The sequence below is a fragment of the Microbacterium arabinogalactanolyticum genome (assembly GCF_030268005.1).
In the GTDB taxonomy this organism is placed as follows: Bacteria; Actinomycetota; Actinomycetes; order Actinomycetales; family Microbacteriaceae; genus Microbacterium; species Microbacterium arabinogalactanolyticum.
Genome location: NZ_BRZC01000004.1, coordinates 1002885 through 1117597 on the forward strand (window position 1 = coordinate 1002885; position 114713 = coordinate 1117597).

The 114713-nt window shown below is 70.1% G+C and carries 101 protein-coding genes; 34 read left to right on the forward strand and 67 right to left on the reverse strand.

The genetic code is table 11. From position 1 onward, the window contains the following. Positions 1–224 precede the first annotated feature (224 nt). The 4 genes from MIAR_RS09260 to MIAR_RS09275 are packed head-to-tail and all read left to right on the forward strand — an operon-like array spanning position 225 to position 4996. On the forward strand, positions 225–1367 hold the full coding sequence (locus MIAR_RS09260; RefSeq protein WP_285634529.1) for a M20 family metallopeptidase: 1143 nt from the start codon (positions 225–227) through the stop codon (positions 1365–1367). Then, complete coding sequence (locus MIAR_RS09265) at positions 1364–2227, forward strand: GNAT family N-acetyltransferase (protein WP_285634532.1); 864 nt, start codon at positions 1364–1366, stop codon at positions 2225–2227. Before MIAR_RS09260 ends, MIAR_RS09265 begins: the two co-directional genes overlap by 4 nt. Next, positions 2224–3330 (forward strand): o-succinylbenzoate synthase, encoded by a 1107-nt coding sequence (gene menC / locus MIAR_RS09270; protein ID WP_285634535.1) that lies wholly within the window; start codon positions 2224–2226, stop codon positions 3328–3330. Before MIAR_RS09265 ends, menC begins: the two co-directional genes overlap by 4 nt. A 43-nt stretch (positions 3331–3373) precedes the next feature. Then, complete coding sequence (locus MIAR_RS09275) at positions 3374–4996, forward strand: PucR family transcriptional regulator (RefSeq protein ID WP_285634538.1); 1623 nt, start codon at positions 3374–3376, stop codon at positions 4994–4996. Here the strand turns inward: MIAR_RS09275 and MIAR_RS09280 are convergent. From MIAR_RS09280 to ocd, 12 genes are all read right to left on the reverse strand, one after another. Continuing rightward, positions 4980–7058 (reverse strand): prolyl oligopeptidase family serine peptidase, encoded by a 2079-nt coding sequence (locus MIAR_RS09280; protein ID WP_285634542.1) that lies wholly within the window; start codon positions 7056–7058, stop codon positions 4980–4982. The genes MIAR_RS09275 and MIAR_RS09280 overlap by 17 nt on opposite strands. Then, positions 7055–8263: an erythromycin esterase family protein gene (locus tag MIAR_RS09285; protein WP_285634546.1), complete on the reverse strand. Its 1209-nt coding sequence runs from the start codon at positions 8261–8263 to the stop codon at positions 7055–7057. The genes MIAR_RS09280 and MIAR_RS09285 overlap by 4 nt, the downstream gene beginning before the upstream one ends. A gap of 10 nt (positions 8264–8273) precedes the next feature. Beyond that, positions 8274–10130: an ABC transporter substrate-binding protein gene (locus tag MIAR_RS09290; protein WP_285634549.1), complete on the reverse strand. Its 1857-nt coding sequence runs from the start codon at positions 10128–10130 to the stop codon at positions 8274–8276. A gap of 184 nt (positions 10131–10314) precedes the next feature. After that, positions 10315–11214, reverse strand: coding sequence for an ABC transporter permease (locus MIAR_RS09295; RefSeq protein ID WP_285634552.1), 900 nt, complete (start codon positions 11212–11214; stop codon positions 10315–10317). Further along, positions 11211–12158: an ABC transporter permease gene (locus MIAR_RS09300; protein ID WP_285634555.1), complete on the reverse strand. Its 948-nt coding sequence runs from the start codon at positions 12156–12158 to the stop codon at positions 11211–11213. Before MIAR_RS09300 ends, MIAR_RS09295 begins: the two co-directional genes overlap by 4 nt. Then, positions 12158–14212 carry a dipeptide ABC transporter ATP-binding protein gene (locus tag MIAR_RS09305; protein WP_285634558.1) on the reverse strand — a complete coding sequence of 685 codons (2055 nt, stop codon included), beginning with the start codon at positions 14210–14212 and terminating at the stop codon, positions 12158–12160. The genes MIAR_RS09300 and MIAR_RS09305 overlap by 1 nt, the downstream gene beginning before the upstream one ends. 140 nt (positions 14213–14352) lie before the next feature. Further along, entirely contained in the window at positions 14353–15393 is a 1041-nt protein-coding gene (locus MIAR_RS09310; RefSeq protein WP_285634560.1) for a dipeptidase, read from the reverse strand. Next, positions 15390–16769, reverse strand: a complete 1380-nt coding sequence (locus MIAR_RS09315; protein WP_285634563.1) for a serine hydrolase domain-containing protein — start codon at positions 16767–16769, stop codon at positions 15390–15392. Before MIAR_RS09315 ends, MIAR_RS09310 begins: the two co-directional genes overlap by 4 nt. A gap of 102 nt (positions 16770–16871) precedes the next feature. Continuing rightward, entirely contained in the window at positions 16872–17372 is a 501-nt protein-coding gene (locus tag MIAR_RS09320) for a methylated-DNA--[protein]-cysteine S-methyltransferase (RefSeq protein WP_285634566.1), read from the reverse strand. Continuing rightward, complete coding sequence (locus MIAR_RS09325) at positions 17369–18931, reverse strand: Ada metal-binding domain-containing protein (RefSeq protein ID WP_285634570.1); 1563 nt, start codon at positions 18929–18931, stop codon at positions 17369–17371. The genes MIAR_RS09320 and MIAR_RS09325 overlap by 4 nt, the downstream gene beginning before the upstream one ends. Positions 18932–19005: 74 nt before the next feature. Further along, positions 19006–19923 carry a citrulline utilization hydrolase CtlX gene (ctlX, locus tag MIAR_RS09330; RefSeq protein ID WP_285634572.1) on the reverse strand — a complete coding sequence of 306 codons (918 nt, stop codon included), beginning with the start codon at positions 19921–19923 and terminating at the stop codon, positions 19006–19008. Next, on the reverse strand, positions 19920–20957 hold the full coding sequence (ocd, locus tag MIAR_RS09335) for an ornithine cyclodeaminase (protein WP_285634575.1): 1038 nt from the start codon (positions 20955–20957) through the stop codon (positions 19920–19922). Before ocd ends, ctlX begins: the two co-directional genes overlap by 4 nt. 123 nt (positions 20958–21080) lie before the next feature. Between ocd and MIAR_RS09340 the strand changes: the two genes are divergently transcribed. Next, the gene (locus MIAR_RS09340) at positions 21081–21512 is read left to right on the forward strand and encodes an Lrp/AsnC family transcriptional regulator (protein WP_285634578.1); all 432 of its coding nucleotides are present in this window, start codon (positions 21081–21083) and stop codon (positions 21510–21512) included. A 120-nt stretch (positions 21513–21632) separates the two neighbouring features. On the opposite strand, the gene purH is transcribed toward MIAR_RS09340, so the two are convergent. From purH to MIAR_RS09355, 3 genes are read right to left on the reverse strand one after another with little or no spacing between them, the layout of a single operon-like run. Further along, on the reverse strand, positions 21633–23240 hold the full coding sequence (purH, locus tag MIAR_RS09345) for a bifunctional phosphoribosylaminoimidazolecarboxamide formyltransferase/IMP cyclohydrolase (protein WP_285634581.1): 1608 nt from the start codon (positions 23238–23240) through the stop codon (positions 21633–21635). Positions 23241–23277: 37 nt separating this feature from the next. Continuing rightward, positions 23278–23853, reverse strand: a complete 576-nt coding sequence (gene purN, locus MIAR_RS09350) for a phosphoribosylglycinamide formyltransferase (RefSeq protein WP_285634584.1) — start codon at positions 23851–23853, stop codon at positions 23278–23280. 4 nt (positions 23854–23857) lie between these two features. Further along, positions 23858–25138, reverse strand: coding sequence for a cell division protein PerM (locus MIAR_RS09355; protein WP_285634587.1), 1281 nt, complete (start codon positions 25136–25138; stop codon positions 23858–23860). A 90-nt stretch (positions 25139–25228) separates the two neighbouring features. Between MIAR_RS09355 and MIAR_RS09360 the strand changes: the two genes are divergently transcribed. Continuing rightward, positions 25229–26674, forward strand: a complete 1446-nt coding sequence (locus MIAR_RS09360; RefSeq protein WP_285634590.1) for an NCS2 family permease — start codon at positions 25229–25231, stop codon at positions 26672–26674. A 75-nt stretch (positions 26675–26749) separates the two neighbouring features. Here MIAR_RS09360 and MIAR_RS09365 read toward each other — a convergent pair whose 3' ends face one another. Continuing rightward, positions 26750–27151, reverse strand: coding sequence for a VOC family protein (locus tag MIAR_RS09365; RefSeq protein ID WP_285634593.1), 402 nt, complete (start codon positions 27149–27151; stop codon positions 26750–26752). A 76-nt stretch (positions 27152–27227) separates the two neighbouring features. Between MIAR_RS09365 and MIAR_RS09370 the strand changes: the two genes are divergently transcribed. Then, entirely contained in the window at positions 27228–27800 is a 573-nt protein-coding gene (locus tag MIAR_RS09370) for a TetR/AcrR family transcriptional regulator (protein WP_285634596.1), read from the forward strand. A gap of 130 nt (positions 27801–27930) precedes the next feature. On the opposite strand, the gene MIAR_RS09375 is transcribed toward MIAR_RS09370, so the two are convergent. From MIAR_RS09375 to sucC, 4 genes are all read right to left on the reverse strand, one after another. Next, entirely contained in the window at positions 27931–28509 is a 579-nt protein-coding gene (locus MIAR_RS09375; RefSeq protein ID WP_285634599.1) for a class I SAM-dependent methyltransferase, read from the reverse strand. A gap of 125 nt (positions 28510–28634) precedes the next feature. Then, a complete protein-coding gene (locus MIAR_RS09380; protein ID WP_285634601.1) occupies positions 28635–29390 on the reverse strand; it encodes an MBL fold metallo-hydrolase in 756 nt (251 codons plus the stop codon). A 138-nt stretch (positions 29391–29528) separates the two neighbouring features. Beyond that, positions 29529–30431, reverse strand: a complete 903-nt coding sequence (gene sucD / locus MIAR_RS09385; RefSeq protein WP_285634604.1) for a succinate--CoA ligase subunit alpha — start codon at positions 30429–30431, stop codon at positions 29529–29531. A gap of 21 nt (positions 30432–30452) precedes the next feature. Continuing rightward, complete coding sequence (sucC, locus tag MIAR_RS09390) at positions 30453–31619, reverse strand: ADP-forming succinate--CoA ligase subunit beta (RefSeq protein ID WP_285634607.1); 1167 nt, start codon at positions 31617–31619, stop codon at positions 30453–30455. 130 nt (positions 31620–31749) lie between these two features. Between sucC and MIAR_RS09395 the strand changes: the two genes are divergently transcribed. After that, a complete protein-coding gene (locus MIAR_RS09395) occupies positions 31750–32409 on the forward strand; it encodes a TetR/AcrR family transcriptional regulator (RefSeq protein WP_285634610.1) in 660 nt (219 codons plus the stop codon). Between the two features lie 33 nt (positions 32410–32442). Here the strand turns inward: MIAR_RS09395 and MIAR_RS09400 are convergent, their stop codons facing one another. After that, a complete protein-coding gene (locus tag MIAR_RS09400; RefSeq protein ID WP_285634613.1) occupies positions 32443–32949 on the reverse strand; it encodes a hypothetical protein in 507 nt (168 codons plus the stop codon). A 97-nt stretch (positions 32950–33046) separates the two neighbouring features. Here MIAR_RS09400 and MIAR_RS09405 point away from each other — a divergent pair, with 97 nt between their 5' ends. Further along, positions 33047–34081: an ATP-dependent DNA ligase gene (locus MIAR_RS09405; protein ID WP_285634615.1), complete on the forward strand. Its 1035-nt coding sequence runs from the start codon at positions 33047–33049 to the stop codon at positions 34079–34081. Positions 34082–34084: 3 nt separating this feature from the next. Here MIAR_RS09405 and MIAR_RS09410 read toward each other — a convergent pair whose 3' ends face one another. The 3 genes from MIAR_RS09410 to MIAR_RS09420 all read right to left on the reverse strand — a co-directional run bounded on the left by MIAR_RS09410 (position 34085) and on the right by MIAR_RS09420 (position 38913). Next, positions 34085–35173, reverse strand: coding sequence for a DNA polymerase domain-containing protein (locus MIAR_RS09410; RefSeq protein ID WP_285634621.1), 1089 nt, complete (start codon positions 35171–35173; stop codon positions 34085–34087). A gap of 43 nt (positions 35174–35216) precedes the next feature. Beyond that, positions 35217–36353, reverse strand: coding sequence for an SseB family protein (locus MIAR_RS09415; RefSeq protein WP_285634624.1), 1137 nt, complete (start codon positions 36351–36353; stop codon positions 35217–35219). A 91-nt stretch (positions 36354–36444) separates the two neighbouring features. Further along, on the reverse strand, positions 36445–38913 hold the full coding sequence (locus MIAR_RS09420) for an ATP-dependent helicase (protein WP_285634627.1): 2469 nt from the start codon (positions 38911–38913) through the stop codon (positions 36445–36447). Positions 38914–38978: 65 nt separating this feature from the next. Here MIAR_RS09420 and MIAR_RS09425 point away from each other — a divergent pair, with 65 nt between their 5' ends. Further along, positions 38979–39353, forward strand: coding sequence for a YccF domain-containing protein (locus tag MIAR_RS09425; RefSeq protein WP_285634629.1), 375 nt, complete (start codon positions 38979–38981; stop codon positions 39351–39353). 4 nt (positions 39354–39357) lie between these two features. Here MIAR_RS09425 and MIAR_RS09430 read toward each other — a convergent pair whose 3' ends face one another. After that, entirely contained in the window at positions 39358–40335 is a 978-nt protein-coding gene (locus MIAR_RS09430; protein ID WP_285634632.1) for a glycerophosphodiester phosphodiesterase family protein, read from the reverse strand. Between the two features lie 91 nt (positions 40336–40426). On the opposite strand from MIAR_RS09430, the gene MIAR_RS09435 reads away from it, so the two are divergent. Together MIAR_RS09435 and MIAR_RS09440 are read left to right on the forward strand one after the other, a co-directional pair. Further along, positions 40427–41365: a Bax inhibitor-1/YccA family protein gene (locus MIAR_RS09435; RefSeq protein WP_285634635.1), complete on the forward strand. Its 939-nt coding sequence runs from the start codon at positions 40427–40429 to the stop codon at positions 41363–41365. Positions 41366–41542: 177 nt separating this feature from the next. Next, positions 41543–41815, forward strand: a complete 273-nt coding sequence (locus MIAR_RS09440; protein ID WP_285634638.1) for a GlsB/YeaQ/YmgE family stress response membrane protein — start codon at positions 41543–41545, stop codon at positions 41813–41815. A gap of 76 nt (positions 41816–41891) precedes the next feature. On the opposite strand, the gene MIAR_RS09445 is transcribed toward MIAR_RS09440, so the two are convergent. Continuing rightward, a complete protein-coding gene (locus MIAR_RS09445) occupies positions 41892–43163 on the reverse strand; it encodes an RNA polymerase sigma factor (protein WP_285634641.1) in 1272 nt (423 codons plus the stop codon). 1 nt (position 43164) lies between these two features. Next, entirely contained in the window at positions 43165–43587 is a 423-nt protein-coding gene (locus MIAR_RS09450) for a YciI family protein (RefSeq protein WP_285634644.1), read from the reverse strand. A gap of 185 nt (positions 43588–43772) precedes the next feature. Here MIAR_RS09450 and MIAR_RS09455 point away from each other — a divergent pair, with 185 nt between their 5' ends. Further along, positions 43773–45740 (forward strand): TPM domain-containing protein, encoded by a 1968-nt coding sequence (locus MIAR_RS09455; RefSeq protein ID WP_285634646.1) that lies wholly within the window; start codon positions 43773–43775, stop codon positions 45738–45740. A gap of 325 nt (positions 45741–46065) precedes the next feature. Continuing rightward, on the forward strand, positions 46066–46731 hold the full coding sequence (locus MIAR_RS09460) for a DNA alkylation repair protein (protein ID WP_285634649.1): 666 nt from the start codon (positions 46066–46068) through the stop codon (positions 46729–46731). 108 nt (positions 46732–46839) lie between these two features. On the opposite strand, the gene MIAR_RS09465 is transcribed toward MIAR_RS09460, so the two are convergent. The 7 genes from MIAR_RS09465 to MIAR_RS09495 form a co-directional block, all read right to left on the reverse strand. Next, positions 46840–48294, reverse strand: a complete 1455-nt coding sequence (locus tag MIAR_RS09465) for a glycosyltransferase (protein ID WP_285634652.1) — start codon at positions 48292–48294, stop codon at positions 46840–46842. 5 nt (positions 48295–48299) lie between these two features. Then, complete coding sequence (guaA, locus tag MIAR_RS09470; RefSeq protein WP_285634655.1) at positions 48300–49886, reverse strand: glutamine-hydrolyzing GMP synthase; 1587 nt, start codon at positions 49884–49886, stop codon at positions 48300–48302. Continuing rightward, entirely contained in the window at positions 49883–50395 is a 513-nt protein-coding gene (locus MIAR_RS09475) for a DUF3817 domain-containing protein (RefSeq protein WP_285634658.1), read from the reverse strand. The genes guaA and MIAR_RS09475 overlap by 4 nt, the downstream gene beginning before the upstream one ends. Positions 50396–50536: 141 nt before the next feature. Beyond that, a complete protein-coding gene (locus tag MIAR_RS09480) occupies positions 50537–55114 on the reverse strand; it encodes an ExeM/NucH family extracellular endonuclease (protein WP_285634661.1) in 4578 nt (1525 codons plus the stop codon). Between the two features lie 280 nt (positions 55115–55394). Then, positions 55395–56237 carry an SURF1 family protein gene (locus MIAR_RS09485; RefSeq protein ID WP_285634664.1) on the reverse strand — a complete coding sequence of 281 codons (843 nt, stop codon included), beginning with the start codon at positions 56235–56237 and terminating at the stop codon, positions 55395–55397. Continuing rightward, positions 56234–57352 (reverse strand): GuaB3 family IMP dehydrogenase-related protein, encoded by a 1119-nt coding sequence (locus MIAR_RS09490; protein ID WP_285635734.1) that lies wholly within the window; start codon positions 57350–57352, stop codon positions 56234–56236. The genes MIAR_RS09485 and MIAR_RS09490 overlap by 4 nt, the downstream gene beginning before the upstream one ends. A gap of 37 nt (positions 57353–57389) precedes the next feature. Next, positions 57390–59078: an ABC-F family ATP-binding cassette domain-containing protein gene (locus MIAR_RS09495; protein WP_285634667.1), complete on the reverse strand. Its 1689-nt coding sequence runs from the start codon at positions 59076–59078 to the stop codon at positions 57390–57392. Positions 59079–59361: 283 nt separating this feature from the next. Between MIAR_RS09495 and MIAR_RS09500 the strand changes: the two genes are divergently transcribed. After that, entirely contained in the window at positions 59362–60207 is an 846-nt protein-coding gene (locus MIAR_RS09500; protein WP_285634670.1) for a type IV toxin-antitoxin system AbiEi family antitoxin domain-containing protein, read from the forward strand. A 109-nt stretch (positions 60208–60316) separates the two neighbouring features. Here the strand turns inward: MIAR_RS09500 and MIAR_RS09505 are convergent, their stop codons facing one another. The 5 genes from MIAR_RS09505 to guaB form a co-directional block, all read right to left on the reverse strand. After that, positions 60317–61777 (reverse strand): pyridoxal phosphate-dependent decarboxylase family protein, encoded by a 1461-nt coding sequence (locus tag MIAR_RS09505; RefSeq protein WP_285634673.1) that lies wholly within the window; start codon positions 61775–61777, stop codon positions 60317–60319. Next, the gene (locus MIAR_RS09510; protein WP_285634676.1) at positions 61774–63150 is read right to left on the reverse strand and encodes an MFS transporter; all 1377 of its coding nucleotides are present in this window, start codon (positions 63148–63150) and stop codon (positions 61774–61776) included. Before MIAR_RS09510 ends, MIAR_RS09505 begins: the two co-directional genes overlap by 4 nt. A gap of 110 nt (positions 63151–63260) precedes the next feature. Next, positions 63261–63812 (reverse strand): OsmC family protein, encoded by a 552-nt coding sequence (locus tag MIAR_RS09515; protein WP_285634679.1) that lies wholly within the window; start codon positions 63810–63812, stop codon positions 63261–63263. A gap of 80 nt (positions 63813–63892) precedes the next feature. After that, the gene (locus tag MIAR_RS09520) at positions 63893–64168 is read right to left on the reverse strand and encodes a DUF2277 domain-containing protein (protein ID WP_285634682.1); all 276 of its coding nucleotides are present in this window, start codon (positions 64166–64168) and stop codon (positions 63893–63895) included. 96 nt (positions 64169–64264) lie between these two features. Next, on the reverse strand, positions 64265–65770 hold the full coding sequence (gene guaB, locus MIAR_RS09525; RefSeq protein ID WP_285634685.1) for an IMP dehydrogenase: 1506 nt from the start codon (positions 65768–65770) through the stop codon (positions 64265–64267). A 283-nt stretch (positions 65771–66053) separates the two neighbouring features. Here guaB and MIAR_RS09530 point away from each other — a divergent pair, with 283 nt between their 5' ends. The 4 genes from MIAR_RS09530 to MIAR_RS09545 are packed head-to-tail and all read left to right on the forward strand — an operon-like array spanning position 66054 to position 70106. Continuing rightward, a complete protein-coding gene (locus MIAR_RS09530; RefSeq protein WP_285634688.1) occupies positions 66054–67403 on the forward strand; it encodes a branched-chain amino acid ABC transporter permease in 1350 nt (449 codons plus the stop codon). Positions 67404–67406: 3 nt separating this feature from the next. Beyond that, positions 67407–68384, forward strand: coding sequence for a branched-chain amino acid ABC transporter permease (locus tag MIAR_RS09535; protein WP_285634690.1), 978 nt, complete (start codon positions 67407–67409; stop codon positions 68382–68384). A gap of 22 nt (positions 68385–68406) precedes the next feature. Continuing rightward, entirely contained in the window at positions 68407–69375 is a 969-nt protein-coding gene (locus MIAR_RS09540) for an ABC transporter ATP-binding protein (RefSeq protein WP_285635737.1), read from the forward strand. Further along, positions 69372–70106, forward strand: coding sequence for an ABC transporter ATP-binding protein (locus MIAR_RS09545; protein WP_285634693.1), 735 nt, complete (start codon positions 69372–69374; stop codon positions 70104–70106). Before MIAR_RS09540 ends, MIAR_RS09545 begins: the two co-directional genes overlap by 4 nt. Before the next feature lie 155 nt (positions 70107–70261). On the opposite strand, the gene MIAR_RS09550 is transcribed toward MIAR_RS09545, so the two are convergent. The 3 genes from MIAR_RS09550 to groES form a co-directional block, all read right to left on the reverse strand. After that, the gene (locus MIAR_RS09550) at positions 70262–71518 is read right to left on the reverse strand and encodes an ABC transporter substrate-binding protein (protein ID WP_285634696.1); all 1257 of its coding nucleotides are present in this window, start codon (positions 71516–71518) and stop codon (positions 70262–70264) included. Between the two features lie 120 nt (positions 71519–71638). After that, positions 71639–72553 carry an EamA family transporter RarD gene (gene rarD / locus MIAR_RS09555; RefSeq protein WP_285634699.1) on the reverse strand — a complete coding sequence of 305 codons (915 nt, stop codon included), beginning with the start codon at positions 72551–72553 and terminating at the stop codon, positions 71639–71641. Positions 72554–72651: 98 nt separating this feature from the next. Next, positions 72652–72948 carry a co-chaperone GroES gene (gene groES, locus MIAR_RS09560; protein ID WP_099196502.1) on the reverse strand — a complete coding sequence of 99 codons (297 nt, stop codon included), beginning with the start codon at positions 72946–72948 and terminating at the stop codon, positions 72652–72654. 148 nt (positions 72949–73096) lie between these two features. Between groES and MIAR_RS09565 the strand changes: the two genes are divergently transcribed. Beyond that, positions 73097–74362: a class I SAM-dependent methyltransferase gene (locus MIAR_RS09565; protein WP_285634711.1), complete on the forward strand. Its 1266-nt coding sequence runs from the start codon at positions 73097–73099 to the stop codon at positions 74360–74362. Here MIAR_RS09565 and MIAR_RS09570 read toward each other — a convergent pair whose 3' ends face one another. Genes MIAR_RS09570 through tsaB form a run of 6 tightly spaced genes read right to left on the reverse strand, consistent with a single transcriptional unit; the run spans position 74363 to position 79152 of the window. Continuing rightward, entirely contained in the window at positions 74363–75514 is a 1152-nt protein-coding gene (locus MIAR_RS09570) for a hypothetical protein (RefSeq protein ID WP_285634714.1), read from the reverse strand. Beyond that, a complete protein-coding gene (locus MIAR_RS09575) occupies positions 75511–76560 on the reverse strand; it encodes a hypothetical protein (protein ID WP_285634717.1) in 1050 nt (349 codons plus the stop codon). The genes MIAR_RS09570 and MIAR_RS09575 overlap by 4 nt, the downstream gene beginning before the upstream one ends. 15 nt (positions 76561–76575) lie before the next feature. After that, positions 76576–77022, reverse strand: coding sequence for a hypothetical protein (locus MIAR_RS09580; RefSeq protein WP_285634720.1), 447 nt, complete (start codon positions 77020–77022; stop codon positions 76576–76578). After that, entirely contained in the window at positions 77019–78083 is a 1065-nt protein-coding gene (gene tsaD / locus MIAR_RS09585; RefSeq protein ID WP_285634723.1) for a tRNA (adenosine(37)-N6)-threonylcarbamoyltransferase complex transferase subunit TsaD, read from the reverse strand. The genes MIAR_RS09580 and tsaD overlap by 4 nt, the downstream gene beginning before the upstream one ends. Further along, complete coding sequence (gene rimI / locus MIAR_RS09590) at positions 78080–78568, reverse strand: ribosomal protein S18-alanine N-acetyltransferase (protein WP_285634725.1); 489 nt, start codon at positions 78566–78568, stop codon at positions 78080–78082. The genes tsaD and rimI overlap by 4 nt, the downstream gene beginning before the upstream one ends. Further along, entirely contained in the window at positions 78565–79152 is a 588-nt protein-coding gene (gene tsaB / locus MIAR_RS09595; RefSeq protein WP_285634728.1) for a tRNA (adenosine(37)-N6)-threonylcarbamoyltransferase complex dimerization subunit type 1 TsaB, read from the reverse strand. The genes rimI and tsaB overlap by 4 nt, the downstream gene beginning before the upstream one ends. A gap of 67 nt (positions 79153–79219) precedes the next feature. Here tsaB and MIAR_RS09600 point away from each other — a divergent pair, with 67 nt between their 5' ends. Further along, positions 79220–80089 (forward strand): tetratricopeptide repeat protein, encoded by an 870-nt coding sequence (locus MIAR_RS09600; RefSeq protein WP_285634730.1) that lies wholly within the window; start codon positions 79220–79222, stop codon positions 80087–80089. Positions 80090–80106: 17 nt separating this feature from the next. Here MIAR_RS09600 and tsaE read toward each other — a convergent pair whose 3' ends face one another. From tsaE to coaA, 5 genes are all read right to left on the reverse strand, one after another. After that, positions 80107–80589 carry a tRNA (adenosine(37)-N6)-threonylcarbamoyltransferase complex ATPase subunit type 1 TsaE gene (gene tsaE, locus MIAR_RS09605; protein ID WP_285634733.1) on the reverse strand — a complete coding sequence of 161 codons (483 nt, stop codon included), beginning with the start codon at positions 80587–80589 and terminating at the stop codon, positions 80107–80109. Continuing rightward, a complete protein-coding gene (gene alr, locus MIAR_RS09610; RefSeq protein WP_285634736.1) occupies positions 80586–81692 on the reverse strand; it encodes an alanine racemase in 1107 nt (368 codons plus the stop codon). Before alr ends, tsaE begins: the two co-directional genes overlap by 4 nt. Then, the gene (locus MIAR_RS09615) at positions 81689–82051 is read right to left on the reverse strand and encodes a holo-ACP synthase (RefSeq protein ID WP_285634739.1); all 363 of its coding nucleotides are present in this window, start codon (positions 82049–82051) and stop codon (positions 81689–81691) included. Before MIAR_RS09615 ends, alr begins: the two co-directional genes overlap by 4 nt. A gap of 174 nt (positions 82052–82225) precedes the next feature. Continuing rightward, the gene (gene glmS, locus MIAR_RS09620) at positions 82226–84076 is read right to left on the reverse strand and encodes a glutamine--fructose-6-phosphate transaminase (isomerizing) (protein WP_285634741.1); all 1851 of its coding nucleotides are present in this window, start codon (positions 84074–84076) and stop codon (positions 82226–82228) included. 58 nt (positions 84077–84134) lie between these two features. Next, entirely contained in the window at positions 84135–85076 is a 942-nt protein-coding gene (coaA, locus tag MIAR_RS09625) for a type I pantothenate kinase (protein WP_285634743.1), read from the reverse strand. Positions 85077–85165: 89 nt separating this feature from the next. Between coaA and MIAR_RS09630 the strand changes: the two genes are divergently transcribed. Next, entirely contained in the window at positions 85166–86116 is a 951-nt protein-coding gene (locus tag MIAR_RS09630) for a Ppx/GppA phosphatase family protein (protein ID WP_285634745.1), read from the forward strand. Positions 86117–86361: 245 nt separating this feature from the next. Next, on the forward strand, positions 86362–87015 hold the full coding sequence (locus MIAR_RS09635) for an arsenate reductase/protein-tyrosine-phosphatase family protein (RefSeq protein WP_285634748.1): 654 nt from the start codon (positions 86362–86364) through the stop codon (positions 87013–87015). A gap of 13 nt (positions 87016–87028) precedes the next feature. Here the strand turns inward: MIAR_RS09635 and MIAR_RS09640 are convergent, their stop codons facing one another. Beyond that, a complete protein-coding gene (locus tag MIAR_RS09640) occupies positions 87029–87928 on the reverse strand; it encodes a nucleotidyltransferase family protein (RefSeq protein WP_285634751.1) in 900 nt (299 codons plus the stop codon). Between the two features lie 53 nt (positions 87929–87981). Then, positions 87982–88269 carry a PqqD family protein gene (locus tag MIAR_RS09645; protein ID WP_285634754.1) on the reverse strand — a complete coding sequence of 96 codons (288 nt, stop codon included), beginning with the start codon at positions 88267–88269 and terminating at the stop codon, positions 87982–87984. Positions 88270–88343: 74 nt separating this feature from the next. Between MIAR_RS09645 and MIAR_RS09650 the strand changes: the two genes are divergently transcribed. Continuing rightward, positions 88344–89216 (forward strand): helix-turn-helix domain-containing protein, encoded by an 873-nt coding sequence (locus tag MIAR_RS09650; protein WP_285634757.1) that lies wholly within the window; start codon positions 88344–88346, stop codon positions 89214–89216. Positions 89217–89270: 54 nt separating this feature from the next. On the opposite strand, the gene MIAR_RS09655 is transcribed toward MIAR_RS09650, so the two are convergent. The 4 genes from MIAR_RS09655 to MIAR_RS09670 form a co-directional block, all read right to left on the reverse strand. Further along, complete coding sequence (locus MIAR_RS09655) at positions 89271–90317, reverse strand: ATP-binding protein (protein WP_285634760.1); 1047 nt, start codon at positions 90315–90317, stop codon at positions 89271–89273. Further along, complete coding sequence (locus MIAR_RS09660; protein WP_285634763.1) at positions 90314–91834, reverse strand: tyrosine-protein kinase domain-containing protein; 1521 nt, start codon at positions 91832–91834, stop codon at positions 90314–90316. The genes MIAR_RS09655 and MIAR_RS09660 overlap by 4 nt, the downstream gene beginning before the upstream one ends. A gap of 190 nt (positions 91835–92024) precedes the next feature. Then, on the reverse strand, positions 92025–92663 hold the full coding sequence (locus MIAR_RS09665) for a hypothetical protein (protein ID WP_285634768.1): 639 nt from the start codon (positions 92661–92663) through the stop codon (positions 92025–92027). A gap of 156 nt (positions 92664–92819) precedes the next feature. Then, on the reverse strand, positions 92820–93695 hold the full coding sequence (locus MIAR_RS09670) for an AraC family transcriptional regulator (RefSeq protein ID WP_285634771.1): 876 nt from the start codon (positions 93693–93695) through the stop codon (positions 92820–92822). Between the two features lie 171 nt (positions 93696–93866). Here MIAR_RS09670 and lepB point away from each other — a divergent pair, with 171 nt between their 5' ends. Then, entirely contained in the window at positions 93867–94583 is a 717-nt protein-coding gene (lepB, locus tag MIAR_RS09675) for a signal peptidase I (RefSeq protein WP_285634774.1), read from the forward strand. 176 nt (positions 94584–94759) lie between these two features. Beyond that, positions 94760–96274 carry a sugar transferase gene (locus tag MIAR_RS09680; protein ID WP_285634777.1) on the forward strand — a complete coding sequence of 505 codons (1515 nt, stop codon included), beginning with the start codon at positions 94760–94762 and terminating at the stop codon, positions 96272–96274. 27 nt (positions 96275–96301) lie between these two features. Here the strand turns inward: MIAR_RS09680 and MIAR_RS09685 are convergent, their stop codons facing one another. Genes MIAR_RS09685 through MIAR_RS09700 form a run of 4 tightly spaced genes read right to left on the reverse strand, consistent with a single transcriptional unit; the run spans position 96302 to position 99566 of the window. Beyond that, positions 96302–97285 (reverse strand): MauE/DoxX family redox-associated membrane protein, encoded by a 984-nt coding sequence (locus MIAR_RS09685; RefSeq protein WP_285634780.1) that lies wholly within the window; start codon positions 97283–97285, stop codon positions 96302–96304. Continuing rightward, complete coding sequence (locus tag MIAR_RS09690) at positions 97282–97485, reverse strand: hypothetical protein (protein WP_285634784.1); 204 nt, start codon at positions 97483–97485, stop codon at positions 97282–97284. The genes MIAR_RS09685 and MIAR_RS09690 overlap by 4 nt, the downstream gene beginning before the upstream one ends. A gap of 8 nt (positions 97486–97493) precedes the next feature. Next, the gene (locus tag MIAR_RS09695; RefSeq protein WP_285634787.1) at positions 97494–98375 is read right to left on the reverse strand and encodes a nucleotidyltransferase family protein; all 882 of its coding nucleotides are present in this window, start codon (positions 98373–98375) and stop codon (positions 97494–97496) included. Between the two features lie 9 nt (positions 98376–98384). Further along, positions 98385–99566: a glycosyltransferase gene (locus MIAR_RS09700; protein WP_285634790.1), complete on the reverse strand. Its 1182-nt coding sequence runs from the start codon at positions 99564–99566 to the stop codon at positions 98385–98387. A 123-nt stretch (positions 99567–99689) separates the two neighbouring features. On the opposite strand from MIAR_RS09700, the gene MIAR_RS09705 reads away from it, so the two are divergent. The 4 genes from MIAR_RS09705 to MIAR_RS09720 are packed head-to-tail and all read left to right on the forward strand — an operon-like array spanning position 99690 to position 104921. Further along, entirely contained in the window at positions 99690–101669 is a 1980-nt protein-coding gene (locus MIAR_RS09705) for a glycosyltransferase (protein WP_285634793.1), read from the forward strand. Then, on the forward strand, positions 101669–102793 hold the full coding sequence (locus tag MIAR_RS09710) for a glycosyltransferase (RefSeq protein WP_285634796.1): 1125 nt from the start codon (positions 101669–101671) through the stop codon (positions 102791–102793). Before MIAR_RS09705 ends, MIAR_RS09710 begins: the two co-directional genes overlap by 1 nt. Next, positions 102790–103827, forward strand: coding sequence for a glycosyltransferase family 4 protein (locus MIAR_RS09715; RefSeq protein WP_285634797.1), 1038 nt, complete (start codon positions 102790–102792; stop codon positions 103825–103827). The genes MIAR_RS09710 and MIAR_RS09715 overlap by 4 nt, the downstream gene beginning before the upstream one ends. Then, positions 103824–104921 (forward strand): glycosyltransferase, encoded by a 1098-nt coding sequence (locus tag MIAR_RS09720; protein WP_285634800.1) that lies wholly within the window; start codon positions 103824–103826, stop codon positions 104919–104921. Before MIAR_RS09715 ends, MIAR_RS09720 begins: the two co-directional genes overlap by 4 nt. 124 nt (positions 104922–105045) lie before the next feature. Here the strand turns inward: MIAR_RS09720 and MIAR_RS09725 are convergent, their stop codons facing one another. After that, on the reverse strand, positions 105046–105561 hold the full coding sequence (locus MIAR_RS09725) for a hypothetical protein (protein WP_285634803.1): 516 nt from the start codon (positions 105559–105561) through the stop codon (positions 105046–105048). A gap of 218 nt (positions 105562–105779) precedes the next feature. Between MIAR_RS09725 and MIAR_RS09730 the strand changes: the two genes are divergently transcribed. The 3 genes from MIAR_RS09730 to MIAR_RS09740 are packed head-to-tail and all read left to right on the forward strand — an operon-like array spanning position 105780 to position 109629. Then, the gene (locus tag MIAR_RS09730; RefSeq protein WP_285634806.1) at positions 105780–107579 is read left to right on the forward strand and encodes an ABC transporter ATP-binding protein; all 1800 of its coding nucleotides are present in this window, start codon (positions 105780–105782) and stop codon (positions 107577–107579) included. Positions 107580–107611: 32 nt separating this feature from the next. After that, positions 107612–108571 (forward strand): glycosyltransferase family 2 protein, encoded by a 960-nt coding sequence (locus MIAR_RS09735; protein WP_285634809.1) that lies wholly within the window; start codon positions 107612–107614, stop codon positions 108569–108571. Beyond that, positions 108568–109629 carry a glycosyltransferase family 4 protein gene (locus tag MIAR_RS09740; RefSeq protein WP_285634812.1) on the forward strand — a complete coding sequence of 354 codons (1062 nt, stop codon included), beginning with the start codon at positions 108568–108570 and terminating at the stop codon, positions 109627–109629. The genes MIAR_RS09735 and MIAR_RS09740 overlap by 4 nt, the downstream gene beginning before the upstream one ends. A gap of 21 nt (positions 109630–109650) precedes the next feature. On the opposite strand, the gene MIAR_RS09745 is transcribed toward MIAR_RS09740, so the two are convergent. Genes MIAR_RS09745 through MIAR_RS09755 form a run of 3 tightly spaced genes read right to left on the reverse strand, consistent with a single transcriptional unit; the run spans position 109651 to position 113774 of the window. Next, positions 109651–110787, reverse strand: a complete 1137-nt coding sequence (locus MIAR_RS09745) for a glycosyltransferase family 4 protein (protein ID WP_285634815.1) — start codon at positions 110785–110787, stop codon at positions 109651–109653. Further along, positions 110777–112345, reverse strand: coding sequence for a tyrosine-protein kinase domain-containing protein (locus tag MIAR_RS09750; RefSeq protein ID WP_285634818.1), 1569 nt, complete (start codon positions 112343–112345; stop codon positions 110777–110779). Before MIAR_RS09750 ends, MIAR_RS09745 begins: the two co-directional genes overlap by 11 nt. A gap of 25 nt (positions 112346–112370) precedes the next feature. Further along, on the reverse strand, positions 112371–113774 hold the full coding sequence (locus MIAR_RS09755) for an O-antigen ligase family protein (RefSeq protein WP_285634821.1): 1404 nt from the start codon (positions 113772–113774) through the stop codon (positions 112371–112373). Between the two features lie 249 nt (positions 113775–114023). Here MIAR_RS09755 and MIAR_RS09760 point away from each other — a divergent pair, with 249 nt between their 5' ends. Next, positions 114024–114659: a hypothetical protein gene (locus MIAR_RS09760; protein ID WP_285634823.1), complete on the forward strand. Its 636-nt coding sequence runs from the start codon at positions 114024–114026 to the stop codon at positions 114657–114659. Positions 114660–114713 lie beyond the last annotated feature (54 nt).

Sequence of the window (114713 nt, forward strand, 5' to 3'; positions counted from 1 at the left end):
CTTCGTCGAACCGATCGGCGCGACAGCCTTCGAGCCTATGCCTGTGTCCCTCCTGAAGGCAAGAGGAAATCCCTTTCCGATGCTGCGGATGCTCCCGCCGCGGCCCGCTCATCGAGCCCGACCAAAGCAGGCGCCGGCATTCGGTCATTCCGACAGACGGCACGGGGCGGCCGGACCGCAGGATGGACTCCCGGGACCGCACCGGCGACAGCGAAGGAGCATCGATGCAGGAGAACGCCGACGATCTGATCGCGGACATCCAGCGCCTGGTGAGCTGCGAGTCGCCCTCGCACGACCTCGAGGCGGTCGGACGCAGCGCGGACGCCGTCGCGGAGCTCGGCATCCGGCTGCTGGGCGCGGCGCCCGAGCGCGTGGTGATCGACGGCTGCACCCACCTGCGGTGGCGGTTCGGGACTGCGGCGCGAGTGCTGGTGCTCGGGCATCACGACACGGTGTGGCCGCTGGGATCGCTCCAGGCGCACCCGGCAGAAGTCGTCGACGGCAGGCTGCGCGGGCCGGGGTCGTTCGACATGAAGGCAGGGCTCGTCATGGCCCTGCACGCGGTCGCCGCACTGCCCGATCGCGACGGCGTGACCGTGCTGGTGACCGGCGACGAGGAGCCCGGATCGCCCACCTCGCGAACGCTGATCGAGCAGGAGGCCCGTGGCTGCGAGGCAGCGCTGATCCTCGAGGCCGCGGGCACCGGCGGCGCACTGAAGATCGCACGCAAAGGCGTCTCCCGGTACGAGGTGCACGTTCACGGGCGAGCGGCGCACGCCGGTCTGGAGCCGGAGAACGGCGTCAACGCCACCATCGAGCTCTCCCACCAGGTGCAGGCCGTGGCTGCGCTGTCCGATCCCGTGCGGGGCACCACGGTGACGCCGACAACGGCGAACGGCGGGACCACGTCGAACACGGTTCCCGCCCGGGCCTCGTTCAGCGTCGACGTCCGCGCCGCCTCGGTCGCCGAGCAGCACCGCACGCACGACGCCATCACCGCGCTGCGCCCCCGCCTCGCGGGGGCGTCGGTGCGCGTCGAGGGCGGCATCAACCGGCCGCCTCTCGAGCCCGAAGCATCCGCCGCACTGTTCGCTCGTGCCGCGCGGATCGCCGCGCGCATCGGGCTCCCGCCCTTGCAGGCGGTGTCGGTCGGCGGGGCATCCGACGGCAACTTCACTGCCGGCGTCGGCACACCGACGCTCGACGGCCTCGGCGCCGTCGGCGGCGGCGCGCACGCCGAGGACGAGCACGTGCTGGTGGCTGAGCTCCCCGGTCGCACGCGACTGCTGACCGAGCTCATCGCCGACCTGCTCGCCTCCCCCGAGGCCGCCTCCGCACAGGCCCGGACCGCGCCGGAGCGGGTGTGAGCACCGCGCCGGATGCCGTCGCGGCCGCGCGGGCGGATGCCGCCGCCGCGGCCGCCTCGACGGGGATGCGGATCGAGCTGATCGACCGCATCGACGATCACGCGCGCATCCGCGCCCTGATCGAAGAGGTCTGGAGCACCGGCGCCACCAACCCTCCGGTCACCGCCGACATGCTCGCAGCGATGCGCACGGCGGGCGGCTACGTCGCCGGCGCCTTCGATGCGCAGGGACTCGCCGCCGCCTGCCTGGGCTTCTTCGCTCCTCCCGGCGAGCGCCGACTGCACAGTCACATCGCCGGGGCTCTCCCCCGCACCCGCGGTACGGGCATCGGGTTCGCCCTGAAACTGCACCAGCGCGCCTGGGCGCTGGAGCACGGCGCCGAGATTATCACCTGGACCTTCGACCCGCTGATCCGCCGCAATGCGCACTTCAACCTCGGCAAGCTCGGCGCCGCCGTCGGCGAGTACCTCCCCGACCTGTACGGCTCGATGGACGATGCCATCAACAGGGACGACATCACCGACCGCCTGATGGCCCGATGGCGGCTGCTGAGCCCCGGAGCGCGCGAGGCGTCCGCGGGCCGCCCGCGCACCTGCACCGTCTCAGCCGTGCCGGATGCCGCGATCGCGCTCCGCGCCGACGCCGAGGGCCGGCCGGTGCTCGGGAATGCGGACGCCGCCACGGTGCTCGTCGCCGTCCCGGCCGACATCGAGGCGATGCGCGCAGAGGATCCCGCCCGATCCGCGGCCTGGCGCCTCGCGATCAGGAGGACGCTGGGCGCGCTCCTGGCCGATGGCGCGGTGGTGCGCGGATTCGACCGCGCGGGCTGGTACATCATCGACAGAACGGAGACGCCATGAGACTCAGAGGCGTGGAGATCCTGCACATCGCGATGCCGCTCGTGGGCGCGTTCCGCACCTCCTTCGGCACCGAGGCGGTGCGCGAGACGCTGCTGCTGCGGGCGGTGACGGATGAGGCGGAGGGCTGGGGCGAGTGCGGTGCGAGCGAGGCGCCGCTGTACTCGGGCGAGTACACGCTGGGGGCCGCCGATGTGCTGCGCCGGCACCTCATCCCCGCACTGTCCGGACTGCCGGATCTGGACGGGCACAGGGTGGCACCCGCGCTGTCGCGATTCAAGGAGAACCGCCTGGCCAAGGCGGCGCTGGAGACGGCGATCCTCGACGCAGACCTGCGCGGGCGCGGGGAATCCCTCTCCCACGCGCTCGGTGCGGTGCGCACGAGCGTGCCCAGCGGCGTCTCCGTCGGGATCGCCGACTCCATCCCCGAGCTGCTCGACACCGTCGAGGGGTACCTCGACGACGGATACCTGCGCATCAAGCTGAAGATCGAGCCGGGCTGGGACCTGGAGCCGGTCCGCGCGGTACGGGAGCGCTTCGGCGACATCATGCTGCAGGTGGACGCGAACGCCGCCTACGAGCGGGCCGACATCGACCATCTGCTCGCCCTCGACGCGTTCGCACTCTCCCTCGTGGAGCAGCCGCTGCCCATGGACGACCTGCTCGGCCACGCGGCCCTCGCGCGGCGCCTGGCGACCCCCATCTGCCTGGACGAGTCGATCCTGTCCGCCCGCGCAGCCGCGACCGCCATCGAGCTCGGCGCGTGCCGGATCGTGAACATCAAGGCCGGGCGCGTGGGCGGCTACCTGGAGTCCCGGCGCATCCACGACGTCTGCGCCGCTCACGGCGTGCCCGTCTGGTGCGGTGGGATGCTGGAGACCGGGATCGGCCGGGCCGCCAACGTGGCACTCGCCGCGCTGCCGGGGTTCACGCTGCCTGGCGACACCTCGGCATCCGAGCGGTACTTCGACGAGGACCTCACCGAGCCGTTCCGCCTCGTGGACGGCCATCTCGAGGTGCCGACGGGTCCTGGCATCGGGGTCGCGCCCGATCCGGACAGGCTCGCGCGGTACACGGTCGCCCGCGAATGGGTGCCGGTGTCATGAGCACGACCGACCCTGTCACGGCCCCGATGCTAGCCTCGCAGACGTGCGCCCCGCGATGAACCACCGGCCCCAGGCGAGCCTGGTGCACGTCATGGAGGAGCTGGGCGGAACGCTTCTGGACGTGGTCGCCGGCGAGGTGTCGGCCGACCGCTTCATCGAGGCGGTCGCCATCCACGATCCGCGTGACGAGCCCGAGGCTCCGCGCAACGCGATCGTGCTCGGGGTCGGCCTGGAGAACAGCGCCGAGGTGCTGCAGGTGATCACGCGCCTGGGCCTGAGCGGCGCCGCGGGCCTGGTGGTGCGTGCACCGTTCGCGGCCGACGACGACCTGGTGGCCGCGGCGCGGCAGACCGGGGTGGTCCTGTTCACGCTGTCCCGCGGCACCACCTGGGCGCACCTGGCCGGCCTGTTCCGGGCGCTGATGACCCCCGGTGGCCCGGACGACGCACGACCGGTCACCTTCGGCGGCATCCTCGCCGGTGACCTGTTCGCGATGGCCAACGCCATCGCGGCGCTGCTCGAGGCGCCGGTGACGATCGAGGACCGCAACGCGCAGCTGCTGGCCTTCTCGCACGCGCCGGAGAGCAGCGCTCCGACCGCCGCACGCGGACGGCAGCTCCCGCAGCACTACACCCGCCTGCTCGAGGAGGCCGGTGTCCTGCAGGAGATCACCCGCAGCGACTCCCCCGTCGTCGTGCCGCCGCTGGACGATCCGGACAGCAGCCGGACGGTCATGGCCGTGCGCGCCGGTGACGAGATGCTCGGCACCATCTGGGTGGCCTCGTCCACGCCGCTCAGCGAGGAGGGCATGCGGGCTCTCCGCGATTCGGCGCGCCTCGTCGCGATGCACCTCGTGTGGCAGCGCACCGACGCGGATGCCGAGCGGCGCCTGCGCGCGGACCAGCTGCGCAGCGTGCTCGACGGCGGCCCCGGCGCCGCGGAGGCGGCTCACCGGCTGGGCCTGCGCGAGGAACCGGCCGTGGTGCTGGCGCTGTCGCTGCACGCCCCCGCGACGGACCAGCTGCCGCACGCCGCGCTCGCAGCGGAGCGCAAGCGCATCGCGGACGCCTTCTCGGTGCACCTGCTGTTCGCGCAGCCGCGATCCATCGTGGGGCTGATCGGCGATGTCGCCTACGGTGTGCTCCCGGTGGTCGCGACGACGCCGGATGCCGAGGAGAGCGCGGTGCGTCTGGCGAACGAGTTCCTCACCCGGGTGCGCTCCTCGCAGCGGCTGTTCATCACGATCGGCGGCGTGGTGCAGGAGATCTCGCAGCTCCCCCGATCGCGCTCCAGCGCCGACCGCGCGATGCGCGTGCTGCGCGCCGACGTCGTGGGCACCCAGGTCGCCCGCCTGGAGGATGTGCACGCCGAGTCGCTGCTGCTCGAGCTCACCGGCGCGGCGCGCGACGTCCCCTCCGGTCCGCTGGCGCGCCTGATGGCCTACGACGAGACGCATCAGGCCAGCCTGGTGGACACCCTCCGCGCCTGGCTGGATGCGATGGGCGACGTGACCGCCGCATCGGCGGCGATGTTCGTGCACCAGAACACGTTCCGCTACCGGCTGCGTCGCGTCGCCGAGGTGGGCAGACTCGACCTCGACGACCCGAGCGCACGGTTCGCCGTGCAGCTGCAGCTGCGCCTGATCGACATCAGACGGGACCGCTGAGTCCCAGCGCTCCCATCAGGACGGCGAGCCATTCGGCGTCCTGCGCCTGCAGCACGGCCGCGCTGGTGCCGGCGCCGTGCCCGGCGTTCTCGAACACGTGCAGCAGGATCGGCTGCTCGCCGCGCTGGGCGGCCTGCATCCGTGCGACGAACTTGCGCGCCTGCGCCGGAGGGCAGCGCGGGTCGGTGTCGCCCGCCTGCACGTAGACCGTCGGGAACGCGGCGGGCGCGACCAGTTCGTAGGGCGAGGAGCGACGCAGGCGCTCGACATCGGCGGGGTCGCCCGGGTCGCCCCACGCCTTGCGGATCACGAACTCGAGGTAGGGGATGCGGATGCCGCCGATGAGGTCGAGCAGAGGGGCGCGCGGCAGGACGGCGCACCAGAGCTGCGGATGCTCGGTGACGGCGACACCGCACATGAGCCCGCCGTCGGAGCCGCCGGTGAGCGCCAGCATCCGCGGCTCGCTGGTGCCCTGCGCGATCAGGTCCTGCGCGACCGCGAGCAGGTCCGCATCGCGCACACGACGGTTCTCCCGGTCCGCCGCGCGGAACCAATCGCGCCCGAATTCACCGCCGCCGCGCAGATAGGCCTGAACGACTGTGCCGCCGGCCGTGACGAAGGCGGCCAGGTCGGGCTGGTATCCGGGGAGGGTCGGGATGCCCGCCGCGCCGTACGCCGAGATCAGTGCGGGGGCCGGTCCGGCAGGCAGGCCATCGGGCCGCACCACGTGGTACGGCACGGCGGTGCCGTCGGCCGAGGTCGCCGAGCGGTACTCGACCGATGCCGCCACCCGCACCGCCGGCGCGATCAGCTCGTCGACGCGGTCGTCACCGGGCCGATGCCGGTGCACGCTCCACGAGGTGGTCAGCGTCGAGAACGCGAAGAGGAACTCGCCGCTGCCGTCGTCGGGGTCCAAGCCGGTCAGGGGGAAGAAGGATGCGCCCAGCGCACCGTCGGCCGGCAGCGGCACCTCACCGGCATCCGCGCACCGAACCTCGGCACCGCGGTCACGCGGGTCGCCGTCGGCGCCTGCGACGGACAGCACCCGGATCCGCGCCGCGGTCTCCGCGAAGCCGCTGAGATACAGATGCCCGCCGACCGGAGTGAGCGAGCGGAGCACCGTCTCGCTCTCCGGCACCAGGACGCGCCAGGTGGAGGTGTCCTCGGGATGCGGCTCGTCGAGGTCGATCGCGACGACCCTCCCCCGCGGCGAGCCGTGGTCGGTCACCGCGACATACGCATCGCCGACGATGTGTCCGGCGATCGTGTCGGCGCAGTCGTGGATGAAGCGCCGCCACGGGGCCCGCGAGGCGAGGTCGCGGACAGCGACCGGTATCGGCGTGCCGACCCGGTGGCTGGCGACCGCCCATCGTCCGTCGCGGGAGAACTGGATGCGGGTGTACTCCCGGGACCCCGCCGGTACGGGGATGTCCTCGACAGCGGAGGGCCCGTGGTCCCCCAGCATCCGCCGGTACACGACCTGACGGAAGTCCGCGGCCGAACCGGCGAGGGCGAGGAAGAAGAACCCCGCGCCGTCGGGCAGCCAGGAGACGCCGCCGCCCCAGGCGCTGTGCAGGATCTCGGCGGGTGCGTCGTCACGGATCCGGCCGGTGTCGACGTCGACGAGGCGGATGCTGTTGTGCTCGCTGCCGTCGGTGCAGACCCCGAGCGCCAGCACCCGTCCGTCCGGAGAGGGTGCCAACCAGGAGAGCACGGCCGACCGACCGGGTTCGTCGAACGTCGAGAGGGCGACGAGCTCCCGGCCCGCGCCGTAGGGCTCGGAGGCGACCAGGACGGAATCCCCCTCCATGCGGAACCAGCGACCTCCGCCATGTCGCGGGAGGTCGGGTCTGGCACCGCGCTCATGCTCGACGATCAGTGCGCGTGCGGCATCCGTCTTCCCGGCGGCCCCGATGACGTCGGCCGCGAGCTCGGCCTGCGCCCGCTGCCAGGCGCGCACCTCCTCGGTCTCGCCCTCCAGCCAGCGGTACGGGTCGGGTATCGGGATGCCCGCGACGCGCTCCACGACGTCGTCGACGCGGGCGGGCGGGTACGCGATCATCGGCCCGCCTGCGCATTCGGCGCGTCGAACTCGGCCCTCAGCCGCTCGAACGCCCCCGGAGCGGCGCGCACGCGGGTGAAGTGGACCAGCGCGTCGAAGGCGCCGGGGACGTCGGGCAGTGCCTCGCGTCCTCCCCCGACCAGCATCGCGTCGACGCCCGCGAAGGCATCCGCGTCGAGCCCGCGCAGGTCGATCAGCGCCGCGCTCGCGCCCGCGACCATCCCGTCGAGCGCCCGTTCGAGCGTGCCCGGCTCCGTGCCGCGCTCACGCAGCTCGACATCGCAATCGTAGGGACGCGGCGAGCGCTGTGTGAACACCACGACCGGGCCTGTGCCGTAGGTCGTCCCGATCACCCGCAGATCGTCGCCGAACCGGTCGGCCAGCAGCGCCCCCATCCAGTCGCGCCCCTCCAGGGGCGCACGGCGCACATGGGTGTCGTGGGCGTAGACGAGGATGCGGGGCTCACGGGCCGCGATCCACGTCACGGTGTCGGCCATGAACGACTCACGCGGATAGGGGCCCGCCCCGCCCGCCCAGTCGAGCTCGGCGAGGAACGCGTCGATCGAGGCCGCGCACCGCAGGGCGATCTCATCGTCCTGGGCGCGGACGCGCGCGAGCAGTACCTGCAGAGAGGTGATGAACTCCGCCCGCGCATCGTCCGGCATCTCCGCGTAGGCGATCGCCGCGTCGGTGCGGCCGCCGAGGTCGGTGCGCCGCAGCAGCTCTTCGTCGCCGGGCTCGGGCGCGATGCGCGCGAGGCAGGCGCGCACGGCCGTTCCCGGCGAGGTCGACGAGCCGGGGAGATCCATGCCGTAGAACCGCACGTCACCGCCGGCCGCGTTCCACTCCCGCATCCAGATGAGCTGCCGGCGGATGCCGTCGGATTCACCGAACCCGTAGGTGATGCCCGCGCGCGCGATGTCCTCGACATCTCCCGACCCGCCGTGGATCCACTCGTCGATCAGCAGGCCCTCGGCGAAGCCGGACTCCATCACGAACGCCGTGACGCCGTGGTCCTGCACCAGTGTGCGCAGCAGTGCGTCGCCGAGGGCGGTGAACTCGACCACGCTGTGCGCGGCCTCGCCCAGTGCCACCACCCTGGCATCGCCGATGAGCGCGCCGATCGCCTCGGGAGCCGGGAACCCGGGCCGCGCGGGGTCGACCGTCGGTATCGATGTGACCCGCTTCGCGATCTGCGCGCTCATCGACGGCGTCCTACTTCTGCTTCCCGGTGAAGTACCACTGCTCCGGAGAGTAGACGAACTTCAGCATGGACCGGAACGTCGACGGCGGGCCGGAGAGGTCCTTCTTCCACACGATCAGGTTGTCCGGCGTGGGGAAGAAGAGCACAGGCAGGTCCTTCGACAGCATGGTCACCTCCGCGCTCAGCGCCTTCGGGTCCGCACCGAAGGTGCTCGCCTCGATGAGCTTGTCGGCCTCGGGGTTGCTGTAGCTGCCGAGGTTGAAGCTCCCGCCGGTGTTGAAGGCGTTGTTGCTGGTCGGGTACGAGGTCTGCACGAAGGCGCCGAAGTCCTGCATCGCCCACTTGTCCGCGTTGTCGGGCGCGTAGGAGTTGCCGTAGTTCTCGTACATGTAGTTCAGCGACTTGGTGACGACCTTCGCGTCGATGCCGACCTTCTTCAGCTGCGACACGAATGCCAGGTCCCGGGCGCCGACGAAGGCGGGGTCGTTGGCCGACGCGATCGTGAAGGTGATCTTCTGCCCCTTCGGGATGCCCTCGCCGCACTGGTCGTCGCCGGTGCCGGGTCGTACGCAGGTGGTGCCCTTCTCGGCGTCCACCTTCCAGCCGTGGTCGGTGAGCAGCTTCTCGGCCGCCTTCACGTCGTAGGGGTAGGTCGCCTTCTCGCCGAACTCGGGCGGGTAGGCGGAGTTCAGGCCCCCGGTGCTGTAGTTCGCGGTCGCGGTACCGCTGTGGATGCCACGGCTCTTGATGTAGCCGGGCTGGTCGATCAGGTGCTGCATCGCCTGGCGGATGTACAGCTGCCCGATGATCTTGTCGAAGTTGTCGACCTTGTTGTCGAAGTTGATCACGAGACCGTCGAAGCGCGCCGGCGACGGCGCGCCGTACACGTTGTAGCCCTTCTTGCGCAGGTCGCCGATCTTCGAGGCGAAGCTGGCATCCAGCCGCCCTGTGGTCAGTTCACCGGCGGCGAACTGGTTGTACACCGCCGAGGGCGAGGTGAACGCCTTGAAGTCCACCCGCTCGATGCGCGAGTCGCCCGGTCCCGAGTACTTCTTGTTCGGGGTCAGCGAGAACGAGCCCGTGGTCGGCTCGAACGCCGACAGCTGGTACGGGCCGTTCACGATCTGCCACAGCGGGTTGGTCACGAACGTGGACTGGTCCTCGGACTGGCCCGTCAGGTAGTGGTAGATCGCCGTCGCGTTCTCGGGCTGCGTGTAGTCGAGCACGCGTCCGCCGGTCGCGGCGATGCTCCAGTCCGCCGAGGGCATGATGTAGAGCAGCTGCAGCAGCGAGACGAGGTACGACGGGTTGTACGGCTTCTCGAACGAGAACACCGCGGTGCGGGCATCCGCCGCCGTGACGGTGACGCCGTCGGGGAACTGGCCGGGCGTGTAGAACGCCCAGTTCGCCGGGCTCTCCGCGATGGCCGCCTTGAGGAGGTCGAAGGTGAAGACGACGTCGTCCGCGGTGACCGGCTTGCCGTTGGACCACGAGTGGTCCTTCAGGGCGATCGTCGCGGTGTGACCGTCGTCGCTGATCACCGGCTCCTCGGCCAGGCTGGTCGCCGCGTCGAAGGGTTCGCCCTCCAGGCTGGTGCGGTACAGCGCCCGCCACATCAGGTCGTATCCGATGACCGTGCCGCCGGTGGCGGCGGGTGGGTACGGGTAGATGTAGTTGGGGGTGAGGCCGGGCGTGAGGGCGATGGTCACCACACCGCCGTCGATGGGGGTGCCGCTCTCGGCGGGAAGGTCCTTGTACGACGTCGCGTCGACCGGCGCACCGGATGCCGTGCAGCCGGTGATGAACAGCACACCGGCCGTGGCCAGTGCGAGAAGGAGGCGTCCTCGCCTCCGCGGAACCTGCGACATGAGCTGTGCTCCTTGTTCGAGATGTTCAGGATGTTCGGGATGGGGGTCGGAGGGTCCGTCGGGTGATGTGGAACTCCGATGCTCCGAGCGTGATGCATCCCCGCGGCGCCCCGTTCAGGGATCCCGACAGATTCGCGAGCCGCGATCCGTCGGGTCCGACACAGGACTCCGAGCGGGCCCGGTGTCAGGGCGAGCGGTGCTCGATGGCATCCCGGAGGGCGTCGCCGAGCAGGTTGAGCGCGAGCACCGTGAGCACGATGAATCCGCCGACCGGGTAGATCAACCACCAGTAGTCCGCGGCCAGGAACGAGACGCCGCTGGAGAGTTGGCTGCCCCAGTCGGTGACCGGATAGCTCAGGCCGAAGCCCAGATACCCCAACGCCGCGAGCACGATGATCGAGTCCGCCACCTGGAAGGTGAGGTTGACGATGATCACGCCGAAGGTGTTCGGGATGAGGTGGGTGAAGATCAGACGCCGGTTGCTCGCACCCATCAGCCTGGCCGCCGAGACGAACTCGCGCACCCGCAGCGACAGCACCTCACCGCGGATCAGCCGGGCGGCGACCAGCCAGGAGAACCCGCCGATGACCAGGCTCAGCGTCAGCGGCGTCGCCGTGAAGCGTGCGGCGATGATCAGCACGAAGAACAGGAAGGGGATCGACAGCAGCACGTCGACGACCCGCATCATGATCCCGTCGACGACCCCGCCGACCAGCCCGGCGACCGCGCCGTAGATCGTGCCCAGGGTGGTCGCGAACACGGCGGCGAGCAGGCCGATCTGCAGCGACACCTGGCCGCCCTGCATGAGCCGGCCGAGCACGTCGAAACCGTTGCTGTCGGTGCCGAGCGGGAAGCCGTCCCCCGGTGGGAGCGCCGCGTTGAGCAGGTCCACGTCGGTCTGGTTGGTCGGATGGATCAACGGCCCGAGGTAGCAGAACAGCACCAGGACGACGAGCAGGACGGCGCCCGTGCGGCCCGGCCGGCTGCGCCAGAGCGACCTCAGCACCGCGGAGCGCGAGATGGGGTTGCGCGTCGCGAGGGCCGGCAGCTCCTCGGCGGCGACCTCTGCGCGTGCCGTGCTCATCGGCCCAGCTCGATCCGCCGGTCGGCGCGGGCGACGACGAGGTCCGCGACGAGGTTGCCGATGACGGTCAGGGCCCCGCCGATGAGTGTGTATGCGAGCAGCACCGGATAGTCCTCTCGATGAAGGCTGTTCAGGAACAGCAGCCCGAGTCCCGGGTAGTTGAAGACCGCTTCGACGATCAGGTTCCCGGCGAGCAGGGTGGGGATCAGCACGCCGACGAGCGTGATGATCGGGGTGATGGCGTTGCGCAGCAGGTGGCGGGTGAGCACGATTCGCTCGGATGCACCCTTGGCGCGCGCCACGCGGATGTAGTCCATCCCCAGCTGCTCGAGCGCCGCGGAGCGCTGATACTGCGCGAACACGACGACGTTCGTGATGGCGAGGGTGATCAGCGGCAGGGCCATGGAGCGCGGATCGGTGAAGACCACCCAGGGCGAGCTGGATTGGGATGCCTCGGCGGGGAACAGCGGGATGGTCTGACTGAAGACGCCGATCAGCACCAGTGCGATCAGGAAGGAGGGCGTCGCGTAGAGCAGGTACGAGATCGAGGTCGCGGCGCGATCGATGAACCGGCCGCGGCGCACCGCCTGCAGGATGCCCAGCGGGATCGCGATCACGAGGGCGAGGACGAGACCAGCCAGCGACAGCATCGCGCTGCGCGGGGCGTTCTGCAGCAGCAGCGTGCCCACCTCCTCATTGAGCTTGTAGGAGCGTCCGAGGTCGCCGCGCAGCAGCTGGAGCAGGTAGTCGACGTACTGGATCAGCACGGGCCGGTCGTAGCCGTGCTCGCGGTTGAACGCGTCGACGGCGGCCTGCGAGGCCTGCTGCCCGAGGGCGGCCCGGCCGGGACTGTCGGAGATCAGATTCAGCATCAGGAACACGACCAGCGAGATGCCCAGGAGTACGACGAGCGACACGAGCACGCGTCTCAGCAGGAACCACATCAGCGCACCTCCCCCGCTGTCAGAGTCTCGGCCGTCGTCGTCTCGCGGAGCTTCGGCTGCAGCGGGAAGTGGCAGGCCACCGCGTGGTCGCCGCCGACGTCCTCCAGCACGGGCTCGACGCGGGCGCACAGGTCGGTGGCCAGCGGGCACCGCGTGCGGAACCGGCATCCGCTCGGCGGGTCCAGCGGACTGGGCAGCTCGCCGTGCACGCGGTCGACGGGGGCGTCGGCCAGGTCGGGGTCGGCGACGGGCACGGCGGCCAGCAGACCGGCGGTGTACGGGTGAGCAGGCCGCGTGTAGACCTCATCCGTCGCGCCGACCTCGACCAGTGCGCCCAGGTACATCACGCCGACCCGGTCTACGAGGTAGCGGACTACGGCGAGGTCGTGCGAGATCACCACGCTGGACAGGCCGCGCTCCCGCTGGATCCCCCGCATCAGGTTCAGCACCTGTGAGCGGATCGACACGTCGAGGGCGCTGACCGGCTCATCGGCGACCAGCACATCGGGGTCCAGGGCGAGCGCGCGAGCCAGGCCGATGCGCTGACGCTGCCCGCCGGAGAGCTCGTGCGGATAGCGCTCCAGGATCGAGGCTCCGAGGCCGACGCCGGCGAGCAGGGCTCTGGCCTTCTCGGTGCGCTCCTCCGCGGTGCCGATGCCCTGGATGACCATCGGCTCGCACAGGATCGCGTCGATGCGCATCTTGGGATCCAGCGACGCATGCGAGTCCTGGAACATCATCTGCAGCTTCGCACGTCGTGCGCCCAGGCGTCGCGGGCTGAGCCCCGACACCCGGTCGCCGTCAAGCAGCACCTCGCCCGAGGTGGGTGCGTCGAGAGCGACAAGCATCCGCCCGAGCGAGGACTTGCCGCAGCCCGACTCGCCGACGAGCCCGAACGCCTCACCTGCGCGCACCTCGAAGCTCACGCCCGCGACGGCCTTGACCGAGCGGCGGCGGCCGAAGATGCCCTTCGCGGAGACCGGATGCTCCTTGCGCAGGTCGACGACGCTGAGGCGCACTCGCTGCGCGTCGATCTCGGATGCGGCGCTCCCCGACGCGTCGAAGCGGCGGACCTCCCGCTTCCCCTGCGTCTCGTCGACCGGGTTCCAGCACGCGAACAGGTGACCTTCCCCGGGGCCGGCCACCGGCTGAGGAGTCTCGGTCCGGCACCGCTCGGTCGCGGCCGCGCAGCGCGGGGCGAAACGGCATCCGACCTGCGGATCGGCCGGGTCCGGCGGCGATCCGGGGATGCTGAACAGCTCGACGTCCTTGTCCTGAGCGAGCGTCGGGATCGATGCCAGCAGCGCGTGCGTGTACTGATGCCGCGTGCGGCGGAACAGGTCGGCCGTGCGGCCGGTCTCGACCAGGCGTCCGCCGTACATGACGCCGACGCGGTCGGCATGCCGGACCACCACGCCCATGTCATGCGTGACGAGGATCATGGCCATACCGAGCTGCTGCTTCAGCTCGCCCAGCAGCTCCAGGATCTCAGCCTGGATGGTCACATCCAGCGCGGTGGTCGGCTCGTCGGCGATGAGCACGCGCGGCTCGCAGATCAGCGCCATCGCGATCATCACCCGCTGGCGCATGCCGCCGGACAGCTGGTGCGGGAAGTCGCCCATGCGCTCCTGCGGGCGCGGGATGCCGACCAGCGCCAGCATCTCGGCGGCGCTGCGGCGGGCCGCCCGCAGCGACATGCCGCGGTGCAACTGCAGCGGCTCGGCGACCTGATCGCCGATGCTGCGGGTCGGGTTGAGCGAGGTCATCGAGTCCTGGAAGACCATGGAGATTTCGTTGCCACGGATGCGCCGGTAGGCGGCGTCGCCCAGGCCGACGAGCTCCGTGCCGTCGAAGTCGATGGATCCGCTCACCACGCGGCCGCCGCCGGGCAGCATGCCCATGACCGCGAGTCCGGTCATCGATTTGCCGGAGCCCGTCTCGCCGACGATGCCGAGGGTCTCGCCGCGATGCAGCTCGAGGTCGACGCCGGTCACCGGGCGCACGATGCGGTCGCCGTGCGTGATCTCGACCGACAGGTCCCGAATCGTCAGCATGCGCGCGCTCCCTTGCGACTCCCTGCAGCTCCCGGACGTGCGGACAGGTGCTGCGACTCTTCGATACTGCGGCAACGGGCGGGTGACGCGTTCGTCCGGACCTGCGAACGACGTCGCGTCCGTTCGTCGACCTCGACGAATCAGACGCCGGAGCCCGGGACGCCGAGCTCGGCGCGCAGCAGCCGCTGCAGATTGCCGCCGAGCACCGCCAGGACGTCGGACTCGGCCCAGCCGCGGCGCAGCAGGGCATCCGTGACGAGCGGCAGCCCCTCGGGGCCCTCGAGCCCGGGGAGGTAGGCGTTCGCGGGCACGCCCTCGACGGTGTCCACCACGCAGCAGGGCGGGGTGGTGTCGTCGAGCACTTCGCGCACGAAGTCCGGTCCGAGTCCCACCCGATCGACGCCTGCCACCGAGGCGACGTGTTCGAGATGATCGACGAGCACGTCGAGCGTGTGCTCGCTCTCGTGCAGGAAGGGCGCGAAGAAGTTCACGCAGACGACCCCGCCGGTGGCGGCGATTCCACGGATCTGCTCGTCGCTGAGGTTGCGGTGATGGTCGCGCAGCGCCCGTGCGGACGAGTGGGTGGCCATGACCGGCCGTGTGGCGAGCCCGAGCACGTGGTCGACGCCGCCGGCACCCAGGTGGCTGACGTCGAACAGCATCCCGAGCCGCTCCATCTCCGCCACGGCCCGCACCCCCGCGCGGGTGAGCCTGCCGCCGGCCGCGTCCTCCCCGCTGCCGTCACCGAACGCCGCCCGTCCGAAGTGCGCGATCGATCCGATGCGCACGCCGAGACGGTGCACGGTCTGCAGCAGCTCGACGTCCTCCCCGATGCCCGGCATCCCCTCCAGCGCGAGCACGAGTGCGATGCGACCGCCGGTGATGGCACGATCGACGTCCTCGCCGGTGAGACAGAGTGCGACGGCATCCGCGTTCCCCTCGGCCAGGCGATGGGCGGCCTCGATCATGCGCAGCGTGCGCCGCAGCGCGCCTTCGGGCCGGTACGGGTCGTCGATGAACACGGGGAGCACCTGCAGATCGACGCCGCCGGCCTGCAGCTGCGGCAACCAGCGGGTCCGGAAGAACGACGCCCATTCCTCCGGTGGCCGGGTCGCGACGGCGCAGAGCAGATCGTTGTGCGCGTCGGCGACGACGGCCCGGCGATGCACGTCGTTCATCATGCTTCCCTTCTTCTGTCCGCACGTCCGGTGTGCAGGTGCGATGCCCGTCCGGTGCCGTCGTCGCCCAGGAAGGCGACCGGCTGGCGGATGCCGCCCTCGGCCTCGACGGGGAGGAGCACGGCCTCGTGCCAGCCGAGCAGTTCGGTGCGGAAGGGCTGATCGCCGAGCTCCGCCACGACACCGCATGGTTCGCGGTCCAGCCACACCCGGCCGTCATCGGTCCGGCTGACGGTGGTGATCGCCGTGCTCGACTCGTAGCGACCCAGGAAGCGCGTCGCATCCCGCGGGGCGGGGCCGGTGGGCGCGAGCGGCGGCTCTGGGGCCAGGCCCGCCAGGTCGTGCAGCATCCGGTCGATGATCTCCGCGAACACGGCATGCGTCTCACCGCCGTTGGCGAGGATGGCGATCACGACTCCCTCCGAGGGCAGCAGGCGCAGTCGCGCCGACTGTCCGATCGTGCTGCCGTCGTGCCCGACGACGGTCGTCCCGGGGCGGTCGAACAGCTCCCAGCCGAGTCCCCAGCCGGTGCCCTGATGGATGTCGGGCAGCCGCACCTGTTCGGCGCGCATGAGCGAGACGGAGTCCTCCGAGAGCAGGCGCGCCCCATCGCCGGCGGCACCTCCCGCGAGGTGCATGCGTCCGAACGCGAGCAGATCGCGCGCCGTCATGGCGAGCCTCGATCCGGCCGGGGCGCCCGAGCGCTCCATCGACCACACCGCGGTCGGCCCGAGCACGCCCTCGGCGGAGACGAGGTGGCCGACGGCGGCACGGTGCAGGATCGCCTCGCCCGCATCGACCGAGGCGTGCCGCAGGCCGAGTGGGTCGAGCAGCCTCCGACGCAGCACACGCTCGTATGGCTCGCCGCGGAGCACCTCGATGATGCGCCCGAGCGTAGAGAACCCCGCGTTGTTGTACGAGAACATCTCCCCTGGCGCGAACAGCTGGGATGTTCCGGCGAGCACCCCGACGTACCGCTCCAGGCAGTCGTCGCCGGCGCCGGTGTCGACGAAGACGTCGCCCTCGAACCCGGAGGTGTGGGACAGCAGGTGGCGGATCGTGATCGCGTCGGATGCCGCGGCATCCGCCACCCGGAATCCCGGCAGCACCTCGCGCACCGGCGCATCGAGGTCGAGGATCCCCTCCTCGACCAGCTGCATGACGAGCGTGGCGGTCAGCACCTTCGTGACGGAGCCGATCTGGAAGACGGAGTCCGTGTCGGCGGCCACACCGGTCCTGATGCTGAGCAGTCCTGTGGCGTACTCATAGGTCTCGTCTCCGACGGCGACGGCCAGCGACAGCGCGGGTACGCGGTGCTCGGCGAGCAGCCCCGGCATCCGCTTCTCGACCCATTCGCGGATCCGTGCCAGCTCCGGCATGTGCCCTCCTCGATGACTGAGACGTCTCGAGCCTAGGGGCGTCGTCCTGCCGGAGTTTCGTCCGGCAGGACGACTGCGGGTGGTCCGAGTTGTCGAGATCGCTCAGCGAGCGCCCGCGGCCTCCCGCTCGAGCAGGCTGCGCTTGACATCGAGGCCCCACGCGAAGCCGCCGAGGCTCCCGTCCGAGCGGAGCACGCGATGGCAGGGGACGAACAGGGCGGGGGCGTTGCGGGCGCAGACGGAGGCGGCGGCGCGCACCGCCTGCGGGCTGCCGAGCTCGATGGCGAACTCGGTGTAGGACAGGGGCTGTCCCGGAGTGATGCGTCGCAGCGCCTCCCAGCCGACCCGCTGCATCTCGGTGCCGTGCTGACGCACGGCGACGGTGGTGATGGCGTCCAGGTCGCCCGCGTAGTACGCCTGCGCCGCGTCGGCGGCATCCGTCCTCCCCTCGGCGATGCTGTCAGGGCGCAGCGAGGCGTGCACGCGCGCGATGATCGCCGCGTGGTCGTCGCTCCAGCCGGAGGCGAGCACGCGCTGCGTCTCGTCGGCGAGGATGGTGAGGGCGCCGTCCGGGGTGTCGATCGTCTGGATGAGGGCGGTCATGAGAGCTCCTTGCTCGAGGTCTTCGGCTTCGCCGTTCGCGCGACGCGGACGGGTGCCGCGCGCCAGAGGTGGGCGGTGAGATAGCTGCGCCAGGGGGCGATGCGCTCGGCCCAGGCGGTGAGGGCCGCCGGTTCGGCGGGCAGGCCGGATGCCGCGGCTCCGGCGCGCATGGCGACGTCCCCGGGCAGGAGCACATCGGGATCGCCGATCACGCGCATCCGCACGTAGTCGGCGGTCCACGGACCGATGCCGGGCATCGCCAGGAGGCGCGCCCTCTGCTCGGCCGCGTCGTCGCCGACGGTCAGCGTGAGCGATCCGTCGGCGAGCGCGGCCGCCGCGCCGGTGATGGCCCGGATGCGGGCGGCGGGACCGCGCAGCACCTCGGCGCCGTGCTCGGCGATCGCGGTCATGGTCGGGAACAGGATCCCGCCGTCGGCGGTGCGCTCCCCCAGCTGGTCCGCGAGGGCGGTCAGCGCGGTGCGCGCAGCCGCCACGGTGATCTGCTGACCGACCATCGCACGGATGAGCATCTCGTGCGGGTCGGCGGCGCCGGGCACGCGGATGCCGGGCAGCGCCGCGACGAGCGGCGCGAGCTCGGCGTGCGCGGCGAGTGCCTGGTCGACCGCGGTCGGGTCCGCGTCGAGATCGAACAGCCGGCGCGCGATGGCGACCAGCGGCGCGAGGTCCCCGAGCCGCGTCACGCGCGCGCGCAGACGCAGACGCCCGTCCGCGTCCTGGCGGATCTCCAGGTGCGCGGGTCCTCCGGGCGTCCGCAGGTGGCGCGCGAACGAGGTCGCTGTCGCGGTCTCCACCCCGGGCAGCGCCCGCGCGGCCATCCAGGCGAAGATGCCCGAGGCGTCCATGGGAGCGCGATGCGGCAGCAGCAGGTCGATGGCGCCCTGCGCCTCGGCATCCGCCTCGGTCCTCGGCAGATGGGTCCCTGAGCCCGTCGCTCGTACTGAGCGAGCGTCAGCGAGTCGAAGTGAAGGGCGGCGCGTCGCGCGCAGCTCGCCCGGCGTCATGGCGAACACCTCGCGGATCGTGTCGTTGCACTGCCGGATGCTGGCGAACCCGGCGGAGAACGCGACCTCGGACACCGGCATGTCGGTGCCGACCAGCAGCATCCGCGCGGTGTGCGCGCGGTGGGCCCTGGCCAGGGCGAGCGGGCCCGCCCCGAGCTCCGCGGTGAGCAGGCGGGTCAGGTGACGCGGCGAATAGCCGAGGCGGTTCGCGAGCCCGGGAACACCCTCCTGCTCGACCACGCCCGAGGCGATCAGGCGCATGGCGCGGGCCGCCGCATCGCCGCGCAGATTCCACGCGGGCGAACCCGGCGTCGCCTCGGGCAGGCAGCGCTTGCACGCGCGGTACCCCGCCTCGTGCGCCGCCGCGCTGGTCGGATAGAACGTGACGTTCGCGGGCTTCGGCGTGCGCGCAGGGCAGCTCGGACGGCAGTAGATGCCGGTCGAGCGCACCGCCGTCACGAACTGTCCGTCGAAGCGCGTGTCACGCGCACTGATCGCGCGGTACCGCTCGTCGAAGGTCATCGTGGCTTCGGTCATGCCTCCATGCTGTCACGTCCGAATGCCGCCGGCTGGCGGAAATCGGACACGGCAGTGACCCGACCGGAAGCCTGTCAGCGCGGGTCGAGGTGGATGCCGGCGATCATGCAGCGCGCCGATCCTCCGGCCAGCTCGATCGGCGCGACGTCCAGCGCCAGGATGCGGCACGAGGCCGAGATCACCTGCACCTGCTCCACGCTGAGGCTGCGACGGGCGGTCTGGGACATCACGAGGATGCGCTCGCCGTTGTGGTCGCGCAGTTCGATCGCGTTGCCAGCGAAGGAGGCCACCTGCTCAGCGGTGAGCGGAACCAGCGTGCGCCCGGTGTCGCGGATGCGCTGGGCGATCTGCTCGCGGCGCACGTCGCCGACGATGCTGTCCAGTCCGATCAGGGCGATGTCGGTGCCGATGCACATCATCACGTTGGTGTGGTAGATCGGCACGCCGTCCGGATCCGCGGCGTCGAAGACCACGGGCTCGTAGCCGAACACCGTGCAGAACCGCTCCACGAGCACCGGATCGCAGCGGTGCGAGCGCACGGCATAGGCGATGCGCGACACGTGGTCGAGCACCATCGCCCCCGTCCCCTCCAGGAACAGGTCGTCCGGCTCCAGGCCGGAGTAGTCGATGACCTCCTGCACCCGGTACTCGGACTTGAGCATCTCGATCACGTCGGCCCGCCGCTCGCCACGACGGTTCGGCGCGTACATCGGGTACACCGCGACCCGGCCGCCGGCGTGCGTGGAGAACCAGTTGTTGGGGAACACGCTGTCGGGATGCGTGTCGGTCTCGTCCTCGAACAGGTGCACGCGCACGCCCTCGGCCCGCAGCGCGTCGGCCACGCGTGTGCACGCGTCATACGCCTCGCGCGACACGTCGTGGTCGGCCTCGCTCTGGAAGGTGTTGTCGGCAGCCGTCTGCGGGTTGGGCCGGAAGTGGTGGGGCCGGATCAGCACCACCGCGTTCGGGGCCTGAGCGGATGCCGCTCTCACGCCAGGCTGTGCGCCGAGGCGCCCTCGGCGACCAGCGCGAAGAGGTTCTTCGGGTCGGCCGGCTCGGCGATGATGTCGACCTCGGTGAAGTAGTCGGTGCCGTCGATCGCGGAGTCCAGGTAGCGCAGCGCGGAGAAGTCCTCGATCGCGAAGCCCACCGAGTCGAAGATCGTGATCTGCTCGGCCGAGGTGCGCCCGGCGGCCTCGCCGCGGAGCACACGCCACAGCTCGATGACCGGGTACTCGGGGTCGAGCTGCTGGATCTCGCCCTCGATGCGGGTCTGCGGCGGGTACTCCACGAAGATGTCGCCGCGGTGCAGGATGCGGGCGTCGAGCTCGGTCTTGCCCGGGCAGTCGCCGCCGATCGCGTTCACGTGCACACCCGGGCCGACCATGTCGTCCGTCAGCACGGTGGCGTTGGCCTTGTCCGCGGTGCAGGTGGTGATGATCTGCGCGCCCTGCACGGCCTCCGCACCGCTCGCGGCGCGCACGATGTCGAAGCCGAGCGGACGCATGTTGGCCTCGAACACGTCCATGGCGTGCGGGTCGGTGTCCCAGATGCGCAGGCTCTGGATGCCGAGCAGCGCGCGGAACGCCAGCGCCTGGAACTCGGACTGGCTGCCGGTGCCGATCATGGCCATCGTCGTGGCGCCCTCGGGCGCGAGCACGCGGGCGACCATCGCCGAGGTGGCGGCGGTGCGCAGCGCGGTGAGGATGGTCATCTCGGACCACAGCGTCGGGTAGCCGCTGTCCACGTCGGCCAGCACGCCGAACGCGGTGACGGTCTGCAGGCCGCGCGCGGGGTTGCTGGGGTGGCCGTTGACGTACTTGAAGCCGTACTGGCGGCCGTCGCTGGCGGGCATCAGTTCGATCACGCCGATGTGGGAGTGGCTGGCGACACGGGGAGTCTTGTCGAAGTCCTCCCAGCGCTTGAAGTCTTCGACGAGCGTCTCGGCGATCCCCTCGATCGCGCGCTCGATACCGGTGTCGACCAGCCAGCGGCGCATGTTCGGAACATCGACAAAACGGACCATCGTCCATCCCTTCACTCTTCGTCCCTCCAATCTACGCGCCTCGGATGTCACTTTCATTCACCATCGTGAGTCATTTTCGCAATCGATCACGCATTGTGCGCATCGATGGGGTACATTCTGTGCATGAGTTCTCTCGATGATCTCGACCGCCGCCTGCTGTCACTGCTGCGCGCCAACAGCCGCGAGTCGGTCGTGAACCTCGCGCGACGCCTCGGAGTGACCCGCGCCACCGTCGACAGCCGGCTCAAGCGCCTCGTCGACAGCGGCGTGATCGTCGGCTTCTCGGTGCGCGTCCGCGACCCCGCCGCGGCCTCCGTGGTGCGCGCAGTCATGCTCATCGCCGTGGAGGGGCGCAACACCCGCGAGGTGATCCGAAGCCTGCGCGGCGTCCCGCAGATCGCCGCACTGCACACCACGAACGGGCGGTGGGACCTGGTCGCCGAGATCAGCTGCGACGGCCTGGCGTCCTTCGACGAGACGCTCGGCACCATCCGCGGCATCGACGGCATCCGCGACAGCGAGACCAGCATCCTGCTGAGCTCGGCGACGGTCTGAGCCCGACGCACCCGCCGAGACCCCGAGAGATGGCCGAGACCCCGTGCTGTGGACATCCATGGCACGGGGTCTCGGTGGCAAGGCGGGGTGTCGACGAAGGCCGACGGGTCCCGCGTGGCGTCAGTGGAAGAAGTGGCGCTCCCCCGTGAAGAACATCGTGACGCCGGCCTTGCGGGCGGCGTCGATGACCTCACCGTCGCGCACCGACCCACCGGGCTGCACGATGGCCGTGATGCCCGCGTCCAGCAGCACCTGCGGGCCGTCGGCGAACGGGAAGAACGCGTCGGATGCGGCGACCGCCCCAGCCGCGCGTGCACCGGCGCGCTCCACCGCGAGACGGCAGGAGTCGACGCGGTTGACCTGGCCCATGCCCACGCCGACGGTGGCGTTGTCCTTGGCGAGCACGATCGCGTTCGACTTGACCGCGCGGCACGCCTTCCACGCGAAGATGAGGTTCTCCATGGCGGCCTCGTCGGGACGCTCACCCGAGACGAGCTCCCAGTCCTTGGCGACCGAGACGATGTCGTCCGGGAAGCGGTCGGCGTCCTGCAGCAGCAGGCCGCCCGAGACCAGGCGCACGTCCATGCGCTCCTGCTGCCAGTCCTCGGGCAGCTTGAGCAGACGCAGGTTCTTCTTGGCCTTGAACACCTCGAGCGCGGCGGGCTCGAAGTCGGGAGCCACGATGACCTCGGTGAAGATGTCCTTGAGGTTCTCGGCCATCTTCAGCGTGACCGTGCCGTTCGCGGCGATCACGCCGCCGTAGGCGGAGACCGGGTCGCACTCGTGCGCGCGCAGGTGCGCGCTGGCGATCGGGTCGAGCGCGTTCGGCGCGGTCGTGGCGATGCCGCACGGGTTGGCGTGCTTGATGATCGCGACCGAGGGCAGCACCATGTCGTAGGCGGCGCGCAGAGCGGCATCCGCGTCGACGTAGTTGTTGTACGACATCTCCTTGCCCTGCAGCTGCGTGGCCTGGGCGATGCCGTGGCCACCGGTGCGGGTGTAGATCGCGGCGCGCTGGTGCGAGTTCTCGCCGTAGCGCAGGGTCTCCAGGCGCTCCGCCTTGATCGTCAGGTGCGCGGGCAGGTCGGCGCCGTCGCTGAGGGTGCCCTCCGAGAACCACTGGGCGACGGCGGTGTCGTAGGTCGCGGTGTGCGAGAAGGCGCGAGCTGCGAGCTCACGGCGCTGGGCGAGGTCGGTGCCGCCGCCCTTCACCGACTCGATGATCGCCGGGTACGACTCCGGCGAGACGACGATGGCCACGTTCGCGTGGTTCTTGGCCGCGGCGCGCACCATGGCCGGGCCGCCGATGTCGATCTGCTCGACGATCGCGTCGGGCTCGGCGCCCGAGGCGACCGTCTCCACGAACGGGTAGAGGTTCACCACGACCAGCTCGAAGGGCTCGATGCCGAGGTCGGCGAGCTGCCGTTCGTGGTCCTCCAGGCGCAGGTCGGCGAGCAGGCCGCCGTGGATCTTGGGATGCAGGGTCTTCACGCGTCCGTCGAGCATCTCGGCCACGCCGGTGACGGCGGCCACGTCGGTGACCTCGAAGCCGGCGTCCCGCACCGTCTGCGCGGTCGAGCCGGTGGAGACGATCTCCACTCCCGCCTCGGCCAGAGCGGAGGCGAGCTCGACCAGACCGGTCTTGTCGCTCACCGAGACCAGCGCGCGCCTGATCGGCACCAGGTCGCGGTGACGGTACAGCGAGGGATCGAGGCGGGGGCCGGCCATGATGATGCTCCTTCAGACGTGCGTTGTGAGGGGGTGGTCAGAGAACGAGGTCGCCGGTGGCGATGCGCTCCACGACGTCGATCAGCAGCCGCCTCTCGACGGGTTTGATGCGCTCGTGCAGCGTGGCTTCGGTGTCGCCGGGCAGCACCGCGACGCGCTCCTGGGCGAGGATCGGGCCGCTGTCGACACCGTCGTCGACGACGATGACGCTCGCACCGGTCTGCTCGGCACCGGCGGCCAGGGCGTCGCGCACGCCGTGCGCGCCGGGGAACTCGGGCAGGTAGGCCGGGTGGGTGTTGACGATACGCGGCGCATAGCGCGCGACGACGGCGGCGGGCAGCAGGCGCATGAGCCCGCTCAGCACGATGAGGTCGGGCTGCCAGGCATCCAGCTGCTCGGCCAGCTCCTCGCCCCAGGCCTCTCGCGTCGGGTAGGCGGAGTACGGCACGGTGAAGGTCGGGATGCCGAACTCCTCGGCGTGCGCCAGGCCGTCGGCGTCGCGGTCGGCGCCCACCGCCACCACGCGTGCAGGGAAGTCGGGGTGGCTCGCGGCCTCGAGCAGGGCTCGGAGATTCGAGCCGGTACCGGAGATGAGTACGGCGAGCGTCAGCACCCGGTCAGTCTACCGGGGCGGTCAGGTCGGAGACGTCGCCGCCCATCTCCTCGCGCCAGCGGTCGGTCCGCTCCTCGGCGAGCTCGTCGCGGTGGCGAGGGGTGAGGAGCAGGATGCCGGCCCCGATCAGCACCTCGATGCCGATCGCCAGCGCGAAAGGACCGACGGCAGGGCCGACCTCGGACAGCCGCCCCGGCCCGATGGACCCGGATGCCAGCACCGCGGCGAGCGCGACCACGCCTGCGGAGACGGCAGCGATGCCGACGGCGATCGCCGCGCGGGGCCAGATCCCGGTGCCGACGCGCTCCCAGACCAGGCGGGACCGCACGATCCAGCCGGCCAGCGCACCGCACGCGATCGGGAGGAGCACCGCCACGAGCATCCACATCGACGAGTTCGCGGGCACGAGGCCGAGCACGGGGATGCCCGGGACCACGCCCACGCTGGTGCCCGCGGGCGACACGGCCGTGCCGGCGCCGAGCGCGAAGCCGGGGCCGGCCAGCCAGCTCGCCGACCACACCAGCAGGGTGGGGAGGTACACGAGGTGCGCGAGGGTGAGCATCGTCGCGCCGAGCACGTCGACGCGGGCCGCCTCGAAGAGGGCGATCACCTCTCCCCCGCGCAGCAGGGTCATCGCCGCGACCCCGAGCGCGGCGGCGCCGGTGAGGGCCACCACGGCAGCGGCCGCTCCGCGCAGGGTCTCGGCGGGGACGGGCGACCAGTCGCCCCAGCCGTCCACGATGTCGTGGACGCGGTCGACGAGCCCTCCGTCACCCTCCGCCCAGGCGTACCGGACGGCGCCGATCAGGAGGCCCGCGAAGTACGCGGCGGCCGGGATGAGGATGGCCGCCCACTGCGGCGCACGCAGCACGCTGGAGTGCGCGGTCAGGCCGACCACTGCGCTGATCAGCGCGAAGACCACCGCGCCGGAGAGCAGCCCGCTCAGCCAGGCCCCCGCGATCGCCGCACGGCGTCCGGAGCGGGCCGCGAAGATCACGGTGAACAGAAGGATCGCCAGCGGCGGCACGGACAGCGCGAAGGTCGCCGCCTCCCTGGGGATCGCGAGCCCGGACAGCACAGCATCCGGCAGCACGACCTGCAGCGGCACGCCGTGCCCGAACTGCCAGAGGGTGCCGCTGACCGGCCACAGGGCGCCCCAGTCGGCGTCCACTCCGAACGACAGCACCCACAGCAGCGTGAACGGCGCGAGCACGGCGGCCAGGCCGATGGCGGCCGCGATGGCGGCGTCCAGGGCGGCGAGGAGCAGGACGATGACGCGTTGCATGACTCCACGAGCCTACGGCCCGCATCCGATGGGACAGCCGAGCCCACGCGAGAGGGGCGCAACACGATAGATTCTCCTGCGGAGGTCACGATGACAACTGCCCCTGCGCACCCCGATTCCGACACCGAGCCGCGCAACGCGCTCGACCGATTCTTCGAGATCACGAAGCGGGGGTCGAGCTTCGGCGCCGAGATCCGCGGTGGCGTGGTCACCTTCGTGACGATGGCGTACATCGTCATCCTGAACCCGATCATCCTGTCCACGACCGCTGACATCGATGACCACAAGCTGGGCTTCCTGCAGCTGAGCGCGGTCACCGGCCTCACCGCCGCGGTGATGACGATCCTGTTCGGCCTCATCGCCCGCCTGCCGTTCGGCTTCGCCGCGGGCCTGGGAATCAACGCCTTCCTCGCCTTCTCGGTGGTCGGCGAGGTCACCTGGCCCGAGGCGATGGGCCTCGTGGTCATCAACGGCCTCATCATCGTGCTGCTCAGCGCCACCGGCCTGCGCCGCATGATCTTCGACGCGGTCCCCATGCAGCTGAAGATCGCGATCACGGTCGGCATCGGCCTGTTCATCGCGTTCATCGGCTTCGTCAACGCCGGCTTCGTCACCGCCGCGGGCTCCCCGCCGGTCACGCTCGGCATCGGCGGATCCGTCAGCACGATTCCGACCGTGATCTTCGTCTTCACGCTGCTGCTGACCGGCATCCTCGTCGCCCGCAAGGTGAAGGGCGGCATCCTCATCGGCCTGGTCTCCGGCACCGTGCTCGCCGTGATCGTCGAGGCGATCTGGCACATCGGCGCCAAGGGCGAGAAGAACCCCGGCGGTTGGGGCCTGTCGGTGCCCGCCCTCCCCAAGGAGCTCGTCAGCCTCCCCGACCTCTCGCTGGTCGGCCAGGTGGATCTGTTCGGCGCGTTCGGCCGCATCGGGGCGCTCGCCGCCCTGATGCTCGTGTTCACGCTGGTGTTCACCAACTTCTTCGACGCCATGGGGACCATGACCGGTCTTGCCAAGGAGTCCGGTCTCGCGGATGAGAAGGGCAACTTCCCCCGCCTGAAGTCGGCGCTGATCGTCGAGGGCGTCGGTGCCGTCGTGGGCGGCGCGACCTCGGGCTCGTCGAACACCGTGTTCATCGAGTCGGGTGCCGGTATCGGCGAGGGGGCGCGCACCGGGCTCGCGAACATCGTCACGGGTGCGCTGTTCCTCATCGCGATGTTCTTCACGCCGCTGGTCTCGATCGTGCCGACCGAGGTGGCAGCGGCGGCGCTGGTGATCGTCGGTGCGCTGATGATGAGCCAGATCCGTTTCATCGACCTGACCGACTTCTCGGCGCTTTTCGGCGTCTTCCTCACGGTCGCCGTCATGCCGATGACCTACTCGATCGCCAACGGCATCGGCGCGGGCTTCATCGGCTGGGTGGCCGCCCGGGCGTTCTCCGGCAAGGCCAAGGAGATCAGCCCGCTGCTGTGGATCGTCACGGCCGGCTTCGTGATCTTCTTCGCCCGCGGGCCGATCGAGGCGCTGCTCGCCTGATCGCGTCCGATCACGACGGAGGGGCCGGATGCTGAGCATCCGGCCCCTCCGTCGTCCTCACGCGCTCCCGGTCGCTCAGGCGTACGCGTGGACGAACTCCCCCGTCGGTGCGATGGGCTCGATGACGTCGAGCAGCACGCCGCCCGGCGCTTCGACGATGAAGTGCCGCTGGCCGAAGGCCTCGTCGCGCAGCTTCAGTCGTTCCGTGATCCCGAGAGCGCCCACGAGCCGGTCGTGCTCCGCCTTGGCGTCCTCGACCTCGATGTTCAGCAGCAGTCCGGTCACCGGCGTGCGGAAGCCCTCCGGGATCGTCTCGTGCGCGCTGTCCAGGACGGCGAGCTCTCCCCCGTCGAAGCGCAGGCTGACGTACCAGTCCGCCTCGAAGGTCGTCTCGAAGCCCAACGTCTCGCGGTAGAACTGCGCCGCGGCGGCGACGTCCTCGACCATGAGCACGGGGTAGAACGAGGTGATCTGCATGGGTCATCCTTTACATACTCTGCGTTTGTATCCGGTGAGGCTAGAATACATGCACAGCGCACGTAAAGGAATCCCCATGCCCAGAGCCTCAGCCGCAGAAGCCGCAGCTACCGCCGCGCGGGTGCTCGGCGCCGCAGAGAAGCGGTTCATCACGCAGGGGTTCGGCGCCGCATCCGTCGACGACATCGCCGCCGACGCCGGCGTGACCCGGGGCGCCGTGTACCACCACTACGACTCCAAACCCGGCCTGTTCCTCGCCGTCGTGCAGCGCATGCAGCAGCAGGTGGCCGATGCCGTGGTCGCCGCTGCCGGTGATGCGACCCCGGCCGACTCGCTGCGCCTCGGCAGCCACGCGTTCCTCGACGCGATCACGACCGGCGGGCACGCGCGCGTCCTGCTCGCCGACGCCCCGTCCGCGCTCGGCTGGGACGTCTGGCGACGCACGGATGCCGAGGCGTCGGCCGTGCACCTGCGGGAGGCCCTGCTCGCCGCCGGCGTCGCGGCGGACGCCGTCGAGGCGACGACCGCGCTGCTCTCCGGGGCGATGAACGAGGCCGCGCTGTGGCTCTCGGAGCGTCCCGGCGATGCGTCCGCCCGCGCGAGCGCGCACGCCGCGCTGGACAGGCTGCTGGACGCCTTCGTGGGCTGATGCACGCGCGGTCCTCTCCTGCCGGACGACGTCCGTTCTGAAGGACGTCCGCAGTTCTGAAGGATGCCCGGCCGCGCAGCATCCTTCAGACGCGCGATCGTCCTTCAGAAGCGGATGCCTCTGCAGGCGGTCACGCGACGGCCACGCCTTCGATGAGCGGCTCCACGGTTCCGAGCACGCCCGGCGCCAGCATCCGCTTCACCTCGACCGACGCGAACCCGGCGGCCCGGATCGACGCGGCCGTGTCGCGGTGGGGATCGCAGCCGTGATCGATCAGCCGCGACAGCGGGGCGTAGACGGCCTGGAGCACCGAGGTCCAGCTGCCGTGCTCCCCCGCGACGTGCTCGAAGAACACCAGCCGCCCGCCGGGGCGCAGCACCCGGCGCACCTCGTCGAGCGCGCGGGCGGGGTCGCGCACCGAGCAGAGCACTGTCGAGGCGATCACCGCGTCCACCGAACCGCTCTCGAGCGGAATCGCCTCGGCGGGTGCCGTGAGCAGTCGGGAACCGCTCCGGTGAGCCAGGCGCGCACGCAGCGCGGGCTCGATCCGGCTACGCGGTTCCAGTGCCAGCCAGGAGACACCGGATGCCAGGTGATCCGCCGCGATCCCCGATCCGGCGCCGAGGTCGAGCACGACGCCGCGCAGCTCCGGCAGAGCAGAGGTGCGCCAGCGGCGGCGCAGCTCGGAGGTCGGCGTGGTCCCTGGCATCCGCTCAGGATAGGCACGATCCCGCCGCGGCGGAACCCGTCACGTCTGAAGGCGATCTGCGCTTCTGAAGGATCTTCCGGCGCTCAGCGTCCTTCAGAAGGGCGATCCTCCTTCAGAAACGGGGACTACGAGAGCTCCAGCGGCACGCCGTGCTGCGGCACCCGCAGCCGGTGAGCGAGCCCGGAGTACTCGAACTCCCGCACGAGCCTCTCGCGGGTCTCGCTGAAGTGATGCCATCCCTCGGCATGCGCCGGCACGATGACGGCCTCGCCCAGCGCCCGAGCCGCGGCGACCGCGGTGCGCGCGTTCAGCGTGAGGTCGCTGTCGCCGAAGCGACCGACGTTCGCCGCGCCCGCGAACAGCACGGCGATGTCGATGACGTCGACCTGCGCCACGATCTCGGCGACGAGCGCGACCGACGCGTTGTCCCCGGAGATGTAGACGGTCGGCTGTTCCGGAGCCCGCAGCAGGAAGCCGGTGACCGGGCCGGAGAGTGCCTCCGCGCCCTCAGGACCGTGCAGGGCCGGGACGGCGACGATCTCGACGTCGCCGACGGAATGGGTCTCCCACGCCGCCAGCCCGATCACGCCGGGGATCCGCGATGCCGCCTCGGGCGTGGAGAGCACGGCACTCGCCCGGGACAGGAAGTCGCGCCCGGCATGGTCGAGATTGTCCGGATGCTGGTCGTGCGACAGCAGCACGACGTCGATGCCGCCGACCTCCTCAGGACTCAGGGCGGGCCCCACGAGCTTGTGCAGCGGGATGCCGCCCTCGTAGACGCCGGGAGGATCGAAGGTCGGATCGGTCAGCATCCTGAGCCCTGCGTACTCGATCACGGCCGTCGGGCCGCCCACCAGGGTGAAGGTCATCGGCGTGGTCATGACTCCATCCTGCCCCGGCCACGATCTCCTCGGGCCGGGATCCGCGCACTTCTGCGGAGACTCGTGCGTCTGCGGCGTGCCCGGACATGACGAAGGCCCCGGGGTGGAGCCCGGGGCCTTCGAGATACAGCTTACAGCTCAGAGAGCCTCGATGATGCCGCGCATCAGCGAAGCCGCCTCGGACGGCGTCTTGCCGACCTTGACGCCGGCGGCCTCGAGGGCCTCCTTCTTGGCGGCTGCGGTGCCCGCGGAACCCGACACGATGGCGCCCGCGTGGCCCATGGTCTTGCCCTCGGGAGCGGTGAAGCCGGCCACGTAGCCGACGACCGGCTTGGTGACGTGCGCCTTGATGAACTCGGCCGCGCGCTCCTCGGCGTCGCCGCCGATCTCACCGATCATGACGATCGCCTTGGTGGCGGGGTCGGCCTCGAACGCGGCGAGCGCATCGATGTGCGTGGTGCCGATGATCGGGTCGCCGCCGATGCCGATGGCGGTCGAGAATCCGATGTCCTTCAGCTCGAACATCATCTGGTAGGTCAGCGTGCCCGACTTCGAGACCAGGCCGATCGGACCGCTGCCGGTGATGTTGGCGGGCGTGATGCCGGCCAGCGCCTCGCCGGGGGTGATGATGCCGGGGCAGTTCGGGCCGATGATGCGGGTCTTGTTGCCCTTGGACTTGGCGTAGGCCCAGGCCTCGGCCGAGTCGCCGACCGGGATGCCCTCGGTGATGACCACGAGCAGCGGGATCTCGGCGTCGATGGCCTCGATCATCGCGTCCTTGGCGAATGCCGGCGGCACGAAGGCGACCGACACGTCGGCGCCGGTCTTCTGCATCGCCTCGGCGACGGAGCCGAAGACGGGCAGCTCGACCTCGCCCGAGCCGGGCTTGTCGTGCGTGACCGTGGTGCCGGCCTTGCGGGCGTTCACGCCGCCGACGATGTTGGTGCCGGCCTTGAGCATGAGGGCGGTGTGCTTGGTGCCCTCGCCGCCCGTGATGCCCTGGACGATGACCTTGGAGTCCTTGTTGAGGTAGATCGACATGTTTCTCTCGTCCTTACAATCTCAGGCGTTCGCCAGCTCGGCGGCCTTGTCGGCGCCCTCGTCCATGCCCGACGCCGAGGTGACCAGCGGGTGGTTCGCGGCGGCGAGGATCGCACGCCCCTCCTCGACCTGGTTGCCGTCCAGGCGCACGACCAGCGGCTTGGTGGCGGAGTCGCCCAGGATCTCGAGGGCCTTCACGATGCCCTCGGCAACGGCCACGCACGAGGTGATGCCGCCGAAGACGTTGACGAACACGCTCTTGACCTGCGGGTCGCCGAGGATGACGTCCAGACCATTGGCCATGACCTGCGCGTTCGCGCCGCCGCCGATGTCGAGGAAGTTGGCGGGCTTGACGCCGCCGTGCTTCTCGCCTGCGTAGGCGACCACGTCGAGCGTCGACATGACCAGGCCCGCGCCGTTGCCGATGATGCCGACCTGGCCGTCGAGCTTGACGTAGTTCAGGCCGGATGCCTTGGCCTTGGCCTCGAGCGGGTCGGCCGCGGCCTTGTCCTCGAGCGCCTCGTGCTCGGGGTGGCGCACCTCGGAGGCGTTCTCGTCGAGCGAGACCTTGCCGTCGAGGGCGATGATCTCGCCGTCCTCGGTGCGGACCAGCGGGTTCACCTCGACGAGCGTGGCACCCTCGCCCTTGTACACGTCGTAGAGCTTGACGAACACGTCGGCGACCTTCGGGACGAGCTCGTCGGGGAAGTTCGCGGCCTTGGCGATCTCGATCGCCTTGGTCTCGTCGATGCCGACCAGCGGGTCGACCTCGACGCGGGCCAGAGCCTCGGGCTTCTCGACGGCGAGCTGCTCGATCTCCATGCCGCCCTCGACGCTGCACAGCGACAGGTAGGAGCGGTTGGCGCGGTCCAGCAGCACGGAGAAGTAGAACTCCTCGGCGATGCGGGCGCCGGCGGCGACCATGACGCGCTTGACGATGTGGCCCTTGATGTCGAGACCGAGGATCGCCTTGGCGGCCTCGTACGCCTCGTCGGGGTTCTTGGCGACCTTGACGCCGCCCGCCTTGCCACGACCACCGGTCTTGACCTGAGCCTTGACGACGACCACGCCACCGAGCTTCTCGGCTGCTGCCTTCACCTCCTCAGGGGTGTCGGCGACGATGCCGGCGAGAACCGGCACATCGTACTTCTCGAAAAGGTCTCGTGCCTGGTACTCGTAGAGATCCACAGTGCAGTCCTTCGCTGGTTGCGGCGGGTGGGACGCGACAGTTCTGTCGGGTGTCGATATCATTCGACCCGATCCAAAAGCCTACTACCGCCGACGACATCACCAGAACGGCCGAGACTAGGCTTCCACTATGCAGAATCCCGCTCAGCTCCACACCGGTGTGGTCGCCGCCGCGCTCGACCTCTTCGCCGCCCAGGGATTCGAGGCGACCTCGGTCGAGCAGATCGCCAAGGCCGCCGGCGTCTCGCGCTCCACCTTCTTCCGCCAGTTCGGCGGCAAGGAGGACGTGGTCTTCACCGATCACGAGCAGATGCTCGACGATCTGCGCACGTTCTTCGAGCAGCCGCACGAGGATCCGTGGGCGGCCGTCTGCGAGGCATCCGAGCGCGTCTTCGACTACTTCGTGCGCGACCCCGACCTCGCCCGCCGTCGCTACGAGATCGTGCGGCAGGTGCCGGTGCTGCGCGATCGGGAGATCGTGACGGTGTTCCGGTACGAGCGCCTGTTCGACGAATACTTGCGCGACGCGCTGCCGGGTCTCGCCCCGATCGATGCGGTCGGGTTCTCCGCGCTGGTCACCGCAGTGCACAATCACGTGCTGCGCCAGCTGCTGCGCGGACGGAAGGTCCCGCTCTCCACGCTGCGCACCGCCCTCGACGACGTGCGCCGCCGCTACGGCGTGCTGCCGGGCGGATCGGATGCCGCACCCGACGATGTCGTGGTCGCGGTGTTCCCGCGGTCGATGCCGATCGCCGAGATCTCGCGCCGGGTGCAGGCCGAGCTGTCCTGAGCCCGGCCGCCCCCGGTCAGGCGACGGGGATCGTCACTCGTCGCAGCCGCACTTGCCGGCGGCGTTGCGCACCATGAAGCAGGTGTCGCACACGCCGTAGTCGCGCTCTTCCACCGGTGTAGCCTTGGGCGCGCGGGGAGCGGATGCCGGCTTCGCCGCGCGCGGTGCGGAGGTGCGGGTGCCGGCCGGTCGCTTGGCCGCGACGGTGAGCGACGGCAGTCCGCTGGGCTGGTTCACGTAGAAGTACGGCGCGCGACCCTCGCTGGGCAGCAGGGGCAGCACGCGCCCTGCGACGGTGATCTGCTCGTCCTCGGTGAAGCCGTTGATGTAGGTGCGTCCGATGTGCAGCGCGGCGCCCTCGCGGCGCAGCGCCTCGATGTAGCGACCGCGGTCGATGTAGCTGAGGATGCCGACGGCATCCGTCACGGCGCCGATGAACTCGTGGTTCTCGACGGGGATCCGGTGCGCGCGGAGCGCTTCGGCGAGGGATCGGTAGGGGCGGGAGGTTCCTGCGGGGGTCGGACCCTGTACTTCGTTCATCACCTCGATTCTCTCATCCGGAGGTCCAGGTGATGACCCGGATCGGGCGGGCCCCGCGCTCTCGACGGGAGCCGTGGCGCGGGGCAGGATGGGGAGCATGTACGAGATCCCCGCGCCGATGCTCGCGAAGGCGGCCGCGGCCGTGCCCGACAGTTCGAAGAAGCCGATGCTGTACGAGCCGAAATGGGACGGCTTCCGCGGGCTGGTCGCCTGGGACGGCGAGACGCTCGAGATCGGCTCGCGCGGCGCCAAGCCGCTCACCCGGTACTTCCCCGAGCTCGTCGAGCAGCTGCCGCAGATCCTGCCGGGGCCGTGCCTGCTCGACGGCGAGATCGTCGTGGCGACGGGGCCCGTGGGCGCGCAGCGCCTGGACTGGGAGGCGCTCAGCCAGCGCATCCATCCCGCCGCATCGCGGGTGGCGAAGCTGTCCGCCGAGACGCCCGCGATGTTCATCGCCTTCGATCTGCTCGCCGAGGGCGAGGAGGATCTGCAGCAGCATGCGTTCCGGGAGCGCAGGGCACGGCTGGAGCGGATGCTGGCGGGTGCCGCCTCGCCGCTGCATCTCACGCGCACGACCGAGGACGCCGAGCTCGCCCGGCGCTGGCTCGCCGAGTTCGAGGGCGCGGGGCTCGACGGCGTGGTCGCCAAACCGCTCGACGACCCGTACGCCCCCGGCAAGCGCACCCTGATCAAGATCAAGCATGCTCGCACCGCCGATGTCGTCGCGCTCGGCTACCGCATCCACAAGAGCGGCTCGGGCGTCGGGTCGCTGCTGGTGGGGCTGTACGGCGACGACGGCGTGCTGCGACAGGTCGGCGGCGTCGCCGCCTGGTCGGATGCCGTGCGAGCTCAGCTCGTCGAGGACCTCGCACCCCTGGTCGAGCGCGACGAGTCCGGCGAGGCGGTCGTCGGCGAGGGCGAGCGCTCCCGCTTCAGCGGGGCCAAGGACGTCTCGTTCGTGCGGCTGCGCCCGGAGCGCGTGCTGGAGGTGCGCTACGACCAGCTCGAGGGCGCCCGATTCCGGCACACCGTGCAGTTCGAGCGCTGGCGCCCCGATCGCGCCGCGCACTCGTGCACGTACGAGCAGCTGGACACGGTCGCCGGCTACGACCTCGCCGACGTGCTGGCCTGACTCTCAGTCCTCGACGGGGTTGCCCTCGGCGTCCCAGTTCGCGGCGACCTTCTTGCTCGGCTGCACCCGCGGCGGCTCACCGGGCATCTTGGGGAACTCGGGCGGGAAGGACAGCTCGCCGAGGCCGTTCGACACGTCGCGCTCCCACCACTCCAGCAGGGTGTCGATGCGGCCCGGCGATGCCTGCAGATCGGCCCACGGATCGCCGATCTCGGCGAGTCGCCCGGGGATGGTCCGCACCGTGAACCGCGTCGGGTCGACGTCGTCGAGCTCGTCCCAGTGGATGGGCGTGGACACGGGTGCCCCGACCTTGGCCCGCGGGCTGTACGCCCCGGCCATCGTGCGGTCGCGGTTGGCCTGGTTGAAGTCGACGAAGATGCGCTCGCCGCGCTCCTCCTTCCACCAGCTCATGGTGACCTTCTCCGGCATCCGCCTCTCCAGCTCGCGTCCGGCCGCGATCACCGCGTGCCGGACCGTGAGGAACTCCCACTCCGGCACGATCGGGCAGAACACGTGCAGCCCGCGGTTGCCGCTGGTCTTGATGAACGGCTCGAGACCCGCCTCCTGCAGCACCTCGCGCAGGCCGTGAGCGGCGACGATCGCCTCGGCGATGCCGGTGCCCGGCTGAGGGTCGAGGTCGATGCGCAGCTCGACCGGGTTGTCGGTGTTCGAGGCGAGCGATGCCCATGGATGGAACACGATCGTGTTCATCTGAACCGCCCACACGATCGCGCTCGTGCGGTTCAGCACGATCTGCGGGTGGCTGCGCCCGCTGTTGTACGTGACGTCCACCGCGTCCACGAAGTCCGGCGTGCCCTTGGGCGGGTTCTTCGAGAAGAATCCGCCGGCTCCGGGCGCGGCATCCGGATCGGAACTGGCGATGCCGTCGCGGAACCGCTCCAGCGAGACCGGGCGGTGCCCGTTGGCCGCCAGGAACGGCGTGGAGACCTGCTGCACGTAGTCGGCGTACTCGGCCTTGGTGATGCCGTCGCCGCCTTCCACGGACCAGACCACCTTGTTGGGGCTGGAAAGGGAGATCTCCCGCTCGCCGTCGGCGTCGGTCACGGTCAGAGTCACACGCTCAGAGGCCATGCGACGAGCGTACGGGGTCGGGGCGGCCTCGCGACAGAGGTCGTCAGTCGTCGCCGAGATCGACGGCCAGCACCATGACGGCGCTCAGGTCCTCGCGCTCGATCGCGATCGAGGGACCGGCGATGTCGACGAGCACGCCCGCGATCTCGTCGTGCTCGCTGAGCACCTTCGCGAGCTGCTCGGGCTCGAAGGGCATCGGCTGGTCGTTGCGGCCCAGCACCACCACCTCGAGCGGGTGCGAGAAGAGCTGCAGGAACCGGCGGCCGTCGGTGGTGTGCGCCTCGGCGATCCCGACGGGCTGCCCGTTGGAGCCGTCGTTGATCGCCACCCAGCTGCGGGTCTTCGCGAGCGCCTCGGCGACGCGCACCGGCGTCTGCTCGTCGCGTGGGGCGGCGAGCAGCGTCTTGACCGACATCTCGGCGTCACCCTGCTCGAGAGCCCTCTGCAGCAGCTCGGTCGGGAACACCACGCGGTGCGGAACCGACGAGTTGTCGATGATGATGCCGGTGAACCCGCCGTTGACGACCTGCTGATACACGAGGGTCGCGGGCTGGGCGATGGCGGAGGTGGATGCGGCATCCTCCTCGTCCTGGATGGATGCCTGCAGAGCCGCGCCCGAGCTGTAGGCGAGCATGAACGTGCGCTCGTCGTCACGCACGACGCCGACCGAGAGCGATTCGCCGGCGGCCATCTGCTCGCGCGCGTCGCCGTGCACGCGCAGATACAGGTGCCCCTGCAGTGACTGGCGCATGACGCCCAGCAGCTGCTCGTTGCTGGCGCCCTCCTCGAGTTCGGCCAGGGCGGTGCGCAGCAGCACGTTGTCGACGAGACCGTCCACGGTGTGGGTCTGCTCGGGCGGCAGCGCGGGGGCCAGCGGCAGCCGCGGTCCCCCCATCTGCTCCTCCGCGATGACCGGGGCTCCGGATGCCGGGCGCGGCACCTGGATGCCCTCGTCGGCGGCTTCGCCGGCGTCCGTCCCGGACTCGACGGGAGCGCTCACCTCCGGACCGGCCTCGGCGCCGACGCCGCGGAACGCCTGCACGGAGATGCCGACCGTCGGCACCGACTCGGCGGGAGCCTCGGGCACGCCGTCGGTCTGCGCGATCGCGTCGTCGACGGGTACTTCGGTCTCGACGTCCGGCTGGTCGACGGACTTCTTGCGGCGGGAGAAGAGGGCCATATGAGCCAGCCTAATCGCCGACAGCGGTGCCGATGGGTCCCCGAGCCTGTCGCGACGTGCTGAGCGAGCGCCAGCGAGACGAAGTGAAGGGTTACAGCTTGACGATCGGTGCGATCTTGATCAGCAGCTTCTTCTGCCCGGCGGCGTCGAACCGCACGTGCGCGATGCGCTTCGCGCCCTCTCCGGTGACCGCCTCGACGCGCCCCTCGCCGAAGTCGTCGTGACGGATGCGGTCGCCTGCCGCCAGTTCGAGATCACCGTTGTCCCTCACCTTCGCGGTGACCTTGTTGGGGAAGCGGTCCATGGCGGTCGACAGCGGTTTCAGGGAGTCGCGCTTGGGCAGCGCCTTGACCCCGAACCGATCGCCCGAGCCGCCGCCGGAGGAGCCCCACCCGCCCGACTTGCGGGCGTTCGGGGCACGCGACTGCATGCCCCCGCGCGAGTTGACGTCGCCCGGCGACTGCCGCCAGTCGATGAGATCGGCCGGGATCTCCTGCAGGAAGCGACTGGGCATCGCGACGGACACCTCGCCGAACTGGGCGCGGGTCATCGCGAGCGAGAGGTGCAGGCGCTTGCGGGCGCGGGTGATGCCCACGTAGAACAGCCGACGCTCCTCCTGCGGACCGCCCGGCTCCCCCGCCGAGATGCGGTGCGGGATGAGGTCCTCTTCGACGCCGGTGACGAACACCGCGTCGTACTCGAGGCCCTTGGCGGTGTGCATCGTCATCAGGGAGACGACGCCGGACTCGTCATCCAGATCATCGGCATCCGAGACCAGCGCGACCTCGGTGAGGAAGTCCACGATCGTGCCGTCGGGGTTGTTGCGGGCGAAGTCGCGGGCGACCGCGACGAACTCATCGAGGTTCTCCAGTCGCGCCTCGTCCTGCGGGTCGCGACTGGAGCGCAGCGACTCGAAGTAGCCGCTCCGCTCGAGCAGCACAGTCAGCCCTTCCGCGACCGAGGTCGACGGCGGGACCTCGCCGGAGGACGGCTGCAGGATCTCAGCGACCTCGGACAGGACGGCGTCCAGCTGCGCGATCGACGCCTGCAGCTTCGGCCCCACGCCGAGCTCGGACGGATGCCGCAGAGCGTCGCGGAAGCTGATGCCGTGCTGCTCGGCGAACATCGCGATCGACGCTTCGGTCACGCCGCCGATGCCGCGTCGCGGCCGGTTGAGGATGCGCCGCACCGCCATCTCGTCGGCCGGATTGGCGACGGCCACCAGGTAGGCCAGCGCGTCCTTGATCTCGGCGCGTTCGTAGAACTTCGTGCCGCCCATGATCTTGTAGGGCACAGCCGCGCGGATGAAGATCTCCTCCAGCGCACGGGACTGCGAGTTGGTGCGGTAGAACACGGCCATCTCGGCGTACGGGACTCCCGAGCGGCGCAGCTGCTCGACCTCGTCGGCGACGAACTGCGCCTCGTCGTGCTGCGAGTAGCCGGTGAAGCCGATGATCTTCTCGCCCGGGCCCTTGTCGCTCCACAGGTTCTTCGCCTTGCGGTCGAAGTTGTTGCCGATCAGGGCGTTGGCCGCGGACAGGATGTTCTGGGTGGAGCGGTAGTTCTGCTCGAGCAGCACGACCTTGGCGCCGGGGAAGTCGCGCTCGAACTCGGTGATGTTGCGGATGTCGGCGCCACGGAACGCGTAGATCGACTGGTCGGAGTCGCCGACCACGGTGAGCGAGGCGCCTTCTCCCTCGGAATCGGATGCCGGAGCATCCGGCTCGAAGATCATCATGCCGTTCGACTCGAACGCGGTGCCCGACTCCGCAGAGGTGTCGACGGGCTTGGTGAGCTCGCGGATCAGCGAGTACTGGGCGTGGTTGGTGTCCTGGTACTCGTCGACGAGGATGTGCCGGAACCGTCGGCGATAGGTGTTCGCCACCTTCGGGAACGCGCGGAACAGGAACACGGTCTGCGCGATGAGGTCGTCGAAATCGAACGCGTTGGCCTTCTGCAGCGCCCGCTGGTAGTCGGTGAAGATGTCGACGAACTTGCGCTCGGCGGGGTCGGACATGTTCGCCTGGCGGGCGTGCCCCTCGGCGTCGAGCAGCTCGTTCTTGAGCTTGGAGATGCGGGACTGCACCGCGCCGGGCGTGAGTCCGTAGGCATCCGCCTCGTGCTCCTTGACCAGACGCTTGAGCAGCGCGCGCGAGTCGCCGGAGTCGTAGATGGTGAACGACTTGGTGAAGCCGAACTGCTCGGCCTCGCGCCGCAGGATGCGCACGCACGCCGAGTGGAAGGTGGAGATCCACATGCCGCGCGCGACATCGCCGACGAGCCCCTCGACGCGCTCGCGCATCTCGCCTGCGGCCTTGTTCGTGAACGTGATCGCCAGGATCTGGCTGGGCCATGCCTCGCGGCGACGCAGCAGCAGCGCCACTCGGCGCGTGAGCACGCTGGTCTTGCCCGATCCGGCGCCGGCGACGATGAGCAGCGCGTTCCCGCGATACGTGACGGCCTCGAGCTGCTGCGGGTTGAGGCCCGCGAGCAGCTCGTCGGACCCGTCGGAGGAGCGCGGGCCGGAGGATGCGGGGACGATGAGTGGGGCGTCGGTCATGGCCCTTCGAGTCTAGGCGGCGGCTCCGACAGCGGCCTCCCGAGCAGGCGTGCGAGAATCACGGCATGCGCACGATCCTCAACATCATCTGGGTTGTCCTCGGCGGGTTCTGGCACTTCCTCGGCTACATGCTCGCCGGCATCATCCTGTGCATCCCGATCATCACGATCCCGTGGGCGATCGCGGCGTTCCGCATCGGCAAGTACTCGCTGTGGCCGTTCGGCCGCCAGGTGGTGGACAAGCCGACGTCGGGACTGGGTTCGGCGCTGGGCAACGTGATCTGGGTCGTGCTCGCCGGCTGGTGGCTGGCGATCGGCCACATCGTCTCGGGAATCGCGATGTGCGTGACGATCATCGGCATCCCGATGGGCATCGCCGACTTCAAGCTCGTCCCCGTCTCGCTGATGCCCCTCGGCAAGGAGATCGTCTCGAGCCGCTGACGCCTCAGCGGAAGAAGGCCACGCCCAGATCGGGGTGGTCGACGAACACGCCGTCGACGCCGGTGTCGGCGATCACCCGCCACTCCCCCTCGTAGTCGCCGAAGGCGGCCTTCCCGCCTCCGGCGCGGAACCGCGGCGACAGGAACTGGTTCTCGGGTCGGCAGGTCCAGGTGAACACCCGCAGGCCGCGGGCATGGGCATCCGGCACGATCGTGTTGCCCGGCTGCAGCAGCATCCGCTTGTTGACGCTGATGCCGTCCGCGCGCAGCGCGTCCAGGCCTTCGGGTGTGACGGCGGAGGCGTAGTCGGGCGCCTCCGGGCCCATCGAGGTGACGAGGTCGAACGGCTTGCCGCTCGCCTCGATCAGGTAGATGAAGGATGCCGCGATGCCCGTCTCGCGCAGCCGGTCCAGCACCGTCGATTCGAAGGACTCGATGACCAGCGGCAGTTCCCCGGCCGCCCAGCCGCCGGCGCGCAGGTCGCGCTCGATCAGCGGGACGAGGTCCAGGCCGATGCCCTCGAAATACGTGGCGTGCTTGACCTCGAGCACCAGGCCGATCTCCCGGCCGTGCTCCGCGGAGGCCGCGCTGATCATCTCGAGCAGGTCGGGCAGACGCAGGATCGGCTGCGCGTCGTCGAAGGTCGCGCTGGACGTGCGGACCCGCGGCAGCCGCTCCCTGACCCGCAGCGTGGATAGCTCCGCCCAGGTGAAGTCCTCGGTGAACCAGCCCGTCAGCTTCTCGCCGTCGATCCGCTTGGTCGTGCGCCTGTCGGCGAACTCCGGATGCTGCGCGACGTCGGTCGTGCCGGAGATCTCGTTCTCGTGCCGGATGACCAGCACCCCGTCCTTGGTCGCGACCACATCGGGTTCGACGGCGTCGACGCCGAGCGCGAAGGCCAGCTCGTACGACGAGCGACTGTGCTCGGGACGGTAGCCGGGCGCACCGCGGTGCCCGATGATCAGAGGGGATTTCCTGGGCACGCTCTCAGCGTAAAGCACCCCGTTCATAGGCGACCGCCACTATCGTTGAGGAAAGAGTTGACCGATCCCTCGGGAGTAGAGGCCACCCACCATGAGCAATTTCGTCTTCAACACCCCCGCGTTCCAGCAGCAGGATCCGCGGAACGTCGCCACGTACCCCGGGGCGCCGCAGCAGCCCGGTCAGCAGGGCCAGTACGCCCCGCCGCCCCCGCCCGGCGCCGCAGGACAGACCGCCGCGTTCCAGCAGGCGGGCATCAACGCCGCCGCGCAGGCGAACCTCGAGGGCATGTACGCGGCTCCCGCCGCGGGCGCCATCGAGACCGACCGCATGACGGTCGAGGACACGATCTGGAAGACCGCCGGCCTGTTCGGCATCCTGCTCGTGACCGCAGCCATCGGCTGGGTGTGGACCGTCGCCGGCTCCGCTACCGGCCAGGCGAACCTCACCCCCTGGATCGTCGGCGCGCTCGGCGGCTTCGTGCTCGCCATGATCGTCATCTTCACCTCGCGCAAGAAGGTCCGCCCCGCGCTGATCTTCGCCTACGCGGCCTTCGAGGGACTCTTCGTCGGCGGCATCTCGGCGTTCTTCGAGATGGTGTACCCCGGAGTCGTCATGCAGGCGACCCTTGCGACGGTCGCCGTCGTCGGCGTCACCCTCGCCCTGTTCGCCAGCGGCAAGGTGCGCGCCAGCGCGAAGATGACCAAGATCTTCATGATCGCGATGTTCGGGTACCTCGCCTTCTCCATCCTGAATGTCATCCTGATGTGGACCGGCGTCAGCGACAACCCGTGGGGACTTCGGGGAGACATCGTCATCGCAGGCATCCCGCTCGGCGTCATCATCGGCGTCTTCGTGGTGTTCCTCGCCGCGTACTCGCTGGTGATGGACTTCGACAGCATCCAGCAGGGCGTGCGCAACGGCGCTCCCCGCAAGTACGGCTGGATGGGCGCCTTCGGCATCATGGTGACCGTCGTCTGGCTGTACGTCGAGATCCTGCGCATCCTCGCGATCCTGCGCGGCAACGACTGACCGTCGATCCGCACGACCTGAACGGCCGCCCTCCTCGGAGGGCGGCCGTTCTGCTCATCACAGCAGGCTGATAGCGCATTCCTGAACTCGTGCGCAAGGGGGTAGCTCTAGACGCTCGTCTAAGGCATTCTGGTCATGCCCGGACACCCCGGACGCACCTACAGAACGGAGACTCCCATGAGCTTCCTCGGATTCCTTCTCCTCGGCCTGATCGCCGGCGCCATCGCCAAGCTGATCCTCCCCGGCAAGCAGGGCGGCGGATGGTTCGTCACACTGCTCCTCGGCGTCGTCGGCGCTCTGCTCGGCGGCTGGCTGGGTGGTCTGCTGTTCAACGTCGACCTGAACGGGTTCTGGAACCTGTCGACCTGGCTCCTCGCCATCGGCGGATCGATCATCGTGCTGCTGATCTACGGCCTCATCGTGGGCCGCGGAGACCGCAGCAGGGCGTAAGAACCCTTCTTCCGGGGAGGCGGGTCGGGGGATCCGCCTCCCCTTTCGCATGCCCGGGAGGGAACCGGCCGCGTGATCAGCGCGCCTTGGCCTCCAGCAGGGCCCGCTCCCGGTCGTTGCCCGCCAGACGAGCCGCGGCGGCGAACTCCGCCCGCGCCTCGTCATCACGCCCGAGCCGCAGCAGCAGCTCGCCGCGGGTCGCCGGCAGCAGGTGGTAGCCGCGCAGCTCCCCCGCCGCGATCAGGGAGTCGATGATGCGCAGAGCGGATGCCGGCCCCGTAGCCATGGCGACCGCAGCAGCACGGTTCAGCTCGATCACCGGTGAGGGCGTCAGCCTGCCGAGCGCCTCGTAGAGCATCACGATGCGATCCCAGTCGGTCTGTTCGACGGATGCTGCGACGGCATGGCACTCGGCGATGGACGCCTGCAGCGCATACCCGCCTCGCCCCCTTCCGAGTGCGTCCACCCGCGCGAGCGCTGCGCGTCCGCGGGCGATGGCGCCGCGGTCCCAGCGGGCCCGGTCCTGATCGGCGAGCAGCACCGGATCGCCGTGGCGGTCGACCCTGGCGGGAAAGCGCGCCGCCGTCAGCTCCATCAGCGCGAGCAGGCCGTGCACCTCGGGTTCCCGCGGCACAAGGCCCGCGAGGACACGGGTCAGTCGTACGGCCTCACGCCCCAGGTCGGGACGCATCCAGTCCTCCCCGCCGCTGGCCGTGTGCGCCTCGTTGAAGATCAGGTAGAGCACCCCCAGCACGGCGCTCAGGCGTGAGCCGAACTCCTCGCGCGGCGGCAGCTCGAACGGGGCGTGCGCTGCTCCGAGTGTCTTCTTCGCTCGCACGATCCGCTGCTGCACGGTGGCCACGGGCACGAGGAAGGCGCGGGCGATCTCCTCACTGCCGAGGCCGCCGACCACCCGGAGGGTGAGCGCGATCTGCGCCTCACGGGAGAGCACGGGGTGACAGGCGATGAAGATCAGGCGCAGCACGTCGTCGTCGATGGCATCCGGATCCCACGGCAGAGCGTCGGATGCCTCATCCTGCTCGCGCTCGACATCGTGCGCGATCGCCGCGATCCTGTCGTCGTACCGTTCCTGACGACGCCAGCCGTCGATCGCGCGACGCTTGGCCACCGCGGTCAGCCACGCTGCCGGATTGCGGGGAACACCGGCATCCGGCCACTGCTCCAGCGCCTCAGCGAGCGCCTCCTGAGCGAGATCCTCGGCGAGGGCGAAGTCGCCTGTCATCCGGGTGAGCGTCGCGACGATCTTCGCCGACTCGATGCGCCACACGGCGGCCACGGCGCGCCGCGCATCCTGCGATGCGGGGCGCGCCACGCCTTCAGCGGTCATCTCAGGCCTCGGATGCGGCGGCATCCTCGCGCCACTGCTTCTCCTTCTCGATCCACTCGTTGTCCTGAGGGAAGTCGGAGACGTCGGTCACGCGGCGGATCTCCAGCTTGCTGCCGGGACCGAGCGGGCAGCGCTTGGCCCACTCCACGGCTTCCTCCTTCGAGGCCACCTCCAGGATCCAGAATCCGTTGAACAGCTCCTTCGTCTCTCCGTAGGGGCCGTCGGTCACGAGCGGCGGCTCGGACGAGAAGTCGACGACGACCCCCTCTTCCGCGTCGGTCAGCCCGTCGCCGCCGGCCATCACGCCGGCCTTGATCAGCGACTCGTTGTACTTGCCCATGGCCTCGATCACCTGCTCGAAGGGGATGCTCTTGAACGCCTCCACGCCCTCGTCGGTCGCGCGCATGATCAGCATGTACTTCATGGTGGTTCTCCTTGTTCGGTCGTCCATCACACGGGCCGTGTCTCGACCCTCTCATTGAAGACGTCGAACGAGAAGGCGCCGGATCGACATCCTCGCGAGAATTCTTCGACAATCGCTTCCTGCCATGATGGTGGTCACGGAGGAGGGCCCGATCGCAGATCGGCCCGCGAGCGGGAGGGCAGTCCATGCGCGGACCATGGGGGAAGATCACTGCGGTCGCGGGCGCGATCACCTTGGCGGCAGGGCTCGCACTCAGCGGCGCTCTGCTCTCCGGCGGTGCCGCCTCCGCGGCCACTCCCCCGGACCTCGACCCCGGTTTCGTGACCGACGCCTCCGGCGTGCTCGGCGACGCCGCGGAAGCCCGCCTGGAGAAGCAGCTGGGCGACCTGGCGGCGAAGGAAGGGCGCCCGGAGCTGTATGTGATCCTCGTGCCCGACTTCGAAGATCCGGGCAACGCGCTCGCCTGGGCCGATGCCACGGCACTGCGCAACAACCTGGCTCCCGATCAGTACCTGCTCGCCATCGCGACCGAGGGGCGCACCCTCGCGATCTCGGCGGAGTACGGCGGCGACGGCGTGCAGGCGGGGCCCCTCTCGGAGGACCGGATCCTGCAGATCGAGGACCACCTCGGCGGCGACTACCTGGCGGACGACGACTGGGAGGGCGGCATCTCGTACGTCGCCGGGGAGTTCGACCGGGTCCCGTGGCCCTGGTGGGTATGGGTGCTGGGCGTGGCCGCGCTCGCCCTCATCGTGTTCGGCGTGACCCGTCTCGTGCTGCATCTGCGTCGTCGTGCGGCGGCGGCCGCAGAGCTGCGCACCCTCGAGGGGCAGAAGAAGCGCGCCGCGCGCCTGCTCGTACTGGCCGATGAGGCCGTGCGCACGAGCGAGCAGGAGCTGGGCTTCGTCACGGCGGAGTTCGGCGAGGAGACGACCGCGGAGTTCACCACCGTGCTCAAGGAGTGCCGCACGCGACTGGACGGAGGGTTCCAGCTGCTGCAGAAGCTGGAGGACTCCACCGAGGACACCCCGGCGGAGACCCGCGCGTGGACCGACGAGATCATCCGGATGTGCGCGCAGACCGATCGCGACCTGGACGGGCGGAAGCAGCAGCTCGCCTCACTGCGCGCACTGGCGGAGGGCTCGGCGGCGACACTGACGCGTCTGAGGACCGCCCGCGCGGAGGCGACCGGGATCCAGCAGGATGCCGCCGAGCGTCTCGCCGTGCTCACGGCGGCGTTCCCTCCCGCCGCGCTGGTCGGCGTGGCGGGCAACCCCGCCGAGATCGGACGGCGCCTGGCCGCGACCGATGCCCAGCTCGCGGCGCTGGAGAAGGCCGTGCAGGCGCACAAGCCGAGCGCGATCTCGCAGGCCGTGCATGAGATCGAGCGGCTGCTCGCCGAGGCGGGCGAGCTGCGGGATGCGGTGAAGGCGCAGGCCGATGCCCTGGCTGCGGGGACGGCGGCTCCCGGGCAGACGGACGCCGACCCACTGGAGCTGGCGAAGGCCGCCGTACGTGCCGCCGAGGCTTCCGTGCAGGCCCGACCCGGTGAGGTCAACGCGCTGGCGCTGACCCGCCTGAACCTGGCGAAGCGGCAGCTGGCGGCAGCCACAGCATCCGGCGACGCGCAGGAGGCCGCACGTCTGGCCGCCACGGCGTCGAGCGTCGCCGCGCAGGTGCAGGCGCTGACCGGCGCTCCGGCCGCGCCGGCCGGCGCGAGGTTCAGCAGGTCGGCGGCCGACGACGGCCGCACCGAGCGGGAGCGCCCGGTCATGTACGACGAACCCTCGTCGCGCCAGAGCTGGCAGTCCATCCGCGCCGCGTCGAGCTCGGACGACGAGGGGCGCGGCGGGAAGGCGATCGCCGGGGCGCTCGGCGGCGGCCTGCTCGGTCTGGTCGGCGGCTTCAGCCTCGCGGACGGCAGTGCGGGCCTCATCATCCTGTTCGTCGTGCTCGGCGCCGTGTTCGGCGCGCTGTCCGGGGCCTTCGGCGGCAACGGCGGCGGAGGGTCGTCCTCGGGGTGGGGCGGGTCGTCGCATTCCTCGTGGGGCGGTTCCTCGCGCTCGTCGCGGTCGAGCTCGTCACGATCGTTCAGCAGTCGGTCCTCCGGCGGCAGCCGGTCGTCCGGAAGGTCCGGCGGTCGGCGCTTCTGAGTACGTGCCCGAGTTGACGGGGCGGACCGCGTGTCCCACAAGGGGTGGCTGCACGGGCCCTGGACCCGCCCGATCTGAGACCTGCGGGAGCCCGTGTCCCAGAAAACGCGGGTACCGAGGCATCCGACCCACCTGTTCTGGAACACGTACCCTCCGGCGTCCCGATGGCTGCGGGTTCCGGTCACTGGCGCCCGTGTCCCAGCAAAGGTGGCTGCACGGGCTCCGGACCCGCCCGATCTGAGACCGGCTGGGGCCCCTGTCCCAGAAGAGGCCGGTGCCGAGGCATCCGACCCACCACTCTTGGGACACGTCGTACCCTGGTGCCATGACCGCATCGCTCGTCGACGGCATCCGCGCAGAGCTGCGCGAGATCGCCGATCCGGCTCTCGCGCCGGGTCAGCAGGCGTACATGAAGTCCACGATGCCGTTCCTCGGTGTCCGGGTGCCCGCCGTGCGCGCGCTGGTGCGGCGTCTTGCGAAGGGCGAGACGGATGCCGCGTTGCTGCAGGAATCCGCGCTCACGCTGTGGCGGGAGGCGCACGTCCGCGAGGAGCGATACGCCGCGCTCGCCCTGATGGCGCTGCCCGCCCTTCGCGGCGACGCGGCCACGCTGCCCGTGCACGAGGAGATGATCCGCTCCGGCGCGTGGTGGGACTACGTCGACGAGGTCGCGCACCGGCTGCGCGACCTGCTGGATGCCGACCCTGACCGGTTCTCGATCGAGATGCGCATCTGGGCCGACGACGAGGACTTCTGGGTGCGGCGGGCCGCGATCATCTGCCAGCTCGGACGGAAGGACGCCACCGACCGCGCCCTGCTCGAGTACGCGATCCTCACGAACATCGGCGACGACGAGTTCTTCATCCGCAAGGCCATCGGCTGGGCGCTGCGCGACCTCGGCAAGAGCGACCCCGACTGGGTGCGCGCGTTCGCGGAACAGCATCCGCTCTCCCCGCTCTCCCATCGCGAGGCGCTGAAGCGCCTCGGCTGACGGCGCCCGTCGAGGCACGCACCGCACAACCCCGCAGATCTGCACAACCCCGCAGGAATCGGCGGGATGTCTGCGAGGTTGTGCAGAATTGCGAAGATCTGCCGCGAGTCAGCGGCGAGGCGGGCCGGACAGCGCGAGGCGGGTGGCGGCGGCGAGGGCGGCCATGGCCGCGTCCTCGCTCCAGGCGGATGCCGCCACGGGAGCCTCCACGCCCAGGCGTTCGCGCAGCGGGGCGTCCGTGAGCACCTGGCGGATGGCGTCCGCCAGCATCCGCTCCTCGCCGGCCGGGACGAGCAGACCGCCTCCGCGGCGCAGGGCATCGCCGGGGCCGTAGCGCACGTCGTACGACACGACGGGGCACCCCGCTGCGAGCGCCTCCACGATGGACAGGCCCTGGCCCTCGTACGCCGTGGCGGTGACCATGAGCGAGGCGCGGCGGAGGACTGCGGCCGGATCGTCCGTGCGGCCCATCAGCGCGACGCGGTCCCCCGCGCCGAGGGCCGCGATCAGTTCGGCGACGGATGCCGTGGACGGCCCGTCGCCCCAGATCTCCAGGCGCGTGCCGGGGACGTCTGCGGCGAGGAAGGCGCGCACGAGGTGATCGATGCGCTTGCCGGGAGCCAGCCGCGAGACGCTGACGACCAGTCCCGGTTCGCGCGCGTGGTCGCCCTCCGCGGGAAGACGGATGCCGTGCGGCGAGACCAGGTTCGCGGCGTCACCGCCGAACCGGGACTGCACGTCGTCGCGCTGCGCCTGCGTCGGCCAGATCACGGCGTCGAACCGGTCACTGACCGGGAACCACCGCGTCCACAGGGCGTTCAGCGGAGCATCCGGGGTGTACGGCGGCTCGAGGTGCATGGTGTGGATCGCGTGCACGATGCGCGCTCTCGGGTTCGACCAGCCCGCGAGCAGTTCACCGAGCTGGCGCGACTCGCAGATCACGACGACCGGGCGGTCGGACCCCTCGACGAGATGATCGAGCCAGGCACGGTACAGCCCGCCGAAGCCTTCGAGGGTGCCGACGGTCTCGCCGGTCTCGTCGTACACCCGCACGGGCGCCGTGCTCAGATGCCAGTCCGGGTTCCCCTGGATCACCGGCAGAGCCGCGTATGCGCGCCCCTCGGCATCCGTCAGCTCGCGGTAGGAGTCGGCTCCCTCCCCCGAGCGCACCCCTTCGTGACGAGTGAACCGGGTATCGACGTCGCCAACCGGCGCAGTCGACGAGACGTGGTCCGGTCGGCGATGTTCGGTCTCGGATGCCGCGCGCAGCCAGGGCGCCGCGCCGCCGCCGGGGGCTGATGCCTCGTCGAAGAGGTTCCGAAGGGGGACGCCGTCGGGCAGCATGCCGAGGCGGCGGAACTCCGCGCGGTGCGCGGCGTGCGCGTCGGCGTCCGCGGGATCCACGGTGAGCACCTGCACGTCGGCGCCGTGCTCGGCCATCTGGCGGGCGCGCGCAGCGGTGGCGATCGTGTAACCGCCGTCGAGCCCGGGGATCAGCCGGCTCGACAGGACGAGAAACGCCGCGTCCGGGAAGATGCCCTCCCCCGACGCGGCGTCGCTCACAGTGCTTACTCCCACTCGATCGTCGCCGGCGGCTTCGAGGTGACGTCGAGCACGACGCGGTTGACCTCACTGACCTCGTTGGTGATGCGGTTGGAGATCCTGGACAGCACGTCGTAGGGCAGGCGGGTCCAGTCGGCGGTCATCGCGTCCTCGGACGAGACCGGACGCAGCACGATCGGGTGACCGTAGGTGCGACCGTCGCCCTGCACGCCCACCGAGCGGACGTCGGCGAGCAGCACGACCGGGCACTGCCAGATCGTCTGATCCAGGCCCGCCTTGGTCAGCTCCTCGCGCGCGATGGCGTCGGCCTCGCGCAGGATGTCGAGGCGCTCGCGGGTCACCTCGCCGATGATGCGGATGCCCAGGCCGGGGCCGGGGAACGGCTGGCGGCCGACGATCGCCTCGGGGATGCCGAGCTCGCGGCCGATCGCGCGGACCTCGTCCTTGAACAGGGCGCGCAGCGGCTCGACGAGCTCGAAGTCGAGGTCCTCGGGCAGGCCGCCCACGTTGTGGTGCGACTTGATGTTCGCGGTGCCCGCTCCGCCGCCGGACTCGACGACATCCGGGTACAGGGTGCCCTGCACCAGGAACTTCACGGGGGCGCCGCCGGTGGCCTTGGCCTCCTCGACCAGGTCGCGCTGCACCTGCTCGAACGCGCGGATGAACTCGCGGCCGATGATCTTGCGCTTGGTCTCGGGGTCGGTGACGCCGGCGAGGTGGCCCAGGAAGGTGTCCACGGCGTCCACAGTGATCAGGCGCACACCGGTGGACTCGACGTAGTCCTTCTCGACCTGCTCGCGCTCGCCCTTGCGCAGCAGACCGTGGTCCACGAACACCGCGGTGAGCTGGTCGCCGATCGCCCTGTGCACGAGAGCGGTCGACACGGCCGAGTCCACGCCGCCGGAGAGGGCGGAGATGACGCGCGCGTCACCGACCTGCTCGCGGATGCGCTCGATCTGCTCGGCGATCACGTTGTCGCTGTTCCAGTCGGCGGACAGCCCGGCGCTCCTGTGCAGGAAGTTCTCGAGGATCTCCTGGCCGTGGTCGGAGTGCTTCACCTCGGGGTGCCACTGCACGCCGTAGAGCTTGCGCTCCTCGTTCGCGAAGGCGGCGACCTTGGTGGCGTCGGTGGTGGCGAGCACCTCGAAGCCCTCGGGTGCGCGGGCGACCTGGTCGCCGTGGCTCATCCACACGTTCTGCTCGGCGGGCTGGCCGGCGAGCAGCGAGCTGCCGTTCTCGGGGATGTGCGCGTCGGTCGCGCCGTACTCCCGCAGACCGGTGTTGGCGACCTCGCCGCCCAGGGTCTGCGCCATGTACTGGAAGCCGTAGCAGATGCCCAGTGTCGGCACACCGAGCTCGAACACGGCCGGGTCGAGCTGGGGGGCGCCCTCCTCGTAGACCGAGGACGGGCCGCCGGAGAGCAGCAGCGCGACCGGGTTCTTCGCGGCGATCTCCTCAGCGGTCGCCGTGTGCGGCACGATCTCGCTGTACACGCCCGCCTCGCGGACGCGGCGTGCGATCAGCTGCGCGTACTGCGCGCCGAAGTCGACGACGAGCGCGGGGCGCTGCTGGGTCTCGGTCTGTTCGGTCAACGGGCACCTTCCGGGGCGGGGAGGGAGGCGTCGGCGGCCTCACGGGTGGCAAGGTAGTTCTTCACCTCGCGCGAGACGCGCAGCTCCATGAAGAACGACAGGAACGGGATCACACCGCCGAGGGCGAGCAGGATGAAGCGCCGGAACGGCCAGCGCATCAGGCTCCACACCCGGAAGCAGGCGAACAGGTACACGACGTAGAACCAGCCGTGCGCGACGAGGATGCCCAGCGACAGGTTCACGCCGTCGCCGACGCTGGTGAGCTTGCAGCCCATGCCACCGGGGACGAACAGCGAATACCACTGGCATCCGTCGCCCACGATGACGTCGGCGAACCACAGGAATCCGCCGGAACCGCCGAGGAACAGCTCGTGGTGGATGGGCGAGTACTTCACGATCATCTCGGTCAGCAGCAGGAGCAGCATGACGCCGGTGATGATGGACGCGATCTGATAGAACTTCAGCGCGCCGCGGATCGCCGGGAAACTGGCGATTTTCGGCTCGGGCATGGATACCAGTCTAGCGGCCGCTCCGAGCGCGCCCGCCCCGCCCCGTCCCGCGCGTACGACCGGCCCCGGGTACGCGGAGAGGCCGCCGGGATCGCTCCCGACGGCCTCTCCGTCTGCGCTGTCAGCTGGCGCCGACCCTGATCAGAACCATCCGGAGATCAGGTCGAGGACCCAGTCGACGATGCCCTGCACGACGTTCCCGAGGCCGCCCTTGCGGTTGACGTGGACCACCGCGGTCGCGGCGTCGCCGTCGGCCTGCGAGACCGAGACCGTGTAGGGACCGGGCTGGGTCGACTTGGGAACGGTGACGGATGCCGAGAACGAACCGTCCTCGCCGACCTTCACCGTGCCGAGCTGGATCGCCTTGCCCTTCTTGGGCTGCAGCTCGACCGTCACCGTCTCACCGGGCTGGTAGCCCTCACCGGTGATCGTCAGTGCCTGGCCGGCGGCCACCTTGCTCGATCCGAGCGAGATCGTGCCGGCGAACTCACCGGGCTCCTCGTCGGCGGCGAAGGTCACCGGCAGCGCCACGGCCGTGCCGACGTTCGGCGTCGCCGTGAGCGTCTTGCCCGCGGCATCCGCCGGCACGGTGAAGGTGAACGTCGCGGCACCGGCCTCGTCGTACGCGTCCTTCACGGCGACCGTGACCGGGGCGGTTCCCAGCTGCGTGTCACCGATCGAGAACGCCACCTCGGTCGGCACCTGCTCGCGTGCGCTGAACGCCAGCGAGGAGAGGTCGACCGTCACCTGGTCGCCGGCCTTGTAGCCATCGGCGCCGGCGGCCGGGGAGACGACCGCGCCCACGGCGCGCTGACCGAGGTCAGGAGTCGCCGTCTTGTTGGCCGTGAACCAGTCGACCATCGACTGCAGGTCGACCTTGCCGGTGTCCTTCTTGCCGGTGCCCTTGGCGAGCGTGAAGAAGTTGTCTCCACCCGCCGCGAGGAACGAGTTCGCCGCGACCAGGTACGACTTCGCCGGGTCGACGGGGGTGCCGTTCAGGGTGATCGAGGTGATGTGCGAGCCCTGCGCCGCGTTCGGGTCGTACGTGTAGGTCAGACCCTTGGAGACGCCGAGCTTGAGGAACGGACGCGACGAGCCCGCGGGCTGCCACTGCTCCTCGAGGACGGCCTTCAGCTGCTCACCCGTGAGGCTGAGCGTGACCAGCGTGTTGGCGAACGGCTGCACCGATGCCGCCTCGCGGTAGGTCAGGTTGCCGTCGGGGTCGCTCGCAGAGGTGCCCTTGTACGCCATGACCGTGCGGATGCCGCCCGGGTTCATCAGCGCGAGCTCCGCCCCGGTGGACGACTGCTGCACGTCGGCGATGAAGTTGCCGATGGTGGACTCGCCACCGCGGTTCTCCGTCTTGCCGTCGCTCTGCAGGGCCCGGTTGAAGTCGGCCGTGATCTCGCCCACCTTGACGTTGCCGAGCACGTCGGCTTCCTTCTTGGCGGTGTCGACGATCGTCTGGACCTCGGGGATGGCCGGGTAGTTCGCCGTCCACGTCTTGTCGGGGTTCTGATGCGCCAGCGGCTTGATCTCGTTGGAGATCGAGAGCAGCTTGTGCGTCTTCGGGTCGACCTGCAGGTTCATCAGGCCCATGTTCTCGCCGTACTGGCCCGCCGAGACGACCGGGCGGCCGTCGATGACGTGGTTGTAGGCCAGGTGGGTGTGCGCCGAGACGATCGCGTTGACGTCCTTGCCCACGCCGTAGACGATCTTGCCGAGCGCCGAGTCGGGTGTGATGCTGTCGACCGACGTGGTGGTGGCTCCTTCGTGGACCAGGAGGATGATGATATCCGCCTCGCCGTTGCTGGCGTCTCCGTCGCGCAGAGCCGCGGCGGCGCTGTTGACCGAGGTGACGATGTCGCGCACGTCGAGGTCGGCGATGCCGTCCGGCGAGACGAGGTTGTCGAGTTCCTCGGTGACCGCGCCCACGAAGCCCACGCGGACCCCGTCGACGTCCTTTACCCACGACGGGGCGAGAGCGGTCTTGTCGGTGCCCTTCATGAAGACGTTGGAGCTGATGTACTCCCAGTCGGCCCGCGGGACGATGCGGTCGCGCAGGTCGGCCCAGCCCTTGTCGAACTCGTGGTTGCCCGCCGCGCTGACCTCGAGGCCGGCGGCGTTCAGCGCGTCGATGGTGGGGTTGTCGTCCTGGATGAACGAGGTGAACGTCGAAGCGCCGACCAGGTCGCCGGCGGCGGCGAAGATCGTGTTCGGGTTCTTGGCGCGCACGTCGCGGACGGCACCGGCGAGCACAGCGGCGCCTGCCGCAGCGCCATCGGCCTCGATGCGACCGTGGAAGTCGTTGATCGTGGCGATGTCGATGCTCACCGGGGGCTCCGTGGCCGAGACGCCGACGAGGATCGGGTCGTGGTCACTGGAGCGGAACGGGGTGCCCGCCTCGGTGGCACCGAACGCGTAACCGCGGTCGCTCCACTCCGGCGAGTTGATGCCCCACACACCGGCCCCGGTGACCGACGCCGCGAGCGACGGCGAGGCGATGACGTGGTCCAGCGAGCCGAGCTCGCCGTCGAACGAGTAGGTGTACTGCCCCTTCGCCTTGGACGGCACGGTGTCGAGCCAACCCTGCGACGTGAACACGTCGATCGGGTCCTCCTGGCCGTAGGCGTTGAAGTCGCCGATCAGCAGCATGTCGTCGCTGCCGCTGTCGGTCTTCAGCTTCTCCGTGAACGCGAGCAGGGACTTCGCCTGCGCGACGCGGTCCGCGTTGAAGAAGCCCTGGCCGTCGGCCGGCTGCGTGCCGGTGCCGGACTTGGACTTGAGGTGGTTGGCGACGACAGTGACGGTGCGTCCGTCGATGTCGAACGCCTGGGCGATCGGCTCGCGGGCGTTGCCCCAGACGGTCTCGTCGATGATGGTCTGCGCCGCGCCCTTGGGCGTGACGGCGGCCTTCTTGTAGATGATCGCGCTGGTGATGTAGTCGGTGATCGCGGCGTCGTCGAGCGCCTTCGGCGTCGGCACATAGGCCCACACCTCGGAGCCGGCGGCGGCGTTCAGGCCGCTGACGAGATCAGCCAGGGCGGTGTCGATCGGCTTGCCGAGCTTGGGACCGTTCTCGATCTCCATCAGCGAGACGATCTCGGCGCCGGTGCCGTTGATGGCGGCGACGATCTTCGACTTCTGGATCGCGAACTGCGCGGCATCCTTCGCGCCACGCGCATCGGGGTTCTCCGAGCTGAGCGTCGTGAAGTAGTTGTACACGTTGAACGACGCGATCTGCACGTCACCGCCGACCGACGGGACCGACGGACGCGGGTTGTTCGTCTTGAACGTGACCTTCTCGGACGCCGGCGAGGTGCTGTTCAGCGGCGTGACCGGCTGCAGGCGCCAGTCGTCGTGGTCGTACTGCAGCACGAAGCCCTTGCCGCCGAAGTCCACGGCGTCGCCGTTGCGCACCACGACGTCCTTGGTGAAGTAGGGCTGGTCGCCGGTGTGGCCGGCCTTGCCGATCCCCACGCTGTAGCCGTCATCGAGCAGGATGCGGTCGGCGCGGTTGGCCGCGGCGATGGCGTCCGCCTCGGCACCCGGGCGCTTCAGCTCGGTGCTCTTGACGTTGAGCTCACCCGGGTTCAGCCACAGGGTGCCGTAGTTGTACAGCTGGTGGCTGGAGGCGAGGAGGTAGTCGCCGGTGGGGGCGACGAGCATGTTCTCGTACTGCTCGCGGTCGGTGCCGACGACGGAGGTCGGCAGCGCGACGGGTGCGGGGACGCCCACACCGGCTGTGACCAAGGAGACGTCGCTCGCAGAGGCCGGCGTGATCTGCGTCTGGCCGTAGTACTCGCTGACAGTGCCGTTGACGGAGACCAGGTCGCCGATCTTGCCGGGGACGGTCTTGCCGTTCAGGTAGACGAAGACGCCGTCGGACTTGCCCGCGGTCTTGGTCTCGCCGCCGGTGCCCTGGGTCTGGATCACGACGCCGTTGTAGCCGCCGACGCGGTAGTCGGCGGTGATGACGCCCTCCACGGTGACGGTCTTGCCGACCAGCGGCGAGGTGTCGCCCGTGCCCTGCACGTCGGCGATGGAGACCTTCTCACCCGGCTGCGGCCCCGGGTCGGTACCCGGGTCGGTCGCGCCCGTCTCGCCCTTGGAGTTGGTCGGAGAGACGGATGCCGACAGCGAGAAGTCGTCCTTGTTGCTGTCGGTGTCCTTGCCGCCGGCGCGGTTCAGGGACTTCACGTCGGTGTTGCTCGAGGGAGCCGTGGCGACTGCGCCCTCGAAGGTGTTCGAGGAGCCGTAGCCGAGCAGGTCGATCACGCCTTCGGCGCCTGCGGCGTTCCCCGCGGCCAGTGTCAGGGGTGCGGTGCCCTTGACGAGCGCGACGGTGCCGGTGGTGCCGGACGGGTTCAGCGCGGTGCCGGTCACATCGGCCGTCGGCAGTGCCGGAGCAGTCGACGTGCCGCTGTTGGTGCCGCCCTGGACGAGGAAGTAGCCGTGCGCGGGAATGGTGCCGGACAGCGCGACGACCCCGCCGAAGCTGCCGGTGCCCGTCGCGGACCGGTACTGCAGCGACATGCCGTCGAGCGACACGGCCGCCGCCGTCGGGTTGTACAGCTCGACGAACTTGTTCTTGAAGGCCGCGCCGGCGCTGCCGCCGGACAGATACGCCTCGTTGATGACCACGCCGGTGCCGTCGGTGCTCGCGAATGCGGGCGATGCGGCGAGCGAGCCGAAGCCCAGTGCGAACACGGTGGTCATGGCGAGGGCGCATGTGCGCCCCCGGTTTCTGTGCTGTGCGAGCGGAACCGTCCGGTTCTCGTCGCCGGGGGCGGACATCTTCACTGCTGTCTCCTCGGTCAGGGCAAAGAGCGCAGGTCTTGTGGACCTGCGCGACGTGTGCACCGGGCGCACACGCATGGTTGCGACGATAGGGCTCGCCTCCGACATCCGGCAAGACGATTCGCCGTTGTTGGAGCTTCGGTCATCCGATGGTCACCGAATGGCCAGCCGCGGATGGCCGTTCCTCCGGCTGAGGTGCTCAGGGCGCCTGTTCGTCCTCGGGCGCGGTCGCCGGCTCTCCTGCGTTCGCGGCATCCTCGAACTCCTCGACCTCGCGCTCCCAGGCATCCTTCGCCAGTCGGTACCAGAGGTAGAAGGCGAAGCCGGCGAACACGGCCCACTCGGCGGCGTAGAAGATGTTCAGCCAGTTGATCGGCGACTGCTCCTGCGGCGGGGGCGAGCTGATGTCGACGAGTCCGGCCGGCGCCGTGGCGGATGCCAGGTACGGGCGGTACACGTTCAGTCCGTCGATGTCGTGCCAGCGGCTCAGCAGCGCCGCAGGCGACATCCGGTTGAGCTCCATCGGATCGGAGCGCGGAGGCACCTCGACGCCCTCATCGTCGATCAGCCGCCCGGTGATCTCGGCTTCGACGGCGCCCTGCTTCTCCAGCGCTGCGACGGCGGCATCCGCCTGCTTCCTGGTGGCGGCCCAGCCGACCGCGACGGCGATCGAGGTGCGATCGGCGACCCGGAGCTGACCGGTGACCCAATAGCCCTCGGTGCCGTCGTTGATGCGCTGCGAGATGACGATGAAGTCCCCCGCGACCCACGTCCCCGAGGTCCGCACGCGCTGCCCGCCGAGGCTCTGGTCGAGGTACGTCCCCGGCTCGATCACGTCGGTCAGCGGACGCACCTTCTCGGTCGCGCCGGGCGCGGGAGGCGTGGTGTCGATGGCGCGCTCGAGCTGCCACTGGCCGAGCCACGCGAACACGCCCGCGACGACCAGGCACAGCGCGAGGACGCCGATCCACCGCCTGCGCAGCATGACCTCGCGCAGGGTGGGCGGGAACTCCTGCGGCGCGAGCGGCGCGCTGTTCGTCATCCCAGCTCGTAGGGCGCGAGCACGACCTCGACGCGCTGGAACTCCTTCAGGTCGGAGTATCCGGTCGTCGCCATCGACTTGCGCAGAGCGCCGATCAGGTTGGCGGTGCCGTCCGCGACGGGCGCGGGGCCGTAGAGGATCTCCTCGAGGTTCGCGACGCCGTCCACGGCGACGCGGCGCCCACGGGGCAGCTGCGGGTGGTGCGCCTCGGCACCCCAGTGGAAGCCCTGGCCGGGCGCGTCCGTGGCGCGCGCGAGCGCGACGCCCAGCATCACGGCATCCGCACCCATCGCGAGGGCCTTGACCATGTCGCCGGACGTGCCGACGCCGCCGTCGGCGATCACGTGCACGTAGCGTCCGCCCGACTCGTCGAGGTAGTCGCGGCGTGCAGCGGCGACGTCGGAGACGGCGGTGGCCATAGGAGCGTGGATGCCGAGGGTGACGCGCGTGGTGGACGCCGCGCCACCGCCGAAGCCGACCAGCACGCCCGCGGCGCCGGTGCGCATCAGGTGGAGGGCTGCGGTGTAGGTCGAAGCGCCGCCGACGATGACGGGCACGTCGAGGTCGTAGATGAACTTCTTGAGGTTCAGCGGCTCGGCGACGCTGGAGACGTGCTCGGCGGACACCGTGGTGCCGCGGATCACGAACAGGTCGACGCCGGCGGCGACGACGGTCTCGTACAGCTCCTGCGTGCGCTGCGGGGTGAGGGAGCCGGCGACGGTGACACCCGCCTCGCGGATCTCGGCCAGGCGCTGCTTGATGAGCTCCGGCTTGATCGGCTCGGAGTACAGCTGCTGCATCCTGCTCGTGGCGCGCTCGGCGGGGAGCGCCGCGATCTCGTCGAGCAGCGGCTGCGGGTCGTCGTAGCGCGTCCAGAGTCCCTCGAGGTCGAGCACTCCGAGGCCGCCGAGCTGACCGAGCATGATCGCGGTGCGCGGGCTGACCACGGAGTCCATGGGCGCGCCGAGCACCGGGATGTCGAACGAGAACGCGTCGATCGTCCAGGCTGTGGAGACGTCCTCCGGGTTGCGGGTTCGTCGCGATGGCACGACCGCGATGTCGTCGAACGTGTACGCGCGACGCGCGCGCTTGCCTCGGCCGATCTCGATGTCCATGCTCACCCCACCAGACTACCCGGCGCCGTCGACGCGCTCACCGCGCCCGCACCACACGTCGCTCGTCCCACACCGGCGCGTCCGACTCGTAGACCTCGCCGTCCTGACCGAACACCAGGAAGCGGTCGAAGGACCTGGCGAACCAGCGGTCGTGCGTGACCGCGACGACGGTCCCCTCGAAGCGGGCGATGGCCTGCTCGAGCGCCTCGGCCGACTCCAGATCGAGGTTGTCGGTGGGCTCGTCCAGCAGCAGCAGGGTCGCCCCGCTCAGCTCGAGCAGCAGCACCTGGAAGCGCGCCTGCTGCCCGCCGGACAGCTGATCGAACGCCTGCTGGGCCTGACGCACCAGTCCGTATCTGTCGAGCGCCGAGCTCGCCGCGTCGCGCGGCATGCCGGCGCGACGGTCGTCGCCGCGGTGCAGGATCTCCAGCAGGGTGCGGCCGGCGAACTCCGGATGCGCGTGGGTCTGCGCGAACAGACCCGGCACGACCCGCGCCCCCAGCGCGGCAGTCCCGGTGTGGGCGACCGGTTCCAGGGCCTCGGATGCCCCCACCAGATGCCCCAGCGTGGCGTCGGGGTCGGTGCCTCCGCGGGCGAGAAGACGCAGGAAGTGCGACTTGCCCGAGCCGTTCGAGCCGAGCACCGCGACTCGATCGCCGAACCAGATCTCGGCATCGAACGGCTTCATCAGCCCGGTCAGTTCCAGGCAAGTGCACACGACGGCGCGCTTGCCCGTGCGGGCTCCGCGCAGGCGCATGTCGAAGTCCTGGGCGGGCGGACGCTCCTCGGGCGGTCCCGCCTCCTCGAACCTTCGCAGCCGGGTCTGCGCCGCCTGGTATCGCGACGCGAATCCGTCGTTGGCGGCCGCCTTGACCTTGAGCGTCGCGACCAGCGTCCTGAGCTTCTCGTGCTGCTCGTCCCAGCGCCGGCGCAGCTCGTCGAGCCGATCGAGCCTGTCCTCCCTGGCCCGGTGATAGGTGGCGAAGCCGCCTCCGTGCACCCATGCGGTGGCACCCGCTCCCCCGGGTTCGAGGGTGATGATGCGGTCGGCGGCGCGAGCGAGCAGCTCCCGGTCGTGCGAGACGAGCAGCACGGTCTTCGGCGTCTCGCGCAGCCAGTCCTCGAGCCAGCGCTTGCCCGGCACGTCGAGGTAGTTGTCCGGTTCGTCCAGCAGCAGCACGTCGTCGGGACCGCGCAGCAGCGCCTCGAGGGCGAGCCGCTTCTGCTCACCGCCGGAGAGCGTGTCGAGGTCGCGGTAGCGGGCGCGCTCGAACGGGACGCCCAGGGCGGCGATCGTGCACTGATCCCACACGGTCTCGTGCTCGTAGCCGCCGGCGTCGGCGTAGTCGGCGATCGCGGTGGCGTACCGCATCTGGGTGCGCTCGGTGTCGTCCTCGATCAGGGCGTTCTCCGCGGCCTCCAGCGCCTCGGCCGCCGCCCGGATGCGAGCGGGTGCCACGCGCACGAGCAGGTCGTGCACCGTCGTGCCGGCGTCGCCGTGTCCGACGAACTGGTCCATGACACCGAGGGATCCGTCGATCACGACGGCACCGCCGTCGGGGGCGAGGTCACCGCGGATGATCCGCAGCAGGGTGGACTTGCCGGCTCCGTTCGGACCGATCAGCGCACTGGTGGATCCGGCGCCGACGCGGAACGTCGTGTCGTCGAGCAGGGGGCGTCCGTCAGGGAGGGTCAGCGCGATCGCGTTGACGTCGATGTGGCCCACAGCGGGCTCCTTCCGCCCGCCCTGTCGAGCAGCGAGCCGACCAGGCTATCAGCTTCCTGAGGCCTGTGCCCGACGTCACCAGCCTCAGCCCCAGTTCCGGCCTCCCAGAACAGGAGGATTGCCGACGACAGGACGGATGCCCGCGATACTCTCCTGCGCTCAGCAATCCTCCTGTCATCGGACTTCCCAACTCTTCCCGCACATCTCCGCAGTCCTGCGAGTTCTGCACAGCTTCCGGGATTCCGGCGTCGGCGATCGCGTCGGAGCGGCATCCTCGGTGCCCATGACGACCCACCTGGCGACTTGGATGCTCGATCACAACCACATCGCACACAGCAGCGACCTCATCGCTGCGGGATACACCCGGCATCAGATCCGCAAAGCGGTCGATGCCGGGCATCTCGAGCGCGTGCGGCGATCCTGGCTGGTGACGCGACGGTGTGCGATGGAGCACCGGGCTGCCGCCGAGGTGAGTGGCCGGGTGACCTGCGTCACTGCGGCGAAGCGGCTGGGGCTGTGGAAGGAAGCGACTGCCGAACTGCACCTCGCGGTGCCGGCGTCATCTTCGAGAATCGTCAGCGCCGGGAACGTGCTGCACTGGGGCGCCGGCCCGGTGCCCGTCGCACGCTTCGCCGTCGACGATGCGGTGCTGAACGTCCTCTTCCATACGGCGCGCTGCGGCGACCGCGACGTCGCCGTGGCCATCTGGGAGGCGGCGCTGCGGAAGAAGGTCGTCACTCTGGCCCAGCTTCGACGCACGGCTTGGCACAGCACGAAGGTGGACGAGGTGCTGAGCGTGGTGGGAACGAGGTCGGACTCGTATCTCGAGACGAAGTTCCTAGCGATCATGCGCAGCTGCGGTGTGGAAGTGCGCCAGCAGATGCTCATTGATGGGCATCCGGTGGACGCACTGATCGGCGAGCGGCTGATCATCCAACTCGACGGCTTCGAGTTCCACGGCGAAGCGAAGGATCGTCGCAAGGACCTTCGTCAAGACGCCCGCCTGGTGCTGCTCGGATACACGGTCCTGCGGTTCGACTACCAGCAGGTTCTCTTCGATCACGAGTACGTGCAGGAGTCGATTCTCAACGCCATCGCTCAGGGCCTCCACCTCCCCAGTCGGCGCTGAACCCCGATCCCGAGCCTCCGAGAACAGGGGCATTGCCGAGAACAGGAGGATCACGCACAGAACCGTCCTGTATTCGGTAATCCCCCTGTTCTCGGAAACGCGTCAACCGTCAGCGGGGCTCGGACAGCCGCGCGAGCAGCTCGGTCAGCAGCGCCTCGGCGACCGGATGCGGCAGCGCCTCGATCAGCGCCATCAGCACCGACATGGGCTGGTCGGCGGACACGCTGCCCGCGCCGGCGAGGCGCAGCAGCCGCCAGGCGGCCTTGGGCCCGGGCACGCGCCCGCCCTCGCCGTAGCCGAGCACGCGCATGCCCGCGAGGAGCATCCGGGCGTCGGCCTGCGGCCTGCCTCGGACCGCATCGGATGCTGCACGCAGCGCGTCCGTGAACTCCCCCACCCGCTGTTCGAGCACCGGAGTCAGGGTGAGATGCGCACTGTGCGGGATGCGCACGCCGTCGGACTGCACGAGACCGGGCTGATGCTGGATCTTCCAGCCATGCCCGGCCAGCTCGTCGGCCAGCCGGTGCGGGTCCACCCGGGCCGCGGCCGGCGCCGACGCATCCGCGACGAGGGCGATCGCGGGGCCCACGGGATCGCCCATCACCGTCAGGCCCGGGATGCCGTCGACCGCCGCGCGCACGGCGACGGCGATGCGCCGGATCGAGCCGACCAGCTCCGCGTAGCCGTCCGACCCCAGGTGCTGCGTGATAGCCCATCCTGCGGCCAGCGGGGACGCCGACCGCGAGCCGAGCAGGGTCGGATTCACCACCGGGTACCCGGCCCAGCGCGTGGTCGCGAAGAACTGCGCCCGGTGCCGGCGTCGACCCCGATGCAGCAGCACCGAGACGCCCTTGGGCGCGTAGCCGAACTTGTGCAGGTCGGCGGAGATGCTGGTGACGCCGCGCACCCGGAAGTCCCAGGCGGGCAGATCGGGCCACCAGGGCAGCACGAACCCTCCGAAGCAGGAGTCGACGTGACAGGAGAGCCCGCGGTCCGCTGCGGCGCCCGCGACCGCCGACACCGGGTCCAGCGCGCCGCTCGGGTACGCGGGTGCGCTGACGACGACCAGCGCGACATCGTCATCCATCCGGTCGATCAGATCCTGCGCACGCACGGCGCCGTCGATCCCGGCCGGCACCGCCTCCCAGTCCAGGTCGAACAGGTGCGCGGCCTTCTGGAAGGCGGCGTGCACGGTCGACGCCGTGAGCAGCCTCGGGCGACCGCCGTCCGGATGCGCTTCGCGCCACAGGTCGCGCGCAGTCTTCACGGCGAGCAGGCAGCTCTCCGTCCCGCCGCTCGTGACCGATCCCACCACGGAGCGACTGCCGTGCAGCATCCGCCGGGCGAAGCCGATGACGTCGCGCTCCATCGCGGAGATGGAGGGGAAGACGGTCGGGTCGAGTCCGTTCAGCGGGCGGGCGAGTCGCGCCGCCGCATCCGCGAGCTCGTCGAGCTCCTCGAGACCAGAGTCGTAGACGTAGGACAGCACACGACCGCCGTGCGTCGGGGCATCCCCCGCGCGCAGAGCGCGGAGACGTTCCAGGATGTCGCTCGTGGCGCCGCCGGTCATGCGGACGTGCCCACGATGTCCTGCTCACGCAGGTGGTAGCGGGCGAGGGTGATCATGCTCGCGATCATCAGGATCGCGGGCAGGATGCTGAACGACACCGCGATGCCGACCACGGCCGACTCGGGCTGCTCGACCGTCTTCCCGACCGTGGTCTCCAGGTAGCCGGTGACGGCAAGCACGATCGTGAGCACCGTGCCGCCCAGCGCCATGCCGGTGGTCTCGCCCGCGGTCCACACACCGCCGAAGATGCCGGAGCGGTTCGCACCGCCGCTCCCCTGCTCCTTCTCCGCACGCAGCGTGCGGTCGTAGGCGATCACGTCGGGCAGCATGGCCATGGGCAGCGTCTGCATGCCGGCGTAGGCGGCGCCCGCGAGGGCCACGGGCGCGAGGATCCACCAGCCCGGCATCCACACCATCGCGCCCAGCACGAGCGTCGCCAGCACGAACACCGCGCTGGCCAGCCGGAAGGCCCGCTCCTTGCCGATGCGGTCGGCGATCAGCTTCCAGACCGGCGCCATCAGAAGTGCGGGGGCGATCAGTGCCACGAACAGCTGGGTCACCGCCGTCTCGTCGCCGAGAACCCAGCGGGCCACGTACTGCGCGGCCGCGAGCATCATCCCCGTCGCCAGGCCCTGCAGCAGGAACGTCGCCAGCAGCGCCCGGAACGGCTGGCTCTCGCGCAGCACCGCGATGCCGTCGCGGTAGTGCTCGGCGATGCTCGCGCCCGGTCGCACCGGCAGCAGCGGCCGGCTCGGAGCGACCGAGGCGGAGGTCAGCATCCCGAATCCGAGGATCGCCGCGGCGACGATCGCCATCACCAGGTAGCCCAGCAGCGGATCCTTCGGGAACATCGCCCGCAGCTCCGGACCGCCGGCCCCGAACAGCAGGATGGCGACGGTCAGCAGCACCACGCGCCAGCTGAGCAGCCGGGTGCGCTCGCGGTAGTCGTCGGTGAGCTCCGCGGGCAGCGCGATGTACGGCACCTGGAACAGGCTGAAGAAGGTGGCGGCGAACATGAAGGCCACCAGCACCCACAGCGCCGCGGGCACCGGTCCGAGCCCGGCGGGCACCGCGAAGGTCAGGATGAAGGCGATCGGCAGCCCGATGCCGCCGATGAGCATGGTGCGGCGGCGGCTTCCGGTGTGTGCGAGGGCGCGATCGCTGATGCCGCCGATCACGGGATCGATCAGCACGTCCCACACCTTCGCGGCGGTGACGATCGCGCCGGCGGCGAGCGCGGTGACGCCCAGCGAGTCGGTCAGGTAGTAGACGAGGACCAGCCCGGGGAGCGTCGCGAAACCGCCCGTGCCGAGCGAACCGATCGCGTAGCGGGTGACCTGCCCGCGGCTGAGCGAATTCGACCGTGAACCCATGCCGCTCACTCTAGTGGTGAGCCGGCCCGGGCTCGCGGGTCGCGGACCGCCGCCTCAGACGGGCGGGAGCGGCCTGTCGCGACCCGCGAGACGACGGCGGGCGGGATGCCTCAGACCAGCGCGCCGGAGGTCGGGACGGGGTTCGCGAACAGGTCCAGCACCGGGCAGTGCTCCTCGACGACGGCGCGGAGCCTCTCGTACTCCTCGGCCGTGTTCGGGCCCGTGATGTCGACCTTAACGCGCACATCGTGGAAGCCCGCGCGGCCCGACTCGTCGATGCCGAACAGCTTGCGCACGTCGAGGTCGCCCTCGGCGGTGACCTCGATGTCGTCGATGGTGAGGCCGAGGGCCTGCGCGTAGAGGCGGAACACCACCACCTGACAGGAGATCAGCGCGCCGAGCGCGTACTCGACGGGGCTGGCGGCCGCGTCATCACCGGCGAGTGCCGCGGGCTCGTCGACGAGGAAGCGGTGCTTGCCCGCGCGGATCTCCGTGCCGACGGAACCGACTCCGCGACCGGTGACCTTGTAGGTCAGCTGCGCGTTGGAGGCGTCGCGGGCGATGCGCTCGTTCCACGTCGTCCCGGCGTCGGTGAGTCGCTGGGCGCGCTCGTCGGCGGTGACGTCTGCGATGGCGGTGAACTGGTCGTTGAGAAGTGTCATGCGGCGACGGTAGCCCGGCGGCCGGATGCCGCGCTCGCGCGCCGTCACACCCCGCAACGCCGCGTCACACGGCGCAATGCTCAGGCCGCGTAGCGTCCCGACGCGACGGCTTTGGCACGCGCCTTCGCCGCCTCCTCCTCGCGGTTCTTCGGCGGACGCGTGGCGACCAGGTCGTTCAGCAGGTGCTGAGTGATGTGCGCGATCTCGGCGACGGCGTGATCGAACGCCTCCTGGTTGGCTTTGGACGGCTTGGTCGTCCCGGCGATCTTGCGCACGTACTGCAGGGCGGCCGCGTTCACCTCCTCAGAGGTGGCGGCGGGCTCGAAGTTGTGAAGGGTGTGGATGCTGCGGCACATGACCTGCACGCTACGCGGAGCGTCCGACATCCGGAACCCCCTCGCGGACATGCGGAGAGGGCGGATGCCGCGGCATCCGCCCTCTCCAAGGCACTCTCAGCGCTTGTTGTAGTTCGGCGCCTCGACGACGATCTGCACGTCGTGCGGGTGCGACTCCTTCAGACCCGCCGAGGTGATGCGCACGAACTTTCCACGCGACTTGAGCTCCTCGATGGTGCGCGCGCCGACGTAGAACATCGACTGACGCAGGCCGCCGATCAGCTGGTAGGCCACCGCCGAGACCGGGCCGCGGTAGGGCACCTGGCCCTCGATGCCCTCGGGGATGAGCTTGTCGTCGCTGGGGACGTCGGCCTGGAAGTAGCGGTCCTTCGAGTAGGAGGTCTGCTTGCCGCGGGTCTGCATCGCACCGAGCGAGCCCATGCCGCGATACAGCTTGAACTGCTTGCCCGACTGGAAGACGATCTCGCCCGGCGACTCGTCGGTGCCGGCGAGCAGGGAGCCGAGCATCACGGCGTCCGCTCCGGCGACCAGCGCCTTGGCGATGTCGCCCGAGTACTGCAGGCCGCCGTCGGCGATCACCGGGATGCCTGCCGGACCTGCGGCCAGCGAGGCCTCGTACACGGCGGTCACCTGCGGCACGCCGACTCCGGCGACGATGCGGGTGGTGCAGATCGAGCCCGGGCCAACGCCCACCTTGACGGCGTCGACGCCGGCGTCCACCAGCGCCTGTGCGCCCTCGCGGGTCGCGACGTTGCCGCCGATGATGTCGATGTGCTCGAAGGTCGGGTCGGCCTTCAGACGCTTGACCAGGTCGATCACGCCCTGCGACTGGCCGTTGGCGGTGTCGACGACCAGCACGTCCACACCCGCGTCGCGCAGTGCCTCGGCGCGCTCCCAGGCGTCGCCGAAGAAGCCGATCGCGGCGCCGACGCGCAGGCGGCCCTGGTCGTCCTTGGTGGCGAGGGGGTACTTCTCGCTCTTGTCGAAGTCCTTGATGGTGATCAGCCCGGCGAGCTTGCCGTTCTCATCGATGAGCGGCAGCTTCTCGACGCGGTGCTGCGCGAACAGCGAGATGACCTCGCCGGCGGCGACGCCGACGGGAGCGGTGACCAGGTTCTCGCTGGTCATGACGTCCTTGACCAGGGTGGTCTTGCGCTCGAAGCCCGACACGAAGCGCATGTCGCGGTTGGTGATGATGCCCACCAGACGACCCTCGTCGTCGACGACCGGCAGACCCGAGATGCGGTACTTGGCGCACAGCTGGTCGACCTCGTCGACGGTGGCGTCGGCGGTCGTGGTGATCGGGTCGGTGATCATGCCCGACTCGCTGCGCTTGACGCGGTCGACGTCGGCGGCCTGGTCGGCGATGGAGAGGTTGCGGTGCAGGATGCCGATGCCGCCCTCACGCGCCATGGCGATGGCCATGCGCGCCTCGGTGACCGTGTCCATCGCGCTGGAGAGCAGCGGGGTCGCGACCGAGATACGGCGCGTGATGCGGGAGGAGGTGTCCGCCTCGCTGGGGATGACGTCGGTGTGCCCGGGCAGAAGCAGCACGTCATCGTAGGTGAGTCCGACGAAACCGAACGGGTCGTGCTGGGGCATGAAAACTGGCTCCTCTGCGCCGGGGGCGCGATCGATTGTCGAGAGTGCGCGGGACGACTGCAGCCGGGACGGGAGCGGTGTCCGTCGTGTACCGATTCTAAACGTCTGACGCCTGCGGATATTCCGAGAGCCCTGTCAGGCGGCGGCCGTGCGACACTCCCGGGCTTCGTTCCGATCAGGACACGGTTGTGCGGATGCGGCCTGGAGCGGGATACGCTCAGTGCGACGTCCAGAACCGACCACTACCCGGTGTCGGTTCTTCAGCACTCGATGTGGAGGATGCGTGGGACTCAGAACCGCGGCGCTTCGGCGCCCCCAGAACGGGCTGATCGCGTTGCTTGCGACGCTTTTGGCCGCCTTCATCGTGCTCGGCGTACCCGCCGGTTCAGCACAGGCCGCCACGACACCTGACGGCCAGGAGATCACCCAGTTCTACTTCGCCGGGAACATCACGTACAAGGACAAGCCGATCCCTGACGTGAAGCTCTCGGTCAAGGGGAACGGCTTCGAGGGCAAGACCAAGACGGATTCCGCCGGCAAGTGGCGCCTGTACGTGCCGAAGAAGGCCGCGTACACGATCTCGATCGACGAGGACACCCTGCCGAAGGGCGTGATCGTCGACGCCGCGCAGCTCCCCGAGGGCGTGAAGGCGGTCGCCGGGACGAGCGGCTCGTTCGAGGCCGCGTTCGGGCTGACCGGCACCAAGATCGTCAACCTCTTCCTCGGTCAGGGCGAACGCGTCACGGTCTCGTTCACCGATCAGTTGCTCTCCCGCGCGGTCGGCGGCATCAACTTCGGCCTGCTTCTCGGCCTCGCCTCGATGGGCGCCGCGCTCATCTACGGGACGACGAGGCTGTCGAACTTCGCGCACGGCGAGATGGTCACCTGGGGCGGTGTCGCCGCCCTGCTCGTGAGCTCGGTCTGGCAGCTGCCGCTGTGGGCCGGCCTGATCGCGTCCATCGCCGCCGGTGCGCTGCTGGGCTGGGCGATGGACGCCGGCCTGTGGCGCCCGCTGCGCCGGCGCGGCCTCGGGGTCGTGCAGCTCATGATCGTCAGCATCGGCCTCTCGCTCACGCTCCGATTCGTGCTGCAGTACATCATCGGCGGCGGCACGTACCAGTTGCCGGGCGCGAGCCCGGAGCCGATGAAGCTGGGTCCGATCTCGCTGTCGTACATCGACCTGATCGGCATGGGCGTGAGTCTGGTCGCCATCCTCGGCGTCGCGTACTTCCTCACGCGCACGCGGATCGGCAAGGCGACCCGCGCCATCTCGGACAACCCTCAGCTCGCCGCGGCATCCGGCATCGACGTCGACAGGGTGATCCGCATCGTGTGGATCATGGCCGGGATCCTGGCCTCGATCTCCGGCATCCTGTGGGCGTACTTCCGCCCCGGCGTGAAGTGGGACATGGGCATGCAGATGCTGCTCCTGATGTTCTGCGCGATCACGCTCGGCGGCCTCGGATCGGCCTTCGGCGCACTGATCGGCTCGATCATCGTCGGAATCGCGGTGGAGGTCTCCACCCTCTGGATCCCGTCGGATCTGAAGTACGCCAGCGCGCTGATCGCGCTGATCGTGGTGCTGCTGGTCAGGCCCCAGGGCCTGTTCGGCCGCAAGGAAAGGCTGGGCTGACGCATGGACTGGGGACAGATCTTCGGCAACACCGTCACGTATCTCCTGCACCCGACCACCATCGCGTACGCCCTGGCGGCGACCGGTCTCGCGGTGCACTTCGGCTACTCCGGCCTGCTGAACTTCGGCATGGCGGCCTTCATGGCCGTGGGCGGATACGGATACGCGATCTCCGTGCTCAGCTTCGGCCTCCCCTGGTGGATGGGCATGCTCATCGGTCTGCTGGGCGGAGTGCTGTTCGCGCTGATCCTCGGCATCCCGACGCTCCGGCTGCGCGCGGACTACCTCGCGATCGCGACGATCGCGGCCGCCGAGATCGTGCGGCTGCTGTTCCAGACCGAGCTGTTCAAGGAGTACACGAACTCCTCGGCGGGTCTGCGCGGCTACAGCGACGGCTTCCGCTCGATCAACCCGTTCCCGCCTGGCACGTACGGGTTCGGTCCGTTCACGTACACCGAGGTCGAGCTGTGGAACCGCGTCTTCGGACTCATCATGCTCGCCCTCGCGGTGCTGGTCGTCTGGGCGCTCATGCGCAGCCCGTGGGGCCGCGTGCTCAAGGGCATCCGCGAGGATGAGGACGCCGTGCGCTCGCTCGGCAAGAACGTGTTCGCGTACAAGATGCAGGCGCTGATCATCGGCGGGGTCATCGGCGCGATGGGCGGCATCGTGTTCGCCGTCCCCTCGGCCGTGGTGCCGGGCAGCTACTCGACGTCGCTGACGTTCTTCCTCTGGACGATCCTCCTGCTGGGAGGCGCCGCCACGGTGCTCGGCCCGACGCTCGGCGCCGTGCTCTTCTGGATCGTGTTCTCGTTCCTCGGGAACCTCCTGCCGCAGATGGCCACCGCGGGATACCTCCCCATGACGTCGATCCAGGCCGAGATCGTGCGATGGATCCTGGCCGGTGTGGTGCTGATGCTGATCGTGATCTTCCGCCCGCAGGGCATCCTCGGAGACAAGAGGGAGATGACCTTTGTCAAGTGAGAACCAGCCCGTCACCGAGAGTGTGAAGCGGCAGAAGTCAACCGGCCTGACCAAGGGGCCGGCAGCGCCCGGAGTGGCGAAGGTCGACCCGATCCTGGTCGTCGACGGAGTGGAGCGCCGATTCGGCGGTCTGGCCGCGGTGGACGTGGATCATCTCGAGATCCCGCGGGGCGCCATCACCGCCCTGATCGGGCCGAACGGCGCGGGCAAGACCACGCTGTTCAACCTGCTCTGCGGGTTCGACAAGCCCAACGCGGGGACCTGGTCCTACGACGGCAAGAGCCTCGCCGGAGTGCCGTCGTTCAAGGTGGCGCGGATGGGTCAGGTGCGGACGTTCCAGCTGACCAAGGCGCTGTCGCTGCTCACCGTGCTCGAGAACATGAAGCTCGGCGCACCGCATCAGCGGGGCGAGAGTTTCTTCGCGGCGATGTTCCCATTCCTCTGGCGGAAGCAGGATGCCGAGATCGAGACGAAGGCCCGCGAGCTCCTCGCGCGCTTCAAGCTCGACGCCAAGGAGAAGGACTTCGCCGCCGCGCTGTCGGGAGGGCAGCGCAAGCTGCTGGAGATGGCCCGGGCGCTGATGAGTGATCCGAACCTGGTCATGCTCGACGAGCCGATGGCCGGCGTGAACCCGGCCCTCACGCAGTCGCTGCTGGACCACATCCTCGATCTGAAGGACCGCGGCATGACCGTGCTCTTCGTCGAGCACGACATGCACATGGTGCGCCACATCGCGGACTGGGTGGTCGTGATGGCCGAGGGCCGCGTGGTCGCGGAGGGCCCGCCCGAGGAGGTCATGGAGGACCAGGCCGTGGTGGACGCCTATCTGGGTGCGCATCAGGACGTGGATCTCGGAGTGGTCACCGGACGCCTGTCCGTCGTCGACGGAGGTGCGGCCACCGCCTCGGAGGAGCTCGCCTCCCGCATCCGGGAGAAGATCGAGGCCGAGGCCGAGGCCGAACTCGACAAGGAAGAGGAGGACCGGTCATGACCGACGACGTCGTGGTGGAGCTGACCGGGGTCCACGCCGGCTACCTGCCGGGGGTGAACATCCTGAACGGCGCGAATCTGATCGCCCGCAAGGGCGAGCTGATCGGCATCATCGGTCCCAACGGCGCCGGCAAGTCGACGCTGCTGAAGTCGATCTTCGGCATGGTCCAGGTGCGCGAGGGGGACATCACGGTCAACGGCGAGAGCATCGTGGGACTGAAGGCCGACAAGCTCGTCAAGCGCGGTGTCGCCTTCGTGCCGCAAACCAACAACGTCTTCCCGTCGCTGACCATCGCCGAGAACCTGCAGATGGGGCTGTACCAGAACCCCAGGATCTACAACGAGCGGCTCGAGTTCGTGACAGGGATCTTCGCCGAGCTCGGCAAGCGTCTCGGGCAGCGCGCGGGATCGCTCTCCGGCGGTGAGCGCCAGATGGTCGCCATGTCGCGCGCCCTGATGATGGATCCGTCGGTGCTGCTCCTCGACGAGCCCTCGGCGGGCCTCTCCCCCGTGCGGCAGGATGACGCGTTCATCCGCGTCTCGGACATCAACCGTGCGGGCGTCACGACCATCATGGTGGAGCAGAACGCGCGGCGCTGCCTGCAGATCTGCGACCGCGGCTATGTGCTCGACCAGGGCAGGGACGCCTACGAGGGCAGCGGACGGGATCTCCTGAACGACCCGAAGGTGATCGGGCTCTATCTGGGCACGCTCGGACAGGACGCCGCCTAGACCGCGCACGCGAGGAGGGGGACGGATGCCGGGCATCCGTCCCCCTCCTCGCGTATGAGATCCCCTGCGGACAGCGGACGTCACCGCGGGCCGTACGCACGGAGAGAGCCCCGGATGCCTGGCATCCGGGGCTCTCTGCGTGTGGGGCGGGTGCGTCAGCTGATGCGCTTGAGCACGTTGCCCGTCTCGAACTCGTAGACGCCGATCGCGGCGCCCTTCGGGTCGTTGTTCTCGTCGAACGTGATCTCGCCGGACAGACCGTCGTAGTCGATCTTCTTGCCGTCGTTGATTAGCTTCGCGCACTCGGCGAACGTCTTGCACTTCGTGCCCTTGTCGACGCCGCCGGAGACCGAGCGCATCTTGGCGGCCATGTCCTTGCCCTTGACGGACTGCGCCTCGAGTGCCGCCAGCGCGATGAGGGTCACCGCGTCGTAGGCCTCAGCGGAGTAGGTCACGGCATCGATCGGCTTGTTGCCCTTGGCCTCCCAGACCTTGTTCAGGTCGTCGATGAAGGTCTTGGGCAGGTCGGCTCCTGCGCGGGTTCCCTTCGAACCGCTCAGATCCACGGGGATCTGGTCCTTCCAGTCCTTCAGGTTGCCGTCGACCAGGTACAGCTTGCCGGTGTTGACGCCGGCGTTCTTGAGCAGCGGTGCGATGGTCGCGAACTGGTCGTACGAGACGACCGCGACGGCGTCCGGCTTCGCGGCCGCGACCTCGGCGACCTGGGCGTTGAACTGGCCGTCACCGACGTTGTACGAGGACTTCGCGACGACCTTGCCGCCGGACTCGCCGAACGTCTTCTCGATGGCCTCCGCCAGACCCGTGCCGTAGCCGTCGTTCTGGTAGATGATGCCGAGGGTCTTGTTGCCGTCCTCGGAGATCTGGTTGCCGAGCGTCTCGCCCTGCAGCAGGTCGCTGGGCGCCGTGCGGAAGTAGAGCGGGTTCAGGCCCGAGAAGTCGGGCGAGGTGTTCGACGGCGAGACGGTCAGGATGCCGGCGCCGACGTTGCCGTCGAGGATCAGCTTGGTCACGCTGGACGATGCCGCACCGATCATCGCGGTGATGCCCTCGCTCTGCAGCTTGGTGATCGAGGTCTCGTACGCCTTGGTGTCGGTGTCGCCCTCGTCGCCCGTGGAGAGCGTGATAGTGACGCCGGCCTTCGCCTCGTTGACGCGGTCGACGGCGAGCTGGACGCCCGCCTCCATCGGGGCGCCGAGGAACGCCAGCGAGCCCGTCTCGGGAAGCAGCGAACCCAGCTTGAGAGTGAGGTCTGCGGCGGGCTTCTTGCCGCCGTCGGTCGGCTTCTCGGATGCCGGCGTGCTGGCACAGCCGGAGATGACCAGTGCGGATGCGCTGACCAGCGCGATCCCTGCGAAGATCCTCGCCGGACGCGAGCCCTTCAATGCGTTCATGTTGCTCCCTTGCGTAACTGAACGTGGAGTACCACTTTCGGATGCCTTTACCCTATGCGGTGTGGGACTCCGGCGGTCGGCGTGCGGGTCTCGGTCCCTTAACGATCCCGGGGCTTCTCGTCAGACCAGCTCGGCGGCGGCCTCGCGGCGGCCTCGCCCCTTCTGCACCAGCAGGTCGACGACGAACACGGCGATCGCGATCCATACCAGGATGAAGCCGATCCAGCGCTCGGCGGGCATGGGCTCCCCCAGCACCGCCCAGCCCAGCAGGAACTGCATGATCGGGGTGATGAACTGGATCATGCCGATCAGCGACAGATCGACGCGCCGCGTGCCGGCGGCGAACAGCAGCAGCGGCACCGCGGTGGCGATGCCCGCGCAGGACAGCAGCACGGTGTGCAGCGGGCTGACGGTGCCCATCGTGATGCCGTGGCCGTCCTGCGCCACCACGATGAGGATGACCGCGGCGATCGGGATCATCCAGAACGACTCCAGCGTGAGGCCGCTGACCGCGTCGACGGAAGGACCGATCTTCTTCTTGACCAGCCCGTACAGACCGAAGGACGCCGTCAGCGACAGCGCGATCCACGGGAAGGCCCCATAGGCGACGATGATCACGCCCACCGCGACCGCGGCGATGCCGATCGCGACCCACTGCGCCATCCTGATGCGCTCGTGCAGCACCAGCACGCCCAGCAGCACTGTGAAGATCGGGTTGATGAAATAGCCCAGGCTCGTCTCGACCACGTGACCGCTCATCGCGGCGATCACGAAGACCTGCCAGTTGATGTAGATCAGGGCGCCGGCCAGCGCTGTGAGCGCCAGCAGCTTGGGCTGACGCCAGATGACGCGCAGCTTCTCCCAGCCGCGGGTCACGGCCAGCAGCAGGATGCAGAACACGAGTGTGAGCAGCAGCCGCCACGCGACGACCTCGAACGGGCCGGTCGGGTCGAGCAGCAGGAAGTACAGCGGGAAGACGCCCCAGAGCAGGTACGCCCCGATCGTGTACAGCGTCCCCGCGCTCTTCGTGCTCACCGATCAAGCCTAGTGGCGCCTGGAACGACGAAGGGCCCGGATGCCATGCATCCGGGCCCACAGCTACCCCCTTGGGTCGCTGAGCTTGTCGAAGCGCGTCAGCGGACGACGACCGCGAGGACGTCGCGAGCCGAGAGCACGAGGTACTCGTCGGCGCCGAACTTGACCTCGGTTCCGCCGTACTTGCTGTAGAGCACGCGGTCGCCAACGGCGACGTCGAGCGGAACGCGGTTGCCGTTGTCGTCGATGCGGCCGGGGCCCACAGCCACGACCTGGCCCTCCTGGGGCTTCTCCTTGGCGGTGTCGGGGATGACCAGACCGCTTGCGGTGGTCTGCTCTGCCTCGACCTGCTGGATGACGATGCGGTCCTCGAGCGGCTTGATGGAAACCGACACGGTGTACCTCTTCTTTCGTGACTGAGATCAGAAGACTGTTAGCACTCTCATGCCGAGGGTGCTAACTCCAGTGTATGCCGACGGCTGGCACTCATGCAATGCGAGTGCCAACCGGGCGGGCCGGGACGCGCGACCGTAGGCTGGTCGGGTGGACATGTCCGAGCTGACCGCCCTGCTCACCCGCGACGGCCTCGCGCTGCTCGACGAGGTCGGGCCGGTCGAGTCGTCCGGCGACGTCGCGCGCGCCGTGTCGCGGCTGCGCGCGGCCGGCCACTCCCCGGAGCTCGTGTCGGCCGTGGTCGGACAGGCGCACCTGCGGGTGAAGGCGGCGGCGAAGTTCGGCGAGTTCGCCGAGCGGATGCTGTTCACCCGGGCCGGGCTCGAGCAGGCCACGCGGCTGAACGTCGCCACGCTGCACGCCGTGCGGATGCGACGGGCCGGGATCACCGCGGTCACCGATCTCGGCTGCGGCATCGGCGGCGACAGCCTCGCCTTCGCGGGTGCGGGGCTGACCGTGACGGCGGTGGACGCCGATGAGGTGACCGCCGGCATCGCGGCGTACAACCTCGCGCCGTTCGACGCGACCGTACGCCACGGCCAGGCCGAGGAGTTCCTGAGCGCCAGCGGCGGGAATGTGCGCTTGCCGCGGACAGAATCCGCGGATTCGTCCGCGCGAAGCGCACATTCCCGCGCGAAGCGCTCGGCGGCCGACGGTGCGGTGTGGCTGGACCCCGCCCGGCGCACCGCCGGGCACAGCGAGACGCGCCGACTGTCCGCATCCGACTGGTCGCCGTCGCTGGACTGGTGCTTCGAGGTCGCGCGCAGCCACCCGACGGGGATCAAGCTCGGACCGGGGCTGGACCGCGATCTCATCCCCGACGACGTCGAGGCGCAGTGGGTCAGCGCCGACGGCAGCGTGGTCGAACTGGTGCTGTGGAGCGGCGCGCTCGCCCGCGACGGCATCCGCCGGTCGGCGCTGATCGTGGCCGGCGGGCAGACCCACGAGCTGACCGCGGAAGCTGATGCCGAGGACGCACCGGTCCGCGAGCTCGGCGCATTCGTGCACGAACCGGACGGGGCCGTGATCCGTGCGCGGCTGATCGGCGACGCGGCACGGATGCTGGATGCGGGGATGCTCGACGAGCAGATCGCCTATCTCACCGGCGACGCCGCGGTGACGAGCCCGTTCGTGCAGTCGTTCCGCGTGCGGGAGACCATGCCCGCGCATCCCAAGACCATCAATGCGGCGCTCAGGGCGAACGACATCGGCCGGCTCGAGATCAAGAAGCGCGGCATGGACATCGACCCGGCGGTGTTCCGGAAGAAGCTGACGCTGAAGGGCTCACAGCAGGCGACGCTGCTCCTCACCCGGACACCGGCCGGACGCGTGGCGATCCTCGCCGACCGGGTCTGATCAGTTCTCGTTCTCGTCGATCGGGTTGCAGGTGCCATCGGTGTCGCAGACGACCGTGGTGATCGCCTGCGGGCCGCGGATGATCGTCAGGACGGGTCCGCGCCGTTCCGTCCACTTCACGCTGTAGACCGCTTCCCGATAGGGCAGTTCTACCGTCTCGGTCGAGCCGTCGGCCCCGCAGGCCTTCGCGATCTCGAGCGTCTCCGGATCGACCACGGCCACGCAGCCGCCGCGGTTGTAGTCGAACCAGATCGGCAGGTCGCCGTCGCGACCCAGGATCGTCAGGTTCTGGCCGTCGAATCCGGCATCCTGCAACGCACCGACCAGCCGCATCTCCGCATCCGAGTACTGCTGCTGCCACGAGTCGTCGTTGACGTCCGCCTCCCACTGCTGGACGAACACGGTCCAGTCCCCGTTGATCGTCCTGGTGAGGAGCGCGTTCACCGATCTGGTCGTGTCACCTTCTTGAAGACCGTTCACACCGGCTGCGATGGTGTCGCCGCGGGGGTAGCCCGCCGTGCCGCCGCACGCCGTGCTGCGCTGCTCCTGCGCGGCGATGACCACGCACCGCTCCTTGCCGCGGGAGGCCGTCCACACGGAGGCGCCGTACTGCTCGCCGGCGAACTCGAGAGTGCCGGCGTCCACCTCTCCCGACGTGATGATCTCGCGCTGGATCTTCTGCTGTTCGGCGGACATCGCAGGCGCCGTACGCGCGGCGGGATGCGGCACTGTCATCCAGCCGATTCCGAGCCCGACGACCAGGGCGGCCGCCGCCACCGCGGGGATGAGCCACCGCGGGCGATATCTCTCCGCCGAGGGGGACGCGGGCTTCTCGATTGCCGCCGGCTGGCCTGGCGGAGCCGCGTACACCGGCCCCGGCATCGCTGGTCCCGTCGACGGGTCGTTCCGGTTGTCGGGCAGCGACGTCTCCCCGACGACATCGGACTCCGATGTCCTCCCCGTGTCCGTCCTGACCCTCGCGGCATCCGCGTCCGGCTCCGCAGTCGCGGAGGCCGCCGACGCGTGGTCGTCGGCGGACCTCGGTGCCGACAGCATCCGCAGTTCCTCGGTCTCCTCCGGGGTCAGTGCGCCGCCTGGGGCATAGAGGCGGCGCTGGAGCTCACGCCGGCGTGCGGCATCCGCATCGCTCATCCCTGCACCCCCGTACCCCGGTAGATTGTCAACGCGTCCCCGCGGTCGGTAGTGTGCTCGATGGCGTATGTGGTGTCGCCGATCGTCAGCTCGAGCGGCTCGATTCGTGCGGGCCCGCCGCACTGCTGCACGACCCCGTCCCCCTGCACCACCATCAGGCACTGCCGCTGCTCGTCGTCGACGCCGCTCCACACCGGGGTGTCGCCGTCGTAGCCGAGGATGTTCAGCATCTGGCCCGAGAACCCCGCATCCTCGAGCACGCTGACCATGGCGAGTTCGGACTCCCCGTACATCGCACGCCAGTCGAATCCTTCGGTCATGTTCTGGCGCTGCATCACCACGGCCTGCTCGCCGTTGATGTCCTCCACGACCGCCGCCCACACCGAGTACTGGACGCGCTTTTCGCTGTAGTCCAGGTTGGCCTGCAGCTGCTCCCCGTTCGCGCGCTGATCCGGGTTCAGGCAGCCGGCCGAGTGGCCGTCGGTCGGGTCGTCCGAGCCGCCTTCGCGGGTCAGGATCAGGCACTCGAGCTTGGATGCGGACTGGGTTCCCTTCCAGGCATCCACCCCGTACTTGCTGCCGACCAGTCGAAGGGAACCGGGCTCGTACGTCCCGGAGGCGTCGAGCTTCGCCCACGCCGTCTGCTGCGCGGCGGTCATCGGCGTGTGCTCGCCGAAGACGAGACGGCCGGCGACGAGACCCAGCACCACCGCGACGATCGCGATGACCGGGATCAGCAGGCGCTGAGGGAAGTGACGACGAGCGGATGCCGCGGGCACACGCGCAGGGTCCGGATCAGCAGCCGGCTGCTCGGGGTCCGTGTCCGAGGACGCCCGCCTCGGCTCCTGCGACGATCCCGCCCACATCACCGCGGCTCGGAACGCGTCATCTCGAGTCGGCGCCGGCTCGGGGATCGGGGGCGCAACCACGGGAGTCGTCAGATTGCGCGCGTCCAGATCGCGCAGCTCAGCGGCCTCGGCATCCGTCAGCGAGCCCCCGGGTGCGTAGGCACGCAACTGAAGCTCACGTCGTCGTGCAGCTTCCACCCCCTCCAGCATCCATCACCCCAGTCTCTCGAACTGCATGGTCGCCCAGATCAGCCAGCCCGCACTGAACAGCGTGGCACACAGTCCGAGAACAAGAGCCCACATCGCAATGGCGCGGCTCTCCAGCGGGCGCCGCAGTGACATGATCGCCGAGATCACGGCGACGATCGCCACCGGTATCCCCCACCCCACGAACATCGACGTCGCCAGCGCGACGATCGCGGCGAACAGGGCCCACGGCGCAAGCCTGGCGTCATCCACCGGCACCGGGTCCGACTCCGCGTGCGGCTCCCAGTCCGACCGCGTCGCGAACTCCTCGGCATCCGGCTCGTGGGTGGTCCGCTCGACCGGGATCGGCGCGGTCGGCAGCTTGCCGTAGCCCTTCGACGCACCGGGCAGCGCCGCACTCCCCTCGGGTCGCTCGACCTCGGGAGTGGGTCCCTCGATGCGCGGATCGGTCATGCCGGGCTCACCTGGATCTCGGTCACGGGCAGCGTCGAGTCCGCCCCGAACGCCAGTGTCGACGCGCCACGGCCGCTCGAGATCAGCTCTGCTGCGAGGCCGGCGATCATCGCACCGTTGTCCGTGCACAGGCTCAGCGGAGGGATGCGCACGGTGACGCCGGCCGCGGCGGCGCGCTCCAGCGTCACCTCGCGCAGACGCCGATTGGCGATCACGCCACCGCCCAGCAGCAGGCGAGGGACGCCTCGGTCCTGGCAGGCGGCGAGTGCCTTGGTCACCAGCACGTCGACCACCGCTTCGCGGAAGCTGGCGGCGACATCGGCGACGGGGACCTCCTCGCCGTTGGCCTCGGCGCGCTCGATCCAGCGGGCGACCGCCGTCTTCAGCCCCGAGAACGAGAAGTCGTAGCGGTGCTTCTCCAGATCGGATGCCTTGGCCAGCCCTCGTGGGAAGCGGATCGCCTTCGGGTCGCCGCCGACCGCGGCCTTGTCGATCTGCGGCCCGCCGGGGTACGGGAGCCCCAGCAGGCGGGCGACCTTGTCGAAGGCCTCGCCGGCCGCGTCGTCGACGGTCTCGCCGAGCAGCTCGACATCGGTCGTGAGATCGCGCACATGCAGCAGTGACGTGTGGCCTCCGCTGACGAGCAGGGCGATCGTCGGGTACTCGATGGGCTCCGCATCCCCGGCGACGATGTCGGCGGCGATGTGCCCGACCAGATGGTTCACCGCGTACAGCGGCTTCCCCAGAGACACCGCGAGGCCCTTGGCTGCGCCCACGCCGACCATGAGCGCACCGGCCAGGCCGGGCCCGCTGGTCACGGCGATGGCGTCCAGGTCGTCGAGGGTCACCTCCGCCTCGGCAAGGGCCCGCTCGATCGACGGCTGCAGGGCCTCCAGATGTGCACGCGCGGCGACCTCGGGAACGACGCCGCCGTAGCGGGCGTGCTCGTCCATGCTCGACGCGATCGTGTTCGAGAGCAGGGTGCGGCCGCGCACGATGCCGATGCCGGTCTCGTCGCAGCTGGTCTCGATGCCGAGCACGAGGGGTTCGGTGGTGGTCATGCGGAGGCCTCCTGCCCGGATGCTGCGCCGACGGTCCAGGCCTGCAGGTCGAGCCGCATCACCACGGCGTCCACGTCATCGGGCTGGTAGTAGCGCGGGCGGCGCCCCAGCTCCGCGAAGCCCTCCGACCGGTACAGGCCCTCGGCGACGGGATTGTCGGCGCGCACTTCGAGGAACAGCTCGCGGGCCCCGCGGGCGCCCGCCTCGGCGATCAGCGCGCGCAGCAGGGCACGACCCCTCCCCTGCCCTCGGACAGACTCATCGAGCGCGATGGTCTGGATGTCGGCATCCGATCCGCCGCGCAGTGCGCGCAGCCCGCCGTAGCCGACCACGCGTCCGCCCTCCTCATCGACGAGGTAGTGGTTGTGGGCGCTGGCGACCTCAGCGCGCATGGTGCCCTCGCTCCACGCGTCCGTGGGAAAGCTGCGGCGCTCGAGGTCCATGATCGCGGCGAGGTCGTCGCCGGTCGCGAGGCGGAGGGTCATGCGCTCACCCGCTTCGGAGCGCCGGGCTGCACGACATCCGGCGAGCGCAGGTAGAGCGGCTCGGCATCGGCGAGGGTCCGGCCGGCGGCGATCGCGCGGGCGCCGACGAGAGCCAGGGCGGAGGCCGAGAGCTCGGCGACCTCGTGCACCGGCTCGGCGAGTTCGGCACCGCGCTTCTCCAGGCGCGTGGGGAGCACCAGGTGCGGGATGCCGTCGGCATCCGCTCCGTCGAAGACGCTCACCGCGATCTCACGACGGCGGGCGTCGGTGACGACCGCGAATCGGTCCTGGATGCCCGCCGCCTGCGCGATCGCGAAGTGGCTGGGGATCGGGATGACCGGGATCCCGCGCCCGAGCGCGAAGGTGCGCGCCGCCGCGATGCCGATGCGCAGGCCGGTGAAGGGTCCGGGGCCCATGCCCGCGATCACGTGCGTGATGCCGGGGCGTGCGACCTCGGCGAGCAGATCACCGATCACCTCGGCGTGTCCGAGCGGGTCGGGCGTGGAGGCCTCGGCGACGGTGCGCCCGTCGGCGTCGATGACGGCGACGGCGGTGCCCAGGGAGGTGTCGACGGCGAGGATCACCCCTCCAGATTAGTCGGCGGCCGCTGGGCCTCGGCCGGGAGCCGGGCCCGGCGGGTACGGTCGTGGTGTGAGCTACGAGACCGCCTCCCACCTCCTGATCGACCCTGAAGCCACCGCCGAGCAGCTGTACGGAGCGGCGGTCGAGCTGCGCGGCTCGTTCGAACGCGCGGAGCACACGATCGGTCTGCTCCCGGGCGACGCCGACCAGGTGATGATCCGGGCGTACCGCGCCGCCGCAGACCGGGGCCTGGTGAGGGCGATGCTCGACCTGGGCGCGCTGTATGTGTCCGGTGAGGTGGCTCCGTGGGCGCCGTATCCCGGCAGGGATCTCGGGCAGGGCGTCGCGCTCCTGCGCCGAGCCGATGCCTCGGGGTCGCTGGCCGGCGCGGTCGGCTGGATTCGGGCCGCCTATTTCGCCCGTGACGAGTCGATGGCCCCCGCGGCCGTGGAGCGCCTGAGTGCGCTGTACTCCGCCGATCCCGAGGACGCCGGCGTGCAGCTTCTGCTGGGCTACTTCATCAGCCAGGGGTACGGGTACGCGCAGGACGTCGCCGCGGCCCTGCCGTTCTTCGAGGCTGCGGCCGCGCGGGGAGACGCTGATGCCGCGTTCGAGCTCAGCATCCTCCGCCCCGAGGCCGCCGCGGACTGGACCCGCCGCGCGGCCGACCTGGGCAGTGCACGCGCGCAGGCGAATCTCGGCGGCATGTACGCGACCGGCCAGGGCGTCGAGCAGGACGCGCGGAAGGCCGTCGAGTGGTACAGCCGAGCGGGCGACAACGGCCACGCCCGTGCCGCGTTCATCGCGGGCGTCATGCTGCTGCGCGGGGACGACGGGCTCACCCCGGACCCGGCGGCAGCCGAGGAACAGTTCGCCACGGCCGAGGAGCTCGGCTTCGACGTGGACGGGTCCCTCGACGGCATGGGCATCGCGCGCTGACGCGCGACCGTACGATCTCAGGCCTCGACGCGCTCGATCCTCACGAACCTCGGCGCATCGGCATCCAGATCCTCGTCCGCCAGGTCGGCGACGCCTCCGACCGGACGCTCCAGCTCGATGTCCCACCAGGCGTCCGCGACCGATGAGGCCATCGGCCGCCCCCACTCGATCACGACCACCGAGCGCGCGAAGTCGATGTCCAGGTCGTCCAGTTCGGCGGCCGAGCCCAGACGGTACGCGTCCACGTGCACGAGCGGCGCTCCCCCGACCAGCGAGGGATGCGTGCGGGCGATCACGAAGGTCGGGCTCTGCACGGGCCCGCGCACGCCGAGCCCCTCGGCGAGCCCACGTGTGAAGGTCGTCTTGCCTGCACCGAGCGGCCCGGTCAGCACGAGCAGGTCGCCGGCCTGCAGCTGCTCACCGATGTGCAGGCCGAGCCGCTCCATGGCGTCCGAGGTGGCGATCTCGTGCCGCCCCAGGAACGCGGGATCGATGCTCATGACACGGTCCGCCGGGGCACGCGGTCGCCGATGCGCGTGACGATCTCGTAGTTGATGGTGCCCGCGGCATCCGCCCAGTCCGTCGCCGACGGATGACCGAGTGTCGGGTCGCCGAACAGCACGACCTCGTCGCCCACCTCGACGGGCTCGTCGCCGACGTCGACGACGAACTGGTCCATGGCGATGCGGCCCGCGACGGTGTGCGGGCGTCCGTTGATCAGCACCGGGCCGACGCCGGATGCCTGACGCGGCACGCCGTCGGCATAGCCGAGCGGCACGAGCGCGAGCGTGGTGTCCCGGTCGCAGTGGTACGCGTAGTCGTACGAGACGCCGGTGCCGGCGGTGACCCGGCGGACGTTCGCGACAGCCGCGCTGAGCTTCATCGCCGGACGCAGCCCCAGATCAGCCGAGGTGCGGTCGGCGAAGGGCGACAGCCCGTAGAGGCCGAGGCCCACGCGCACCGCGTCGAGCCGCGCCTCGGGCAGCGAGATCGCGCCTGCGGTGGCGGCGAGGTGGCGGATCTCCGGACGGATGCCGAAGGACTCGGCCTGCGCGAGGATCTCCTGGTAGCGGGCGAGCTGCGCCCGGTCGTCGTCGGGGCTCGCGCCGGAGAGATGGCTGAAGATGCCGACGATGCGGATGCGTCCGATCCGCTCCAGCCGGGCGGCTTCGGCGAGCACCTGCTCGAGCTGCTCAGTGGGGATGCCGTTGCGGGAGAGCCCGGTGTCCACCTTGAGGTGGACGGATGCCAGGGATCCGGCCTCGGATGCCGCGTTGAGCTGTGCGAACGAGGAGACGCCGATCTCGATCTCGGCCTCGACCGCGTCGTCGAACCGCCGGCCGGGTTCGTGCAGCCAGGCGACCAGCGGCGCGGTGATGCCCGCGCGGCGCAGCGCGAAGGACTCCTCCAGGGTCGCCGTGCCGATCCGCGAGGCGCCTCCGGCGAGCGCGGCCGTGGCGACGGCGGCGGCACCGTGTCCGTAGCCGTTCGCTTTGACCACGCCGATCACCTGCACGCCGGTGAGGCTGCGCAGGTGGCGGACGTTCTCGGCGATCGCGCCGAGGTCGATCGTGGCCTGACGGAACGGGAAAGTGCGGGTCATGCGGCATCCGTCCTCTCGGCGATGACGTACGCGGCGGCGAGGCCGGCGTCGTGGGTGAGGCTCAGGTGCAGGGCCGTGATTCCGCGCTCGGCGACGACCGCGGCAGTCGAGCCGCTGAGCACGAAGTGCGGTCGGCCGGAAGCCTCGGAGGCGATCTCGATCTCGGTCCAGTACACGCCGTCGCTGCCGCCGAGCGCCTTGATCAGCGCCTCCTTGGCGGCGTACCGCGCGGCCAGTGAGCGCAGGCGCAGCTGCTGCTCGGACGGAGTGAAGAGCCTGTCCAGGAGGCGCGGAGTGCGGGTCACCGAGCGCTCGAACCGCGCGACGTCGACGAGGTCGATTCCGGTGCCGATGATCACCCTTTCAGCCTACTCGGGGCGTCGGATGCCCGGCATCCGAGGCCGTCGACGCGTCGAGCCAGGGGCGGACAGAGATCGGGGGCCGGCACGCCACTTCTCGGACGTCTCCAGAGAGAACGTCTGAGATCTGGCGTGTCGGCCCCCGCAGTGCGACGAGCGAGCCGAGCTGTCAGCTCACTCCACGGTGACCGACTTCGCGAGGTTGCGGGGCTGGTCGACGTCCAGGCCCTTGGCCGTGGCGAGCGCCATGGCGAAGATCTGCAGCGGGACGACCGCGAGGATCGGCTCGAACAGCGGCCCGGCGAGCGGGATGCGGATGACCTCGTCGGCGTAGGGCAGCACGGCGGCGTCGCCCTCCTCCGCCACGACGATCACACGGGCACCGCGGGCGCGGATCTCCTGGATGTTCGAGACCACCTTGGAGTGGATCAGCGCGGAGTGGCGCGGCGAGGGCACCAGCACGAACACGGGCTGGCCGGGCTCGATCAGCGCGATCGGGCCGTGCTTGAGCTCGCCGGCGGCGAATCCCTCGGCGTGGATGTACGAGATCTCCTTGAGCTTGAGCGCGCCCTCGAGCGCGATCGGGAATCCGACGTGACGACCCAGGAACAGCACCGAGCGGGTGTCGGCCATCCAGCCGGCCAGCTGCGAGACGTGCTCGGTCTCCTCGGCCAGCACCTGCGCGACCTTCTCGGGCAGCGACTGCAGCTCGCCGGCGGCCTCACGGACATCGGATGCCGAGGCGGTGCCGCGCACCCGCCCCATGTGCAGGCCCAGAAGCAGCAGGGCCGTGATCTGCGCAGAGAACGCCTTGGTCGATGCGACGGCGACCTCGGGGCCCGCGTGCGTGTAGACGACGGCATCCGACTCGCGCGGGATGGTCGCGCCCTGCGTGTTGCAGACCGACAGGGTCTTCGCACCGCGCTCGTTCGCGTACTTGACCGCCATCAGGGTGTCCATCGTCTCGCCGGACTGGCTGATCGAGACGACGAGGGTGTCGTCGCCGATCACCGGGTCGCGGTAGCGGAACTCGTGCGCGAGCTCGACGTCGACGGGCACGCGTGCCCACTGCTCGATCGCGTACTTGCCGACCAGCGCCGCATACGAGGCGGTGCCGCAGGCGGTGATGATCACGCGGTTGATGCCGGTGAACAGGTCGTCGAGTCCGTCGAGCTCGGGGATGACGACCTCGTCGCCCTGGATCCGGCCGCGGATGGTGTTCGCGACAGCCTCGGGCTGCTCGGCGACCTCCTTGGCCATGAACGAGGACCAGCCGCCCTTCTCGGCGGCCGCGGCGTCCCAGGAGACCTCGAAGGGCTGGGCCTCGACGGAGTTGCCGTCGAAGTCGGTGACCGTCACCGAGTCGGGGGTGATCGCGACGATCTGGTCCTGCCCGATGGCGAGCGCGCTGCGGGTGTGCTCGACGAACGCGGCGACGTCCGAGCCGAGGAAGTTCTCGCCCTCGCCCAGGCCGATCACCAGCGGCGAGTTGCGACGGGCGCCGACGACCAGGCCCGGCTCGTCCTGGTGGACGGCCAGCAGCGTGAACGCACCCTCCAGGCGGTTGACCACGTTGCGGAAGGCGGAGGCCAGGTCGCCGGTGCGTCGGTACTCGCGCCCGAGCAGAGCGGCCGCGACCTCGGTGTCAGTCTCGCTGAGGAAGGTGACGCCCTCGGCGCTCAGTTCGTCACGCAGTGCTGCGAAGTTCTCGATGATGCCGTTGTGGATCAGAGCGAGCTTGTCGTCATCGGCGAGGTGCGGGTGCGCGTTGCCGTCGGTGGGGCCGCCATGCGTCGCCCACCGGGTGTGGCCGATGCCGGTCGTGCCGTCAGCCAGCGCGGCATCCGCCAGCGAGTCGCGCAGCACCTTGAGCTTGCCTGCCTTCTTGCGCATGCCGAGAGCGCCGCTCTCGTCGATCACGGCGATGCCCGCCGAGTCGTAGCCGCGGTATTCGAGACGGGCGAGACCCGCGAGAAGGATGTCCTGGCTGGGCCGCGGGCCCACGTATCCGACGATTCCACACATGGGATCAAGGATAAGCGGGGGTTTTTGCGAGGCCTCTGAACGAACGTCGGAGCCGCGGTCACACCTTGCGCAGCTGCACGCTCTCCACGGCGTGGTCGGCACCCTTGCGCAGCACGAGCGTCGCGCGGTGCTTGGTGGGCATGACGTTCTCGAGCAGGTTCGGCATGTTGATCTCGTTCCAGTACCCGAGAGCCGTCGTCACCGCCTCGTCGTCGGTGAGGTGCGCGAACACGTTGAAGTACGACGACGGATTCGCGAACGCGCCCTTGCGCAGCGCGAGGAAGCGGTCGATGTACCAGCGCTCGATGTGCTCGGGGGCAGCGTCGACGTAGATCGAGAAGTCGAACAGGTCGCTGACGGCCACGTCGTTCGGGGCGGGCGGCGGCTGCAGCACGTTCAGCCCCTCCACGATCACCACGTCGGGGCTGCGCACGACCACGTGCGCGTCGGGCACGATGTCGTACCGCATGTGCGAGTAGAACGGCGCGCGCACCTCGGCCGCCCCGCTCTTCACCTCGGTGAGGAAGGAGATCAGCGCACGGCGGTCGTAGGACTCGGGGAAGCCCTTGCGGTCCATCAGGCCGCGACGCTCGAGTTCGGCGTTCGGATACAGGAAGCCGTCGGTGGTGACGAGCTCGACCCGCGGCGTCCCGGGCCAGCGGCTCATGAGCTCGCGCAGCAGACGGGCGATGGTCGACTTGCCGACCGCCACGGAGCCGGCGACGCCCACCACGAACGGCGTGGTGGAGTCGTCCTCCTGCAGGAACTCGCTGGTCGCGGCGCCCAGCTTGCGGATCGACGACGCGTACAGGCTGAGCAGGCGGCTCAGCGGCATGTAGACCTCGCGCACCTCGTCGAGGTTGAGCCGGTCGCCGATGCCGCGGATGCCGACGACCTCGGTCTCGCTGAGCGGCTGATCGAGACCTGCCGACAGGCGCGCCCAATCGGCGCGGTCGATCTCGCGGTACTGGGACAGCGGCAGATTGGGGGCGGCGGTCACGGGTTACATCGTATCCGCCGGGTGAACAGCGGATGTCGCGGCCATCGGAGAGGGATGTCGCGGCGCCCACGCACGAGTAATCTCGTGCCGTGCGCTTGGGAGTCCTCGACATCGGTTCCAACACCGTCCACATGCTGGCGGCGGACATCCACCCCGGTGGACGCCCGCTGGCGACGACGAGCGACCGGACGGTGCTGCGCCTGATGCGCTACCTCACACCCGGGGGCGCGATCAGCCCCGAGGGCGTCAGGGCTCTGGAGGATGCTGTCGATCAGGCGCGTCGGGTCGCCGACGCCGACGACCTGCACACCCTGATCGCCACCGCCACGAGCGCCGTGCGCGAGGCCGCCAACGGCGCGGAGGTCATCACCCGCATCGAGGCGCGGCTCGGTCAGCCGCTGCAGGTGCTGACCGGGGAGATGGAGGCCGAGCTCACATTCCTCGCCGTGCGACGCTGGTTCGGCTGGTCGGCGGGACGGCTGATGCTGCTCGACATCGGCGGCGGCTCGTTCGAGTTCGCCGCTGGCGAGGACGAGCTGCCCGAGGTCTCGGCATCCGCTCCCCTCGGCGCCGGCCGCATGACTCTGCAGTTCCTCAGCGACGATCCGCCCGGGGAGGAGCGCGTCGCCGTGCTGCGGGCGCACGCCGAGAGCACACTGGCACCGATCATCGAGAGCTTCCGCGTGCTCCCCGATCCCGACCACGTCGTCGGAACGTCGAAGGCGATCCGGTCGCTGGCACGGCTGGTCGGCTATCCGACGCGCGGCTGGTCCGGGTCGGAGCGGATGCTGCTCCCCCGCGCCTCGCTGGCATCGTGGGTGCCGCGCCTGGCCCGCATCCCGGCATCCGCTCGGCAGGAGCTCCCCGGGATCACGCCCGACCGCACGTTCCAGATCACGGCGGCCGCCGTGTGCCTGCTCACCGCGATGGAGATGCTGGACATCGACGAACTCGAGGTGTGCCCGTGGGCTCTGCGCGAGGGCGTGCTGCTGCGGTACATCGAGCAGTCCGGAATGGGCCCGACGGTACCACTGCGCTGACTTCCGCCGCCCGCCGCGGATCCGCGGGCGATCCCGGAATCGATGGTGGCTCGGAATGCAGCCGCGGCTAGAGTGTGAGGATGCATCGATCTGAGGATCGCGGCCTTCTGGGGAGGCCAGGCAGCGGAATCGACGCACCCATGGCGAGGACTCGCCGTGAGCGTCGCCTGCTGCGTGCGGACCCCGAAACGCCGCTGCCGGCCCTCGACTCCGACGGGCGGTCGCCGAGACCCCCGGAGACGACCATGACCGCTGGATCCGAGTTCTCCCTGGCCGCACTGTTCGCGAGCACCCATGAGGACGTCCCCGACGTGCAGCCGAACATCATGACGGTGTGCACCGGAAACATCTGCCGCTCGCCCCTGGCCGAGACCGTGCTGGCCACGCGGCTCGCCGACCTCGATCTCCGCGTGCACAGCGCGGGGACGCAGGCCCTCGTCGGGTACGGGATGCCGAACGAGGCGCGCACCCTCGCCGAGCGAAACGGCGTCTCACCGGAGCGCACCGCCGCGCATCGCGCGCGCCTGCTGTCCGAGACGCTGATGAACGACGCGGATCTGATCCTGACCATGACGGCTCAGCACAGCACCGCCGCCATGCAGCTCACCCCTCGTCGCATGCACAGCACGTTCACGGTGCGCGAGTTCGCGCGTCTGGCCGCCTCGCTCGACGACGGCGTGCTGCGGCGCATCGCCCGCAGTGCGGGCAACCCGCGGTCCCGTTTCGGCGTGCTGGTGCAGGCCGTCGCCGATCAGCGCGGCGTCGCGCCGCGGGCCGCCGGCGACGAGGACGTGATCGACCCGTACCGCCAGTCCCTCGAGGTGTACGAGCAGTCCGCCGCCCAGATGCTCCCCGCGCTGGATCAGGTGGAGCGGGTCGTCCGCATCGCCCTCGCCTGACACCCAGGATCGGTCAGCGCCGCCAGCGGGCGTAGTGCCACAGGGCGATGCCGCCGCGCCTCCAGCGCAGCATCCGGTGCGCCCACGCCTCGCGCATCGTCGGCAGGCGGTTCACGTCGTTGCGCGGGATCTCCTCGCGTGAGATCCACAGAGCGCGCGCGAGGACGGCCGGCTTGCGGTGCAGCGGCACCGAGCGCAGCGTGCTCAGCCAGGAGACGGCTGCGCCGTCCTCGACGGTCGCCCGGTTGGTCTCCCACAGCTGCATCTGGCGCGGCGTGGCATCCATCTCGTAGGGGCGCCCGACGAGGTCGAACAGCTCACGCAGCACCCACTGCGCCCTTCCGACGCATGCGACGTCGAGGAACTCCTCGCGCTCGGCATCCGAGAAGTCATCGATGAGCAGCTCCGCGACGCGCTCCAGCTCGCCGGCGTGGCGCACGGACTTGGTGTAGCGCACGGCATGCAGCGCCGCGATGACGGCACTCGCGGCCCGCGAGGGCACCGTCACCTCGCAGTGCGCCACCTCCATGGTCGAGCGAGTGCTCCACAGCCGCTCGAAGACGGTCTGGTCGTCGGCGAAGAATCCGGGGAACCGCACATGCGCGTCGATGTCGTTCGGCCAGTCGTCGCGGATGAGCGTGACCGAATGCGGTCCGAGCAGCGAGGGAACTTCGCGCTCCACGCGCAGGTGCCAGCCGTAGTCGCGCAGCAGCCGGCAGAACTCGTCGAAGCGGGCGGGGTCGACGATCACGTCGGCATCGGCGGCGACCCGCGGCCGACGCAGGCCGTATCGGTCGGCCACCAGTCCTTTGATCGACAGGGTGCGGATGCCGTGGTCGCGTCCGATCCGCGCCATCATGGCGTGCGCGAGTTCGTTCGCCTCGCCCAGCGCGAAATTCATGACAGTCGCCACGTCACCCCCCTTCCTCTCCGACCATACCGACGCTGCGCGCCGTGTGTTTCCACTCAGCCGGCGAGCAGCCGACGGGATCGCAGTTCGGCGAGCAGCCTGTCGACGTCGGAGCGAATCTCGTCGACCTGCACATCGAAGGTCTGGGCGAGCAGTCCCAGCAGCTCGTCCACCTCGATCGGACCGCGGATCGCGATCTCCTCCCAGATGACGGCCGAGGTGGATTCCAGCACCAGAGGGCTCGCGCCCGGCTGCGCGAGGTCGAGCGCGACGACGCGCGATGCGTCCGCGGTCCAGGCCACATCGTCGCCGATGCGCACCGATGCGCTCCCCCACCCCGTCACGCTTGGTAGCCTAGCGCCTGTGCGCGTCACACCCCCGGTGGCGTGCACGGCAACCGGACTGCATCCTCCCCCCAATGGCATCCTCCAGCGTCACCTCGTTGATCTCTGCGCACCTGGGCATCCCCACCCACGTCGCAGGGCTGGTCGCCGCGCGCTCTTTCCGGTCGATCACGATGACCTGGCATCGGGCCAGGGAGACGGCCTGGCGGTGGTCGCCGATCGAGGTGGGAACGCGACGCAGCACGGTGGTGCTCTTCCCTGGAGACGGTCGCAAGGTGCCGACCGCGGATGCTGCTCCCTCCGGTCCTGCGCCGCTCGGCCTGTTCCTTCCGCCTGACGCCGAGCAGAACCTGGAGTGGGAGCCGGGCTCTGATGTGCTGGCGGTGTGGGTGCCGGAGCGCCTGCTGCAGGAGTTCACCGAGGGCAGGACGCCGGATGCCGCTGTGCTGCACTCCTCGCCGCTCACGATCGGCTTCCGCACCTTCGCACAGGCCGTCGTGCGCCACGGGGACGAGGGCTCGTCCATGTCGCAGTATGCGATCGAGCGCCTCGTCGCCGAGATGCTGTTCGGGGCGCTGGTGGAGCAGCAGTCGATCGAGACGAGCCCTCGCCCCAGCTCACTCGTGGAACGGGCCCGCTCGATCATGCTGATGCACCGTGAGGACCCGAGCTTCTCCACCCCTCAGCTCGCCGCCGAGCTGCACATCTCCCCCCGGCAGCTGCAGCGCGCTTTCGCGGGCGCCGGTCTCCGACCGGGAGACATGCTGCGCCGGATGCGCATCGAACTCGCGGAGTCGATGCTGCGCAACCCGCTGTACACGGGCCTGACGGTGGAGGAGATCTCACGCTATGCGGGCTTCACGTCCGCCCTGCAGCTGCGTCGGGCGCTGCACGCCGAGGGCTCCCCCGCACCCGTCGAGCTGCGCAACGCCGAGCGCGGCGCCTGAGCGCGCGCGGGCACCTGCCCGCCGTCGGCCGAGCGGATGCCGAGCGCGGGCGGATCAGTCGCGGCTGAGCACGCCGGCGACGACGAGCTCGTCCACCGCGTCTTCGACGATCTGCCGCGCGGAACCCGTCGGAGGCTCGCCGTGCGCGTCCACCACGGCGGCGATGATGCCGCCGAGGTCGGCGCCGTCGGCCGCCGCCTGCCAGATGACGGGCGCGATGCCGTCGAGGACCTTCAGCTCGGACTCCACCATCACGATCAGGTAGTCGTCGGACCGGATGGCGTCTCGCGCCTGCGCGACGCCGTACGGACCGCTCACGGCCGGCAGAGCCAGCGGATGCCATTCGGATGCCGCGGGTTCTGCGCTGAGGATCTCGGACATCACCGCGGGCACGATCTCGGCGTCGGGATAGCGCAGCATCCGCACGCCCCCGACCGCATCGCACAGACGGGCGATCGACTGGAGCGGGGCGGGGTGGTCGCGCAGGTAGCTCATCTGCGTCACCAGTTCGGGCAGCGCTTCGGCCAGCGGCACGGTGCTCAGCTGCGGGGCTCCGAGCTCCGGATCGCGATCGATCAGCACGAGTCCGCTGAGCCGCAGCGGCACGGCGGGCACCGGGAGCAGCCCCGCGTCGACGGGCGAGACCTGCTCCTTGGGGAGGTCCTTGCGCACCACGGACAGCGGCTTGCGGTACGGATGCACGGACCGGGACTCATCCGCGGCGACGGTCTCGTCGGAGACGTAGCCGAACCGACGGCCCAGCGCCCGGCTGAGGGTCGTCTTGCCACGCCCGGACGGCCCGACGAACGCGACAACGCGCCCCTCGGCGTCCGCCACACCCGCCGCATGGAACATCAGCGCGCGTCCCCGTAGCGCCTCCAGCGCAGCGAGCGTCACGTCGACCGTCAGCTGCTCCATCCCCTGATCGAAGGATGCCCCAGCATTGAAGGACACAGTGAGCTCAGGTGGCGTCGCCACATCAGCGCTGATCGCACCGCTCCACGCCGCGCGGAGCTGCTCGCGCTGTGCGGCGTCGAGAGCGTCCCCCGGCTCGATCAGGACGCGCAGGCCGAGCACGTCGACGACCAGGTCCACCGTCATGACGCGCGATGCGTGCTTCTGCGCAGTGGAGCCCCGTCGTCATCGCGTGCCGCCGGCTCGCTGCGCACGGGCTCGCTGCTCGGCGTGCTCGCGAGCAGCTGAGCGGCCTCGTCCTCGGGCTTCTCCACGCGGTAGTAGTCGCCGTGGTACTGGTAGCCGTAATAGGCGGCGCCGCTTCCGCGCCGCGGGACGCGGTTGAGCACGATGCCCAGGGCACGGGCGCCGGCTCGGTCGAGGTTGCTGAGCGCCTTGCCGAGCACCTCGAACGTGGTCTTGCCGACGGTGGCGACGACGATCGCGCCGTCGGTGCTGTGGGCGAGGACGGCAGCGTCGGTCACGGGGATCAGCGGCGGGGCGTCGATGATCACGATCGCCTCGCGGGAGATCGCCTCGAGCAGCTCCTTCATGCGCGCGGAGCCGAGCACCTCGCTCGGGTTCGGCGGGATCTTGCCCGCTCCGATGACCAGCAGCCGCCCGTTGCCGCCGACGCGGTGCGCGACATCGGCCAGCTCGGCACGCCCGGCCAGCACATCGGAGAGGCCGACACCCTTGGGCAGGCCGAAGACCGTGTCGATCATGGGACGACGCAGGTCACCGTCGATCAGGACGACCTTCTGGCCGCTGGAGGCGAGGGTGATCGCCAGGTTCGAGGCGGTGGTCGACTTGCCGTCGCCCGGAAGCGGGCTGGTGATGACCATCACCCGCGGCGGGTTGTCGACGTCCATGAATTGGATGTTGGTGCGCAGCTCGCGCATCGCCTCGGCGATCGCGAACAGGTGCGCCTTGGAGCTGTTGGCGGAGTTGCCGCCGTCGAACGGGATGAGGCGGTCGTCAGCGGTGAACGACTTCTCCTCCGGGACGGTGCCCACCACCGCGACGCCGGTCTCGCGCTCCACTGCGGCGACATCACGGATGCGGCGGTCGAGGGTGTAGCGCAGAAGGCCGTAGCCGATCGCGAGGGCGAGGCCCACGAGGGCGCCGATCGCGAGCGCGAGCTTGGTGTTGGGCGACGACGGGCTCCCGGGCAGACGCGCGGAGTCGACGGCGCTGAGGAAGACGGTACCGGTCTTGTCGGGATCGCCGGACTCGATCTTGTTGACCTCGGCGATCATCGCGCGCACCCAGGCCTCCGCGAGATCGCGGGACTGCTCCGGGCTCGAGCCGTTCGCCGTCACCTTCAGCGAGGTGGTGTCGATCGGGTTCGTGATGCTGACCTGGTTGATCAGCGAATCGGGCGATTTCGCGAGGTCGAGCTCTGTGATCACGCGGTCGGCGACCGAACGGCTCTGGCCGATCTCGACATAGGTCTTGACGCGCTGCGCGGCGATGCTGTTGCCGAGGCTGACCGTCCCGAGCTCCTCACCGCTCACAGTCCGCACGAGAGCCGTGGCGTCCGCCGTGTACACCTTGGGCTGCGTCAGCGTCCAGCCGAAGGCGAGCACGACGGCGCCCACGATGACGGCCAACATGCCCAGCCAGTGTGCGCGGAAGATCCGCAGGTAGTCCCTCAACTCCATGCGCGCGTGCACCCCTCAGTCCGTACGACGCAATAATGCCTTCGAATCTAGCAGTCGGCCTCGGAATCTCGTTGTCCCAGCGCGCCCGGCGAAGACGAACATGCGCCCGATTCACGCTACTTCACGACATCCGGGAACAGAAAAGCGCGGGCCGAACGAGACGTTCGACCCGCGCTCAGCGCTGCATCGCTCAGGAGGTGAGCACCCCGTTGTCGGGGGTGAGGTCAGTCCAGTTGACCGTGCCGGTACCCAGCACCACTCCGCCGACGCTGCTCGTGCTCAGGTTGAACGTGAGGGTGTAGGTGCACTCCACCTGAGGCAGCGGCAGGATCGGAATGAAGATGGCCGTGAAGCTCATCGTCACGCTCGTCGGCTTCTTCGGGTAGTTGAGGCCGAGGCCGTTCGGCATCGGGATCGACCCGAGCACCGTGAACGGCGTGGTGAAGGCGCTGATCTGGCCGATCGTGCCTGCGCCACTCGTCGCCCCCAGCGTGAACTGCTTGGTGGTGCCATCGTTGAAGCTGATGCTTCCGCCGAGGCCGATCACCGTGTACGCCGGCTTGAAGAAGCCGACATCGCAGCCCGAGCTGTCGAGGTTGAAGATCGTCGTTCCCGTGACAGTGCCGAGGCCGAGGGCCGTCACCGACTGAGCGGTGAAGGCGCCGATGCTCCCGAGCTGCAGACAGCCGCATCCCGGGTTTCCCGTCGAGGCCGATGCCAGCGGCATGGCGACGGCGGCGGCGATGGCGGGAACCGACCAGGCGGCTCCCTTGACGACCGTGCGGCGGTCGATCGTGCGCGGTGCTCCCGCGGTGACATTCTCAGTCATATGCTGTGTTTCCCCTCAACAAGCTGTACCCAGTGGCGTCGGGCGGCTTCTCAGGGCCGCACACCATCGATGATCTGAGCACCGGGGAGAGCACTCAACGCGCCTGTCGCACTTTCCACGAGTCCTGTCGCAAAGCGGATCTCGTCGCCCGAGGCCTCAGCCCACCGGCATCCGCTCGCTCCGGGCGCGAGCCGGAAGCGGGAGTCCGCGGCCGGCGAATGCGCGCCGGAGTGCCGAGGGCGTGCGAAGACCCGCATGGATCGCGATCTCGCTGATGCTCAGCGAGTCGTACGCCGGATCGCCGAGCAGCTCGTTGGCGAGATCGATGCGCATGCCGCGCAGCTCATCAGCCGGCGAGCTGTTCTCCGCCGCGAACATCCGCTGCAGGTGGCGAGTCGACATGTGCATCTCCTGCGCGAGTTCGGCGACCCCGAACTCCCCCTCCGCACGGCGCATCAGCATCAGCGAACGGGCTCGGTCGATGGGTCTGTCCTCGCGAGCGCCCGCCACGTTCTTCGGCACCGACTCGAGCAGCGCACCGAACGCCATCTCGGCGAGCACGCGCTCCACGAGATAGTCGGTGTACGGCGTCGCGTCCGACGGCTGCACGAGCAGAGAGGTCAGGAAGGCCCGCAGCCCGACGGTCAGCGGCGTCGGCGACAGGACCTGCCGGGGCGACTGAACGCCTGTCTCGACCTCGAGAAGCGAGTCCCACGGCAGCCAGACTCCGACGGCCTTGCCACGAGCCTGCGCCGAAAGGTGCAGGTCGCGATGCGGATGCAGGAACACGGCGCTCCCGACCTCGGCGCGCTCCTCGCCCAGGTCGCCGTCGACCATGACAGGGACGTCGACGAACACGAGCCCCGCCAGTGCGTCCCGCCCCGTCGGCTGCCGGCGCCACGACCAGCGCGCGCCCCCGTCGAATGTATAGCTCGTCGCGAGCGTGCTGCGATGGCGGCATACCGCCTCGGGCTTCTCCGAGCCCGGCCCCAGCTGCCGCATGACCGCGGCGACGTCGATCAGATTCCCCATAACGGACCTCCCCAGATCCACGACACGCCCGGCCCCATCCGTCAGCGTTCGTTCGGGACAGCATAGACCCCCAAAGGCCATTTCGCGACACCGCACGCACGAAGATGCGACCTCGCCGGCGATCAGCATCCGCTCCCCGGGTCGATCAGCAAGGTGCGGCATGCTGTATGCGTGACCTCCGCAGACGACGCATCCCCTGCCCCTCGCCCGCTGTGGCGGCGCATCACGGGCAGCACGTGGTTCCACCTGATCCTGGCGTTCGTGGTGGTCGGGGCGGTGCTGTCGTTCGTGGCGAAGCCGTACGCGGTGCCCTCGGGCTCCATGGAGCAGACGCTCACCCCCGGTGATCGGGTGCTCGTCAACCGGCTCGCGTTCGTGGGCGGCGGCCCCAGCACGGGCGACATCGTCGTGTTCGATGCGGACGAGACCTGGGGTCCGGACGGCACCGCCGACGACGGTCCGCTCAAGGGCGTGCTGCGCTGGATCGGCGAGGTCACGGGATTCGGCCCCTCCGGTCCGCACACCCTCATCAAGCGGGTCATCGCGGGACCGGGTCAGACCGTCTCCTGCTGCGACGCCGAGGGCCGCCTGCTGGTCGACGGCAAACCCCTCGACGAGCCGTACGTGTTCGAGGACATCCCCTTCACGCCGGGCTCCCTGGACTGCACCTCCACGCCGGCCTCGCTCCGCTGCCTCCCCGAGGTGACGGTCCCCGCAGGCTCGTATCTGGTCCTCGGCGACCATCGCTCGAACTCCGCCGACGGTGCGTACCCCTGCCGGACTCCGGACGCCGATGCGGCCACCTGCTACCGCTGGGCGAAACGCGATGAGATCGTCGGGAAGGCCGTCGCGATCCTCTGGCCGGTCGGCCGGTGGAGCGGTCTCTGAGGATTCGGCGCAAGCCGATATATCCGGGGCTGTACGTCTGGGGTTTGACGGCTTAGACTGCAGACAGTCCTCCTGTGGGAGGAGGATGACGTCGCTTGCTGGGGCAGCGACGAAGCGCTGGGTGCACGATCCGTCGTGTGCGCTGCGCGTGGGACGAAATCCTCTGGGGAGGGATCGTGGCCGTATCCGAGCCATGGGGTGCGCACTGGGGTGCGATAGGACAGGCGGGTCAGACGTCTGCGGTGGCGTTCGCGCCGCCGGCGTCATCGAGCGCGAACTGGCAAGCGGCGTACCGTCGTCGCCTCGTCGTCACCGACGCGATCATCGTCGTGGTGGCGGTCTTCGGTGCCCAGTTCCTGCGCTTCGGTGAGGACTCCGCGAGTCTGTACATCCCGGGCTTCAGCGGCAGCAGCTTCACACTGGCGTACACGCTCGTCTCGGCGGTGTTCGCCGTCGCATGGCTTGTGGGGCTCCGCCTGCACGGCACCCGCGATCCGAAGACCGTGGGCAACGGCACGCAGGAGTACCGCAGCATCGCCGACGCCAGCATCCGCACCTTCGGCATCCTGACGATCGCCGCCTTCCTGCTGCACATCGAGGTGGCGCGCGCGTATCTGCTGCTCGCGCTTCCCGTGGGACTGCTCCTGCTGATCGCGGGCCGCTGGATGTGGCGCGGCTGGCTCAGCGCGCAGCGCTCGCAGGGCCGCTTCCTCACGCGGATCGTGATCGTGGGCGAGCACGCCAAGTCGGTGCACATCGCGCGGGAGGTGCAGCGCGACCACACCGCGGGCTACGAGATCATCGGCGCGGTCACCGAGCGCGGCCACGGGCTGCTGCTCCCGGGCATCCCCGTGATCGGCGACCTCGACGGCATGCTGCCCGCCCTCGAGTCGGTGGGCGCGGATGCCGTCGTCTACAGCGGCTCCGACCTGATCTCGCCCCCGCGGCTGCGTCAGTTCGGCTGGGAGCTGCAGACCCGCAGCATCGACCTCATCGTCGCCGCTGCGCTGACGGACATCGCCGGACCCCGCATCCACGCCCGCCCGGTCGCCGGGCTCTCGCTCATCCACGTGGACTACCCGGAGTTCACCGGCATGCGGTACGCCACCAAGCGCGCGTTCGACGTGTGCGTCTCAGCGCTCGCGCTGCTGGTGCTCTCGCCGCTGCTGCTGGCGCTCGCCTTCGCGGTGCGCACAGACGGCGGGCCGGCGCTGTTCATGCAGGAGCGCATCGGGCTGGACGGACGGCGCTTCCGGCTGCTGAAGTTCCGGTCGATGGTGCCGGATGCCGAGGACATGCTCTCCAACCTGCTGGCGTTCTCCGACGGCAACGGCGTGCTGTTCAAGATGCGTGACGACCCGCGGGTGACCAAGGTGGGCGGCGTTCTGCGGCGGTTCAGCCTGGATGAGCTGCCGCAGCTGTGGAACGTGCTGCGCGGCGACATGTCATTGATCGGCCCTCGCCCGCCGCTGATGCGCGAGGTGCAGAACTACGAGGACTTCGCGCAGCGTCGTCTGCTCGTCAAGCCGGGCATCACGGGCCTCTGGCAGGTGAGCGGTCGCTCGGACCTGTCGTGGGAGGACAGCGTCCGCCTCGACCTCTACTACGTGGAGAACTGGTCGCTGACCGGCGACCTCGTCATCCTCTGGCGCACGGTCCGCACCCTGCTGCGCCCCCACGGCGCCTACTGAACTGCTCCTGTACCGGGCGCAGGACGGTCAGGCGTCCGGGCGGGTGCCGTGCAGGGACTCGTAGATGTCGGCGACGAATTCCTCGATATCGGGATGCCCGACCACCGGGCCGCCCGCGAGCAGGCCGTCCGCACCCAGCAGCACCGCGCTCGGCGTGCGCGGCATCTCCAGGGAATCGCGCACGTACCCGTCGGGGTCGTGCAGCGTGAACGGCTCGATGGCGCTCGCCATCGGACTCGCATCCGGCGTGCTGCGCACCAGCAGCTGCACGGATGCCTCAGGCAGCAGCTCGCGGTAGGCGTCGGCACGCTCGATCACCGGCGTGCACGAGCCGCAGGTCTCCGACACCGAGAGCAGCAGGATCGGCTTCTCCATCGACAGCGCCCGCAGGTTCATGACGGCACCGTCGCCCCGCGTGACCGGCACAGCCGGCGTGCGCGCGCGGAGGTACTCCCCCAGCTCCTCGTCGGAGATCCCCGAGGGAGCAGCAGTCACCACCTCCGGTGCCGCCGGCTGATTCACCAGCACGAACGTCACGGCGACGGCGGCGAGGCCCAGAGTCCAGGGCCACAGCCACGTCGCCACCGCGGCGACCCCGCCCAGCAGTGGCGTCGAGCCGACGCCCACTACGGCGAACGCCGCCATCAGCACCAGCCAGGCGTTGCGCAGCAGCGTGCGCGTGGTGATGGGCTTGCGCTCGCCGAAGCATGCGCACGATGCATCCGGGGTGCTCTGCTTCGCCCGCCACACCATCACCAGGTAGACGGCGAAGAGCACGGTCGCGACGCTCGCGGCGAGAACGCCCAGCACGCCGCCGAGCACGAGCAGGGCCGCAGCCAGCACGATCTCGGCGATCGGATGCAGCCGCATCAGCCATGGACGACGCAGCACCGCGGGCACACCGAGCTCAGCCCATCCGGCCTCATCATCGGGCGTGCGCAGCTTGGCGATACCACTGACGAGCAGCACCCCCACGACGATCAGCGCGGGCGCGAACGCGAAGTAGATCATGTGTCCCCATCGATCGTGAGCAGCTCAGCGGCGACGAGCGCCCTGACGTAGTCATTGTCCCGGACCTCGCGGCCCTCGAGGGCCGCACGCCAGATATCGGCCGCCTCGTCGGCGAGCACCAGGATCGGCCCGTCCGGCAGCGCGGCCGCGTAGTACACGCCGTCCTGCTCCACCGAACCGACGTCAGATCCCAGGCTCACACGCATCGTCACTGCACCCTCCCGCTGCGGCCCCGCTCGCCTCCACGGCCGAGCGCCTCCCGCGCCGCCGACGCCGCGCGTCGTAGGCCGGCGACGAGCACATCCCGCGTGGTGGGCGTGCGGCCCAGTTCGTGAGCGAGGCGGCTCCGGTTCACACGCGGGGCGCGCAGCAGCACCCGGAGTGCGGCCCCCGGCGTGCGGGCCGCTCGCACCCGGCCCCACCACTCCTGCATCCGCGAACCGCCCTCGGAGACGGCCTTCCAGAGGGCGTGGTCGCGATGACGGCGCCATTCGTGGAGGGTGCCGGTCACCACGGATGCCGCGACGTCGGCGTCGAGCTCGGTGATCAGCGCCGACACTTCGGCGCGCGACGCGGGCGAAAGCCGCGACAGGTATTCGAGTGCCTCATCCCGCTCGGCGACATCCCCGCGTGCGGCGTTGAGCACGAACAGCGCGCCCTGCCCCACGAGGCTCGGCACGACGATCCCCCGCTCGGCCACCGTACGCGGCAGATGGCCGTCCCACAGCCGGTCGAACGCGACCACGTCCGCGATGCCCACCCCGGGGAAGCGCCGGTGCAGGTCGACATAGCCCCAGTCCTGGTGCCAGTAAGTCTGAGCGTGTCCGAACGGCGAGCCCTCGTCGAAGGTGCTGTAGACCTCCCAGCCGTGGCCGAGCAGGGCGCGGTGCACATCGTCGACCCCGGCCGGGTCGACGATCACGTCGACGTCGCTGCCGCCGCGCACGTCAGGACGGATGCCGGGGTCGAGCACGGCACCCTTGATGTGCAGCATCCGCACGCCCAGCCGGTCAGCGATGACCTGCAGACCGGCACGGCACAGCGAGATCCGCACGGTCAGCGGGATCGGCGTCTCCTGCAAGGCTCCCACGGCGTCAGCTTAGGCCAGCACGGGCGCCGCGCCCGCTCCGGCCGCCGAACGCCTCGCGCGCGTCAGCGTCTCGCCGTACGCGTCCGCATGGGCGCGTGCGACGGCGGTGTCGTCCAGCAGGCCGGGCGTGTGCTTGCCGGCATCCGCGAGCCGGGCGCGCAGCGCCGCGTCGCCGCCCAGCGTGCGCAGGGCGTCGGCGAGCTGCGGGATGCTGCGCGGAGGCACGCGCACGCCATTGCGGCCATCCTGCACCCACTCGACCGGACCGCCCTCGTCGGCGACGATCGCGGCCGTGCCCGCGGCCAGGTACTGCAGCACGTTCTGCCCGAGCGGCTCGGCGCGAGTGGAGTACTGCACCGCGATGTCCCAGCCGGCTATGCGCGTCGCGGTGTCGTCGACATGGCCCGGGAGCAACACGCGAGCGCCCAGCCCGAGCTCGTCGGCACGGGCGCGCAGCGACTCGGCGAAGCCGTCGTGCGCGAAGGGCGCTCCGCCCGCCAGATCCAGCTGCGCGTCACCGTCGCGGAAGGCGAGGGCGAAGGCCTCGAGCAGCTCGCGCTGTCCCTTCCACGGGTCGATGCGCGCCAGCATCCCGACCCGCAGCGGGCCGACATGCGGACTGGCCGCGGCGACCGGGCGGATCCCCGAGGCGCTGGGGATGCTGACGGCGACCGCGCCGCGCCGCAGGAACGGGCGGGCGCTCTCGAGGGTCGTGCGGGAGTTCGCGATCACGCCGTCCGCCCTCGGCAGCACCAGGTCCGTCATCAGCCGGTAGCCGAACCCGCCCAGGCTCTCCCGCTCGACGAGATCCCGCAGATGCACGACGAACGGCTTGCGCGAACCGCGCACCGCGAGCGCCCCGTACGCGGCGGAGCGCGTGCTGTTGGCGACGACGATGTCACTGCCCCGCACCGCGCGGTGCCAGCGGACGGCGGCCGCCTGCGCTGCGAGTCGCGCGCCCAGTTCGGCGAGGCGGAGCGGCGACGAGCCGCTGCCCCCGCTCGGCTGCCGCGCGCCCGCGAACATCAGCGGCACGTCGGAGGGCAGCCGATCGAAGACGCCGGCCCCCTCCTTCGCCGGAAGAAGCACGGATGCCGCCCAGTCAGGCTGCGCGTTGAGCAGGCGCAGCAGAGCCAGCTCGGCCCCGCCGCGGACGGCTGTGTGGTCGAGGTGCACGACCCGTGGCCGCACGTCCCCAGTGCGTACGCTTACCATTCCCCTTCGATCCCCAGAATCGTTCCGCCGCGGACACTCCCCAGTGCCTTATCGCGACGGATATGGTTGCTGAGGACAGCATAACCCTGGGGAGGCATTGTGCGCGTGCTGCGTATCTCGCACAGCGCCACGATCGCCGCGTGGCGCGGCCGTGAGCGCGCCCTCCGCGATGCCGGAAACGACGTCACTCTCATCACCGCCCCGCGCTGGCACGCGGGTGGCGTCTGGGTGGATCTGGATGCCCGCCCCGACGAGAACGTGCGGCCGGCGCGCACCTTCTTCGGCCGACACCCGGCACTCTTCCTCTACGCCCCCGGGCCGCTGTGGCGGGCTCTCGGCGAGCGCTGGGACGTGATCGACATCCACGAGGAGCCCTTCGCCCTGAGCACCGCTCAGGTGCTGCTGATGCGCGCGCTGCGCCGCGACCGCACGCCGGTGGTGCTGTACACCGCGCAGAACATCGACAAGCGCTACCCGGTGCCGTTCCGCTGGCTGGAGCGGTGGGCGCTGCGCACCGCGTCGGGGATCTCAGCGTGCAACAGCGAGGCCGCCCGCATCGTGGAGCGCAAGGGTTTCGCCGGGCGCGCTCGGGTGATCCCGCTGGGCGTGGACCCGGCGCCGGAGGCGGCGCCCCCGGGCGCCCCCGCCGATCACGGGACGGACGGCGGTATCACGGTGGGACTGCTCGGCAGGATCGTGCGTGAGAAGGGCCTGGAGCCCCTCGTGCGCGCGCTGCAGCTGGAACCCCGGCTGCGGCTCCGCGTCGGCGGAGAGGGCGGGGATCGCGGATTCCTGGAGACGCTCGCCCGCGAGGCCGGCGTCGATGATCGTCTCGAGATCCTCGGACCCGTCCGGCCCGACCGCGTCGGCGAGTTCCACTCCTCCCTCGACGTGCTGGCCGTGCCCTCGATCCCCACCGACAGCTGGACGGAGCAGTTCGGCCGGGTCGCCGTCGAGGCGATGGCGGCCGGTGTGCCGGTCGTCTCCAGCGACGCCGGCGCTCTGCCCGACGTCGTCGGCGGGGCGGGGATCGTCGTGCCGGCCGGGGACGCGGATGCCCTGACGGCGGCGCTCCTGGATGCCGCCGGTCCCCGGCGAGCCGAGCTGATCGCCGCCGGGCTGGTCAGGGCGCAGCAGTGCTCGTGGGAGTCCGTCGCGCGGGAGTATCAGAGCCTCTACCGCACCGTCTCGATCGCCCGGTCATCGCACGGTGACGCGACGACGGACGACGAGCGCGGGGTCGAGGTGATCGTCGTCGCCTACGGCGCCGTCGAGATGCTGCGTCGCGCGCTGGTGCCGGTCGCCGGACTTCCGGTCACCGTGATCGACAACTCGTCGCTGCCGGAGATCTCCGCGCTCTGCGAAGAACTGGGCGTCCGCTACATCGATTCCGGTGGCAACATCGGCTTCGGCGCCGCCGTCAACCGAGTGCTCGCCGACCGGCTCGTGCCCGGTGGCGACGTACTGCTGCTGAATCCGGACGCCGAGGTCTCCGCCGACGGCATCCGGCAGCTCCATGCGGCGCTCCGTGCCCGTGAGGGCGTCGCCAGCGTCGGCCCCGCACAGGTCGACCTGAGCGGGCATGCGGCCCGCACCCTCTGGCCGTTTCCGACCCCGCTCGGCAGCTGGATGCAGGCAGTCGGTCTCGGCCGCCTGATCCGCGGCCCCCGGTTCGTGATCGGCTCGGTGCTGCTGCTGCGCGCGGAGGCGCTGGACCAGGTCGGCGGCTTCGACGAGCGCTTCTTCCTCTACGCCGAGGAGACCGACTGGGCCTACCGTGCCCACCGCCTGGGCTGGCGGCATCAGGAGGTCCAGGGACTGCATGCCGTGCACGCGGCGGGCGGCACGAGCACGGACCCCCGCCGCCGCGAGGCGTACTTCCACGCCTCGCAGGAGCGGTACTTCCGCAAGCACTTCGGCGCACTCGGCTGGCAGAGCGCCCGCACGGCGGCCTTCCTCGGCGCGGCGGTACGCGCCGCGATCCTCCCCGGCGAGCGCGGGCGCGAGGCCCGTCGCCGCGCGGCCCTCTACCGTCTCGGCCCCGTGAAGATCGAGCAGCGGTTCCGGAGCGCGGACTGATGCACATCGTGCAGATCGTCCCGTCCATCGGCCCTGGCAGTGGCGTAGCAGGGGTGGCCGCTCAGCTGGAGGAGCAGTTCCTCGCTCTCGGTCACACCACCGAAGCGCTCACCGAAGACCGGCTGACGCCCCACGGCCCACCGCCGCAGTCCCGGCTCCTGCACGCAGTCTGGCGCCTGAACGCAGCGTTCGCGTTCAGCATCGTGGGCGGGCGTCGCGCCCGCCGCCTGCTGGCACAGGAACCGCACGCGGTCTCGATCTGCCACAACGGCGCGCTCGCAGGCGACGTCTACGTGAATCACGGCGTGATCGCCGAGACCATGCGCAACCGCGGTCACGGGCTGTGGCGGATGATGCGCAATCCGTTGCACCTGTTCACTCACCTGCGGGATCGACATCGCTACCACGGGCGGACGCATCGAGCGGTCGTCGCCCTGACCGAGGAAGAAGCTGCGGTGCTGCGCCGGGTGTACGGGCGGGTACGGCCGCCTGTGCACGTCATCGGACACGGCGTCGATCTGGATGCGCACCATCCGCCGACCCCCGCTGAGCGCGCCGCGGCACGGGAACGGCTGGGTCTGGATGATGAGCACCGGGTGGCCCTGTTCATCGGGCACGAGCTCGACCGCAAGGGACTCGGACTGCTGATCGACGCACTCACCGAGGCTCCGACGGTCATGCTGCTCGTGGTGGGCGGATATCGCTCCGCGGTCGACAGGATGACGGCGCGCGCGAAGCGACGAGGAGTGGCAGACCGTGTGCTGTTCGTCGGCCCGCACGTCGACCTGGCGCCATGGTTCGCCGCGGCGGACATGTTCTCTCTGCCCAGTGCTTATGAGTCGTATGGACTCGTCTTCACTGAGGCACTCGCCTCCGGTCTCCCCGTGATCGCGACCAGGGTGGGCGCCGCGGCCTCGTTGATCGTCGACGGCCGCAACGGGTATCTCGTGGCTCCTGATCCGCATCAGATCGCCGACCGCCTCGAGACGCTCGCCGCGACGCACGTCGACGAATGGCGTGACGCCTGCCGTGCGTCCGTGTCGCACCTGACGTGGCGCGCCACGGCAGAGCGGTACGTCGAACTGCTCACTGAACTGGCCCTGACCGAACGAGGACGAGCATGAGGATCGTGCACCTGGTGTGCTCGGACCGCTTCGCCGGAGTGGAGCAGTTCGTGCTGCGGCTCGCCATCGCCCAGCGGCAGGCCGGGCACGAGGTCGACGTGCTCGGCGGGTCGCCGGAGCGGATGCCCGCCCCGCTGCGTGAGTCCGGGGCGACGTGGTCGCCCGCCGTCGGCCTGTGGGACGGCGTCCGCGCCCTCCGCGCGCTGCGCCGCACGGCCGACGTCGTGAACACGCACATGACCAACGCGGATGCCGCGGGCGTGCTCGCTCTGGGCAGGCGGGGGCCCGCGCTCGTCTCGACCCGGCACTTCGCATCCCGCCGCGGCAGCGTGCTGGGAATCCCCATCGATGCTCTCGTCCGCCGCCGTGTGGATGCCGAGATCTCCATCAGCTCGGCCGTCGCTGCGGTGATCGGCGTGCCCTCCGCGGTCGTGCACTCCGGCGTGCCCTCGGCGCCGGCGGACGCGCGCGTCCCGACTGAGCGCGAACGGGTCATCCTGATGGCGCAGCGGCTGCAGCCGGAGAAGCGCACCGACACGGGCATCCGCGCCTTCGCTGCCTCCGGGCTGGCGCACGACGGCTGGCGGCTCGACATCGCCGGTGACGGCCCGCTGCGCGCCGACCTCGAGGCGCTGGTCGACGAGCTCGGCGCCTCCGACGCGGTGCGGCTACTGGGGTTCCGCGAGGATCTGCCCGCTCGCCTGGAGCGGGCAGCCCTGTTCCTCGCGCCCTGCGAGGTGGAGGGCCTGGGGCTCGCGCTCATCGAGGCGATGGCCGCTGGCGCGGCGCCGGTCGCCGCAGCCGCCGCCGGCCACCTCGACGTGCTCGAGGGGCTGGATGCGCGCAGCGGCTACCGTCCGGGGGAGGTCTCGGATGCCGCCGACGCACTGCGCACGCTCGCCGATGATCAGGAGCGACGGATGCATCTCGCAGAGCAGGCCAGGGAGCGCGCACGCACCGAGTTCTCGCTGGCACAGCAGTCGGCCCGCACCGACGACGTCTACCGGCGTGCGATCGAGAGGCGGCTGCGATGATGGACCTCGTCGTGCTGTCCCTCGAACGGTGGGATGGCGTGTGGCGCCGCAATCAGCACCTGGTGGCGGGGCTGTTGGCAGCCGACCCCGATCTCCGCGTGCTCTTCGTGGAGCCTCCGGACGACCCGATCCACGACCTGCGCCATGGGCGCCGTCCGGGCACGGGGCGCGGCCTGACACGCATTGACGACAGGCTGTGGACGCTGCGCCCTGTGAAATGGCTCCCCCGCCGCATCGATCGCGGTGCCGACGACCGGCTCGCGAGCATCGTCCGCGCGGCCGTGGAGACGCTGCGGATGCCGCATCCGGTGCTCTGGATCAACGACCCCGCCGCGGTGCAGCTCGCGCAGCGCACGGGCTGGCCGGTGCTGTACGACATGACCGACGACTGGCTCGCCGCGGAACGCCCGGAGTCGGCGCAGCGGCGCATCGCCGAGGGCGAGAACTGGCTGCTGCAGCACGCCGCCGCCGTGGTCGCGTGCTCGCCGGAGCTGATCCGCCGCAAACGCTCGCAGCGCGACGACATCGTGCTGGTGCGCAACGGCGTGGACACGGCACGCTACCTCGCCCCCGCTCCGCGCCCCGCGGATGCTCCTGAGGGGCCGTACGCGCTGTACCTCGGCACCCTGCACCGCGACCGCATAGACGTCGACCTGTGCGAGACGACCGCGACCGCGCTGCGCGGGAACGCTCATCTGGTGCTCGTCGGGCCCGAAGCCTGGTCGGCGGCCGACGGCGAGCGCGTCCGTGCCGCGGGTGCGATCGTGCTGGGCGCGCGGGACCGGGAGGCCGTGCCCGCCTACCTGCAGCACGCGGATGTCCTCGTCGTCCCGCACCTCGTGACGGCGTTCACGGAGAGCCTCGACCCGATCAAGCTGTACGAGTATCAGGCGGTCGGGCGTCCGATCGTCTCCACCCCGGTGGCGGGCTTCCGCGATGCCGATGGCGTCGTCATCGCCGAGGGCGCGGCCTTTGCGGTGACCGTCGCGTCCGGCATCCCCGCGTCGACACGCTTCCCGCACGGTGCCCGCCCGGACGCCGCCGACTGGTCGGAACGCGTGGCCGCGTTCCGTGCCGTGCTCCCCGGCCGCTGACGGCTGCCACCCCCGTCCCGACGCCGAAGGAGCCATCACCTAGACGTCGAGCCACCAGGCGGATGACTGGCATCCACGTGGTGGCTCGACGTTCGCATGGTGGCTCAGCGCCACCATGCGGGGTTCAGATGCAGGCGCAGTCCGGCGGGGTGCCCGTGATCGCGATGTCGCCCGACACGATCGGGTTGCCGTCGTGGTCGTGGTCGCTGCCGTCCGAGGCGTGACCCCACCCCGCCGCGAACGCAATCGTTCCGGTGGCGTTGGCGCTGTTCGTGGATCGCGCGAGGAAGTACCCGTTGAAAGTGGCACCCGGCGCGATCTCCCAGGGAAGCGGCGGAACCGGAGCGGCGGTCAGAGGAATGCCCGTGGTGTTCTTGGTCAGCGTGAGCGACGTGATCCACACCGTCTTGTTCGATCCGTTGTAGATCGACACAGGTACGGCGTAACCGAACTTGAATGTCGCGCAACTGCCACCGGGCGACTTGCACGCAGTGCCGACCGTGATCGTCGGCTTGGTGCCCGATGCGGCGAAGGCCGGGATCGGTGCGGCGACGGCGATCGCAGGCACAGCCCACGCCATCGCCTTCGTGACGGTGCGACGACTGACGCCGTCGCCAGCGGTCTTCGTGTTCTCGCTCATGAGAGCATTCCCCAATGCTTATCGCCCCGGCGCGACTCCCCCATAGAGCCGCTGTACCGACGGGCATTGCCGCCAATGATAGTCGAATCGCGTCAGATGTGAAAGACACCGATATTCCGATCCGTCCGCGTCCTCCGTCGGGCTCGATCCGCGGCCGCGATGCTAGATTTCTCGGGACGCCGGGAGGCGACCGGGACCGTCGAGGGGACAGTGGGCAGATGACGCGTCAGACGAGGATGTCGCGGCTGCGCCTGCTCCTGGAGGCCACCGGGGCCGCGCCCGCCCGATGGGTCGCGACCACCGTGCTGGTCTCGCTGGTGCTTGCGGGCCTCGACATGGTGGGGGTGCTGTCGATGCTCCCCCTCATGCAGCTGATCACCTCGGGAAAGACCGACGGCGCCTTCCTGACCTGGATCTCGACGACGATCGGGACCACGGATGTGAGCGTGCTGCTCCCCGTCATCGCCGGCCTGGTGCTGATCGCCTTCCTGGTCAAGAGCGTCGGCGCGCTGATGTTCCGGTGGTGGCTTCTCGGGCGCACCACGCGCGTGTCCGCGTTGGCATCGACCGCGCTGATGCGCCGCTACGTGCTCGCGCCGTACGGCTCGCACCGCAAACGGGCATCCAGCGAGATCTACCGCAACGTCAACGACGCGACCAACCAGGCTGCCAGCGTGCTGCTCGCGCAGGTGAGCCTGGCGACGGATGTCGTGACGATGGCCGCCCTGGTGCTGGTGCTCGCATGGACGTCGCCGCTGGCGATGGCGCTCGCCGCAGTCGTGTTCGGCACGATCGTCTTCGGCATTCAGCAGATCCTGCGACACAGGCAGGTCGCCCTCGGCGAGGAGCTCGCGAGCTCGTCGCTCGATGCCTGGCAGTCCTTGATGCCTGGCATCGAGGGCTTCCGCGAGACGCGTCTGACCGCGAGCTCCGAGCTGTTCGTCGGTCGTTTCCGCCAGGCCCGTCTTCGCGGTGCCCGCACGCAGCAGACCATGGGGATCCTCAGCGACATCCCCCGCTACATGCTCGAGATCGCGTTCATCGTCTCCATCGCGGGCATCGCCGCGGTGCTCAGCATGACCGGCGCCGGCAGTCAGATCCTTCCCGTGCTGGGCGTCTTCGCCGCAGCATCAGTGCGTCTGCTCCCGACCCTCACCCGCGTGACAGCGAACGTCGCGACGACGCGCAGCGGCGATGCAGGCCTCCGGATCCTCGTCGAAGCGCTGGACGAACTGGCCTCCGAGGGGCAGCACGACGATGCTCCTTCGGCCGTGACACCGCCCACGGGAGACATCGTGGTGCACGACGTCTCGTTCCGCTTCCCGGACTCGACCGAGAACGTCCTGGACCACGTGAACGTGACGGTGACGGAGAATCGCACCACCGCGTTCGTCGGAGCGAGTGGTGCGGGTAAGTCCACGCTGCTGGATCTGCTCCTGGGTCTGCTCTCCCCCACCGCGGGTGAGATCCTCTGTGGCGACCAGGTGATCGATCATGACCTGGCGGCCTGGCATGCCGGACTCGGTGTGGTGCCTCAGGATGTGTTCGTCTCCAACACCACGCTGCTCGAGAACATCGCCTTCGGTCTCACGCGGGAGTCCATAGATGTCGAGCGCGTCCGAGAGGTCGTGCGGCTCGCGCTTCTCAATGATCTGGTCGCTCAGCTCCCGGATGGACTCGACACGGTGCTCGGTGATCGCGGGACCAGGCTCTCGGGTGGCCAACGGCAGAGGGTCGGGCTCGCCCGTGCGCTCTACCGGCGCCCCAACGTCCTCGTGCTGGATGAGGCGACGTCGGCCCTCGACAACGCCACCGAGTACGAGATCGCGCAGACGCTCAGGCATCTGCAGGGCTCGATGACCATCATCATCGTGGCGCACCGACTGTCGACTGTGCGTCACGTCGACCAGCTGGTGTTCCTGCGTCACGGTGAAGTCGCTTCGGCAGGGACCTTCGACGAGGTTCGCGATCAGAATGCCGAGTTCGCCCGCCTCGTCGAGCTGGGCTCGCTGGACTGACCGCGGCGCGTGCGCCAACTAGGCTGAGCGGCATGCCCGCACCTGAACTGACCGTGTGCATCGTCACCTACGAGCGCTCGGCATTTCTGGAGCGCTGCCTCGCCTCGCTCGCCGAGCACGCCGGGGACGTGGAGGTGGTCGTGGTGGATGCTTCGCGGAGCGAGGACTCCGCCGCGGCGGAGCGAGCGTTCCCTGGCGCGCGGTACGTGCACCGCCCCGAGCTGGCCGGCTGGATGACGCGCTCCCGAAATGAGGCGCTGCTGCATGCACGGGGCGAGATCATCGCATTCCTTGATGACGATGTGGTGGTCTCGGCGGGGTGGCGGCGGGGGCTGCTCGACGCGTTCGCCTCGGATCGGCATCCGGATGCCGTCGCGGGCCGCACGCGCAACCTTCAGCCGGGCGAGGAGGCGTACGACCTTCCGATCGGGAGACTGCGCGACGACGGCACGCTCACTGCCGGGTTCGCTGCGCTCCGTGACGGCCTGGAAGACGTGGATCACGGCATCGGGGCGAACATGTCGTTCCGCCGGGAGATCCTCGCCCGCCTGGGCGGGTTCCGTGACGACTACCCGGGCACGGCCATGCGCGAGGACACCGACATGTTCCTCCGCGTGAAGCGCATCGGCGGGCGGACCGTGTTCGCCCCCGACGCCTCGGTGGACCACCTCCCAGCCCCGCATGTGAAGGGACGCCGCTTCGACACCCGCTACAAGCTGTACGGTCGTCGCAATCACATGGTGATGCTCGCGAGGTATGCCGGCCGTCGTTCGACCATGCTGCGCCGCTGGGTCGCGAGTGATCTGCGGGCGATCGAAAGGGCCGGCGGCGCGGTCCGGCGGATGCAGCGGTTCGGCGTCTCCGTGCTGGGGCTCACCTGGGGCGCGATCGCGACTCTGCGCCAGGCGACGGCGGCGCCGTTGCCGCCCGAGAGACGGGATGCCGCAGCGGAGCGCATCCGCGCGGCGCTGACGGCGAAGGAGCGCCGGTGACCGGCCCCCGGCTGTCGATCGCCACGATCGCCACCGACGCGCCGATGGGCGCGCAGGCGTACGAGAGGCAGATCGTCACCCGCGCGGGAGACGCGCTGGAAGCGGTCGACGAGGAGACCTGGCGCACCCGCAGGCTGGTCGTCCGCTCGTTGCGCTCCACTCTGCCGGGATCGCGGCGGCTGCCGATGCGGTTTCTCGCCCGGGCATCCGCGGCGGTTCGCCGTGAAGCCGGACGGATCCTGTTCGCCGGCGACACGGTCTCTCACCGGATGGGATTGGAACTGCCGCCTGCGCCGCACGGCGATGTGGTGACGCTGCACGATGTGGTCGCCTGGCGCTTCCCCGATGAGTCCTCGCCCGTGGGCGCGGCCATCGATGAACTCCGTCGTGCGGATGCCGTCATCTGCGTCTCCGAGTTCAGCGCCCGCGAGGCGGTCGATCTCCTGGGCATCCCGCAGCCGCACGTCGTGCACAACGGAGTCGACGACCGCTACTTCGACGCGACGCCCCTCGACCATGCCGCGCTGGGTCGGCTCGGATTGCGGTCGCCGTTCGTCCTGCACGCGGGTGGTGCGGCAGCGCGCAAGAACCTGGAGGGGCTCGCGTCGGCGTGGCCACTCGTCCGTGCGGAGCGGCCCGAGCTGACGCTCGCACTCGCGGGCCCGGAGCATCCACGCCGCACCGCGCTGTTCGAGGGGATGCCGGGAGTGCTCCTCCTGGGCCGGCTGCCAGATGCGGTCATGCCGGGTCTGGTCGCGGCGGCGGACGCCGTGGTGGTTCCGTCCCTGTACGAGGGCTTCGGGCTGCCGGTCCTGGAGGCGATGGCGGCAGGGGCGCCGGCCGTCGTGGCGAACACGAGCAGCCTTCCCGAGGTGGCGGCGGGGCATGGATTCCTGGTCGAACCGGACGCCGCGGCCCTCGCTGCGGGGATGATCGAGGCGACCTCCGACGATCCGGCCCTTCCCGCTCTGCTGCGCGACGCACGCGCGCATGCGGCGCGCTTCACCTGGGAGCGCAGCGCCCGCGAGCACGCGCGTGTCTGGGCCTCCCTTCGCTGACGCCCCGGTGGAAGGGAGCGGTCAGCGCACGATGGCCCGAAGCACCATGTCGTAGAGCAGCGCCACGCGCGGCCAGCTGAACGCCTTCACCCGGTCCAGGCCCGCCTCAGCGAGTCTGTCGCGCAGCGGGGGATCCGACAGCATCCGCCGCAGGGCGTCCGTCAGCGCCGCGGTGTCCTCCGGATCGACCAGCAGCCCGTCCTCCCCGTCCCTGATGAACTCGGCCGCTCCCCCGCGGCTGGTCATCACCAGGGGCGCGCCGCCGCGCCAGGCCTCGAGCGCGACGATTCCGAACGACTCCGAACGGCTGGGGACGACCACGGCCGTCGCCGCCGCGATCCGCTCCGCCACCCCCGCCGCGTCGCGCTCGCCCAGCAGGCGCACGCGATCATCCAGGCCGAGCGCACTGATCTGCTGCTGCAGCGCATCGCGCTCCGGCCCGTCGCCGACGATCTCCAGCCGGCCCTGCTCCAGCGCGGCGAACGCGTCGATGAGCAGGTCGAAGCCCTTCATCCGCCCGAGCCGCCCGACCGCGACGAGCAGATCCTGCTCGCGCGCGGGCGCGTCGAACGACGGCATCCGGCCCACGCCGTTGGGGATGATCGTGCCCTCACCGGCGCCGAAGCGTGCGGTGAGGTCCTCGAGCACGTAACGGCTGGGGGCGGCGTGGGCGGACGAGGCGGCCAGTGCCGCGCGTAGCGAGTCCCGCAGCAGCCGTGATCGTGCGAACGCGCCGTTGTCGTCGCCCAGCGTCTCGCCGTGCGAGACCACCATCAGGGGGATGCCGGTGGCACGGTGCAGTCGCAGCGCGTACACGCCGTTGGGACCGAAGCACTGCACGACAAGCGCATCGGGGCGGAACTCCCGTGCGGCCGTGCGCCACTGGCGCCAGGCCGCGGGAGCCACAAGCGCGTAACGGAGCAGAGCCGCTGCGGTCCGCGCGGGCAGCGGTGTGGGCAGGTAGCGCACCGGAGGTGTCTGGAGAGCGGATGCGGCCGGGCGCCGCCCCCGGTCGACGGACCAGACCTCGACCTCGTGCCCCTGCGATCGCAGTGCGCGCGAGACCTGCGCCACGTGCTCCTCGACGCCGCCGACGTGCGGGGCGTACGACGAGGCGATCAGTGCGATGCGCAGTCGCCGGTGGCCGTCAGCGGCCACTGTCGTCAGCCGGCGTCCTGCCGAACAGCTCGGTCATGACGTCCTCGTCCGTGCTCTTCCGGACGCCACGACGGCGACCCGGTTCGGGCGCGGTCGCGATGTCGGCGGATGCCGCAGGAGTCGCGGCCGGCGTGTTCTCGCCACGCGAGGCGGCAGCATCCGAGCTCCGCGGCTGCTTGGCGTCGTAGGCGTAGGCGCCGTAGGCTCCGGCGTTGGGCACGGCCACGCGGTTCAGCACGACGCCGAGCACGTGGCCGTGGATCTTCTCCAGCACGGCGACCGCGTCGTCGACGGTGTCGTAGCTGGTGTGCCCCGCGGACACGACGATGAGGGCGCCGTCTGCGGCCCGCGTGAGCACGGCGCCGTCGGTGACGGCGAGCAGCGGAGGCGCGTCGATGATCACGATCGCATGCTTCGCCAGGTCCGCCAGCAGCTTGTGCATCCGCTCCGACCCCGCCAGCTCGCTGGGGTTCGGCGGGAGGGTTCCGGCCGGCAGCACGAGCAGGTTCGGCACGCCCCGCACGCGGCGCAGGGCATCCGTGATCTCCAGCCGCCCGGCGAGCACGTCGGTGAGGCCCACCGAGCCGTCGACTCCGGTGCTCTCCGCCACGGTGGGACGACGCAGGTCGCCGTCCACGAGGATCACGTGGGCGCCGTTGGCCGCCAGCGTGCCGGCGAGGTTTGCCGCGACGGTCGACTTGCCCTCACCCGGCAGCGCGCTGGTGACGACGATGCGGCGCGGAGGGTTGTCGACGTTCATGAACTGAAGGTTGGTGCGCAGCATCCGCAGCGACTCGCGTACGGCGAAGTCCGCACGCTGCGCTTTGGCGTCCTCGGCGACGTCGCCAGGCCGGTACAGACGGTGTCCGTCGGCGAGAGAGCCGACGTCGGGCAGGGTGCCGGCGACGGGGATGTGCAGTCGCTGCTCCACGTCGGCCGCGGTGCGCAGCCGGCGATCGGCCATCGCGCGCACCAGCGCGAAGGCGACGCCGCCGCCCAGGCCCAGCACGATGCCGACGATCATGGCGAGCCTGGTGTCGGGGAAGACGGGAGAGGACGGCAGGGATGCCGATTCGCCGAGCTTGATGGTCAGCTCAGCGCTCTCGGGGTTGCCGTCGCCCTCGACGCGATCGATCTCCGCGGCGAGCGCAGTGACCCACGCCGACGCGATGTCGCGGGCGGCCTCCGGCGTCGCCGCGCGCGCGGAGATCTTGAGGATCGCCGTGCCCTGCGGATTCTCCACGGTGATCAGTTGGGCCAGCGCCTCGGGCGACAGCTTCGAGCCGATCTCCTCGCCGGCGCGCTCGGCCACGGAGCGCCAGGTGGCCATGTCGAGGTACGTCGGCACCTTCGCCTTGGCGAGCCCGTCGACCTGACCGGGAGAGAACGTGGAGGTGTCGAACTTGGTGCCCGCGGTGATGTACCCGCTGGCATCAGCCTGGTAGACCGGGCTCTGCAGCTTGGCCCAGCCGAAGCCCACCCCCGCGCCGACCGCGATCATCAGCAGTATCGCCAGCCAGTAGCGGCGGAACGCGTTGCCGTAGTCGCGAAGCCTCATCCCCGCACCCCTCTGTCTCGCTCGATCATATGTGCTGGGCCCTTCGTACGCCCGATCTGACCAGCACCCGCTCGGGCAGGTCGAGATCGCGGTCTCGTCGGCTCTTCTTCTCCCGTATCTCCCAGAACGGCTGGGTGGGGTCGTGCTCGTGGGCGAGGGCCTGCGCGCCCAGGCAGATGCCCGCGACGAAGAACGGGACCGACACCTGCGCGGCGACCCAGAAGAGGTCGAACTGCGCCTGCGCGATGCGCGCGAAGACGAGGCCGAAGGCCAGCATCCCGAACCTCGGCGCCACACGCCACAGCGCGATCAGCATCACCGCCCACATCGCGATGAAACCGATCAGGCCGACGATCCCTGTCGAGGCGAGCACCTCGACCTCGGCCTGCGGGGGCTGGAAGTTCGCCCCCGGCTGCACGTACCAGTACCGCAGCCCGTGTCCGAAGACGGGCGAGTGCTTCCAGAACGCGTATACCTCGCGCAGCCAGTCGACCCGCTGGTAGAAGGAGTTGAACCGGTTCTGCGAGTCGATCTGTTCGAACACGCTCTGCACGACCAGGAAGATGCCGGGGACGGCGAGCACGATGATGAGCACGATGTGCTTCGCGGCGCCTCGTCGCAACGTGTGCACGAGCAGCGCGAGAGCCAGTCCGATACCGGCCTGCCTGGACTGCGTCAGCAGCAGAGCGAGCAGGAAGACGACGAACGCTCCGCGGGCCCAACGGCGGTCGATGCGGGCCCAGTCGGGGTTCACGTAGGCGATGAAGGCGGCGAAGCCGAGCATGCCGCCGGCGAAGTTCTTGTGCATCGGCCACGGCCAGATGGGGTAGACGGCGCCGAACTCCCCGTGCAGGGCGTGTCCGATCGCGGTACCGAAGGTGCCCGCCGCGATCACACCGGTCGCGCCCAGGATGAGGATGAAAGCCAGGCGCGCGCGGCCGGCCCGACCGATCACCCATCCCACGATCAGCGCGCCCGAGACCAGCAGCCAGGCGTGCACCCACTCGACGGTGTTCTGCACATAGGGGTTGACGATCACCGTGAGCAGGGAGGCGAATTGGTAGCCGAGGTTCGCCCAGAGCATCACGCGCATCGGCGGGCTGTAGGTGTGCTTTCCGAGCAGCACGGCGGCGCCGAGAGCCGCGGCGAGCGCCGCGTCGGAGACGGTGAGGTCCGCGCCGCCAAGTCCGAGGCGCTCGGTGACGAGCAGTGCGGGCGTCGCCATCAGGGCGATGGCGAGGGGCTCGGATGCCGTGAGCACGACGCCCACCGTGAGCGCGGCGACGACGGATGCTGCGACAGCGCCGTTCGGGATACCGCGGTCGAGCAGCAGGTAGACGGCGAACACGACTCCGAGCGCGAAAAGGCACCAGCGCCAGGCATCCGCCCAGAACTCACCCAACCGCGACCTCACGGTCCCCGTCCCCATCAGGCAAGTATCCCCCACCTTGCGGTTCGGGTGTCCGAGCCTCTCGAAGCGCCTCGGCGATCGTTTTCCGTCGCTCTTCGATCAGTCAGCGACACGGCCAGGTTCACTATGCGACATCTCCGCCATTGTCAGAACTGTCATCTGGCATCGGCCGCTCCCCCGAGTGGCACGGCGAGTTGACATCTCGCCGCTCCCCCGGGCGGCACTGCTCTTCTTCACAGCGCCTTGCGTACGAATTCCAGGAGAAACATGACCATCGAAAACACCAACGTCTCGCGTCGTACCCTCGTCAAGGGTGCCGCCTGGTCGCTTCCCGTCGTCGCCGTCGCCGCCGCCACCCCGCTGGCTGCTGCTTCGACCGCGAACGCTTCGCTCGCGTGGACCGACAGCAGCACGTCGCTTCTCGCACTTCGCGTTCTCGACAGCGCGAGCGTCATCACCGCCACGGCACTGGTCACGGTCCCCACTCAGTACACGATCACGAACGGCGCGGGCGCGATCACCGACAACGCCACGGTCACGATCACGGTCAACCGTCCGGCGGGCATCAACCTCACGCTGGGTTCGGCTCGCGGTTTCGGCGTCTACTCGGTGGACGGCATCGCAACTGCGCCGGGCGAGCGCACTGCCACCTACAACACTCTCCCTGTTGTCGGGAACGTTGGCTTCCCGCTGACCACCTGGACGGGCACTCGTCCCGTGAGCATCGCCAGCAACGGCGCTCTGGCGGTGCCGGTGGAGTTCGGCCTCGCCGGAACGAACACCGGCGTCAGCGTCAGCGCGCTCGCCACCTTCCCGGTGAACCTGTCCGTCAAGTTCTCTGACGGCTCGACTTACACCGCGGACTCGACGATCTCGGTTCCGGTCGGGGCCGGCATCCTCTAACCCGTCTCACCGTCGGAAGGCGCGTCCCGTTCCGGGGCGCGCCTTTCGCTTTCC

Coding starts and splice junctions, on each gene's coding strand:
- MIAR_RS09305 (WP_285634558.1), bottom strand. CDS start 14,212: ATGCTGACGATTCGGGACCTGTCGGTCGAGATCACGCACGGCGACCGC.
- MIAR_RS09580 (WP_285634720.1), bottom strand. CDS start 77,022: ATGACCGATCCGCGCATCGAGGGACCCACTCCCGAGGTCGAGCGACCC.
- tsaE (WP_285634733.1), bottom strand. CDS start 80,589: ATGAGCATCGATCCCGCGTTCCTGGGGCGGCACGAGATCGCCACCTCG.
- MIAR_RS09280 (WP_285634542.1), bottom strand. CDS start 7,058: ATGATCGCGTACCCGCCCGCCCGCGTCGACGACGTCGTGGAGCGCGTC.
- MIAR_RS09665 (WP_285634768.1), bottom strand. CDS start 92,663: ATGACTGAGAATGTCACCGCGGGAGCACCGCGCACGATCGACCGCCGC.
- MIAR_RS09550 (WP_285634696.1), bottom strand. CDS start 71,518: ATGAACGCATTGAAGGGCTCGCGTCCGGCGAGGATCTTCGCAGGGATC.
- MIAR_RS09760 (WP_285634823.1), top strand. CDS start 114,024: ATGACCATCGAAAACACCAACGTCTCGCGTCGTACCCTCGTCAAGGGT.
- MIAR_RS09515 (WP_285634679.1), bottom strand. CDS start 63,812: ATGACACTTCTCAACGACCAGTTCACCGCCATCGCAGACGTCACCGCC.
- MIAR_RS09340 (WP_285634578.1), top strand. CDS start 21,081: ATGAGTTCTCTCGATGATCTCGACCGCCGCCTGCTGTCACTGCTGCGC.
- MIAR_RS09325 (WP_285634570.1), bottom strand. CDS start 18,931: ATGACCGAAGCCACGATGACCTTCGACGAGCGGTACCGCGCGATCAGT.
- glmS (WP_285634741.1), bottom strand. CDS start 84,076: ATGTGTGGAATCGTCGGATACGTGGGCCCGCGGCCCAGCCAGGACATC.
- MIAR_RS09295 (WP_285634552.1), bottom strand. CDS start 11,214: ATGAGCACGGCACGCGCAGAGGTCGCCGCCGAGGAGCTGCCGGCCCTC.
- MIAR_RS09480 (WP_285634661.1), bottom strand. CDS start 55,114: ATGACCACCGTGTTCGCACTGGGCTTCGGCTCGCTCGCCGCATCGCCC.
- MIAR_RS09725 (WP_285634803.1), bottom strand. CDS start 105,561: ATGAGCGAGAACACGAAGACCGCTGGCGACGGCGTCAGTCGTCGCACC.
- MIAR_RS09670 (WP_285634771.1), bottom strand. CDS start 93,695: ATGGGGAATCTGATCGACGTCGCCGCGGTCATGCGGCAGCTGGGGCCG.
- MIAR_RS09395 (WP_285634610.1), top strand. CDS start 31,750: ATGCAGAATCCCGCTCAGCTCCACACCGGTGTGGTCGCCGCCGCGCTC.
- MIAR_RS09460 (WP_285634649.1), top strand. CDS start 46,066: ATGACCGCATCGCTCGTCGACGGCATCCGCGCAGAGCTGCGCGAGATC.
- MIAR_RS09650 (WP_285634757.1), top strand. CDS start 88,344: ATGGCATCCTCCAGCGTCACCTCGTTGATCTCTGCGCACCTGGGCATC.
- MIAR_RS09445 (WP_285634641.1), bottom strand. CDS start 43,163: ATGACCGCTGAAGGCGTGGCGCGCCCCGCATCGCAGGATGCGCGGCGC.
- MIAR_RS09720 (WP_285634800.1), top strand. CDS start 103,824: ATGATGGACCTCGTCGTGCTGTCCCTCGAACGGTGGGATGGCGTGTGG.
- MIAR_RS09450 (WP_285634644.1), bottom strand. CDS start 43,587: ATGAAGTACATGCTGATCATGCGCGCGACCGACGAGGGCGTGGAGGCG.
- MIAR_RS09360 (WP_285634590.1), top strand. CDS start 25,229: ATGACAACTGCCCCTGCGCACCCCGATTCCGACACCGAGCCGCGCAAC.
- MIAR_RS09755 (WP_285634821.1), bottom strand. CDS start 113,774: ATGGGGACGGGGACCGTGAGGTCGCGGTTGGGTGAGTTCTGGGCGGAT.
- MIAR_RS09415 (WP_285634624.1), bottom strand. CDS start 36,353: ATGGCCCTCTTCTCCCGCCGCAAGAAGTCCGTCGACCAGCCGGACGTC.
- MIAR_RS09535 (WP_285634690.1), top strand. CDS start 67,407: ATGGACTGGGGACAGATCTTCGGCAACACCGTCACGTATCTCCTGCAC.
- MIAR_RS09440 (WP_285634638.1), top strand. CDS start 41,543: ATGAGCTTCCTCGGATTCCTTCTCCTCGGCCTGATCGCCGGCGCCATC.
- MIAR_RS09290 (WP_285634549.1), bottom strand. CDS start 10,130: ATGTCGCAGGTTCCGCGGAGGCGAGGACGCCTCCTTCTCGCACTGGCC.
- MIAR_RS09750 (WP_285634818.1), bottom strand. CDS start 112,345: ATGAGGCTTCGCGACTACGGCAACGCGTTCCGCCGCTACTGGCTGGCG.
- MIAR_RS09485 (WP_285634664.1), bottom strand. CDS start 56,237: ATGACGAACAGCGCGCCGCTCGCGCCGCAGGAGTTCCCGCCCACCCTG.
- MIAR_RS09300 (WP_285634555.1), bottom strand. CDS start 12,158: ATGTGGTTCCTGCTGAGACGCGTGCTCGTGTCGCTCGTCGTACTCCTG.
- MIAR_RS09730 (WP_285634806.1), top strand. CDS start 105,780: ATGACGCGTCAGACGAGGATGTCGCGGCTGCGCCTGCTCCTGGAGGCC.
- alr (WP_285634736.1), bottom strand. CDS start 81,692: ATGACCCGCACTTTCCCGTTCCGTCAGGCCACGATCGACCTCGGCGCG.
- MIAR_RS09685 (WP_285634780.1), bottom strand. CDS start 97,285: ATGATCTACTTCGCGTTCGCGCCCGCGCTGATCGTCGTGGGGGTGCTG.
- menC (WP_285634535.1), top strand. CDS start 2,224: ATGAGACTCAGAGGCGTGGAGATCCTGCACATCGCGATGCCGCTCGTG.
- MIAR_RS09355 (WP_285634587.1), bottom strand. CDS start 25,138: ATGCAACGCGTCATCGTCCTGCTCCTCGCCGCCCTGGACGCCGCCATC.
- sucD (WP_285634604.1), bottom strand. CDS start 30,431: ATGTCGATCTACCTCAACAAGGACTCCAAGGTCATCGTCCAGGGCATC.
- rimI (WP_285634725.1), bottom strand. CDS start 78,568: ATGACCCTCCGCCTCGCGACCGGCGACGACCTCGCCGCGATCATGGAC.
- MIAR_RS09545 (WP_285634693.1), top strand. CDS start 69,372: ATGACCGACGACGTCGTGGTGGAGCTGACCGGGGTCCACGCCGGCTAC.
- MIAR_RS09710 (WP_285634796.1), top strand. CDS start 101,669: ATGCACATCGTGCAGATCGTCCCGTCCATCGGCCCTGGCAGTGGCGTA.
- MIAR_RS09320 (WP_285634566.1), bottom strand. CDS start 17,372: ATGACCGCCCTCATCCAGACGATCGACACCCCGGACGGCGCCCTCACC.
- ocd (WP_285634575.1), bottom strand. CDS start 20,957: ATGGTCCGTTTTGTCGATGTTCCGAACATGCGCCGCTGGCTGGTCGAC.
- MIAR_RS09315 (WP_285634563.1), bottom strand. CDS start 16,769: ATGCCGGAGCTGGCACGGATCCGCGAATGGGTCGAGAAGCGGATGCCG.
- MIAR_RS09310 (WP_285634560.1), bottom strand. CDS start 15,393: ATGATGAACGACGTGCATCGCCGGGCCGTCGTCGCCGACGCGCACAAC.
- MIAR_RS09735 (WP_285634809.1), top strand. CDS start 107,612: ATGCCCGCACCTGAACTGACCGTGTGCATCGTCACCTACGAGCGCTCG.
- MIAR_RS09380 (WP_285634601.1), bottom strand. CDS start 29,390: ATGACCACGCCGATGACCTTCACCCTGGTGGGCGGCCCGACGGCCGTG.
- MIAR_RS09455 (WP_285634646.1), top strand. CDS start 43,773: ATGCGCGGACCATGGGGGAAGATCACTGCGGTCGCGGGCGCGATCACC.
- MIAR_RS09405 (WP_285634615.1), top strand. CDS start 33,047: ATGTACGAGATCCCCGCGCCGATGCTCGCGAAGGCGGCCGCGGCCGTG.
- MIAR_RS09400 (WP_285634613.1), bottom strand. CDS start 32,949: ATGAACGAAGTACAGGGTCCGACCCCCGCAGGAACCTCCCGCCCCTAC.
- MIAR_RS09490 (WP_285635734.1), bottom strand. CDS start 57,352: ATGGACATCGAGATCGGCCGAGGCAAGCGCGCGCGTCGCGCGTACACG.
- guaB (WP_285634685.1), bottom strand. CDS start 65,770: ATGCCCCAGCACGACCCGTTCGGTTTCGTCGGACTCACCTACGATGAC.
- MIAR_RS09660 (WP_285634763.1), bottom strand. CDS start 91,834: ATGGAGTTGAGGGACTACCTGCGGATCTTCCGCGCACACTGGCTGGGC.
- MIAR_RS09365 (WP_285634593.1), bottom strand. CDS start 27,151: ATGCAGATCACCTCGTTCTACCCCGTGCTCATGGTCGAGGACGTCGCC.
- MIAR_RS09505 (WP_285634673.1), bottom strand. CDS start 61,777: ATGACCGGCGGCGCCACGAGCGACATCCTGGAACGTCTCCGCGCTCTG.
- MIAR_RS09410 (WP_285634621.1), bottom strand. CDS start 35,173: ATGGCCTCTGAGCGTGTGACTCTGACCGTGACCGACGCCGACGGCGAG.
- MIAR_RS09635 (WP_285634748.1), top strand. CDS start 86,362: ATGACCGCTGGATCCGAGTTCTCCCTGGCCGCACTGTTCGCGAGCACC.
- MIAR_RS09435 (WP_285634635.1), top strand. CDS start 40,427: ATGAGCAATTTCGTCTTCAACACCCCCGCGTTCCAGCAGCAGGATCCG.
- MIAR_RS09285 (WP_285634546.1), bottom strand. CDS start 8,263: ATGAGCGCGCAGATCGCGAAGCGGGTCACATCGATACCGACGGTCGAC.
- MIAR_RS09715 (WP_285634797.1), top strand. CDS start 102,790: ATGAGGATCGTGCACCTGGTGTGCTCGGACCGCTTCGCCGGAGTGGAG.
- MIAR_RS09500 (WP_285634670.1), top strand. CDS start 59,362: ATGACGACCCACCTGGCGACTTGGATGCTCGATCACAACCACATCGCA.
- MIAR_RS09520 (WP_285634682.1), bottom strand. CDS start 64,168: ATGTGCCGCAGCATCCACACCCTTCACAACTTCGAGCCCGCCGCCACC.
- MIAR_RS09420 (WP_285634627.1), bottom strand. CDS start 38,913: ATGACCGACGCCCCACTCATCGTCCCCGCATCCTCCGGCCCGCGCTCC.
- MIAR_RS09655 (WP_285634760.1), bottom strand. CDS start 90,317: ATGACGGTGGACCTGGTCGTCGACGTGCTCGGCCTGCGCGTCCTGATC.
- MIAR_RS09510 (WP_285634676.1), bottom strand. CDS start 63,150: ATGGGTTCACGGTCGAATTCGCTCAGCCGCGGGCAGGTCACCCGCTAC.
- tsaD (WP_285634723.1), bottom strand. CDS start 78,083: ATGACCACCACCGAACCCCTCGTGCTCGGCATCGAGACCAGCTGCGAC.
- purH (WP_285634581.1), bottom strand. CDS start 23,240: ATGGCCGGCCCCCGCCTCGATCCCTCGCTGTACCGTCACCGCGACCTG.
- MIAR_RS09425 (WP_285634629.1), top strand. CDS start 38,979: ATGCGCACGATCCTCAACATCATCTGGGTTGTCCTCGGCGGGTTCTGG.
- MIAR_RS09475 (WP_285634658.1), bottom strand. CDS start 50,395: ATGCCCGAGCCGAAAATCGCCAGTTTCCCGGCGATCCGCGGCGCGCTG.
- MIAR_RS09375 (WP_285634599.1), bottom strand. CDS start 28,509: ATGCCAGGGACCACGCCGACCTCCGAGCTGCGCCGCCGCTGGCGCACC.
- MIAR_RS09370 (WP_285634596.1), top strand. CDS start 27,228: ATGCCCAGAGCCTCAGCCGCAGAAGCCGCAGCTACCGCCGCGCGGGTG.
- MIAR_RS09570 (WP_285634714.1), bottom strand. CDS start 75,514: ATGAGCGATGCGGATGCCGCACGCCGGCGTGAGCTCCAGCGCCGCCTC.
- MIAR_RS09260 (WP_285634529.1), top strand. CDS start 225: ATGCAGGAGAACGCCGACGATCTGATCGCGGACATCCAGCGCCTGGTG.